Genomic DNA, 115,343 nt, shown 5'->3' with positions numbered 1-115,343 from the left:
CAGCCCGACTACAGGCTTGGAATTTGAAGATTGGAATATGAGTGACGCAGCTGAACGCCGCGGATCACGTCCTTCAGTGCCAGCGTAAGGTAAGCTGGATGCCGAGATAGTCTTTTACCATAGGATCTGTGTGAGCCCTGTGGGGATCTCTCCAGTTCGGTTGCAATGTCTCAATGAGATTTGGACTCTGGTAGAAGGTGCGCAACGCCAACTCGCTCTCAACCCCGACGCCAAACAGACTATCCACCATGGTATTCAATGTACCGAGGGGATCGGTGGCGATAAGAATGGTTTTGTCCCAGGTGCTGAATGTTGATTGTTGTTTGATCTCGCGACGGGTCTCCTCAAAATACCAACCCAGCAAGGCACCCATGGTGGGGGTAAAAATGACATCCTGCACGGAGACGGGTTCAAACAGCGCCTCAAGTCCGAACTCATAGATTGAAGAGAGGGTAAAGGAAAACCAGAAAGCTCCTGTCTCCGATAATCCCCGCTCTCTGCCACGGGTATAGTAGGTCATACCCCAATAGGGATGCAGTATGTAGTTGATATACCACTCATCGGGATCCCAACGGGGGTGAGAGACGTTGTCCCACCACTTATCGAAGGTATATTCCTCTTTTTGCTCTTCAGTCCATGCGGAAATATCTTCCGGCATCACGTACAGCAGTCCCACAATAAAAAACTGGTAACCGAAAAAATAGGCGGCATCTCGTCTCAAACCGGGATAGTCGACAGGACTATCGTCATTGAGCTCCCTGCCGAAGCCGTAGGGCCTCTCCTGCTGTGTGATGGGGGTTGAAGATTCCTGCAGCTCGAATATCCCGGGATAGCGTTCAGGGAACTGTTGCGGCAAGATCTCTTTTGCCGATGCCAACTCGTAGAACGAAACCGGGCTGACAGGTAGCCAATCACTGGATTGTGCATGACTCATCAGCGGTAGCAGCATGAGACAACTCAGGAGCCATCCCATCGGATTCTTTAACAGAGTGTCGATATGTTTCGTTTCTTTGGTCATAGGCAGATATCTGTAGCCTGGTGTGGGCTATGGCGACAGATGAGTCTGGTTCTTCAACTTCGGATAGTGAGTGAGACAGGAACCGCCGGCCGCGATTATAGCGGATCGTCAATCAGGAACCACCATTTTCGTGTGATTTCTAGCACCGGAGGGCGATCATGGCATTCAAGGTATGGGTATGGAATGTGTTGCAGGGGTAAAAAACAATAGGGCAGGTAGTGTTAAATGAAGTGAAAACAGATAGTTATGGCTTCTTTATGTCATCTTCGTTGGTTTTACGCAGATTTTCGAGATTGTCGAGCACGCGTTGGGCGCGCTGTATCTTCTCCCGTGCCCGTAGATCCGTAGGATCCAGGGTCAGGGCTGCCCGCCAGGTCGCCTTGGCACTCTCTATCTCGCCGTCCCGGTAGAGTCGGTCACCAGCCAGTAGCAGATTTTCTATATATTTCTTTAATGTTCGGTTGACGTCGGCGAGTAATTTTTTCGCTGTTTCGTTCTTGGGCGATTCCTTCAACACGCGCTTGAGTGCACGCCTGGCTTCCTTAAGTTGCCCGCTCTCAACAAGTCGCTGGGCCTCCGTCAGGTTTTTGTCGATACGTTTTTTCCACTTCTGCTCTCGATTGGTCTGCTCTTTTTTTGCAACCTCTTTTTTGTACTGGATCTGCTCCTTGAGCAGATGCTCCATGAGATTTTGGTCGGCCTTGTCCTGTTTCAGCGACAGGGCGAGTGTCAGGCAATCCTTGGAGAGGGCATTGTTTCGCTTAAAATGGCGCCATGCGCACTCTGACAGAGACTTTTGCATGCTGTGCAGGGTTTCCCGGGTCTCTTGCAAAAGCGTGGCGTAGTGTGGTTTATCGGGGCTGGCTTGGCTCAGTTTGGTAAGAATCGGCAGCTGATTCTTCAATGCTGAAGTATTGCTGATGAGCAATTGATCGTTCAGTTCCTCTTCCAGTGTCTTTTGCTGGGTTCTGAAACTTTCAAGCTCTTTCGAATACGCTGTGCTCAGATTCCTGTTGGTACTGGCACGGTCAAGAAGGCTGATAGCCTCGCCATAACGCCCCTTGGCCGCCAGCTGCCGGCTCTTGTCCAGTGCATTCTCTTCAACGGGTGCGGGCGTGGTTTTTTTGCTTTCTATCAATTGGCAGCCCGCAAGCATCGATAACAAAAGATAGGCTGCAAAAAGTTTGAAGGGTTGTTTCATCTAACCTGTTTTTTCAATATGTAAGCCATGGTACGCAACAACCATTGACCGAATTCCCGGGACGGTGTTCCCGCAATATAGGGTGTGACGAGATTTTTTTTACCACGTATCTTCAGCGTGGGCTGTTTGTGCAGTTCAACCATATGGGACACGCCTGGAAATGCCGCCGTCGCTTGACTCATCATGATCCCGTCAACAGGTGCTGCACCGCATAGGCGGGAGGCGAGATTAACCGTATCGCCTACCACAGTATATTCCAGTCGGTCGGGTATTCCGATATTACCGGCCAGCATTGTACCGCTGTTTATGCCGATCCGAAGCATGATCGGTTCCTTGCCTGCCTGACGACGCTTTTTATTGATATGACGCACCATGGCTTGAATCAGCCAGGCACAGCGGATTGCCTGCTGACCGTGCTCCTTATCCGCTTCGGGAACACCAAACAGGATCATGGCGCTGTCGCCGATAAATTTATCCACAACGCCGCGACAGCGGTGGGCGGAGTCGGCAATGGCGCCCAGATAGAGGTTCAGCAGGGATGCCACCTCATCGGCGGGAAGATCCTCCGAAAGCCGGGTGAAACCCACTATGTCACAGAACAGGATACTGCCTTCCATCTCCTGATTGGCGAGGCGCGGTTGCGACAGGTTTGAGAGGATTTTCTCGGCAACCACGGGTGATACATAACGTGACAGGGCATCTTCGACCTGACGCTTTTCCAGAAGTCCCGCGCTCATACGGTCAAAATGGGCGTACACCTGGCCGATCTCGTCATGGCGGTCGGTCTCCATCGGGCTGACCAGCAGACCCGCCTCAGGCTTCTGTCCCGCCTGGGCGAGCAGGGTGATAGGTCTGCTCAAGCGCTTGCTCAGGACATAGGAGAGTATGGCTGCAATCAGTATCAGTCCAAATGTGGCATAACCGATGATACCTATGGTGCGCTGCTGATTCCGGTCAAGGAACTGCCGATCCAAAGTGATCATCGCATGGCCGGCGATGACATCGCGAAATTTGATGGGGCTGAAAAAAGTGATTGCCGGATGCCGGATATTTCCTTCATCGCGCCAGGACCAGATCATCGGTAACAGCTCTTCAGAGCCTGGGAGCTGGTGGGGCACATTGCCGGACGTGATCCATGGTTTTTCACTCGGCACGATCGCTGCGCCGACCACCTTATCATTTTGTGTCTGACGGCTTACGAGTCCCTGCAGATTGAATTGGTCATCCGCCAGCAAGGGTTCGCTGGCGGAGTGGGCAAGTTGTTCAACCAGGACCTCTCCGAAGCCTTTGACTTCGCGCATATGGAAGCTGGTTTGTTGGGTGATGAGAAACCAGCCGAGAACACCCATAACCATCGTGATCAGTGTCCCGATGTAGATCGTCCATTTGATGGCGATGGGAACAGGTGCCTTCCTAAACAGTCTTACAAACCAGTTAATCACAGATATAGTCTTATAAATCAGTTGGATATGAATGTTGTTGTGTATTTTAAGTTAAATAGTATATTCCTGCTCGACGGATCAGTGTGAGCGACCGCTACAGTTATGGTAAAGCTTACACGGGATTGTTCCTGCCATACCAGGATCTGGGCAATACCGGGAGTTAGTCGTTTGTAATCTTGGCGGCCCGGTTGATATGTTGTAAAAGCCTGGCGGAGATCTCCTCGATCGACATGGACGTGGTATCCAAATAGGGGATTGTATAGTGCTTATAGAGATCTTCAGCAAGCTTTATCTCCATTTTACACTGTTCTAGAGATGAGTAGCGGCGGTCTGGCCGCCGCTCTTGCCGAATGCGTTGTAATTGGTGTGGATCGATGGTCAGCCCATAGAGCTTGTCCCGGTAAGAATTCAACACATTTGGCAACAGATCATTCTCAAGATCATCTTCCGTGAGGGGGTAGTTTGCCGCCAGAACACTGTGCTGCAACCCGAGAAAAAGACAGGTGGGGGTCTTGCCGACACGGGATACCCCAATCAGGATCAGATCGGCGGTTGTGTAGTTCCTGGTGACCGCCCCGTCATCATTATTCAGGGCGAAATTTACCGCATGGATGCGCTGATCGTAGGCACGGTTGTTGTCAGTCGTATGAAAACGACCCAAGGCATGGGAGGAGGGTAGTTGCAACTCCTCCTCCAGGCGGGCAGTGAATGTCTCGAAAAAGTCCATTACCGGAACATCCAACTGCTTGAAATAGTCACGGATCTGGGGATCCACCAGGGTGGTGAAGACAATCGGCTTCTGTTCGGACTCGATAGTCGTCTGATTGATTCGCTCCGCCACCCGCCTGGCCTTGTCGAGACTATCGATAAAAGGCCAATGAACAGTTTCGTAGGTAAAACCATCGAATTGACTCAACAGCGATCGTCCCATGGCTTCGACTGTGATGCCGGTGTGGTCGGCAAGAAAGAAGATGGTACGCTTCATACGCTGGGCTGCAGGGTTTTATTGCTATAGGCGATTTAAACGGATGAGTCGGGTGCCGCCAAAAGCGGCACCCGGGCTGTTCGATCAGCTTTCCAGGCCGGCCAGCAGACGCCAGGTATCGATTACCGTATCCGGATTCAGGGAGACGCTTTGGATACCTCGCTCAACCAGCCATTCGGCAAGATCAGGGTAGTCGGACGGGCCCTGTCCGCAGATACCGACATATTTTCCTGCCGTATTGCAGGCCTGAATGGCCATCTCGAGCATCCGTTTAACCGCGGGATCCCGCTCGTCAAAGCTCTTGGCCACCAAGCCGGAATCCCGGTCCAATCCTAGGGTCAACTGGGTCATATCGTTTGAACCGATAGAGAAGCCGTCGAAAAATTCCAGAAACTCTTCGGCCTGGACGGCGTTTGAGGGCAGTTCGCACATCATGATGACCCGTAAACCGTTTTCACCCCGTTTAAGGCCGTTCTCCTCCAACAGTCGGATGACAGCGGCTGCCTCCTCCAGGGTGCGTACAAAGGGGATCATGATCTCCACATTCTCGAATCCCATCTCTTCCCGTACCCGTTTCAGGGCGCGGCATTCCAGCTCGAAGCAGGGTCTGAAACTCTCTGAAATATAGCGGGAGGCTCCGCGAAAACCGATCATCGGATTCTCCTCTTCGGGTTCATAGAGTTTGCCTCCGATCAGGTTTGCGTATTCGTTCGATTTGAAATCGGACATGCGCACGATGACCGGTTTACCGTTGAAGGCGGCAGCCAGGGTGGAGATACCTTCAACCAGTTTCTCCACATAGAAATCGACCGGGGCCGGATAACCGTCGACCTGTTTCTGAACTTTGGTCTTGATATCGCTGGGCAGATTGTCAAACTCCATCAGTGCCCGGGGATGCACACCGATGGTGGTGTTGATGATGAACTCCAGGCGCGCCAGACCGATACCGGCATTGGGAATACGGCTGAAGGCGAAGGCTCGACTCGGATTGGCCACATTCATCATGATCTTGGCGGGTGGTTCAGGAAGGGAGGTGACGTCGCCGCGGCTGATCGAGAATTTCAGCAAACCTTCATAGATAAAACCGTCATCACCCTCGGCGCAGGATACCGTGACTTCCTGGCCCTCTTGCAGGGTTTCGGTAGCATTGTTGCAGCCCACCACCGCCGGGATACCCAGTTCGCGGGCGATAATCGCGGCATGACAGGTTCGGCCGCCCCGGTTGGTGACGATGGCGGAGGCCCGTTTCATCACCGGTTCCCAATCAGGGTCGGTCATGTCGGTGATCAATACATCACCGGGCTCGACCTTGGCCATTTCACTGGCGTCATGGATGATCTTCGCCACGCCGACACCGATGCGTTGACCGATGGCGCGGCCCTGGGCCAACACCTTGCCTTTCTCTTCCAACTTGAATCGTTCCACCGTGGTGGCGTTGACCCGGCTCTCCACCGTCTCCGGTCTTGCCTGTAGGATATAGAGTTGACCGTCACTGCCATCCAGGCCCCACTCGATGTCCATTGGACGCTGATAGTGTTTTTCGATGGTGATCGCCATCTGCGCCAGGCTTTCCACCTGTTCGTTTGTGAGAGAGAACTGCCGACGTTGCTGTTCCGGTACATCGACGGTGACCACCCGCTCTTGATCCGCCTGACCGTAGATCATTTTGATCGCCTTACCGCCCAGATTGCGTCGCAGGATGGCCGGCCGTCCAGCTTCCACGTTGCCCTTGTGGACGTAGAACTCATCCGGATTCACCGAGCCCTGTACCACCGTCTCACCCAAGCCGTAGGAACTGGTGATAAAGACGGCATCCTTGAAGCCGGACTCGGTGTCCAGGGTGAACATAACCCCGGACGAGCCGATATCGGAACGCACCATGCGCTGAATACCTGCGGAGAGAGCCACATCTTCGTGGGCAAAACCCTGATGTACCCGATAGGAGATCGCCCGATCGTTGTAGAGGGAGGCGAAGACCTCCTTGATGGCGATCATCACGGCATCCAATCCCTGCACATTGAGGAAGGTCTCCTGCTGGCCGGCGAATGAGGCATCCGGCAGGTCTTCGGCGGTTGCCGAGGAACGGACAGCGACAGACGGGGGAGTATCCGTGTCGCCGGTGAGCTGTTTGTAGGCCTCGGTTACCGCGGTCTCCAGAACCTCAGGGAAGGGGGATTCAACCACCCATTGGCGAATCGTCTTGCCTGTCTCGGCCAAAGCGGTTACATCCTCCACATCGAGGGCTTTCAATAATGGATCAATCCGTTCCGCAAGGTGATTGTGACGCAGAAATTCTCGAAATGCATGAGCTGTTGTAGCAAAGCCACCCGGAACGCTGACACCCGCATCGGCGAGGCCGCTGATCATCTCACCCAAGGACGCGTTCTTTCCTCCCACCTGATCCACATCCTGCATTTTCAGATGTTCGAACCAGACGATCTGCCCATTCACCACTTGTCCTCTGCTGTTGGATTGATTGGATGAATCATTCATGTTTGTAACCTCTGAGGTGGTCCCCTTGACGTTGGCAGCTGTTGCCGCTACATAAACAGCTCTTTCCGCAGCCCGCACCCTCTTCCCTGGGGGGGCCGAATTCAGGATGCAGCTTGGCGAAACGCCGCGCGATGGATTGTACGATCAACCAACCGAGCAGCAGAATAGGAATGATTGTCATGGCAATTAGATAATCAATCATTGTTCAACCCCCGAGTCCTGCAAACCCCATAAACGAGAGCGACAGCAACCCACCGAGCATCAGACTGACCGCAGCGCCCTGGGTAATGCTGGGCATGGTCGAAAGCTCCAGCTTTTCCCGCAGACCGGCCATTAACACGATCGCCAGAATAAAGCCTGTCCCGGCTCCCAAGGCATAGACCAATGATTGCAGGAAGTCATACTCTTTAAATGTCTGAAACAGTGCCAGGCCGAGGATGGCGCAATTGGTCGTGATCAACGGCAGAAAGATACCCAGGGAACGGAACAGGCCCGGGGTGAATTTCTTCAGCGTCATCTCCACCAGCTGTACAGCACTGGCGATTACAGCAATATAGGCGATTAAACGCAGAAACTCGATCTCGAATGTCACCAGGACAATGTTGATCAGATAGGCGCAGACGGAACTGACCAGCATGACGAACATTGTGGCCAATCCCATGGGCAGGGCGGTGTTGAGTTTGCCTGAGACTCCAAGAAACGGGCAAAGACCGAGAAACAGCGCCAGCACGAAGTTGTTGGCCAGTACTGCGTTTAGAAAAATAAAACTGAGTGATTCAGTGCCCATGGTTCATTTCATTCCGAAATATGAATTTAAAATTAATCACTGCGTTTCCGCCGCTGTTTCCAGCTCCGCCCGCTCTTTCCGTTGATTTAACCACTCAAACAACAGCAGCCAGGCCCCGAGCACAAGAAAACCGCCAGCCGGCAGTACCATCACCACCCAGGGTTCGAACCGGGGGCCGAACAGATCGATTCCGAACAGGCTGCCGGCGCCGAGGATCTCGCGTACCACGCCCAGACAGAGAAGAGCGAAGGTGAAGCCGATGCCCATCCCAAGTCCGTTTGTGACTGCCTTTAACGGTCGGTTCCTGGAAGCGTAGGCCTCCGCTCGACCGAGAATCATGCAATTCACCACAATCAGCTGAATAAAGGCACCCAAGGCATTATAGAGGTCGAGGGATATCGCCTGGATGGTGTAATCGACGATGGTGACAAAGGTGGCGATGATGACGATATAGGTGGCGATCCGGACCTGTTTCGGTATGCTGTGACGCAGCAGCGAGATCAGGGTGCCGGAGGCGAGAAGTACAAAAGTTGTGGCGAGACCCATTGCCAAGGCGTTGATCGCCGAGTTGGTGACCGCCAGAACAGGGCACATGCCGAGCAGCATGACGAACACCGGGTTGTCCCGCCACAGGCCTTCGGAGAATGTTTCCCAGGTGATGGTGTTGTTGTCTTTACCCATGACTAATTCGCTTCTCTGTGGATGTGCAGAGTATCGTTATATATCGTTTATTCATCGGTGACCTCAGTCAGATCCACGGTGTTGTCTTCCTGTAGCAGCCTATCCAGTTGGGGCACAAGATCAGGCAGCAGATGTTTGGCCGACTGATTGAGCGCCTTTCCCACCGCTTTCGATGAAATGGTGGCGCCGGAGATGGCATCGATCTCCCAGGGATTCTGTTTACTGCCATGCTTGACTGTGACGATCTCATTTGCCAGCGCCTGCCCATCGCCACTTAGCCTGGCATCCAAAGCCTCGAAGTTGGCGACAAAATTGGCATCGGTGATAATTTTATCGCCCAAGCCGGGTGTCTCGGCCAATTTCAGGACTTTCACACCGCGGATACATTCGCAGGCGGGGTCGTAGCCATACAGGATATGGATCAAATCCGCATAACCCTGTGCTGCGGCCTTTGCCGCGACGCCCTTCAGATCGCCTTCACTGTCATATCCGGCGTAGACCAGAATACCATCGCTGGGCTTGTCTGCGGTTACCGGGTTCAGCTCACCGTCACTGATGACAAAATCCCGCCGTGCAACAGCCCCCGGGAGGACCGTGAAAACAGCCGCCTCGATAGCCCGGCGCTGATTTTCTGCGATGATCGGTTTGGTCAGCTGATAGGTGAGAACGACCAGAAACCCGGACAGCATGGCAATACCCATCAGCGTCCGGATCATGGGACCGGCGGGAGTCGATGGCTGCATGACTTCTGCTTCAGGAGTACTCATTTGCTTGCCTTCTGCTCACCGAATACGCGGGGCTGGGTTATCTGATCGATCAGCGGTGTGGCCGCATTTCCCAGGAGAATGGCGTACATGACGCCTTCGGTCAGACCGCCGAAAAGGCGGATAATCACCGTGATTATGCCAATCATCAATCCATAGATAATGACGCCAAGCGGGGTGACTGGCGAACCGACCATATCGCTCGCCATAAACCAAGCGCCCAGCATCAAACCACCTGAACAGAGTACGAACAGGGGATCCGGATAGCGGCCGGGATCGATGAGGAAGAAGATGCCGGCAGTGAGCGCTGCACCGAGCATTACCAGCACCGGTATGCGCCAGTCGAGCATTTTTCTTGCAGCCAGGTAGATCCCGCAGACTAGGATCAAGAGCGCCGAAGTCTCGCCAGCCGATCCGGCGGTGGTTCCCAGCAGCATCTCCATGATATCGGTTTGTACGCCTTCGAATTTCTGCAACGCCAGCGGTGTGGCGCCGCTGAAGGCGTCAACCTTCACCTCAGCCACCCAATCGCCCAGAGCTGGGGGTTGCAGGAATGGTGGGGTAAGCGTAGTCGGAATGAATTGGGCGAAACGTCCTTCGAAGAAGGCAGGCGTCCAGGTGGTGATAGCCACCGGAAACGCTGCCTGGACAAAAGCGCGGCCGATCAGTGCCGGGTTCATGGCATTCATACCAAGGCCGCCGAACAGGGCTTTGCCCAGGGCGATGGCGATGAAACCCGCCACGACACCCATCCAAAGGGGAAAGCCGGGGGGAAGGGTCAACGCCAGCAACAGGCCGGTGATGGTTGCGGACCAGTCTCCCAGACTGTTGGGTTCGTCATTCAGGCGATTGAACAGACGTTCGCTCAACAGACATGTAACGGTCACCACCACCAGCAGGGCCAAGGCGCTGATGCCGAATTGCCAGATCATGAAGATGCAGATCGGCAGCAAGGCATAGACTACGTTGCGCATTATCCGCACCACATCATCTCCCGCATGGGCATGGGGCGAGGTACGCAGTTCGATGGTGGGCTTTTTACTCATGCGGCCTGCTCTCTGTTGATTGCTTTGGCGATACGGAAATATTGTACAAGCGGAATGTTTGAGGGACAGACATAGGAACAACAACCGCACTCGAAACAATCATTGAGATGGTAGTCCAGGGCCATCTCATCATATTTGCGTTTTGCCGCCAGCTGTCCGAGCATAGAGGGATTGAGATGCATAGGACAGGCACTGACACAGCGTGCACAACGGATACAGGGCCAGATTCTTTGGCTCTCATCTTCAATCGAAGGCTCGTTCAATACCAACAGACCGGAGGTGCCTTTGGTGATGGGGGTGTCCATGGCGGATACTGCGGGACCCATCATCGGACCACCGAGAATGAACTCGGTGCGTGAACCCTCATATCCTGCCTGTTCCAGAATATGGCGTATCGGTGTCCCCAGAGGCACCATGTAGTTACCCGGTTTGAGGACGCCGGGCCCGGCGACGGTGATCACCCGTTCGATAAGTCCCTGCCCCTGTGGCAGTAACATGCCAAGAAACGCCAGGGTGCCTACATTGTTGACAACGACACCGACATCGGCCGGTAATCCACCGGTAGGCACTTCCCGGTCAAGCAGCGACTTGATCAGCATCTTCTCAGAACCCTGCGGGTACTTGGTTTCAACCACCTCGACCCGGATAGAACTGCCATTGGAGAGGCTGGCGCGCAATACCTCGGCAGCATCCATTTTGTTGTCTTCAATGCCGATGATGGCCTGGCGGGTGCCGGATGCCCGCATCGCATAGCGTATACCCCGAATCAGCTCTTTTGGGTATTCCAGCATGATACGATGATCACAGGTTAGATAGGGCTCGCATTCACAGCCGTTGATGATAAGGGTATCGACCTGCTTATCCTTTGGGATCGTCAGTTTCATATGCGAAGGAAAGGCTGCCCCGCCGAGCCCTACCATGCCGCTATCCTGGATCGCCTGAATGATCTCCTGCTGATTGAGGTCACTCATATCACGGGGGTGTCCCCACAATACCTCCTGGGTTGAGCCCTGGTAGACATCCAAGACTATCCCGTTGGACTTCGGACCTTTGGGCGTCGGCAGCAGCGCGATATCCCGTACCCGTCCAGTGGCCGGTGCGTGCAGGGGTACGGAGAAGTTTCCATCGGCTTTGGCAATTGGCTCGCCACGTACCACTTCCTGTCCCTTTTTGACCAGCGGGATCGCTGGCTTTCCGATATGCTGGTCCAGCGGCAGTACCAGTTGCGCGGGGAAAGCAAGACGCCGGATCGGCTTGTCCGCCGTATCCTTGTTATAGGGTGGATGGATGCCGTGGGTAAAGCTTTTCAGCCCAAACAGCAGGTTGAGAAGTCCCATATCATTCAGACTCGGTCAGCAGGCGGATCTAATGATCCGCCTATTTTTAAAGAAGCGTTTTCTGTTTGCCATTTTTGCTTATGTCAACGTGCTTATTGGTATTTTGCAGCCCGTTTGACCAGCTTGTCCAAGTCTTTTTCCGATGGATTCCAGGGTGTGCCGGGATGGATGCATCCGGCAGTACACTTTTCAGCCGCCTTGACTATGTCCTTGAAGTGCCCCGCCTTTGGATCGACTATGACCGCCTTTTTGTCGTCGTTATAGGCGAAAATACCAGGGCTGATCTCGACACACTCGTCACAGGCCGTGCATTCCGGCGTTTCGATCCATACCGGTTCGTAATCACCCAGGATTTCACCTGCGCCGGAAGCCGCGGCTGCTGCGCCGTTCCCTGGTGTGCCGTTGGCTGATATGGTGCCTGCCAATGCCTCGGCATTGCCGGTGGCCGCCATTGAGAGCAGGGTGGAACTGAGGCGGTTAGCCATATCGATTTTGGCCTGATCCACCAGGGCATTCACATCGACTTTATCGAGTTCACCGGCGATACCCTTAAGCTGACGCCAAAACTGGCGGCGCTCATCGCAGGAGCGGGCGATCTCTTCCGCACAGATGATTCTCATCAGGCGATTCTTAGCGTCGACTCCCCAGATATAGGGGAACTTGCCGTCGCGGTCATCCTCGTCAAGATCGATGAATTCATGCATCGGCACCATATTGTCATTCCAGGTTTCCGGAGGCGCCATGCGGAACTGCTTGCGGAAGCGTCCCTCGGTAACGGCAAAGTCGGCAAAGGTCATCGGGACCTCCAGCTTGCATGCCTCGCCCTTCTCATCCTGGTATTCGATGCTGTACATCGGCCAGTCGTTATCCATTGCCGGATTGCCTTCCAGATCGATGCAGTCTTCTATGGTCATTCCCGCATCCGGATCATATTTAATCAACGGATAGGCACGTCCCTCGACAGCCATTTTCGATTGCTGGGCAGCGACATCGTCACCGATTCCATGCTCGGGCGGACATACGGCGTAGATATTGAACAGTGCCGGTCGGCGGCTGTTGAGACCGTCGATATAACCTTCGATCAAGTGTGTCGTATTGTTGATCGTGCCCTGTAACACATAAGTGGTACGGTGGGCTATACCGATCAATGATACCTCTTTGCGGATCTCCTCCTTACCTTTCCATGCCTTGCCGTATGGACTCATGTCGGCAACCTGGCCGATGTAGCCGGAGGTACAGGCCTGGCCGCCGGTATTGGAGTAGACCTGGGTATCCAGTACCAGAACCTTTATCGGCATGCCTGAGGCCAGGGCCCTCGAGAGATTCTGGAAACCGATGTCGTACATCGCACCATCACCGCCCACTGAGACGACCGGTGGGCAGAGCAGCCACTCCTCATCGCTGAAATCGTTCCAGTTGAACTGTTTGAAATACTCACCGTGTTCGGACGGGTTGAATTTACCTGCCAATTCCAGTTCAGCTTTACGGATTGCCGCGAATCCGTTCGCCATCTTGCGCATATGTCCCTCGAACAAACCCATCGCAACCGACGGACTATCCTGGAAAAGGTGGCTGGCCCAGGGGAATGGGTAAGGATTATAGGGGTAGGTCGATCCCCATACGGAGGTACATCCAGTCGCATTGACTATGCCCATTTCGGCGCGGCCGTTGTTGGTGACACCTTCAATGTATTGCCACTTCAACTCGCGCAACTGATCCAACAACTGTGTCGCCCACTGCAGCCATTCACGGTCGATCACAGTCTTCTCATGGCCACTGTCGAGATTGTCGCTCAGGTTGGAAAGGGTGAGGTCACCCTCCTGGTTGCTGGAGACGGCTTCGGCAATGGCACTCGAATCGCTTAGATCGACACCCGCTGCGAGTTTGAGGCGCACATGCTGTTCCAATTCCCCGATCAATCTGTCGATCTTCTCCAGGTGCTGTTTTACCCGGGGCTGCATCAAGGCGGTCACGGTACTGGTGAATAGATGGATGATGGTCTTTTCGCCACAACCGAGGCAGGCGCCGTCACCGCAGGACATGGAGTTGTAGTTGGTCTTGTCCATCAGCAGGGTGTGCAGGGCGCCAATCTTTTCGTCCAGATCGTCGATACGGTTGAACGACGGATGGCTGGTCGGCAGGTCGAGCCAGATATTCCAGTCGTCGCGCATGCGCTGGATGGCCGCTTCATCCTGATGGGTGGCGACCAGGGCATCATCCTCACAGATTTCGACACACTCCATACACCCTTTGCAGGTGTAGGGATTGACCGTAATGGAGAAGAGTCCACCGCTGTTTTTGTTCTTCTTCTCCATGGTGTTCCAATAAGGTTTGGTAACGGAGAAGTCGAACTCGCCCAGTGCCTGCAGGAACAGTGCGAACTCCTCTTCCAGGTTGGGCCGGGACTCTTCTTCGATCTCGGCCGCCGCGATGGACTCAAGAACAGCCTGATCAAGGCACTGTCTGACATTCACGGCATCACCGCCTTCGTTCAGGAGTTCACGAAGACGTTTCTCCACGTTGCGGCTTTCACGTCTGAGGTATTGGGTCGGGCGGCCTGTCGTTTCGATGCGGTTGATGGCGGTATTGAAGATATCGCTCAGGGTGTTGACCAGGCCCGGAATTGCGCTGTCCGGACAGACCACATAGCAATCGCCGCAGGCGGTGCAGTTTTCTGCAACCCATTTGGGATAGTCGAAACGGATCTGGGTCATGTCACGAAAGACACCGGTGGCGGCGGGGATCAGTGACAGTGCCTGATAGGGATCCGCCAGGTTCTCGTTGCCTTTACCGGTTGCATAGAAGCTGCCGGTCTGTTCCCAGAAACGATGTACATCGGAGATGCCGCCGTCCGCCTGGGGAAGCTGCTTGAGCATGACCGGTAAACCGAGCTCTTTCTTGACCGGCATCTGTGCGGTGGAACCGACGACCTTGTTGGTGATTTCGTGAATCTCATCGAAACCGCGCCGTACCACACGCAGGTTGTCTTCCACCACCCGACGGCCTTTGCTGCCGAATTTATGTTGCAGCTGGTCTTCGATGGCTGCGAACAGCTTCTTTTCATCCAGACCGGCCATCTCCATCAATGGCGAGCCTGCAAAGAAGGCGCCCTGGAAGGCATTACCCTGCATACGCAGCTGCAGATCGGCATCGGTTGCCTCTTCACGGGCGATTTTGAAACCATCCACATAGAAAACATGGATCTCGTTGTCGACGACCTCCTGCTGCATCCAGCGGGGGAAAGAGTGCCAGACTTCGTCGGCGCTTCCCAGATTGGACTGGATGATCAAGGTGCCGCCCTTTTTCAACCCGGCGAGGGGGTTGGAGTGGCCGAAGACATTCGGATCGGGACTCAACACCACATCCACATAGTGGTATTCGCAGTTAAGGGGAATCGGGGTCGGTGCCGCAGACAGGTAGTAGGTAGTCGGTTGCCCTTTTTTCTCGGAGCCATATTTCGGATTGGCCTTGATCTCGTAACCCAGTAGATCATACAGGGTCATGACCAGGTTCTTACCGGTGGTGATTGCGCCCCAGCCACCGACTGAGTGCATGCGCACAGTAATCGATCCCTCTGGCATCAGATTGGGATTCTCGGAACCGCGAAGGGCCATTTTACCGATGTCCGGATAGGCCTCGAGCAAACGCTCGATATGGATCTCCTGTTTGGGATTGTCCGCCTCGCGGACGAAATCGATGCCCAGATAGAAGAACTTGCGATGCCCGCCATCCGGCAGCATGTTTTCAACCGCGCCGATCAGGGCCTCGGGCTGCAGGTCTCTCGATCCGAGACCATAGGCGCCGGAGTAGAGGTGTGGCGCATCGCTGAAACTGGAATAGCTGTCGTAGCTGGGGTAGGGCAGTTGCTGCTTGCCCGCAGCGGCCTGCCCGTTTTCGATACATTTGGAAATCACCGAACGTACTTCACGCATCAACGGCAGGTCTTCCGCCAGCGGCTGGTCGGTGCGTTCGAGCACACAGACACCCTTTTTACCCTTCAGCAAAGCACCCAGCAGGTCACCGGGGAAGGGGCGGAACATGGTGATGTCGACGATACCCACCTTCAGCTTGCGGGTTTTCTGCAGATAGTCGGCAACCCCATGGGCCTGCACGATCATCGATCCCATGCCGACGATGACATAGTCGGCCTTGTCGGTATTGTAACAGCCGATGCGCTGGTAGCGACGACCGGTGAGCTGGTAATACTCCTCCATCACCTGGTCGGTTATCTGCGGAATATGTTGGAAAAAGTAGGGACGCTGAGCTGCAGTGGTCTGCATATAGGCATCCTGATTCTGCACCGAGCCGGAGAGCATCGGATTATCCACATCCCAGATCATGGGAACCCGGCGTCGGGTTTCACCGTAGAGCAGCTTTTGCGCCGGCGTAGGGCACTCTATTTCGTCATCCGGGCATCCCAGGAATTCGTTGATCAGCTCCCGCTCCGGCACCATCAGGGGTTCAATCAGGTGGGTGGTGAGAAAGCCATCCTGGGCCACCGCAGCCGGAGTCAGTGAGAGTTCGGCAATCTTGCGTCCGATCAGGTTGAGATCAGCCGCACCCTGGGCATTATTGGCGAATACCTGAAAAAAACCGGTGTCGTCGATACAGTGAAAATCGTCATGGCCACAGTGCACATTCAACGAGGCCTTGGTGATGGCGCGACAACCTATGTTCAGTACGTAGGGGAGACGTTTTCCCACCGCGGTATAGAGGGATTCATGCATGAATGCAATGCCCTGGGCAGACGAGAAGTTGGTTGCGCGCAGGCCGGTCATCGACATGCCCGCGGTTACCGCCGCCGCAGCGTGTTCAGATTCAGGTTCAATGAAGATCAATGAGCGGTCGGAGATATTGACATGACCTTTGGCCGTCTCTTCTGCCCAATACTCACCCATCTGGGTGGAGGGTGTGATCGGGTATGCACCCGCTGCGTCCGAAGCCTCCCGCTCACACATGATCACCGCGCCATTGCCGTCCATCGCCATGCGGATGCCGGGATACTTGAAGGTCTTCTCGTCTTTTTTACCAAACATTGAACACATCTCTTGTCTAGTTTAAGGATTATTAATCTCAGCTTTAAGCACTTGGTGTGAGTACTCTATGCCGAAATCGATACAACAGCCTTCTCTCAAAGGGGAAGGGCTTCACTTCTCACGATACGCTTGGCGTAGATACCTTTGACGGGTCCTTTGTCATCGTCGAGCCATACAATAGCCCCTGTTGGACACCTTTCCGTGGCCACCGGTGAGGCGAGACCATTGTTACCGTAATCGACCACTGCCAGGTTGTTTTGAATTGTAATCAGTCCTTCCGGGGAATCCTTCACACAACGCTCACAGGCCGTGCAGGCAACCTCACATTCGTTCTCGGCGGTATCGCCGTGCTCCAGATTTTTACAGGCCACCCAGAGTCTGCGATCCACAGGTTGAATGGAGAAAAGACCCTTAGGGCAGATCTCCACGCAATCCTCGCAGGCCGTGCACTTTTCCGCGTCTACCACCGGCAGACCGTGGCTATCCATGGTGATGGCGTCTAAGTCACATACATCGGCACAATCCGCCAGACCGATGCAGCCCCAGGTACAGCTCTTGGGCCCACCGGAAACGACCGATGCCGCGCGACAACTCTCGAGTCCATCGTAATGGGCGCGCATGCGCGCCACGTGCGACCCGCCCGCACAGGCGAGGCGTGCCACCCGCTTAACCACATCACCACTGTCAACGCCCAGGTAATCCGCTATCTCATCGATCACTTCGGCGCTGCTGACCGTGCACTGAGCGGGAGCGACATCACCCGAAATCAGTGCCTCCGCGAACGGACGACACCCGGCATTGCCGCAGGCGCCGCAATTCGTGGCGGGCAACATACTCTCTATTTCGTCGATCCGTGGGTCTTCAAAGACCCAGAGTTTTTTATTGGCAAAGGCAAGCATGGAGGAGAGCAACAGACCAAGCACCCCCATGAAGAGGATTGCGGTTGTAACGTTGAGCGCGATGTCAGTATCCATAGCCTTTACTCGAATGTCGTAGAAAGGTAAGCCAAAATAAACCTTAAATAGTGTAATGTTGGCTTTAGTATTGGTCCATGGAATGGCTTCAATAGAAAGTATTAGTTTTTTTAAACGTCATCCACCATTTAAAACATCAATATTCACTATTTAAATGCAAGTCATCGTCTGTTGTTGCTACTTAGTCAACTCTATATCTAAAGGCTTGAATTTCAACCATGTTGGCCTATCCGGGAATGTTCCCACCTTGTCTGGAAACAGGGCTCACTACGAGTAAAAAAACCGATTTCTCTATTTCAGGTATCTGATGTGTGCCAGTAGTTTATATAGCGGCTTAACTTGATAAAAGCTTATAGGTTAATTGATCCTGATTGATTAGGCAGGCAATTGGAGAAGGTCCTTGCAAGTCTAAGATCTGTATCAGAATGGCCACAGGCTCCATCCCCGCTCCAATCTCTCTCTGCATGAGGCGATTTGGGAGCGGTACCGTTTAGCGTTGCTTTCCACTTTGCGGGCCACCTTCAGCAACCAGGGTTTTTTGTTGTAACTGGCGCGCTTGTAGCCGCCATGACCCTCGTGGTAGGCGAGATATTGCCGGTAGGTGTCCCACTTCGAGATACCCAGTTTGCGATGTGAGACACTCCCATACCAGCCGATAAAGTCGACTGCATCCTCATAATCGTCCCGATCCGCCCAACTGTTTCCCGTTTCCCGCTGGTACCACTCCCAGGTCGTATCCTGAACTTGGGCATAGCCATAGGCAGACGATTTGCGAAACCACGGAATGAACCAGAACAGCTTCTCTCTAGGGGGTTTTGCATCGTGTTCGAAGCGGGACTCCTGGTGAATAATGGCCAATTGTACGTGGATCGGCACACCCCACTTCTCGAAGGCCTCCTCGGATGCCTCATACCAATCGTCTTTTTCCTCGAAGATATCGCAGGCATCGGCCATATTGCGTGGCGGTGAACTGGAGCAGCCATAAACTGCCATCAGGCAGGGTAGTATCGCGGTCCGCACCAGGGCGAGACCCGAAGACTTGGATTGGTGTGAGACCGGTTCGAAGCGGATTCCATTCAGGTTATGCATTTATGGGTCTGTTCCAACAATTTAATCTATGGGTTAATAAATCATCGGGCAGCGACGTCAAGCCCGAAATAAGTATAATAGCGCCGGTTTTGACACTAAGCCGGGGCGATTGATTCAACCCAAGGTTGGTCCCGCACTTGGCATCTCAATAACTCTAAAGGAATAAAACAGGAGCGATCAATGAAACTTATTCTGTTGGGTGCACCCGGTGCAGGTAAAGGGACTGTGGCCAAACAGCTGACTCAGCTGGATGGCTCGGTACAGATCTCCACCGGCGATATTCTGCGTGGAGCCGTTCAGGCAGGCAGTGAATTGGGTAAGCAGGCAGAGGCCTATATGAAGGCCGGCGATCTGGTGCCTGATGACCTGATCATGGGGATCATGGAGCAGCGTCTCCAGGAGCCGGATTGTGAAAAGGGTTTTCTCCTCGACGGGTTTCCCCGCACTATCCCCCAGGCTGAGGCACTCAAGGATTTGCTGAAGAGAATCGCTGTCGATCTCGATTTTGCGGTGGAGATCGATGTGCCCCGTGAGGTGATCCTCGATCGCCTAACCACCCGCCGTACCTGCGTCGACTGCGGAGCCATCTACAACGTCAAGAGTATGCCCACCAAGGTTGAGGGTGTATGTGACAAATGTGGCGGTAGTGTGGTGCAACGTGATGACGAGACGGAGGAGGCGATCTCCAATCGACTCGACGTTTACAACGAGAAGACCGCGCCGCTTGTCGATTTCTACAGAAACGAAAATATGTTGCTGACTGTCAGCGCCACCTCAAGTGAAGTGGTTGTCAATGCAATCCAGGAGAGACTAGGCGGCTGATCCCATCAATTGCCAGTTATCCGTGAAAGACAATTAACCCGCTCTTCTGAGCGGGTTTTATCAATCGGCCTTAGAACAGGCACTAGAGCCCTTTTTTGCGTCGTTCAGTGACCTGTTCACCGGCTATACCCCAATTATCCGTATCGACCTCCTCGATGATGACAAAGGTGGTGGCCGGGTTTTTTCCCAGAATGTCCGCCAATAGCCGGGTCGCGCCGGTGATAAGTTGTTGTTTCTGTTCCTTGCTAACCTCTTCCCTTGTGATCTTGATATTGACATATGGCACGTGGATTCCTCCTTCGAAGCACAGGTGATTGCCATAACGTCAATTATATAGTCGTCTTTCAATCGAAGACGGGTTCATCAGATTTCGTATAGTTCAGTCGAATCCAAGAAACAGAATCCATCCGGTTATTTTATTTAAAATTTGTTAGAATCCGGACGCTAGTTACGGGTAGGTTGGATAACTATTTATATTGTTAAGGATCTGGATTGGCAGATTTCAGCAAAATACCCGGTAGAAGGACAGATATAGCGCAGTCATGATCAAGCTTTTTGGCATCTACATTTCTAAGGCGGTTGTCCTGCTTGGTGTCATAGAGACCCTTATCTTTTTTTTATCGATGTTAGGTGCGATATATCTGCGCCACAAATACAGTCTCAGCCCAATTCCTGTCGACGATGAGATGCTGAAAAACCTGCCGGCCCTCTTCGCTGTGATCATGTTTTCGTCCCTCACGGCATTGGGTCTTTACCAAAAGGGTTCAATGGCCTCCTCATCGGGGTTTTTGCTCAGGCTGATACTTGGGTTTCTGGTCGGTGGTTTGGCAATGGCTTCATTGTTCTTTACCCTGCAGCTGTTCCCACTCTCCGAGCGCTCGCTACTCACCCACGGTCTAATCATATCGATACTGGGGATTCTCGTTGCCAGGACCCTGTTTGTCAGGGTCACCTCGGATAAGACGTTGAAGCGTCGTGTTTTGGTACTGGGTGTTGGGATCAATGCGGATAGGATCGAAGAGTCGGTCAAGGCTAAGGATACCGTAGGCATCGTCGTTGTCGGTTATGTCAATCTGGGTGACCGAATCGAATTGATCGATGAGGAACGGCAGGTAGTAAAGGATCAGACACTGCTCGAGATCTCAAATCGTCTGGCAGTTGATGAAATCGTGGTTGCTGTGGACGACAGACGTAAGAAACTGCCAAACCATGAGCTGCTGGAGTGCAAGATAAAGGGGATTCAGATCCTCGATCTGCTGACCTTTTTTGAGAAGGAACTTTCGATCATCAACATCGATCTGCTCTATCCCAGCTGGATGCTGTACACCGATGGATATCGTCAAAGAGCCTTAAACCGTACCATAAAGAAGTCTTTCGATATGATCGTGGGCATCGTGATTTTCATTGTGTCTGCTCCAGTAATGGTTCTGGTTACGCTTGCCAGCTTGATTGAGTCGGGTGGCAGGGATCCCATCCTATATAGCCAGGTACGTGTGGGAAAAAATGGTAAGCTGTTCAAGGTTTACAAATTCCGCAGTATGCGTACTGATGCGGAGGCTGATGGCGTCGCAAGGTGGGCAAGTAAAAACGACACCCGGATCACTAAACTGGGTGGTTTCCTCAGAAAGACCCGCCTTGACGAGTTGCCGCAGATTTTCAATATATTGAATGGGGATATGAGTTTGGTGGGTCCTCGCCCGGAACGGCCCGAGTTTGTACTGCAGCTTTCGAATGACATTCCCTACTATCTGCAGCGCCACTGGGTCAAGCCTGGATTGACGGGATGGGCTCAGTTGCTCTACCCCTATGGCGCTTCGGAAGAGGATGCGAAGCGCAAGCTGGAGTATGACCTCTACTACGTGAAGAATGCCAGTACGATGCTCGATTTCATCATTCTGTTACAGACCATCGAAGTGGTGCTGCTCGGCAAAGGTGCGCAATAACATGACAGCTCATTCAGATTGAGGCGCTATCGCCCGCACCCTTGTTGTGGGACAATCAATACAGCTATCCTCGATGTTTTTCTAAACCTACCTATGCCGTGTTGGCAAGGTCTATCGCTTCTCCCGGTACTGTTTCAGGACGTGCAAAGCGCAGTTTTTGGGAATAGGGAAATACATCCGCCTGAATCCCTGCCGCAAGATTCCGTTGAGCCATCTGCCAATATCTGAAATCGAAAAGTTCGGGATGCAGATCCATCAGTAACTTGCGTGTTTTCGCATCTGTGGTTACGAAGGTAATGAACTCTTCCGGAAAGACATCGTTGGGATTGATACTATACCAGGGCTCATCACGGTAGAGGTCCAGGGAGCTCCGAGGCGGGGGGATCTTGCGGAAGTTGACTTCACTGAGGTAACAAATCTCATCATAATCGTAGAAAACAACCTTACCCTGGCAGTTGACACCAAAATTCTTGAACAGCAGGTCTCCGGGGAAGATATTCACGCCCATCAGCTGTTTTAAGGCCAGTCCCCAATCATCAAGTATCTCTCTGGTCTGAGTCTCATCCGCGTTTTGCAGATAGAGATTGAGAGGCACCATCCGGCGTTCGATATAGAGGTGCCTGATGACCAGCATGTCGCCATCGTATTCCAGTTGAGAGCCCACTGTCTCCTGCAGTTCCTGCAATAATTTGGTTTCTATGCGTTCGATGGGCAGGGCGACATCCATGAAATCCAGCGTATCGGCCATGCGGCCGATACGATCGTGTTTCTTGACCTGTAGGTAACGCTCTTTCACTAGCTTGTGGGTGACCTCTTTTTGCGGTGGGAAACGGTCTCGAATCACCTTGAAGACATGGGGAAAAGAGGGAAGTGTAAATACCTGCATGACTAATCCGGGTGTTCCGGCAGCGGTTACAAATAGATCGTTACTTTCGGCAAGATGATTCAGCAGGTCTCTGTAGAACTCATTCTTGGCCTGTTTGTGAAAACCGATACTGTTATAGAGTTCAGCCAGGGTCTTGTAGGGCATGATGCTCTGTAGAAACTCGACCGTTGCCGTTGGTACTGGTGTCTTAGCCATGAAGTAGGCCCGGGCAAAGCTGAACACAGCCTCTACATGGCGGCCCCGAATGAGCAGGGTGTCCACATACAGACCACCGTTTTCGTTATTGATCAACGGCAGGATGAAGGGTCGAACCTGATCGCCGTATACCATGCGTCCTATGATGTAGGCGGCTTTATTTCGATAAAATGGGGATTCCAGCAGATCGAAGCGCAAATCTACCGGGAGCTCATCGAATCCGGCCTGATCGAGCAGGGATTGAGCCACCCGTTCGCAGTCCCGCTTGATATCTTCGTAAGGGAGTGAGAAATAGAAGGCCGAGAGAATATCCCAGATCGTTCCAGTCAGTCCCCCTTCAGCGACGTGGAAAGACATATAGACGCGATAACGTACCGATAACTGATCACGATCGACCTGGGATTCTATGAAGATTTTGTCGTTATCGTAATATTTACGCTCGAACAGACGGCAGAATACTGAATTGTAGAATGTCTCAGCGAGCTCCGGCCGACTATGGGTCTTCAGCATGCCGGCGTAGGTCTGTTTGACCTGCTGCCAAAGTTTCTCATCCAGATCACTGATGTCGAAATTTGCGTGTAGACGCTCAATCGCCTCCTGCACCCGCAGATCGTAGAAACTGATGCGTTTTGCAGAGGCCTCCCTTACCGCATCCCAGTCCGCATACTCGAAGCGATGGCGGGCGGCACTGCTGATCTCCTGGAAAAAGGAGAAGTGTCGCTCAAACCCAGTAAGAATCGATTGTGCAATCTGACGTGGATGGATTTGCATCATTTTGGTGCGCTTATTCGGTGTATGGCTCTAAAACTTGAGATATTTACTAAGGTTTAGCTGATTTTTTTGCACCGCACTATTTTTTTTATCAAAGCTAACTATTGATATTTTTTTGAAAATAATCTTGACCTTTTCACTATGCTTTAACGCAGTGCACAAAATGATCGTGAGCCTCAGATCGGGACACGACCAAAAGATAACTAATTCCATGCCCGCTTAAGGTGCATGGCAAGAGTGAAGATGAGGAGAACAAAGATTATGTCCAGCACGCCAACGGGTCTCAGGCAGCAGCCACATGAGGTAAGAGTAACCGGTCCCATAGGTACGGGATTCGAAACTGTCCTCACATCGGAAGCCCTGCATTTCGTTGCTGAGCTTGAACGCCATTTCGGCGGCAGGCGACGAGAACTGCTGAAGCTCAGGGAGGAGAGGCAGGTGCGCCTGAACGGTGGTGAGCTACCCGATTTTCCAGAGCAATCCAGCGACATAAGGCAGTCGGAGTGGAAAGTTCGGCCGGCACCGGCGGATCTTCAGGACCGGCGGGTGGAGATTACCGGCCCGGTTGATCGCAAGATGCTGATAAATGCATTGAACTCAGGCGCCAAATGTTTCATGGCGGATTTGGAAGACGCACACTCGCCGACCTGGGAAGCCACTGTCGAAGGTCAAATCAACCTGAGGGAGGCAGTCAATCGGACTTTGTCCTACACCAGTCCGGAAGGCAAAGCCTACAGCCTCAAAGATGAGTTGGCGACGCTGATCGTTCGCCCCAGGGGATGGCACCTGGAAGAGAAACATGTCCTGGTGGACGGGCGTCGTCTCTCCGCAGCTTTGTTTGATTACGGTCTCTACCTGTTTCATAACGCAAAAGCCCTGCTTGATCGGGGTACCGGGCCCTATTTTTATCTGCCGAAAATGGAAAATCACATGGAGGCCCAATTGTGGCGGGATATCTTCATGTGGTCGGAAAAGCAATTGGGTCTGGAGCATGGGACGATCCGCTGTACCGTGTTGATCGAGACCATCACGGCTGTCTTTGAGATGGATGAAATCCTCTACGAGCTGCGTGACTATATCTGCGGTCTGAACTGCGGACGTTGGGACTACATCTTCAGCTTCATCAAGCGTTTTCACGCGCATCCAGAATGCGTGCTGCCCGATCGCAGCCAGGTCACCATGTCCGTTCCTTTTTTGCGAACCTATTCAAAGCTATTGATCAATACCTGTCATCGCCGAGGCGCCCATGCCATGGGAGGCATGGCGGCGCAGATTCCGATCCGTGACGATGCGGAGGCGGATGCTGAAGCCAAACAGAAGGTTCGCCTGGATAAGGAACGGGAAGCAGGGGATGGCCATGACGGCACATGGGTTGCCCATCCCGGATTGGTACCGATAGCGATGGAAGTTTTCGATCATCATATGCCCGGGCCCAATCAACTCGACCAGTTGGATGATGGTTTGGTTGTCGCCGGCAGCGACCTGTTACAGGTGCCTGAAGGTGAAATAACGGAAGCGGGATTACGCAACAATATCAGTGCCGCCCTGCGTTACATGGCCGCCTGGCTGGGTGGGCGAGGCGCCGTGCCGATTCACCATCTGATGGAGGATGCGGCAACCGCGGAGATTGCCCGTTCGCAGATCTGGCAATGGATTCGCTATCCCAAAGGGGTGCTCAATGATGGCCGGGATGTCACCTATCAGCTTTTCGACCATGCGGTCAGTGACGAGCTGGAGCTGATCCGGAAAGAAGCGGGTGAACTGGCTTATGAAGCTGGCCAATACGAACTGGCGGCAACCCTGTTGCGGCAAATCGTCGCGGCTGATGAATTCGAGGAGTTTCTAACTCTGCCTGCCTATGAGCAACTCGACTGAGTCGGGACGAAAGCAAAATACTGAACCAAATATACCACTGGAGAAACGACAGATGACACGTAGAGAACAGATCGAAGCCTTGCAAAAGGATTGGGCGGAAAATCCCCGCTGGACCGATGTGAAACGCGGTTACAGCGCAGAAGACGTAGTACGTCTTCGCGGTTCGGTACAACCCGAACACACCTACGCCAAGCAAGGCGCGGAAAAGCTCTGGAAACTGGTTCATGGCCATGCCAAGAAGGGATATGTGAACTGCATGGGTGCTATCACCGGCGGGCAGGCCATGCAGCAGGCCAAGGCAGGCATCGAGGCGATCTATCTCTCCGGCTGGCAGGTTGCGGCAGACGGCAATACTTCCGAAACCATGTATCCGGATCAGTCCCTCTATGCCTACGATTCTGTACCGACCATGGTGCGCCGTATCAATAGTGCCTTCAAACGCGCCGATGAGATTCAGTGGTCACGGGATATCGGACCGGAAGATGAAGGCTACATCGACTACTTCCTGCCAATCGTTGCCGATGCCGAGGCAGGCTTCGGCGGTGTGCTCAACGCCTTCGAATTAATGAAGAACATGATTGCCGCAGGTGCGGCCGGTGTGCATTTCGAAGATCAACTCGCGGCGGTTAAAAAGTGCGGTCACATGGGTGGCAAGGTACTGGTGCCGACCCAGGAAGCGGTGCAAAAGCTGATTGCCGCCCGTCTGGCGGCTGATGTCATGGGCGTGCCCACGCTGGTGCTGGCGCGTACTGATTCCGAGGCGGCCAACCTGTTGACCTCCGATGTGGACGCCAATGATCAACCCTTCCTCACCGGTGAGCGGACTGACGAGGGTTTCTACCGTGTCAAGAACGGCTTGGAACAGGCCATTTCACGCGGAGTGGCCTATGCGCCTTATGCGGATCTGGTGTGGTGTGAGACAGGTACACCGGACCTCGGGTTTGCCCGTGAATTCGCACAGGCCGTATTGGCGGAAAACCCCAACAAGCTACTGGCATATAATTGTTCGCCGTCATTCAATTGGAAAAAGAATCTGGACGACAAGACCATTGCCAAGTTCCAGGATGAACTATCAGGCATGGGTTACAAATATCAGTTCATCACCTTGGCCGGTATTCACAACATGTGGTTCAACATGTTCGATCTTGCCTATGAATATGCCCGTGGTCAGGGCATGAAACACTATGTTGAGAAGGTTCAGGAACCCGAATTTGCAGCACGCGAAAAGGGTTATACCTTTGTCTCACATCAACAAGAGGTAGGCGCCGGATATTTTGACGATGTAACCACGGTTATCCAGGGGGGTGCGTCATCAGTTACCGCATTGACCGGATCCACGGAAGAGGAGCAGTTCCACAGCGCAGCTGGTATGTAGTCTCACTTTTCACACGCAGCTGATTTCGCATCAGTACTCATACCCCTCCGAGGCTGTGCTGCTGCGTGTGTATTACCGTTTTTTCTGCCCTTCGGCCGCGCTTCTCGCGCGGCTTTTTTTTATTAACGTAGACTGCTTAGGGCCTGTTGACAGGCCCTAGTAGATTGGCCGCAAATGAATGCTAATTACAGCAAACAGACGCGAATTGGATATGTCATTATATGTAGGATGAAAGGTTTCTGACCCTTTGTAAGGTTGAATTGAGATCGTATCGTTGTACATGGCGTGGCTGCAAGCATGAGTATTTCGTGAGTCGTTTCATGCAAACTAATAGAACCTTTCGCGTTAATTCGCGGTGATTGGCGTTCATTTGCGGCCTGTATTGTTTTTTTAGTGTTCCCATGATTTGGGTAATAGTGACTAAACGAAGTGTGAGGAGAGCATCATGAACCAGGCAGCAGGTAGTTTGAAGACAGCCGATCTGTACGATGTCCACGAAGAGAAGCTACAGATTTGTTATCCCGGTTTTCGTCACTATGGAGGTAGTAGGATGTTCCATGGCCCCATAGCGACGCTGAAGTGTTTTGAAGACAACTCGATGGTGCGTGAAGAATTGGATCAACCGGGACAGGGCAGAGTGCTGGTTGTTGATGGTGGCGGGTCTCTGCGCTGCGCCATGCTGGGTGATATCTTAGCAAAGAAGGCTGTAGACAACGGCTGGGCCGGTGTCCTGGTGAATGGATGCATACGCGACGCCGCTGAGATTGGTGGAATGTCGCTCGGGGTGATGGCATTGGCCACAAACCCTCGTAAGAGCGTTAAGAAGGGAGTGGGGGAGACGGGCGTCGAAGTCAATTTCAGCGGTGTCAATTTCAGATCCGGTGAGTGGCTCTATGCCGATGAGGATGGGATTGTGGTGCTGGCGGATCCGGCAGCATGAATAGCGCGTGGCGTTAATGTGATCTGATAGTGAAAAGGATCGGAAATATCTGTATAAACAGTATTTGACGCAAGCTGACTCACGGTTTAACAATGCTGTTACTCATTGTCTATGTACTCATAGCCTTAGGTTTTTCATTTCTCTGTTCTATTGCCGAGGCCGTTATTCTCAGTATCACCCATCCCTATATCTCTGTCCTGGACCAGGAAGGCAGTCGGGCCGCGCCCATTTTGCGGGAGATGAAGAAGGATATAAATGATCCATTGGCAGCGATTCTCACTTTAAATACCACAGCGCATACCATCGGTGCTGCAGGAGCCGGAGCACAGGCGGCGGTAGTATTCGGCAGTGGCTATGTGGGTGTTGCCTCAGCCGTGCTCACGTTCATGATACTGGTATTTTCAGAGATCATCCCCAAGACGCTGGGAGCCAATTACTGGCGTCAACTCGCTCCAGCCACAGCCTATACGCTCAGGTTCCTAATCTGGGTGCTCTATCCCTTTGTTGTGATGTCGGCGTTATTGACACGGTTACTTTCCCGGAAACACTCCCACGGCCATTTCCGCAAAGAGGAGTTTACCGCCATGGCGAAAGCCGGGGTCGAAGAGGGAAAACTCGACCTGCATGAATCGTTGATACTGAAAAATCTCTTTCTGCTCAAGGAAACCCTCGTAACCGATGTCATGACACCCCGCACGGTGGTGTTTTCTCTGGATGAGACACTCCAGGTCATGGAGTATTTCGAGAAGCACAATAGCAACCGTTTTTCACGTATACCGGTCTACAGAGGGGATCGTGATCATGTTACCGGCTTCGTATTACGCAGCGATCTACTGCTTTCACATGCCAGGGGGAATTCTGAGAACAGCTTGGATGTATATCGTCGAGATATACCGGCACTGCCGGATACAAGCTCGCTGCAGGTTGCCTTCGAGCTGTTTATCGAAAAACGCGGCCATATTATGCTGGTAGTGGATCAATACGGCAGCATGGTAGGGATACTTACCCTCGAGGATATCCTCGAAACCATTCTCGGAATCGAAATCGTCGATGAGGGTGATCGCATAGACGATATGCGAAAGCTGGCCAGACGGCTATGGAAAAAACGTGCGAAAAGGATGGGGCTGGAAGTCGATGAAGGGGATGAGTGACCAGACCCTAACAGGTCAGGTTCAGGGCCGCCAAAAAAGCATCACTATCTGACTTTATTGAACAGGGGCGATTGAGGGTGCCGTGTCATTGATGGCCACAGGTGAGCGGGCACCTATGATTTTAATTCATAACAGGGTGAGTAGTCTCCCTGCAGTTTCATTCTGTTCTGTTCGGCAAAAGCGATCAGCAGTCGATCCATGGCGGCGACGATTTCCGCATCTCCATGGATGATAAAGGGGCCATGCCTCTCAACGGCCCGTATCCCATCCTCCTTCACATTCCCGGCAACGATGCCGGAAAAGGCACACCGTAGATTGGCGGCCATTTCATGTCCATCCTGACCGGCAGTCAAATCAAGTTCAGACATCGCTTTATGTGAGGGTGAAAAGGGTTGTTGCAGGGCCGTTTCTATATGTAGTCGCCAGTTGAAATAGAAGGCGTCATTACCCTCATAACGGTAGGCTCTGACATGATCCATGGCATTGCCTAATGTACTTGCCACAGCCGCAGGGTCGTCAATGATGACGGAGTAGAATCTCTGTGCCTCGGAACCCAATGTCGCACGGATAAACCGATCCATCTCCGTAAAGTAGTCTTCGCTCTCAGTGGGACCGGTCAATATCAGGGGGAAGACATGGTCGCTGTTGTGCGGATGCATGAGGATGCCCAGCAGGTAGAGTAGCTCTTCCATGGTGCCGGCTCCGCCGGGAAAGATAACGATACCGTGTCCGACGCGTACGAAAGCTTCCAGTCGCTTTTCAATGTCGGGCATGATAACCAGGTCATTGACGATCGGGTTGGGTGGTTCGGAAGCGATGATTCCAGGTTCGGTGATGCCGAGATAGCGGCCGCTCCTGATACGCTGTTTGGCATGCCCGATGGCGGCCCCTTTCATGGGGCCTTTCATGGCGCCCGGTCCACAACCGGTGCAGACGTTCAGTCCTCGCAGGCCCAGTTGATAACCTACCTCCTTGGTGTAGTCATATTCACTTCTGCCGATTGAGTGTCCGCCCCAACAGACCACCAGATTCGGGTCCATGCCGGTGTGTAAGACCCGTGCATTGCGCAGGATGTGAAAAACGGCAGAGGTGATATGGCTTGAGTAGGTCAGATCGTAGACCGAGTCGTATTGGATTTCATTGTGGACATAGATGATGTCCCGCAATACAGCGAATAGATGTTCCTGAATACCGCGAATCATCCTGCCGTCGACGAACGCGCTGCCGGGGGCGTTCTCCAGACGCAGTTGAATGCCCCTGTTTGTCTGCATCAAATGAATGCCGAAATCGCGATAGGTCTCAAAAATCTCCCGGGCATTATCGGTTTCACTACCGCAGTTGAGCACCGCCAGCGCACAACGACGAAACAGGCCGTAGAGACCGCGTGCGCTGGTATCGAGGAGGGCATTGACCTCCAGCTGCGACAGCACCTCTAGGCTGCCTTCGGGACGTACTGATGCGCTGAGTCTGGATGGTGTTGAGTTCAAATGGCTACTGTTACGCAGATAGGTTAGTGGTTTTTGTTAAGGCCTGTGATCGCTGATTATTGAATATTATCTTGAACCTGGTTAAAAGTGAACATGGGGTACTAGGGCCTGTCAACACTAATCCGATCGGATTTGCTGGGGCTATTTTTTCGTCCAGTAAAGCAACATGAGCGAAAGCTCACGCTGCTGGAAGGAAAAATAGCTCCAGCCCTGCAGGTTGTGCCAGAAAGGAAGTGCCTTTGGGGTATGCCTGATAAAAAGCCATTCGGCGTTACTCGTCGTTCATTTGGGTCAACCAAACCTCTCTCCTCGTGCCTTGATTGGCGCTTTTTCAGACACAACAGGGCTAAAAGGATGAGTGTTAACAGGCCCTGGGCTTATGCAGATTGGTGAGTGAATCTTGTCATGGTTAATAAACGCTAGGCGACGAATATTATCCTGTAGTCTGAAAAAAGTGAGCACAGACACTCAGGTGTCTACTAAACGGCTTGATATCGACATGGCAGTCTCAGTGAGTAAATTGAAATACGGGTGAAACATGTGGGCTAAATTATTTACATTCTATTGTAAAATCTCGTTTACTTCTGAGTGCATATTTGCCATTTTAATTGCCAATGAATAATGCCTTTGTATGTGTTTACAATATTACTAATACCTCTTTTGAGCATAATGTCTCTACATCTATTAGCTGATTAAAATCCGTATTTTAATCAAGGTTAACACCTTGTAATATCTACCCTATACTACTTTTAATTATTTTTAATCAAGGCGTTTTGCGGGATTTTCGTTTTTTAACTCAAAATGACATGTCAGGATGTTTCTTGCCATATGTAAAATTTTGTATCATGGCATTTGACATGCGTGTCATAAGCGTGTGAATGGAACCTATAATCAAGTCATCCCGTTTTTTTTTTTTTGAAAACTATATGTACAGGATTTCTTAATCTATATATTTTTCAAGACTCATATCGTTCTGATCACTGAATGTTATGATTTTTAGGTTCTTGGAGATTTTACCTGATGTTTCTTTGCCTGAAAGTCATTGTTTCAATCGTTTCTTTTATCATGCCTTATATTGTTGAGGCAGAGGCACGGCTTTCCGCTAACTCCCCGGCAAATTCTTCCAAAATCCCCTTAACAGCCGCGGAAGAAGAATGGCTTGCTGAAAACCCTGTTATTCGTGTGGCGTTAGATCCGGGTTGGGCACCGGTGGAATTCCGAAATGATGACGGACACTATCAGGGAATATCTATCGATTATCTGAATCGTATCGAGGACCTGTTAAATATTCAGTTTTCAATTGTTAAAGGCCTCTCGTGGCAGGAGGCGTTCCACGCCGTTAAAAACAGACAAGCAGATATGTTTGCCTCCGTTTCTCGGACACCTCTCAGGGAGAAATATTTTCTTTTTACAGATTCGTATATTTCTATGCCGATCCATATATTTGCGCGTGACGATATTTCGTATGTCGGTAATTTAGATAATTTGGACGGTAAACGCATTGCGGTTGTACAAAACTATGCTATCCATGACTGGATTTCGAACGACTATCCAGAACTCACACTGATTCCTGTAAAATCTCCGAAGGAAGGGTTGACACATGTTTCCAGAGGTGACGCCGATGTATTTATCGGCAATATAGTTACCGCGAATTATTATCTGGGAAAATACCGTTTAACTAACGTACGAGTGGCGGGTGATACCCCATATGCTAACAATCAATCTATGGCCGTACGTGACGACTGGCCCATATTTCAGCGTATTCTAGATAAAGCATTAACGTCCATATCAAAGGATGCTCATTCCAGAATCTATAGCCGCTGGATGTCGGTTCGATTTAAACAAGTATTCGATATCTACGAACACTGGAAGGAATCAACCATTATATTATCTTTACTATTTTTCTTATTTATATGGAATCGTAGTCTTTCCTTCATGGTTAACAGAAAAACCGCATTATACAGGAAAGAATTGGTTCTTAGGAAAGAAAATGAAGCACAATTCAAGGCACTTTCTGAAACAGGATTTGAAGCAATATTAATTTCTGAAAATGGAGTCTGTATCAACGTAAATTCAAGTGCCCTCGAGATTTTCGGATACACGTTCGAAGAAGTTGTCGGGCGCCGCACTATCGAGTGGTTCGCCGAAGAATACCATGACTCATTCAAAGTCAATGCTTTTTCAGGATCTGAAGAACCGTATAAAGTATTGGCAAAGCGTAAGGATGGCTCAGTTTTTGAATCGCTAATACGCAGCAAAAGTATAAATCTCATGGAGCGCCTGGTTCAGGTAACGGCTTTGTTGGATCTTTCTGAACTCAGGCGCGCTGAAAAGGCATTGCTTGAGAGCAGCCAGCGCTATAAATCTGTATTGGAAACAACTAAAGATGGTTTCTGGGTGATAAATAACCAGGGCATCCTCATTGAAGTTAACGAGGCCTATTGCCGTTTGTCGGGTTACAACAAGAAGGATTTGATTGGGATGCCGGTATCTGAATTGGACGCCTTTGATTCCGATGAAGATGTCGCGTATAGACTCAAGAGAGTTATTCAACAAGGCAATGATCAGCACGAATCCTATCATCGACGAAAGGACGGTGCAATTTGGCCTGTCGAAGTTTCCATTAGCTATGCCTCGGTACAGGGCGGCGAGTTTTTTGTGTTCATTCGTGATATTCATGACCGCAAGCGATCAGAGATTATCTCGGATCTTCGCCAGCAATTATCTGAGCTGGTCTATTTGGGAAATCGTGAGAAATTGCTGCGCACGGCTTTGGATGCCGCTGAAGCATTAACCGGCAGTGAAATCGGATTTTTTCACTTTATTGAAGAGGATCAAGAAACGATTTCAATGCAGACCTGGTCTACAAGAACTTTTTTAGAGAAGTGTTTCGCTGAAGATAACGGTCTGCATTATCCTGTGAGCGAAGCGGGTGTTTGGGTAGACTGTATTCGCCAAAGAAGACCCGTAATTTTCAACAATTATGATTTACTGCCGCATAAAAAAGGATTGCCAGATGGCCATGTCTTATTACATCGAATACTTACCGTACCCTTGTTAAGGGATGAAAAGATTGTTGGCGTAATAGGTGTTGGCAACAAGGCCGTCAATTACAACGCCCAGGATATATTAATAGTCAGTCAAGTGGCTGATATGGCCTATGACTTTGTAGAGCGCGAGCAAAATGAAAAAAAGATTGAGTTTATGGCGTATCATGACATTCTTACAGGCCTCCCCAACAGAGAGCTCCTCTCGGATCGGCTAAGACAGTCCATTGCGCTAACACGTAGATCGGGGAAATTGTTAGCGGTGTGTTATCTTGATATGGACGGTTTTAAGCCTGTCAATGACAGACACGGGCACAAGGTGGGAGACGACTTGCTGATTGATATTGCAGCCCGGCTTCAGGATGAACTACGTATGGATGATACGTTAGCCCGACTTGGCGGGGATGAATTCGTCATTCTTCTAAATAACTTGGTTACGATTGACGAATGCGAACTCGTTATTCAACGTATCCTCGAGAAAATCAACCAACCCTATGTTATCGACGATCATCGTATCCATGTGTCCGCCAGTATCGGTGTCACAGTCTTCCCGTTTGATGATCAAGATTCAGATGCGCTAATTCGGCATGCGGATCAGGCTATGTATGTTGCTAAAGCGGCCGGAAAGAATATATACAGTCTTTACAAACATATTCAGAACAAGAAGGCTGATTCAAGACGACAAAAATTGTCGGATTTTGAGCTGGCGTTGAAAAACCGACAGCTTGTCCTGCACTTTCAGCCTAGAATACAACTCGGGACTGGAGAGGCTGTAGGGGTAGAGGCATTGGTGCGTTGGCAACATCCCGAGCAGGGATTGTTACAACCCGGACATTTTTTACCGGCGATAGAAGGCATGCCCCAGGAGATTGTCCTCGACGAGTGGGTGATCAGGACCGCACTGGATCAGCATATGGCCTGGAGGGAACAGGGTCTATTACTCCCGGTAAGTGTTAATATCAGTCCGAGAATTGTACACCAACAGAGTTTTGTAGAGTTCTTAGAAAGTTTACTTTCAGAATATCCTTCAGATGTTGCCAGTAATTTAGAGATGGAGGTGCTGGAAACAAGCGCCATTGGAGACACGACAAAGGTAACAACAGTAATGAATGCTTGCTCAAGGATGGGTGTAAATTTTTCGCTTGACGATTTCGGTACGGGTTATTCCTCTTTGACCTATTTTCACCATTTACCTATTAATATTTTAAAGATTGATAGAATATTTGTCAGCCAAATGCTGGTTGATGCCCGTGACATGGATATCGTGGAAGGGGTATTGCAAATGGCGGATACCCTAGGGCGACCCGTCGTTGCCGAAGGCGTGGAGTCCGCTGAACTTGGATTAATGCTATGGCAACTTGGTTGCCGATACGCCCAGGGATTTGCGATTGCCAAACCGATGCCGTCTGAGGATGTAGCAGAATGGATAAACGTCTGGGAATCAGATAATTTCTCACATGATTTTCAGAGTGCGGCCAAAGAATTCACAAATCTGTATGATGTGAATGTTTCGATCTACAGCATTCGTCTATGGTTGAAAAGGTTTGCGGAATATCTCTATGGGCGTCTAAATATCGACTGCCTTGAACTCGATGAGGAGCAATCCCAGTTCGGTTATTGGTACAAGGGTATTGGCCATGTTAGATACGGGAAAAAATCTAATTATTCCAATATTCGTCCGATACATAACCAACTTCATAAATTAGCCCAAGAAATCATCACAGCATCTGAGGGCGAGAGTAAAGAGCAAGCAATTTCACGCTTGTCAGAACTCAATCAAGTAGGTAACGAATTAATATTCATGCTTAGGCAATTGGCTAAACAGTAACTTATCGTGAACACTCCACCGGCTAACCCGTATATTTCACTTATTGATATAAAGCAAATCCCTGATAGTTAGATATAATTGACATTGGTAACCCCTAGGCTATTCTGCGGGGCTCGCATAGGTTTTACCAAAGCAACGGTCTGGATAACCTTCATAGTTCGACTAAAAAAACCGTGTAGGAGAAACCTATGCCAGACTATAAAGTCCGACTCCACCGAGTGGTCTGAAATTTCATCTAGCCCACTGCGAGAGCATCCTGACACGAGGTTCAATCTTGCAGCAGAGAATTTTCACGACTTGATCTGCAATTCCAGCAGGTTCATAAAAGACAGTAGTTAAAAAATAAAATATCACTTCATCGTGGCATAAGAATTGCGTAGACTTAATCGTCACTAAGCAGCAATATCGAAACGATCGGAGAGTTTATGGACCTGCTCGATATGTTTGTGTATGCGGGTTACTTGATTTTCATCATTGCAGTGTTGCTCGTCGTTAGGCAAGCAAAGACCATGGGCGATTTTGCAGTAGGCCGCCGACAATTCACTTCGGTTATTGCATTTGCAACGCTCTCCGCAACCGCAATCGGACCAGGTTTCACGACAGGCCTTATAGAGAAAAGCTCGACGGATGGGCTAATATGGGTAGTCATCTTTTCTTTTTTTGCTATTCAAATGCTCCTAACGGGAGTTTTCGTGGCACCAAGGCTCCGTCAGTTCCCGAACGCCTTGACCTTAGGGGATGTCATGGGAGCCGCATATGGACCGCTGGCTAAGGTTCTTACGGGTGTCATTGCCATCGTAATCTCAGTTGCTATCGTCGGTGCAATCGCAAAAGCTACGGGAACCTTTGTTAATGTAATCACAGGTATCAATTCTACCATCTCGATTGTAGTCAGTATGTTGATCGTACTCTTATACAGCACAATTGGGGGGATTAAAGCGGACGTATTCACAGATGTTATGCAGTTCGTACTTATTACTATTGGTATCCCTCTCATTCTCTTATTCTTGTTGTTCGATACGAACTTCAGTCCTGCGATTGAAGCTATTTCATTCGAAAATCCTGATATGCCTCTTGCCACTTTTATTGTGTTGGCAGGTAGCTTTCTCCTCGGCGAATTTTTACTGCCCCCATATGCGGCACGTGCATTCTCTGCACGTACTGCTAGTGATGCAAAAAGGGCATTTATATATGCGGGACTGTTCAGCGCGATTTGGTTCCTAGTAGCTGGATTAATAGGAGTATTGGGCGTAAGCAAAATGCCTGGTGTGCCAGCAGACGAGGTGTTTATTACTCTCGTAAAAGATGTTCTTCCGGCAGGCGTTACAGGTCTGGCGCTTGCTTCGATTACAGCAATAATTGCCAGCAGCCAAGATTCATTTCTAAATAGCGCCTCAGTATCATTTACAAGAGATATACACCAGGTTGTTAAGTCGAAAGACGCAAATAACCCACAACTCACGACGACAAAAGCTATTTGTTTTCTCATTGGTTTGGCTAGTATGGTCATCGCACTATATGTTCCATCAATTATCGATGCGCTCTTGATTGCGTATACCCTATGGGCTCCAACGATAGTCATCCCGCTTCTGGTAGCTCTGTTTTATAGGGAAATACCACCAATAGCAGGGCCAGCCGGGATTATAGCGGGGGGCGTAGTGACTGTATTATGGATAACAGTGTTCGAAGAGCCATCAGGTGTGCCTTCCATTTACCCAGGTCTTTTAGCATGTGCTGTGGGTACTCTACTTGCGGGTCTCTTGGGAAGTAAGAGCAGCAAAAGCTATTTGTTGCAACCTATCAAGCCTTATTCAGTCGATAAATGATCAATTATGAATGGAGCGGTACTATGACGATTGTATTAATTCTTATTTCCATTATCCCGATGTGTGTGGGTGGGATTGTACTGTTTAGTGCTGTGAAAAATTTCGATGACCTCAGAAATCGTTAACAATTGCTGTAATACATGCGCCAGTACGGCGCATTGGATTAGTGTTAACAGGCCCTAGTATGGACCCTATTCTAATTTAGTTTCTGCCCCAGCCTGGGGCCTGTTGATACAAGCCCAGAAACAAGGGGCAGAAACGTAGTATTGATCAGGTCAACCGGGCAGCAGGTCCTGGATGATCGCCCGTTCTTCAAGTAGCTCCTTCTGGGATGCCTTGAGGCGGGATACGCTGAATTCGTCCAGATCCAGTCCCTGTACGATTTCGTAGTTTCCGTCCTTGCATGTGACAGGATAGGAATAGACTAAGCCTTCCTCGATACCGTAGCTTCCGTCGGAAGGGATGGCCATACTGACCCAGTCGCCCTCAGGGGTGCCGAGCGCCCAGTCATGCATATGATCGACAATGGCATCGGCCGCTGATGCAGCGGAGGAGAGCCCCCGTGCTTCGATGATCTCGGCACCGCGGCGCTGAACTCTGGGAATGAAGTGGTCTATGGCCCAATCCTGCGATACCAGGTCGTAGACCGGCTTGCCGGCGATCTCACAATTGTCGATGTGGGGGAATTGGGTCATCGAATGGTTGCCCCAAACCGTCACTCGTTTGATATCCGCAACCAGGGAGTTGGTCTTGCCGGCCAGCTGACCGATGGCGCGGTTGTGGTCCAGGCGGGTCATCGCGGTGAATTGGCGCTTGTTCAGATCAGGGGCATTGGAAGCGGCGATCAGTGCGTTGGTGTTCGCCGGGTTACCCACCACAAGGACTTTTACATCTCGTGAAGCGTGGTCATTGATTGCCTTGCCTTGATGAGAGAAGATCTTGGCGTTTTCGGTAATCAGGTCCTTGCGCTCCATACCCTTGCTGCGTGGCTTCGCCCCAATCAGGATGGCGTAATCCGTTCCCCTGAATCCGATCTCGGGATTGTCCGTCATGACGATATCGTGCAGCAGTGGGAAGGCGCAATCCTCCAGTTCCATGCCAACGCCACTCAATGACGACATGGATTGCGGTATCTCAAGCAGTCTGAGAATCACAGGTTGATCAGGGCCAAACATGGCGCCGGATGCAATTCGAAAGACCAGTGCATAGCCGATGTGTCCTGCGGCACCGGTGATTGTGACTTTTACTGCGGGTTTCATTCAGGTAATCCTCTCTCTTATAAATTTGTTGGATGGCGAGATAAGTATAGTTGTATATGTATCATTAGACAGCCCATATACTTCAATAGAAAGTATTAGATATTTCCAAGTTTTCAGCTTAGTGTCATCCTGTGATCCGGGGTCTTATAAGGCAAAGTGGCTATTCGTGGCCCGATCCACAATTCATCTCATCAGCCTCAGGCGCATGCTCCACTCAAACCCTGTTGCAAGGGTCGTAAATCAGGCATAAATTCCTAAAAAATCAATAGCTAAAAGTCGGTATGCAGAGTTTATATAAATACGTCGATTATGTTTACTGAAGCTCTTCCGGGGTTTTTGCACGAACCGTCAATGCGTGCAGTTCACCGCTGCCTATCTCTTGATTGAAGAGGGTCAGGATGGAGCGTTGTCTTTGCAGACTCTTCATGTTGTCGAATGCCGGTGTGGTGACATTCACCTCAAAGCTGCAGCTTTCACCGGAAACAGTGACTTCGGCATCCGGGTAGAGGTCTTTTATTCGATTGATCAGGTCTTGTTGGTTCATTGACAATGTTTACCTTGATGAAATAGAGGGAGTGGGAAGCGCATCATTTCATTAAGAGACGGATAATTTAATCGTATCTTTTTGTGGATATTTTTCGACTTGTATCTGATCGAGCGATTTCCACGAGATAGTGGGCCTATATGTTGAGTGATATCCGATCCTCGTCATCCATTGTATGAAGAAGATTGACAGCACAATAAACTTGGGGCAAGTTCTCACTACCCGTTATCAGTAGGAAAGACCATGGATATCCATAATAAACCCATTCAGGATCGTATTGAATGGTTGATCAACCATGCAAGTACCCATTCAGAGAAATACAGTAAACCCGGTAGCTGGCTCGCCCGCACACGATATCTCTCGGAGCATCCCACCTCGATCGCCGTGCTGAAGTGTATGGATGGTCGTATCAACATACCCATTGCGACCAATACACCCCAGGGAATTATTCAGCCATTCCGAAATCTCGGTGGCATATTCGATCTCGGTTGGCCGCACCTCGGAGAAGTCTTGGCGAGCTACGTTCAAAACGTGGTCTCGGATGGCAGGCGGGTGATGACCTTGATTACCTATCACTTTTCGAAAGGCGATCCTCAACGAGGCTGTGCCGGCTTCAATTACGATACCGAGGCAGCAAGATCCCATACCTATCAGATCAAGCGGCAAGTGGAAGAGGTGTTCGGTGATGATCATGCCACCGTATATCCTATTGTGTGCGGATTTGAAACAGACGATGATGCACTGATCCTGCATGGATCGACAGGTGAACAGCTCAATATGGCGGATCTGAAGCTGAGCGACAAAGATACACTACTGCCCCGACTGGAGGCGCTTTTTCCCGATATGTCGGCGCAGATGCGGCAGGATCTGTTGCCGCTGGTGGCGGGTAATCTGGATCACGTGGAAGAGGCGCGACAGATGCAGCGGGAGCTGGATATTGTACATCGTGAATGGATGATCTGTATCGGTCGCGGCTTCGATTTTCTGCATACGCCGAATCTTGCACTGATCATCGGTCCCTATAGCCCCAACCTTGCGGACCCCATCGATAAGGCAGCGGGAATTATTCAGAGCAACATGGAGGCTGGACGCATACCTGACGACGGCTTTTTGCTGCTGGCTTCCGTACCTTTCCATGATGTCGGCGTGGACAGGGCGCGGGCCGAGGTGAAGTCGAAGTTTCTGAGTAACTTTGCCGCCGAGCGGATCCGTGTTTCCCACCCTGAACTGGCCAAGAAGATGAAGGTCAAGACCGCTGTATTGAATTGGCATTCCCGGCATCTGGAGATGCTGTCGGTTGGGTGATATTCAGTCCGCAAATGAACGCAAATGAACGCTAATAAAACAAATAATCTATCTGATTCGCCAAGATGGTGTTGCTTTTCTTTACAGCATAAGGGCGAATAAATTTAGACAGTTTTATGGTGCGGCAAGCCGCACCCTACACTTCCACTACCCCGTATTTCCTCGTTCCTACGCTCTAGCGTGGGAATGCAGACCTCAGCACAATAGGAAAACTAGGTATGGATTCCCACGGGGGACCGTGGGAGCCAGAATATAGCTACTTGTGGGGGTAAGGGAGAGATGGTATCTACGCAGGAAAAAAACTGCGCATTGTACCGATCATGCAATGGCTATGCAGCATAGCATGCAATAAAACCATTTACGGACTCATTGCAATCGCATCAGCCATAAGCCGGCCGTCGATTCCATCAAGTTCAGGACTACTCCGGGAAACAGCCCGAAAACCAGCACCAGAAGTGAAAACAGCATCATGATGGCCAGCTCCTTAGGGCGCAGATCCTGACCGGCGCTTACCTGGCCGTCAGTGATCGGTCCGAAGAAGCTTTGGCGATAGCTGTTCAACAGATAGCCGGTGCCGATGATGAGCCCGAACAGGGCGGCGAGTCCGGCACCCGTGTGGGTTTCAAGGGCACTGATGAGGATCAGCAGTTCTGCCGGAAATCCACTGGTTCCGGGAATACCCAATGAGGCCAGGCCCAGAAACATGAAGAAGGCTGCGAGCAATGGCATTGTCTGTGCCACACCCCCAAGATGGATCAAATCGGTGGACCCCAAACGATGGTGCAGATAACCGGTAAGCAGGAACAGACCTCCTGCTATGACGACAAAGTTGAGCAACTGGAAAACAGCACCCTGCAGACCCTGTAGGTTAAACGAGGCGAGACCCAAAATCACCAGCCCCACATGGCTCATGGAGGAGTAGGCCAGCATGCGTCTGAGATTTGTCTGATTGGTGGCTGCCAATGCACCATACAGCAGGCCGATGACGCCCAGACCGGCCAGTAGCCAATGCAGTTCCTGGGCGGCGGCCGGGGCCAGCGGGACGGCAAAGCGAATAATGCCATAGGCGCCCAGTTTGATACCCACCAGCAGCGCGGCAACCGGTGCGGGACCTTCGAGGGCGACAATTGGCAGCCAGGTATGGAGCGGAAAGAGAGGGGTCTTGACGGCAAAGCCCACCAGCAGAAACAGGAATACGATGACCTCGAGTCCGGCTGGAAGAGGGGTATCGAGCAGGGTCTGGTAATCAAACGTGAGTCCTTCCGGTGGTATGGCGCCGGCGATCTCGGCATGATTGAAGGCAAGAACCGCAATCGCCAACAGCAATGGTATGCCCCCGGCCAGCATGAACAGGGTGTATTTAGTCGCCGCATAGCGCCGATGGGGGCCGATTCCCCACAGGCTGATCAGGAAATAGAGGGGTGCAAGGGTCAATTCCCAAAACAGAAAAAAGGCCAGCACATCGATGCTCATGAAGACACCAAGGGTGGCGGTCGCGAACAGCAGCAACAGGTTGAAGTAGACTCTTTGCAAGCCTCGGATATGGGTCCAGGATGCAAGGGTTGCAGCAATGAACAGCAGTATCGTCAAAGGTAGAAACGCTGCCGACAAACCATCGACGCCAAATCTGAAGTTGGCATCCAGCGCGGGTATCCAGGGGTAGTGTTCAATGAACTGAAAGCCCGGATTATCGTTCTCCAGCAGTACCACGATGGCGATCGCCGGGAGCAGGGCGCAGAGTAGTGTAGCCAGGGTGACCATACGGGCCCAGGAGACTGGAAAAAACCAGATCGCACCGGCGCCCGCAAGTGGCAGCAGCAGCAGTGTTGAAAGTAGCGGTAGATCGGTCATTGCTTGGAGTGATCCCATTTGCAGCAGTCTCAATGGGCGGTATATATGGAGCTCAATGCAGCGAGCGGTTTATCAATCAGGGTCAGCCAGGGTTCTATAAAGAAACCGGCACTCAATAGGATGATTATCAGAGCGCTCACCACGAACACTTCCGGCTTTGAAATGGGTATAACCTGAAACGGTTGTCTGCCACTGGGACGGGGCGCCAGGAAAGCACGTTGGAAAGCCCACAACAGAAAACCTGCCGCGACTACATTGCCCAATGCGGATGCGATGGTCACTAAAGCACCGAATTTGTGAATGGCAGATTCAAGAATAAGGTGTACGGCGTCGAAACCCGGTGTACCCGGCATACCGATGATGGCAAGACCGCCGATCAGAAAGGTGATACCGAGAAAGGGCAGGGAATCGAACAGACCGCCCAGGTTGTGCAGCAGGGTCGTGTGAGTACGACGAAACAACAGACCGGTGGTAAATACCAATGCAGCGAGGGCGAGGCCAAAAGTGGCGGAGAGGATAACACTGCCCATAAACGCGGCATGCTCCAGGCTGAAGATGCCCAATATCAGAATACCCGTATGCGAGATCACGGCATAGGCAAGTAAGCGACGCAGATTGTTCTGCATCATTGCCAGAAATGCGGCGTAGAAAATACCAATGAGTGCGAACAGGGCCACATAGTTGTGCCACTCAATGACAGCGGTCGGCAATAACGGCAGGACGAATCGCAACAGGCCATAGATACCGATCTTGAGGCCAAGCAGTAGTGTGGGTGCGACTGCCACGTTACCGTGTTCCGCAATCAGCGGCAGCCAGCCGTGCAGTGGGAAGAGCGGTGTGCGTATGGCCAGTCCGTAAAAGAGCAGAAAGAAGGCGACTGAACGGAAGGTCTCTGAGACCGGTGTTTGTGCAAGGTGGAGTAGGTTGAAGCTCCAGACGCCATTATGACTGTCTGAATAGTTCCATCCCATCAACAGGGTGCCCGCAATCAACAGCAGCACACTCACGGACATGAACTGATAAAACCGTCTTAGCGCCAGCTCCTTATCCGGTGAGTTGCCCCAACGCCATAAAAGATAACCTATGAAGCCGATTTGTACCGCAGACAACAGCACGAACCAGAGTAGATTGAGGGTGACGAAGAGCCCCATCAGGCAGGCCTGCACTGCAAAGACCGCCATGTAGAGGCGGTAGAAGGGTTTTAAATCGCGTACCAAGCCGTACAGTGTAATCAACAGAGTCAGCAGCCCCGTCAGGAGAATGAAAATGACCGATATGCCATCGACGCCGGCATGATAGGTCAGTTGCGGCAGTATCTGGGCTTGCTCGACGAACTGAAAACCCGCCATATCGGTATCATAGTGACGCCACAGATCGATACTCAGCAGAAACTCCAGGAGCGCAGCGGCAATGCCCGCCGGCGCAAGCCAGCTGTGGTGGCGCATCAGCCACAGCAGCAACACGGTAGCCAGCGGTAGCAGTTGTAGCAGCGTCAGAATCGGATAAGAGATCTGCGTTGACCAGTGGAGGATATCTATTGTCACGCTTTGGCCCTCACAGGATCACCACGAATGTGGCCACGACCAACACGATCAGGTAGCGCGGTTTGGACAATAGCTGATCGACCCGTTCGAGTACTCCACCCACGCGATGGAGGTTTTTCAACAAGGCTTCGCCACCACCTCTCAGTACCAGACGGGATTCAAACCAATACAGAATATTGGCGAGCCATGTCATGAATTTACCGGCCAGTCCGGTACCCTGGCCCACAGCACCCACTTGATCGGTGGAGCTTCTTTTCTGTAACTCTTCCCATTGGGTGAGCGAAGAGACGCTCCTGGTATAGACGGGCAGTCCGATGACACGTGTCACGATCTGCTCATCAAAGAACTGCACATCCTTCGCCAGGGATACTGTAGGGCGCACCAGGAGCGCATCGGACAATGCGTCGAGCCAGAAGCGTTGCAGGGCCGCATTATGTAGCCAGCGCCAGCGTGCCAGCCAGGTCGGTGGCGGTGGTGTGGCGTGATCGATCTGATTGACCAATGCCGGTGATGCGAGGAATTGAAACAAGCGCCATACGGCATGCAGGCTCAGATGCCAGGCGGCCAGGGTAAACCACCCCATACCGCACCAGAAGAACATCAAACCGACCTGGGATGTGGTGGCGAACATGAGGGAGCTTTTAATATCGGATTGAGTCAGTCCGGCAAGCCAGCCGTAGATCACAGTCAGCAATCCAAGGATGGCAATGGTGATCATGATCGCAGGGGCTTGTTCGAGTAGCGGCGCCAGGCGAATCAGCAGAATGACGCCCGCATGCACCATCAAGGAGCTGTAGAAGATGGCGGATGAGGGTGTTGGGCCTTCCAATGCTTGGGATATCCAGGGAGCAAACGGCAGTTGAGCCGATTTGACCAATGCGGCTATCACAAAACCGCTGGCGATCACACCGGCCGTGAGGGTCTCGATGTTTTCAGCTTCACTATTGATCTGTGACCATTCTACTCCCCCGAGCCAGAAGATTGAGAGGGCGATGCCGATGATGAAACCGGTGTCACCGACACGGTTGGTTACAAAAACCCGAACCGCGTTCCTGGTCGCTGTCTGTCGATCGATTGCGTATCCGATGAGTAGATAGGAAGTAACGCCAACAATCTCCCAGCCGACGAAGGCGAGCAGTGCGTTCCCTGCCAAAACGATGAGCTCCATGCCGCCGGCAAACAGGCAGAACAGTATGAAGATGCGCTGGTATCCAGGTTCGCGATGCATGTAGTTGACGGAAAACTTCAACGTCAAAAATACGATCAGTGTCACCACTGTGAGTAGTGAAAGACCGGTCGTATCCAGGCTTAAGCTGATCGGCAGGTGAATCTCGCCGCTATCGAACCAGGTACCTAAAACCAGCTGTCCTGGCGCTCCGTGGACCACTGCTTCAAGTGCCAGGGCCAGCGACAACAGCAAGGAGCCGGCGCCGGCGCCCAGGGCAACCAGTGAAGTCTGCCTTTCGCCCGCCTCACCGCGATTGAAGTTCAGGATGTAGCCGATACCGATCCATCCGGAGGCCAGCCAGGGCAGGAGAGGGATGAGCCACGCGTATTGCTTAAGCATCTACAGCCATCTCCTCCGGGGTCTTGATCAATGCGGGCCGCAATGGTCCTGTTGATCCTGCATACCAGTCAGCCGAGCTGGGCACAGCTGTGATCGCCTTTTCATCGGGTTGCCATGCAACCCAACCCGATTCGGGATCGAACAAGTGGAATTCACCCTTGTCGGGATCCATCGCCACCAACACTACCCAGCCATTCCCCACCAGCTCCTGTAAAGGTGGTTGACGCTGGTAGATCTCTGTCAGTCTTTCGGTACTGGCTTCAACCACCGCCAGGAGGCGCATCGCTTCATGTATCTCGATCATTTGTCGCGGCAGTCCGGTGCGCAGATCGGAGCTGGCGCCTTCCATTATCCCAAGGAAGCCGGTCACGTTGTGCGTGACCTTGGAACCGCAGCCATAGTGCTCATTATCCACTGTTGAGAAGTAATATTCGAGATTGATCCCGGCACCTACCGCACCATTGATCAGCAGATGTCGCTCCAGCACCTCTCCGGTTGGATCATGTGATGCATCGTAGGAGATAAGGAAGGCGCGCCGGTCGAAAAACGCCCCCCGACTGATGGATCGCCGGCCGATGAATGCACAGGCATTGGTGGCATGGCCAAGTTCAGGCCTGACCTGTGAAAAGTCGAGGGAACGGCCGAGGACGTGGTTAAAGGCCTGCTTAGGATTCGGCTGCCTGGGTGCGGAGGCAAGACGCCTGCATCGTTCCTGGGCATGCAGATGGCACGCCTGCTCGCAAGCCTTTGCCAGTTTCTGTTGTGACGGCTGCAGCGCGTCGGGGATTTGGTCGAGGTCGTACCAATCAATGACCTCCCCACAGGTATCGTGTTCCGCACCGATGAACCAGGTGTCCTGTGGGACGACAATTCCGCGTTCGGCTAAAATGGCTCTTACCTCGGGCCGGTTGGCCATACCGGCGACGAGGCGTGCATTCGGGCCGCTGAAGCGTCCGGAACAAGCGCCGCAATTATATGCCGAGTTATGTGGGTTGTTCTGATTACGTGAACCGTGGCCGATAATGGTGACCAATGGAGCGAAACCATTGAGCAGTCCCATGCTCTTCAGCATGGCCTGTACCCGATCCGCCTGTTCAGTATCAGTGAAGCCCGGACGGGGTGATTCAATGGTCGCCTCCGGACTGTCGTTCGGGGCGCTGTACTCAATGCGGGTTGTTACCGGTTTTTCAATGCCCTGTCGAAGATAGCTCAACAACCGACCAAAGGGTCTGGGCGCCAGAATCTTGCCAATCAAAACAGCCAGGGTTGCGGGTGCGGCTATTGCCGTCAACAATCCGGGCAGCAGTGCTCCGCGGCGTGTGTTTTGCAATAGCAGTTGTTGGCCTTTTTTCAGCAGCTGATGGCGACGTTGATGCAATCTGCCGGTTTCCAGGTTGTGCTCTGCCGGTGTTTCTCTGACGTCATGAACCGGGATCACAGGCGTGGGGATGACCGGTGCCTGGGGTCCGGCACAGCTGTCATCCAGGCCCCGCCAGTTATGCGGTACGCTGAAGTGTGCCGCAGTACCCAGGGTCTCCACCTCCGGATAGAGCTCCTCGAGATGCCTGCGAGTTCCCTCTTCACGGTCATCCATGCAGAAGATCACTTGTGCGGCAGGCCTATCTTCCCGATCCGGCCAGGCACCCCGTTCACGGTTTTTTGCCAGTGCGTTGAGGATCTGGTCCCGATACTGTTTTTCGTAGGCCCGGAGCCAGATGAAACCCATGCGGTCTTCATCGAGTGCGTCAACCGTCTCGAAGATTGCCAGGATATGTTCGTAGGTGAGGCAGCGTACTTCGTCACCGCACCAGCCGAGTTGCTGCATCAGCTGGAAAAGGGGCCAGGCACCCTGGCAAAGTGTCGGTTGAGTGTTGTTCTCGTAACTGCCGCTGCTTTGACGCCAGGTCCAGATCAATTGGGCAAGGTGTTGCCAGCGTGCCGCGTTATCACCCCCATCCGTGTCGGCGGGCGCATGCACGGCACGCTGGGCACGGCTGGCCAGATATTCCGGTAATCGGCTGTTGAAGAGCGCTTCACGGACGGTGAATTCGTCGGCCTGATGGTGAAAATACCAACGCAACATATCGATACTGGATTCGATATTGAACAGGCGTGCGCAGAGATTGTGGGCGTAGATTCTCTCCAGGATCAACCGTACTGCGAGATAATCGAGCATATCGATACGGGCGGAGAGTGATTCATAACCTGGATGAAAGTGACGCCAGAGTACCATGCCGGACCAACCGGGCAGTTCCAATGCCAATCGCTCCAGGTAACCCGTCCACTGGTCCCTTGCCAATCCCAGTCGATGCAGCTCGCTGATAATGGTTTCCAGCGGATCACTTTGAAGCAGTTCAAGATGTTGCTGCCATCCCTCGATGTTTCGCAATTGCCAGTCGAGATCCAGTTCCACCCGTTCGCACCAGTAGTGATAAAAACCTTTGGATGGGGAGAGGGGGCGCCAGCTAGCCACTCCCTGATCGAGAAAACTCGAGAGGTCTCTGATCAACTGCGGACGTAAATCATCCAGCAGATCATGACCGGTTGTGGCCAATAAAAGATCCCTCATGGTCATGTCACGGCCCAAACGTTCGAGCAGCATGTCGAAGCGATCGGTGGCCGTCTGCTGCATCAGTTGGGTGGTTGTATTGGGGCTGTCCCCCCCGCTGTTTGCCACATCGAGCATGTCATGCAGCAGTGTTTCGGCCTGCTCCGGGGCTAAATCGAGCAACTCCTCCGGGTGAGTGGATTCATGCTCCAGGTGGAGGACCTGGAGGCAGGCGTCCCACAGGTCGCTCACTGCAGCCGATTCCGTTGTCAATCCGCTCTCTTGAGCATTGCTCAGCAGACGATTTCGGCTTGTTTTGGGAAGATCGGGCCGGAGCCGTTCAAGGACACGATTCTCCTCTATCTGCCAGTTGAGTTGGCCGCCGGATACAGGCTGATAGGGCATGCTCATCACCGCAACGATGATGTCGCCTCGACTGAGTGATGCGTGGGCCGTATCGGCCAAGCGTGTTTGCGGTTCCAGATCTCTCTCTAACTCGACACAACTGATCAGGTCTTCGGGGGATATCCGACCCTGGTAATAGTAATCACGATACTTTTCCAGCGGCAGGAAACCACGGGCGCCGGTTATGCGGCGGGTGGTGGCGAGGGCCTCCTGGAAGGGCAGGTGCTGAAAGCCATGCAGGGTATTGTGGTGAACGAAGTCCCGAATCGGTGCCTGACTGGGAAGTATATGCTGCAGGTGTTCGATCGCCTCTCTGATCTGCTCCCGGATATCGCTGTGCTTGGTGTGGCTCTGATTCATATAGGCACCCCTACAATGAGAACAGGCTTGAAAGTTGGACCGCGGAGGCATTCACCAGGTTGAGCACTGGACCGGGCATGAATCCAAGCAGCAGGGTGCCAGCCGCCAAGGTGCCAGCCGCCAGCAGCTCGGTGGGGCGTAGATCCTCCACATTCTGCATGCCGGGGCGAACCGGTCCGGTAAATAGCTGACTGATGGTGCGCACTGCATAGGCGGCGCTGAGAAGTACACCGATGGTCAACAGGGCGGCGACCCATCCCCAGCGGGCGAATCCGCCAATCAAGGCGTTGAGCTCTGCAATGAATCCAGCCGTACCGGGGAGTGAGACAGCGGCAATAAAGGCAAGAGTGGTGAAAAATGCGAACCTTGGCATCACCCTCACAAGCGAGCTGTAGTCGGTCACTTCACGCGTGCGGGTCCGTTCGTAGAGCAAGCCGATCAAGAGGAACAGCGAACCCGCCACCAGTCCGTGGGCGACCATCTGCATCAAGGCACCGTGCAGACCGGCCAGGTTGAGTGCTGCAATCCCGAGTAGAACGACCCCCATATGGCTCACGGATGAGTAGGCGATCATCGCTTTCAGATCGCTGTGCCTCCAGGCCAATAATCCACCGTAGATTAGGCTGACAAAGGCGAGTGTGGCAAGAATATCCTGAAGTGCGAGCACCGCATCCGGCAGCATACCCGCAGCGCGAATCAGTCCGTATGAACCCATTTTCAACAGAATGCCCGATAGCAGTATAGAGATTGGGCTCGGCGCCTCGACATGGGCCAGTGGGAGCCAGCCGTGGAGGGGGAAGATTGGCATCTTTACCCCGAAACCGACCAGAAAACCGAGAAAAATCAATATCTGGGTGTGCTGCGGCAGGGTACGTCCGCTCTCAGCCATTGCGGACATGGAGAAGCTGTGACCCGGTACGGCATCGAACAACACCAGCAGGCTTATCAGCATGAATACCGAGCCGCCCATGGTGTAGAGGACGAAATTCAGCGCCGCGCCGTGGCGGTTTTTTCCCCCCCAGCGGTCGATGAGAAAGAACAACGGGATCAGGGTCAACTCCCAAAATACGTAAAACAGCGACCAGTCCTGCGCCATGAAGACACCGAGCATCGCCGATTCCAGCAGAAGTACCAGAATATAGTAGCCCTTGACTCTCTCGCTAATGGCTGTAGAGGCGAGAAGCGCCACCAGGCTCAACAGGGTAGCCAGCAGCACCATGGGATAGGAGAAGCCGTCCAGACCCAGCGCAAAGGAGGTGCCGAGGCGGGTGTTCCACTCTGTCTGATGAAAAAACTGCAAGCCTGCCTGGTCGTAATCGAAGTCGCCGATATAGACCCAAGAAAGCGCGAAGGTCATCGCCGATGCAAATAGGGCGGTTGCACGTATGGCCCAGCTCGCATCACGGGGCAGGAAAGTGATAGCGAGTGCACCAACGAATGGTGTCAGGAGAAGATAACTCAGATCGGGCATATGACTATAGATACCTGACGTGTTAGCACGTCAGGGTATCTTGAAACCGCGTCATGATGTCATTCCTTGCCGACGCCGATTGGAGAACGCAGAGGGCAATTCTCTCTGTCGTAGGAGTCACCCAACTGGTTCCAGACATAGTTCAGCGCCAGACCGATGCGAGAATAGAAGGTGTCGTCACCCATCTTATCCTTCAACCCTGTACGTCGAATCGTGTCCATGAACTGTTTCTTCATGCGCGCGATTACGAGGTGGATTCCCTGTGCCTGCAGCCGTTCCCACAAGTGGTGCAGGACTTCCTCTCCGGTGGCGTCGATCTGATTGATGGCTTCACCATCCAGAATGATGTATTTCAACTCCGGATTGGCGGCAACCACGCCAAGTATCTTGGTTTCGAAATAGCCCGCGCTGGCGAAATAGAGTGACCCGTCGAATCGTACTACGGAGATCACCGGGCTGGTCGGCAGATGACGTACCCGGATATCGCGCATGGTGCCGTCTTTGTATCGGGAGAGCTGGGCGAAGCGGGGCCGCATGGTGCGCCATAGGAAGAGTCCCAGCGAGAGGAGTACGCCGATGATAATGCCCTTGTCGAGATGGGGTGCGAAAATCAGGGTCAGGACAAAGGTGATGACCGCAACGATCGCGTCATGGGGCTGCGCCTTCCAGGCGTGGATGATCGGATCGATCTTGATCAGATTGATGACCGCCATGATGATCACGGCTGCCAGGGTGGCCTGCGGCAGGTGATAGAGCAGCGGGGTCAGGAAGATCAAGGTGATCATCACCACCAGGCCGGTGACGATCGAGGAGAACCCGGTGATTGCACCCGCATTGATATTAACTGCGGAACGGGAAAACGAGCCTGAGACCGGATAACCGGAGAACACGCTGGCCACTACATTGGAGAGCCCTTGTCCGATGAGCTCCTGATTGGCGTTCAGGCGTTGGCGGGTCCGGGCGGCCATCGCCTTGGCAATGGAGATAGCCTCCATAAAGCCGATCAGAGAGATGGTGATAGCCGCGGGAATCAGTTGCCAGACTGTCTTAACGTCAAAAATCGGCAGTGACAAGGCAGGCAGGCCTTTGGGTATGTCGCCTACCACTCTACCGCCGGCTTCATTGAATCCGGCGAGCCAGGCGATCAGGGTGGTAACGACAACCGCGATCAGGACACCGGGAAAGTTGGGGGCGTAGCGGCGGATACCCCACATTATGGCAAATGCCAGAATCGCCATCCCCAAGGTTGAGACGTGGGTATTCTCCATGGCCGCCAAGACGGTGTTCCATACGGTCTCGTAGTGATGGGCCTCTCGTTCCACGGAGACGCCAAAAACTTTGCCCAGTTGGGAGGTCGCGATAATCAGGGCGCCGGCGTTTGTGAAGCCGACCACTACAGGGTGAGAGAGGAAGTCAACCAGTACGCCGAGCTTGAACAGGCCGAGAAACATCTGAAATATACCGACCATGAAGGCCAACAGCACAGCATAGGCCAGATAGGTGTCGGGGGAGGTGGCAATGGGTTCAAGGGCTGCCGCAGTCATCAGCGACACCACGGCTACCGGGCCGGTTGCCAATTGCCGCGACGAGCCGAAAAAGGCAGCGACCATGGGTGGGAGAAACGAGGCGTAGAGACCGTAGTAGACCGGAAGACCGGCAAGTTGGGCATAGGCCATCGATTGAGGCACCAGCACCAGGGCGACGGTAATACCTGCGATAATATCGGCCCTGACCGTCTCTCTGTCCTTAATCTCTCCGATCCAGCTCAGAAATGGGATGAATGCCCCTTTCCAGCCTGCCATCAGACTCTGTATATGCTCCCACATGATCGTTTTCACCTAATGGAGTTAGGTGCTTACCGGTTGCTCTTAACGACTTATCTGCGACGAATTGGATTGCGGCAATGCAGCTGCTTGGACGCCGCCGAGACCTCGTTTTTGCGGGTCTACGGAAGTATGACCGAACTTCTTAGTAAGCTATGTTTTTATACCTGGATCATCGACTCAGGCCCCATCTCAGACCGTGCTGACGGTCTATATTAAGACCTGCTAATACTATAGGATATCCTTTACAATTGAAAGTGGAATCACACTTTTGTCCCATCGTGCAACTTTGATACAAGTTCTACGATGCGTTGCGGGCAGATTTTTGCATTGCCGCATAAACAGTCTTCTTCCACACTTTTCAGCACCGATGCTAGCTTGTCGTTTTCAGGTTTGGAAAGGTTGACGACCTGTCCGCTTGAGTCATTCAGGCCGCGGAGGGTCAATTGGTGTGATTGCTTATTGATCAGGCAATGAATTGTCGCAATAAGCCGCTCTTTTTGTTGCGATTCGGTATCGATGGGAACTTGAACGGTAAAGCCGCGCGCGCCGTCCCGATGGGACAGCAACTCACACATCTCACAGTGAATACGATATTCACTGATGCGCATTTGCTATTTCCTCCACCTGCGCAGCGCTGACAGCTGAGCTTTGCAAGCCGATGGCCATGATTCTTGAATGCAATATTGACCTTACTCTAACTATAACCCTTTATCGGCCGCCTTGCAGAGATCAGCCCTATTTTGGCGCTAGCCAATAAATGAGTGCGCAACTAACGAGCGACAAATGTTTCAGGGACCTGGGGAGGAGGTTGTGGCTCCCGCTGCAATCTCTTCATCGGTTTCGTCATGCAGTTTTCCGATCAGATTGAAGTCATCGAGAATACAGTAGACGGCGGGGACCAGAAACAGCGCCACCAGGGTCGCGGCCGTCAGGCCAAAGGCGATGCTGGCGGCGAGGGGAATCAGGATCTGCGCCTGCAGGCTCTTTTCCAGCAGTAGGGGGGACAATCCTGCAATGGTACTGATCGATGTTAACAGGATTGGTCTGAACCGCGCCCGACCTGCCTGTTTGGCGGCCACGACAACGGGTATCCCCGCGGCGCGGTGGTCACGGATAAAGACCACCAGCAGGATCGAATCATTGACGACCACGCCAAACAGGGAGGCCATGCCGACGATACTGGGCATGGTCAGATCGAGCCCCAGGGCCATGTGGCCGAAAATCACACCGATCAATGCCGACGGGATCACTATCATCACTGTGATGGGAGCGAGATAGCCTTTGAATTGCAGCGCCAGCAACATATAGACACCGACCAGTCCGAGCAAGACATTGCGCACGATAGACTGGCCCGTCTTCGCCGACTCCTTGCTCTCTCCCTGGATATCGAATTGGATATCGGGGTAGCGCTCCAGGAGTTCGGGAATGAAACTGCTCTTGGCCAATGCCAACAGCTCCTGCGCATTGGCCTTGCTGCGGTCCACGTCGCCCTGCAGGGTGACGGTCCGTTGCCGGTTGACCCGATTGATACGGGCCCAGCCTCTGACCTCCTCGATATCGGCTACCACGGAGAGGGGGATGAGGGAGCCGCCGGGGCCGGTGATGCTGAGATTGTAGAGATCTTCCGCGTCTGTGCGGTCATCCGCGATCAGCCTGAGATTGACTTCGTAGGTCTCGGGTCCGACGGGAAACTCGTCGATCTTGATACCCTGATAGGAGGCCCGGACCTGTTCCGCAACCTGTTGTGCATTGAGTCCCAATACACCCGCTCCCGGCTTTAAATGGAGCCGGTATTCCCGTTTTCCGGGACGCAGATCATCACTCAGATCATTCACCCCCTGGTGGGCGTTGAGCCAGTCCTGCAGTTCGTTGGAAGCCTGTTTCAGACGCGCCAGGTCATACCCCATCAAACGCAGATCGATGGGGCGCCCGCCCGGGCCGAAGGTGGGTTCGGTGAATTTCACCGAAATCACGTCGGTGAGCACGCCCGTCTCATGGCGCCAGCGGTTGATCACGTCATCCAGTTTTGCGTTTCTGATCTCGGCGCTGAGCAGGTCGGCAACCACACGGGCGACATGGGGGCCGGTTTCATAGGCGTCCGGGTTCTGACCATAGATGACAGTGATGTTCTCCACCAGCGGCTGCTGCTCCGGCTGCTGTTGCAGGAACGCCTGGTTGGTGCGCTGCAGTGCAGTAGTTATCTCGTGCACGATGGATTCAGTGTGTGCCAGGGGTGTCCCCTGGGGCAGCAGGACCCGGGCCTCGATGACATCGCCGTCAAGGTCGGGAAATCCGACGAACTTCAGTTTTCCGCCCACCGGCATGGCCACGGCGAGGATAAGCAGCATCAGCACGATACCGAGGGTCATATAGCGATACTCGATGGCGCGGTCCAGCAGGGGGCCGAAGAATGCTTCTCGAAGGTGGTCAAAGCCGGTTTCAAACCGTTCCCTGAAGCGGGAGACCCGCTTGCGATTCATGTGCGCCAGGGAGTGGCTTAAATGGTGCGGCAGAATCAGGAAGGCCTCCAGCAGACTGACACTGATGACCATGATCAAGACCATCGGCATGATGCGCAGGATTTGACCGATATCCCCTGTGATAAAGGCAAGGGAGCCGAACACCAGCAGTGTGGTGGCAAAAGAGGAGGCGATGCCGGGCAATACCTGGCGCACACCGGTGATTGCGGCTTGCAGCGGTTTATCACCCTTGGCCATACGCGAGGCGATATTCTCGGCGATGACGATCGCATCATCCATCAACAGACCAATGCCGATCAACAGTCCTACCATGGAGATCATATTGATGGTGACGCCGATGACCGGCAGGATGAAGAGGGCGCCGAGAAAGGAGACCGGCAGACCCATGGTTACCCAGAAACTGTAACGGAAGCTGAAAAACAGCCAGAGTACGAAAAACACCGCCACAAGACCCTGGGCACCGTTGCGCACCAGCATATCGAGCCGATCCTGAACCACCGAGGCGCGGTCCTGGGTCAGCGTCAGCTGGAGACCTTCCGGGGCGGTCAGGTTTTCCCTCGCCACGAACGTCTCCACCCTGGCGAGGACGTTTAGAATATCCTGTGAACGGGTCTTGGCAATATTGAGAACGGCCGCACGCTGGCCATTGAAGCTGATCTTCTCCTCGTCACGATCGAAGCGATCGGTGATGCGCGCGATATCGCCGAGCCGGATAGTGGCGCCGCTGCTGCCGGAGATCACCACCAGGTCATAAAAATCATCCACCTGCTTGCGTTGATCGTCGAAGCGCAACAGGATCTCTTCCCTGTCTCCTTCCAGGCGTCCGGCTGGGGTGCTGATGCTGTGCCGGCCGATGGCGTTGGCCACATCCTGTGCAGACAGGCCATATTGCCGAAGTCGCCAGGCAGGAATTTCAATCCGTATATGGTGATCCGAGAAGCCGTTGATAGTGACCTCGGCGATCTTCTCTTGTGTCAGCAGTTTGGACTTGAGGTGTTCCGCATAGGCCTTCAAGGCCACCGGGTCGTCCGGACCGGTTACCGCTATGGAGATCACCGCGTCGGTTCGGCCCAACTCCTCGATCACCGGCAGCTCGGTCTCGGCAGGGAAGTCATCGATGGCGTCGATCTCCGCATTCACATCATCGAGGAAGCGGGTCATCTGCGCCCCTTCCAGCATCACCGCGGTGGCCACGCCCAGGCCCTCGCGTGATTCACAGGTCATCTCATCCAGGCTGCTGATCCCCTCCAGGGCATCCTCCAGGCGGCGGCAGACGGCATCCTCGACCTCATCCGCGGTTGCCCCTTTAGTAGACGACCCGGACCTCGACTTTGTCGTTCTGGATCTCCGGCAGGGTTTCCCGCTGCAGACCGGGCAGGGCGGTCAGGCCGAGAATCATGATCGACGCCATCAGCAGGTTGGCGGCGGTGGGATGCCGGGCAAACCAGTCGATCATTGTTCACCCTTCGCGGCGGCAGTAAGCGCCTCTTCGATCTCTGTGTCCGTCTTTGTTTCGAGCCGCATACCACTGACGGCAGGCACCAGGTCGGAAACGATGATCTTCTGGCCGGCGGTTACGCCGGATGCGATGATGCTGATCTCTCCCTGACTGAACAGCAGATCCACCGGCTGACGGCGCAGGCGATTCTCCTCATCGGCCAGGTAGACGACGCCATCCCTGATTGCGGAACGGGGTATGACGATACGTTCGGGTTGCGGTTTTCCCTGCAACAGAACCTGCACGAACATCCCTTTCGAGAGGGGCGGGCGGATACCCGGTTCGATCTTCTCGAAGGGTCTGTCGACGGCGACCACAACACCCATGGTGCGGGTCTCCGGATCCACGTTGTCACTGAATCGTACGAACTCAGCCTCCCACTCGGCGATAGTCGTACCCAGATCGAGCCTGACCCGGGGTTTCAGCGCGACGAAGTCCGCAAGATTACCCTCCAGGATATCGGTGGTGATATCCCGCCGCTCGCGACCGATAAAGAGTCGACGCAGGGATGCCATGGGGAATCGCGCGATGATCTCGACCCGATCCACCGCATCCCCGGCAAGCAGGGTCTCCCCCTTGCCGACATATTGGTCGACCTCGATACTCATGTTGGCAACCCGCAAATTGAATGGTGCGAGCAGGCGGGTATTCTGCAGGTCCCGCTCGGCCTGGGTCCGCTTGGCCGCCAGGACCTTGCGCTTGGTGGGTATCAACGCCAGGGTGTTTTTGACATTCTGTACCGCATTCCGACTGGCAAGCAGGTTGCGTTCGGTGTCATCCACGGCGCTCTGGGATGCGGTGCCTTTTTTTGCCAGTTTGCTGACCCGTTGAAACTCCCGTTGCGCAATGCCCAGACTGCGCTCTTCGATCGACAGCGAGGCCTTGGCATTCGATGCCTCCACCTCCAATTCGGCCAGTTCCGCCTCGGCCTGGGCCAGGTTGAGCTGATAATCGGCGGGATCGATCTGCACCAGCAGACTGCCTTCGCTGATGATTTCACCGTCTCTGAGTCGTGGATGGATATCAACGATGCGGCCTGCCACCTGCGCCACCGCGTTCCAGACCCGAGCGGGCTGCACGGTACCATACCCTTCCGCCACCGGAACCAGTTCGAGCTGGCGGGCCTCCACGGTGCGTACCAGTTTGGTGGGTTCGCCTCGCTCCACCTTCAGTGGTGGCTGTCTGTTGCCGGCCATCACCATCAGTACCAGGATACCCAGTGCGATGGGGGGCAGGATCAGCAATTTGCGCCAATGGGGATGGTTATCAAGCATAGTGAGTGGGTACCATGGTGAACGGGTCAATAGACACGATGCCGGGCACGCAATCTATAGAACCGAGATATTGTGATACTGAAACCTGGCCAAGCAATGATTTCAGTAACGCATCGACCCAGCGGGGAAAACCGGTCTATTCCGGGCAGGGCAACAGCCTAATGATCTCACTCTCAAAGAGCGGAAGCAATTGGGCATACAGTAGAGCGATGGGCCCTACTTCAGGGTGCGGTCAGCGAGCTGTATCATGTCAGGGATGTGGGAGATCAACATGCCGATCACCGCCAGCACGACAACCAATGTGATCCCCCCCACCAGGTTGACAAGGATGTTCTTGGAAGAGTTGTGATCAGCCAGGGCGTGGGCGACTTCCGACATATTGACCAAACCCTGGAGATTGTCATTGCGGTAGACCAGGAGACGGCGGCAGCGATTGCGGCGCATCAGCTTGATGGCATAGGCGCAGGAACTGTCGGAGGAGACGGAGATCAGGTTGCGGGTACAGACCTCGCCCAAATTTAGTGCATCCGCATCCTTGCCCGCACCAACAACGCGCGTCAACAGGTCACGCTCGGTGAACAGTCCGATAACCTCACCATTTTCGGTAACCACAAGTGAACCGAGTCCGCATTCCGCCATATAGGCTGCCGCGGTCTGTATATCGGTGTCGCTTTCAAGGGAAGCGACAGATTCCGAGATCAACGTGCTCAAGTTACATGCCATGTATGCGGCCCTGTTGTTATAGTGACTGTTGACAGCCTTCTGTCTGTAGTCGATGAAACTGTTTTTTGCAAATTCCGCGCCAGCGATAGTAAACATTCCCAGTTCGGATCGATGTTCTGAAAAAGAGCAAGCGCAGGAAGAGGGAGAAAAGACGCGAACATGGCGTTTCAGTCATATCGACCATGGGAAGGAGTGCCGGTGAAACCGGCATCCCGTGTGCTGCGGCTTTTTAGGATTTCCTGTGCAGGTGTTAACAGGCCCTAGCTAAATTCTCATTCTCTGGATTTAAATCGCCTGGAGCTTTTTAGCGCGTTCTTATAAAAACGACCCAGTGCCCTGTCATTGTATCGCCGTTCTGCAAGAGACTCGTTGTTGCGTATCTGTTCTGACAGTAATTTATGGTAGTTATCGAGACGACGCTGCTCAAGCCTGCCTGCTTTAATCTGCTCGATAACGGCGCATCCGGGTTCGGTCGTATGGCGGCAATTCTTATATCGGCACTTTTTCGCCAGACTATCGATATCTGAAAATGCGGTTTTTATGCCTTCTTCAGTATCGATCATCTGTAATTCCCTCATGCCCGGGTTGTCGAGCAGTAGCCCGCCTCCGGGTAAGCAATGCAGACTTCTGGATGTCGTAGTATGACGTCCTTTACTGTCGCTTTCGCGAACAGCGGCTGTAGTCTGGTCTTGATTCCCTTTCAGACTATTGATGATGGTTGATTTGCCAACGCCGGATGAACCGAGCAATGCCACTGTTTGCCCAGGCTCAATCCATTTTTTCAACGCACAGAGACTCGGGGCGTCTGTGGCATTCACCATCTCGACTTGCAGGTTCGGGTGGTCATGCGATATGGCCTCGAAATAGGGCCTGGTATCAGAACACAAATCAATTTTTGTCAACACCACTACACAGTGAATATTGGACTCGGCAGCGATGGATAAATAGCGCTCTATCCTGTTGATGCTGAATTCATCATTGCATGAGGTGACGATGAATACGGTATCTATATTTGATGCTATGAGTTGAACTGATGATTCTCTTCCCGCGCTTCTACGCTTGATAAGCGATTTGCGCTCAAGTATCCGAAGCGGTTGAAAATCCAGGTCGACCAACAACCAATCCCCAATTGCAGGGCGTCCTTCGGGCGGTTCGTCTCGCCAGTAATAGGTGGATAATTGGAGGTTCTTTTGTTGATTCTCGCTATCCAGGCCAACACACTCAATGAGGTTGCGTTGTACGGCAACAACACGAAATGGAAGTTGTGATTCAAGTGATTTCAGATCGAGCTGAGACTGAAAATAATGACTCCAGCCCAAGTCAACAAGGTTGTGAATTTGCATTGTTGTTATCCCAAAATAATGCATGACGAAACAGCACGTGCCAATGTTGACATGCTGATACTATTGGGATTCATTTGAATCCCGGCATACAGGCCGGGCAATGAGAGGAGAGCTGAGCGTGGGAGTTCCTGTCAGGAACTGTTTCGAATGCGCGTCTAACCCTTAATGCTGGCCTGCAAATAGTGGATAACAATCATCTAAACGCCTCCTTCCGGTTTTATCCAAGTGTCATTCGAGTATAACACTTTCGAGGATACGGTAATAATATTCATTTAATATTTCTCACGTAACGGCTGAGCGGCTGCGAGTTCGACAGCTTCCCCGACGCACGTCAGGGGCCAGCGGCGGTCATCCTGGTCGCGGTACAATTCATCGTTGATGTCGAAGAACAGGATCCGTCCGCCGAGTCCGCGCTTGCGAAGGGTACTCAACTCCTCGAAGAGCACCTGACTGTAATTCGTCTCGACGATAATGGCCTGGGCAAGGTCGATCGCGGCAGTGAAGACGTAGAACCACATATTCATCTCCCGGACCGGAAACACGCCATCGGGTGGCATCTTCTGTTCGGGCACCTCGACACACAGGGGCTGTGGCGGTGGATCAGGACGGCACTCAGGCCAGAGCAGCATGGTGTAGTATCCGGCCCGATCCAGTCGGGCGGTCAACCTGCCGATTCTGGGCATGAAGTTTTCAGCCTTCCAGGTGAGAAGCTCACGTGCTTTTCCCAGATCGACTTCTTCGTCTTCAGTGATCTTCAGAAAGAACTTCTCGTCAAACTGCCGGGACCAGAGAACGAGGCAAAACGGGTGCTCGAATTTGGTGCGGAGCGTCTGGGCATAACGACGTGCCTCTGCGGTGCACCAGTTTCCTTCCAGACCCGCCGACGCGTCGATTTTAAGCATCTGCTGACTGGCACTCATCACTGCTTGCTGTAAATCTTCCCTGCGTGCCTGGTAGCCTTTTAACCACTTTTCGTAGAGATCATCACTCATAACGACACTTTATGTCCGTTGTCGTGTGCCCTATTGAACTTTCTTATATTTAGTGAAATTGTATTTGTTCTCCAGTTCAGCCCTTTCTTTATCTGAAACCGAAAAGTAGTATTTTTTCCATCCGGGGCAAAAATTAATATGCCAACGCCAAAGCCTGCCCGCTATGGATTTAGGATTATCGTCATATTTCTTTCTTAATTTGCAGTTTTCACAACTCTGCTCTGGCATGTCCTTTCTCCTTTATTGCAGGTTGAAGTTATGAGGGGATGTTTCGGGGCGCCAGTTAACTGCTTTTTATTGCTCCGGTACCAAAACAACCAGCTAGTTCAACAAGAGCAATGCGTTTATCATAAGCTTAATTCATTCACTCGAATCTGTCTGGTGCTTGGGTGAAAAAATCGAGTATTAATTTCGTTCTTGCTTTATGCGCTATCAGGTCGCGATCCATATAGGGATGAGAAAAATCGTCTCCATCCAATACCCTGGCCCCTCGTTGTTGAGCTTCGATTCTCAATGGTGACGTCATATCAGAACCAAGAACTTGATCCTTTTTTCCGGTTATAATAAAGATTTTACTGGCATCATGCGGAAGGTTGTTTACTGGATCAATGGTTTCAGGACAGCCATAATCTGAAAATCTGCTCGGACTTGAGTCGATGATTGCGGAGTCATATTCTGCACCTGAACCGATTGCGTTCATAATGACAGCACCACCGAGAGAGACACCGTAAAGGAAGCGTTTATCGTATTTGGAATTTAGAAAAGTTATTATTTCTTTATAGTCTTCTATGATTGCGTTTATTCTTCTTTTTCCTTCCGAGTTGCCATAACCTCTATAGTCGAATATGTAAACGTCGTATCCGTTTGATGCCAGATATTTCAGAGACGTGATAATCTGATCTGCGATCATGGCGTTTCCCAGTGCCATCAGAACGTACCCTTTGGGCGGGACTATTTTTTCTTCTCTATAGTGCGATTTGTATTTATATCCTCTGAGAATTTTGTTATCAGAGGTGGTAAATTGTGTTTGCTCAATCAGTGGAGAAACCAATGCTCTATTTTTATCAGGGTTCGGTGCAGCGGAACTCCAAAGCCAAAAAAGGAAGGGTTCTTGTATCGATCCGCAGACTGTTTTTTCTCTGTCATCTGCTTCAGCAGTGCTAACAACATAGATGAGAGAGAAAAATAGAATTACTTGTAATTTCATATCAGTAAGAAAATCGTCGATAGTCAATTATGAATTTTGGTTTCATCGGCCAAAACTGGAAAAGCCACCAATATCGAAAGATAGAGCAGGGCTGCGACAAGGATAACCGCAGTAAACCCAAGATCTATGGCGATCAGCGTCGCTGATCCTGCACTGATCACCGAGGCATAACCGTTGATACCCCATGCCCAGGGGATAAGGTTGGAGGAGTGCTGTTTCAGTGAGGAGATGGCCAAGGGAAAAGGCATCCCCATGAAGAACGCCAAAGGTGCAATAAGCAGTGTGGAGATCACGAACTTGTACACCATGTCGAGATGACCCAGCTGTTCGAACAACGGCTCCAACAGAAACAGATAGCCGATGCTCACGAACGCGATAACGAGGACCGACAGGATTGCTATGCGATAGTGGGAACGGTTTTGCGCCAGGCGTTCGCTGACATAACTGCCTAAGCCCGCAAACAGCAGGAAGCCTGCGAGGGAGATCGAGATGGCATAGATGGGATGATGCAGAAAACGGATGAATTTCTGAATGAAAGCGATCTCGATAAAGAGGAACGCCACACCGATGCCGAAAAAGTAGTAGAGGACACGCCAGCGGCTGATCCTGCCGTACGCAGTTCTTTTACTGCGTGAGATGATACTCAAGGGCAGCAGTATCAGCAGGGCGCTCAGCAGTGCGGTGATCACCAGGGTAAGGATAAGGATGATGTAGCCCCACTCGATCAGCGGCATACCGCCCTGGTGTCTTAGCTTCAATGCCTCGAAAAAGCTCTCCCACTTGAAGAAATGGTGGAAATAGGGTCGGTCGTCTGATGCGGGCTGGAGATCGAATTTGTAACTCGCCAGGAGTTGATCCTTCTCACCCGAGACGATCTGTTTGCTTGCCCGATAGAAATAGGGTTCGCGCAGGCGATTGTAACGATTGGCCTGATCCTCACTGAGGCGATGACTGTAGGCCTGATCGAATAGCCTGACCTGACAAAAGGCTTCAGCACGGTCCAGTTCCTCTGAAGTAAAGGCGCCGTTCTTTACCAGCAGGGTTGCGGTCTGCCAGTTTCGAATCAGCAGCAGGCGTTTATCCGGTTCATCCAGCCCCAGGGACTCCATCGCCAGATGCGCGGTGAGGAAGAGTTTGAGGGTGTCCCTAGGAGGTATTTTGATCCAACGGGTGATGGCGAGATAGCCATCCGGCGCCAGGTGCGAAAGGTAGAGGGCCAGCGCCTCACGGGTATAGAGATAACTTTCGTTCAGTGCATAGAGGCCCGACGACGAGGCACTGGCCGCATCAACCAGGGCGAGCTGGATCAGGTCGTACTTTTTATCGCTTTGGCCGAGGAAATCCCGCGCTTCGGCAATATGCAGCCTGGTGTAGGGATTGTCATAGATCTCACCGGCGAACTCTTTATAGTCGTGCCTTAGCAGCTCAACCAGCTGCGGATTGAGTTCCAGGGCATCCACCGATTTCACCTGGTGGTGGCGCGCCAGCAGCAGGTCGGAGCCGGTGCCACTGCCGATCACCAGCAGTTCATCCGGTTTCCGCAGATGGTAGGGGAGAGCCGAAGTTGTTCGGTCGAGGTAGCCTAGGGATTCGAGGTCGCCGCTGAAGCGGGTGATGGCGGACATGTTGTCCGCGTCGGTAAAGAGGCCCAACTGTTGCGGCGGTTCCCGCGGATTGACCAGGCTCAGACCCGGAGCGTGGCGCAGCGGCATCTCATCGCTGGCGACAAGGGTGAGGTGGCCCAGGGGACTGGAGTATCGATCCACAATGCGCGCGCCTTTGATCTGCAGTGTCTGCATCAGCCCCTTGTAGGGGGAGATGTTGAGCGTGATCCGGGGTGCGGCAGTAAGCAGCAGCACCATGGTGAGTATGAGCGGAAGAGAGAGCCAGGCTTTGGGGGGGAGATCGAGTTCCCAAATCGCAATGGCCGTGGCGGTCAGGCCGGCAACGGTGATTGCGACGAGGATCTGTTCCGGCTTCAGCAGGAACATGATGAGCACTATGCCCAATGCGCCTATGCCGGCCCCCAGCAGATCAACCGCATAGATAGTGGAGACCTGCCTCTCGCTGTAGATCATGAAGGTCATGCAGATTGCACTGGCGGTGAAGATGAACGGCAGTGCAAGCAACAGGCAGATGATCGCCAGGTTGAGGGCCTGGCGAAAGTCCCATAACAGTTCCTCACTGTTGAAACTGAGCGACTGCGCTATCAGAAATGCCCCCAGGGCGCTAAGGGCGAATAGCAGCAGGGAGAGTGGGAAGAGCCATCGGTAGTGGCGGGCGATTGTGGGCTGAATGGTCGAGAGCAGGCTGCCGCTGATGCCGTAACCCAGCAGTGCCAGTGCGATGATCATATAGGCGAAGTGGTGCCATTGAATGATCGAGAAGAGCCGCATCAGCAGAATCTCATAACCCAGCGCCGATGCTGAGAGAATGGCGATCGAGAGGTAGGGCGGACGAATCATGGCAATTTTGAATGTTGAGTTAATGTGCGGGCTTCGCTCGCTTTTTTTATCTAAAACAAGATGTACGCACAGCGCACATATATAATTCAAAATTATTTAATGTTCTCCCGTAAGCGGCACGAACCTGACAGGCAGAATCTGACGCACCGTGACCTCCTTGTCGGCACCTTTATCAACCAGCAACAGCTGCTGGGTCATGAAACGGCTGCCTACCGGAATGATCATCTTGCCCCCCGGTTTCAACTGCTCGATCAGGGGAGGGGGAATGTGGCTGGCGGCAGCGGTGACGATGATGATGTCGAAAGGGGCATGCTCTTTCCAACCATAGTAACCGTCAGCGATGGAGACCTCTATGTTGTCAAAGCCGAGGCGCTTCAGCCGCTCTGTTGCCTGTTTACCCAGGGGTTCCACGATCTCCATGGTGTAGACTTTTTTGACCAGGCGAGAAAGCACTGCGGCCTGGTAACCGGAGCCGGTACCGATTTCGAGCGCTTTATGTTCTGTCCTGGGGGCAATCAGATCGGTCATGATGGCCACGATATAGGGTTGAGAGATCGTCTGGCCGTAACCGATGGGGAGCGGGCGGTTATCGTAGGCACGGCTGCGGACGTCGGCAGGTACGAATTGGTGGCGCGGTACCTCGCTCAGCGATTTTAGGATCCGCTCATCAAGCGCTGATTTTTCCAGATAGATACTGGTTTCCCGCACATCCTGCTCGATCAGCCTGATCATCTGTTGCCTGGCCGCACTGTAGGTGTCGGCAACGCCCATGGACCATGCCCAGAAACTGGCAAGGGCAATTAACACAGCCCCACTGACAAGTCGTCTGATAGACATGCCGATCTCCTCCTTTCCTACTTACAAATATAGTTCTTGGAGAGAATAATGAATCCGCTAATGAACGTCAATTAACGCAAATATGACTTTTAAATAGCCTTTACAGAATCCATGGACAGCATCCGCAGCCTGTAAAGCGTGTCAAAAAAAGCCGTTGGATAGGGTTGATCTTGTGCCCTGATGGACAGGCCCTAGGAAGCTCTGAATTAATCTAAAACAAACTTATATCTGTGTTAATTGGCGTTCATTTGCGGACTAAAACCTTTCGCGAAAATTTGCGGTTTACATACACGACCCGCTCTCACCAGGCGACTGACGCTATCTTATCGCTGGCCGGGTGATGATGGTGCGAGGCGCTGTACTTTCGACCCTGACCAGGATAGTTGATGTTGCTGTTCCCGCGGGACTTTTTGCTGTGAGGGTGTAGGTTGTATTACGCCCGGGCGAAATTTCGATGGACCCGTTTGCTTCAACAGAGCCGATACCGGGCTTGATTTCAACATCGGTTGCGTCCCTGGTTCGCCAGCTGAGGGTTGTGGACTTTCCCAACTCGATTGTGTTTTCCGCTACTGAGAGCCTCGATACCGGAATAGTGGCCACAGGCTGAGAATTGACTTGAATGGAAAGCCTTTGCTTTACGTGCCTATTATCCGAGCCTCTTGCGACCAGGGTGTATGTTGTGTTTTCTCTTGGCCTGATAACCTTGGAACCGGAGACTGCAACAGTGCCGATATTGGGCTGAATACTCACCTTCTTGGTGTTCTTTGTCACCCACTTCAATGTCGTGGTAGATCCCTGTTCGACCCGGTTTGGATCGGCTTGAAATTCAACAATACTTGGCGCCGGGCCCGGACGACTTGCGAACCATGTGTAAAAACCGATTAGTGCGCTGACGACCGCAATCCCAAGCGCGCCGATTATGAGTGCCTTGCGCCTGCCTGTCGGTTTTTTCACTACTCTCTTATTGCGAGTTGAGATGATCGGCCTTTTACCTGTTCTGTCCCTTTCCAGGCCCTCGATCAATCGATCGCAGTCGGTACGAAAATCTGGATCGGCCCTGACCTGCATGCCGTTTCTTTTGGCAAAATCACGGATGCTCTCGGGTAACTCATCCGCCTCAGGCATCGAGGCACGTCGAACGAGCAGGGGAACGACGGGTATTTTCCTTTTCAGTGCGGACTCGAGTTCAATTCGAACATAATCGCCGGGTTGCTCGAGGCGCCTGTTGCCTTCTTCATCGGTGGCATTGAGCCAATCGCGTCCGATGACGGCCAGTAAGGCTTCGCACTGGCCGACCTTTTCGTCAATGTAGCGGGTGAAATCGACGCCCAGTGGGATATCGTCGACATCCATGAAGACTGCCGATTCTCCAAAATGCTCGACAAGGCGGTCGTGTATCCTGCCTGTAACGTCCGCACTGTCTTCGCGCCGGTAAGAGATGAAGATATTAGCGATGGCCGTTCTCCCCGGTACACCTTCCTGTGCTTATCTTCTGGTTCTTTTCATTCAACCGTTTTTCCATAAGCGATAACTATATTTTATATGAAATCATGAATAATATTATTGTGAATAATGCACAACATATTAACCCTGGTAAATGTCTGGGAAGCGCGGGTTGCGATATGGCCGGTATGAACTCAAGGCAATGCGTTGCGGTCGTAGAAGTGGGATAGTCAAAAGGAGTTATTCATGAGGCAACGTCTCCTCTCTCTCTGGAATGGGAACAGGTCCTTCATTATCTTTGTTGTTTTACTGCTGACGTTTAGAAGCGTCATTGCAGACTGGAATGTGGTCCCGACCGGATCCATGAAACCAACCATACTCGAGGGGGACCGTATCCTGGTCAACAAAATGGCCTACGATCTGCGTCTGCCTTTTACCCATATCTCATTGCTCAAACGTGGTGATCCTGCGAGAGGGGAGATCGTCATTTTCGATTCGGAGGCTGCCGATAAACGTATGGTCAAACGTGTAGTCGGCTTGCCTGGTGACTGGATTGCCATGCATGACAACCGTCTCTGGATCAATGGTCGGCAGATTGGCTACAGTGATGCTGAAACAGCTGCGGCCTGGCAGGACAGAATCGAGAATCTTTATGGTGTTGAGCACTGGGTAAGGTGGCTGGATCAAGAGAGCGGGCTGTCCGGTTTTCCACCTGTCAAAGTGCCGGACGGTCACTATCTGGTGTTGGGTGACAACCGGGACAACAGCGCGGATTCGAGGGTGATCGGGTTCGTGCCGAGACAAGAGATTGTCGGCAGAGCACGCCATGTGCTGCTCTCACTGAATCATGAAAACCACTACTTGCCGCGTCCACATCGATTTATGCACCGCTTGTGAGCTAAAAACCAGGCTGCCTTATACCGACGGTGGTTTGATACCGAAAAGAATCGCATACAGGGTCGGCACGAACAGCAGCGTCAGCAGGGTGGCGAATCCCAGTCCCGCCATGATGGTCAGCGACATGTTCACGAAAAAGACATCCTGTAACAGGGGAATCAGTCCCAGTATGGTGGTGGCTGCGGCGAGCACGACCGGCCGCAGGCGGCTGACGGTTGAATCGAGAATCGCACTGTAGGGCGTTTTCCCCTGCGAGTTCTGCTGATCGATTTCGTCGATCAGGACAATGGCGTTCTTGATCAGCAGTCCGATCAATGAGAGCGCCCCAAGCAGGGACATGAAATCGAAGGCGCCGTTGAACAGCAGCAGCCCGGCGGTAATGCCGACCACCGCCAAGGGCACCGTAAGCCAGATCAACAGGGGTTGCCGTACCTTGCCGAACAACAGGATGGTGACCAGTATCATCAGCAGGAACCCTATCGGCAGTGCACGCATCAGCCCTCCCTGGGCCTTGCTCGAATCCTCGTGCTCACCGCCCCATGACAGGCTGTAGCCCGGCGGTAGTTGCATTGCCTCGATCTGCGGTTTCAATTGATTGAACAGGGGTGTGGCCAACTCCTCTATCGAGTTGCATGAGGCGATGATGGTCTGGATGCGGTCACGGGAGCGTACGATCGTATTTTCAAAAAGGGTTTCGTAACCGCTGACCACCTGAGCGGCGGCAACCGACTGGTTCAGGGCCGGGCTCCAGATGGTGATGTCCTGCAGGTTGCCGGGATCCTCGCGTTCCGCTTCCGGCGCGCGCATCAATATGGGCAGAATGCGAATGCCGTCACGGTAGCGACCGACGGGGGTGCCGTCATAGGCATACTGCAGGGCAGTGGCCAGGTGTTCCCGGGTTATGCCTAACTGCCTGCCCACCTGTTCGTTGAAGATCGGGCGTATCAGCTTGACCGGTTGCCGCCAGTCATCCCGCACATCCTTCGATCTGGGATCGGCATGCATGATGCCCTGAGCCTGCTGCGACAGTCCACGCAAGACTGCCGGATCTGGGCCATGGAAGCGCACTTCGATCTTGCTGTCCCTGCCGGGTCCGATACGCATCGATTTGATGATCGGATCGGTCCAGGGGAGCTGTTCCCGCATATAGCGTTCGACTTTTTTCCAGATTTCAGGGATCTGCTCCAGGGTATCGGTCTTGACGATTATCTGGGCGTAGGCCGGCGATACCTCCCGAGGATCATAGACCAGGGTGTAGCGTTGATGGGGACCACCGATTGCTGCGGTTGTCTGTACCACCCCTTCCTGCTGACGGATGAACGCCTCCACGCGGAGTGTGTCCTCCCTGGTCTTTCTGATATCCGTCCCTTCGATTTCCCAGATATCCACAAAGAAGAGCGGGGTGTTGGATTCTGGAAAAAAGGCCTGCTTGACACTGCCGAAACCGATTACAGCGAGGACAAAGAGTGTAATCACCACGCCGACAGTGATCCAACGCAAATGGATGGCCCGGTCTACAACCCCCCTGAAGATTGTGAAGATCGGGCCGCTGTAGGGATCTGTTGCATGCTCGCCGCCGGGTTGTGCCGGTTTAAGCAGGAGTGCACAGAGCAGAGGCGTGGTGGTGATGGCGGTAACCCAGGAGAGCAGCAGTGAGTAGAGTATCACCCAGAACAGGGAATTCGCGAACTCTCCCGTACTGTCCGGCGACAGACCGATGGCTGAGAAGGCAAGGATGCCGATGATGGTTCCGCCGAGCAGGGCCCAGATGGTCTTGCCGACGGTCTCCCGCGCCGCATCCGCCGCCTGCATGCCGGCCTGGATCCGGACCAGCATCCCCTCGGCCACCACGATGGCGTTGTCCACCAGCATGCCGAGGGAGATCACCAGCGCACCCAGTGAGATGCGCTGCAGTTCTATCCCATCCAGATACATGATGAAGAGTGTGCCGGCCACTGTAATCAGCAGCACAGTGCCGATGATCAGGCCCACGCGCAATCCCATAAACAGCAGTAGCACCAGGATCACGATGGCAACGGCCTGGCCGACACTGACAAGAAAGCCGCTCACCGACTTATCCACTTCAGCGGGTTGATTGTAGATCTCGACCAGCTGCATTCCGATAGGCATGGTGGGTATGAGTTCCATCACGCGCTGGCGCAGTCTCTCTCCCACCGCAACTACGTTCTCACCAGACTGCATGGAGATGCCCAGAGTCAATGCCGGCTTGCCGTTGACGTAGTGCATCTGGCTGGGGATCTCCTCATAGGCCCGGGTTATTTTGGCAATATCCTTGAGATAGACCAGCTTTTTGTCATCGGATCCGATCATTACATCGCCGATCGCCTTCACCGAATCGAATTCACCGGTTGGCTCGATACGCAGATACTCATCGCCGACACTGGCATTGCCCGCAGTGACGACCACATTTTGTGATTCAAGGATCTGCGATATCTGGTTCGGTGAAATTCCCAGTTCACCCATTTGTGCACGGGAGATGTCCACATAGACAACCTCTTTTTGCGCACCACCGATGCTTATTTTGCGAACCCCGGGGATCAGCACCAGTTGACGCTTGAAGGCATCGGCAAAGTCCCACAGGTCTCGCCAGCTGTAGCCCTCTCCCGTCAGCGCCAGGTAGACACCGAAGACATCGCCGAAATCGTCGATGACGATCGGGTTTTGCGCCCCTGGAGGCAGTTTGCCTTTCATGTCTGCGATCTTGCGCCGCAACTCATCGTAAATGTTGGGGAAATCGTCGGCCCGGTACTTGTCCTTGAATTCAATCTGAATATCGGAAACCCCAGGTCTGGAGATCGACATCCTTATCTGTTTGACCTGTTCCATGCGCTGAATGGCATCCTCAACATGGTAGGTCACTTCATCCTGAACCTGCTTGGCTGAAGCCCCGGGATAGTAAGTGATGATCTTCGCCAGCTTGATGGTGAAGGCTGGATCTTCCAGTTTGCCGATTCGCTCGAATGCCCATAGCCCACCGCCAAGCATGATGATGACCAACAGCCATGAAATCACAGGTGTACGAACGGAGTATTCGCCGATATTCATCCCATGTCCCTTATTGTTCTTGTGCCCTGATCAGGTATCACTGACTGTTCTGGCGCCGTATACGGGGTTCCGCCTGCTCCCGCTCGGGCAGCAGCCTGACTTTCATATCCTCAAGCAGAAAGGGGGTGCCGGCACTGACGATTCGTTCACCCGTCTTGAGGCCCTCCAGGACCTCAATGCGGCTTCCCAACAGGCGGCCGATGGTCACCTTGCGGGATTTGACGGTCATACTCCGCTCATCGATGACCCAGGCCTTGGGATCGAGGTTGCTATCGCCCGCAATCGCAGTGGCCGGTACCAGATGCCGTTGGCTCTTGTTGAGGAATCCGCTCAGGTCGACAGCCACGTTGGCGGTCATGCCCGGCAGAATGGTGACGTCGTCCGTCCGCGCCATGGTATAGGTCACCTGGAAGGTCTGGGTTTTGGCGTCGGCCTTGGTGCTGACTTCACGAAAGGTGAGGGGATAGCTTTTACCAGGCAGATCGGGGAAGCTGACATTGACAGGGATCTGATTTCGCCTCGTCTGCGGCGACTCCCTGTCCGGTTGCAGTTCGCGAAGCTGACTTTCCGGGACATCGAATTTCACTTCCAGTAGTGCGATATCCTGCAGGTCAAGCACCACCTGCTTGGCCTGCACCTCTTCGAAGTTTTCGATATGGCGCCTGGCGATGACCCCTTTGAACGGGGCGGTCAGTTTGGTGTAATTGAGTTCCTGCTGAGCCGATTCCAAAGCCGATTGTGCGCTTTTGAAATCGGCTTCGAGGCGGTCATAATCCATCTTTGAGATGTGCCCCTTTGTAACCAACTCCTTGGCGCGGGCGTAGTCTTTTTTCGCCTTATCGAAATTCGCCTTGCGGTTATTGTAGGCAATCTTGTAGTCGGTGATGTCGAGGGATGCGATCAACTGGCCCGCTTCCACGCGGTCACCCTCTTTAACTGAGAGTCGTGTGACCTTGCCGGCAACCCTGAATGCCAGTTCCGCCTTTCTACCGGCATCAATCCGTGCCGGAAATGATCGCACATCGGATGCGCCTGCCTGCTCAACGACAAAACTCTTTACCGGGCGTATCACGTTCTCGATATCGGGTGGTGGGGGCTTCTCGCAGCCACCGACTGCCGCGGCGATCAGGACCAGACCTAGAGAGCGAAATGTACAACCATGCATGTTGAACCCCCCATACTATCTACCGCAAAACAGTTGTTCCGGCAATCGTAAGGGCAAGTATAACTTCAGCTGCATGTTCAATTACAGCACATTCCAAAGGGGTACCAGACGTTGCTGCCTTTGCTAACCTAATACTGATGCAGTTATGAATAACATGATTGATATATCAAGCCGATGTCATCCTGCGGGTATATGCATAGAGCAGGTTCTCATAGTTAACAATTAGGGCGGGAAGATCAGGTGTCCTTACACCATAAGAAATAAAATCCTTGCCAGGGCCAGTACTGTGACTCGAAACAAGAATGCCGATCATTCTCATGAGCTACGGCATTATCAGTGTCATGAGTATCCCCATGAGTTGTTTCAACAGCTCGATTTCGGTGTGGCGGTCTACCAACCCATCGAGGATGGCAGTGACTTCATCTTTGTCGACATCAATCCCGCGGTAGAAAAAACGGATAAGGTGAAACGCGAAGAGCTCCTCGGTCGTCGTTTGACAGAAGTGTTTCCAGGGGTGGAGGAGTTCGGCTTGCTGGATGTCATGCGACGGGTCATGAAGAGTGGCGCCAGTGAATCCTTCGGTCCCACCGAGTATCACGACGAGCGCATTCGTGGCTGGCGCTTGAATCATGTCTATAGACTGCCCTGTGGCTATGTCACTGCGGTATATGAAGATGTGACCAATGAAGTTAAAGCCGAATCTGCACTGAAGGCCAGTGAGGAGCGTTACAGGCTCTTGACGGAATCGAGCCTGGATGGGGTTTGGGACTGGGATCTTGAGCACAACAGACTCTATCTATCCCCCCGCTGGAAAATGCAGCTGGGATACCAGGATCATGAATTGGAGAACCATTTAGACACCTGGAAAGATCACCTGCATCCCGGCGATCAGTCGCGGGTTCTGGAGCATCTTGAACAGTATCTGGCTTCACCTGAACCCATCTGGAGGGAGGAGTTCCGGCTCAGGCACAAGAATGGCGATTATATATGGCTGATGGCGAGAGGCTCTGCCGTGATGAATGCCGAGAATACTGTTGTCCGCATTCTCGGCGTGCATATCGATATCAATCGCCGCAAGCAGGCGGAAGCCGCCAGCGCACTGATTCAGCAGCGACTCGAGGCCTCGCTTGAACTTACTAAACGGGCGCCGAGCGTGAGTGAAAAGGAGATTATCCAGACTGCTTTGGAGCATGTGTCCCAGCTGACGCAAAGCAGTATGGGTTATCTCCACTTCGTCAATGATGACCAGGAGACGATTGAACTGGTGACCTGGTCGAGGCAGACACTGTTGCACTGCAATGCCGCGTTCGACTCTCACTATCCATTGAGTAAGGCCGGTATCTGGGCGGATTGCGTACGACAGCGCAAACCGCAAATTCACAATGATTATCAATCTATGGACAACCGTAAAGGTTATCCGGAGGGACATATCCATCTGGTGCGCCATCTCTCCGTACCGGTCATCGATGACGACAAAGTGAGATTGGTGATCGGCGTCGGCAACAAGAAAGAGCCTTACACCGATCTCGACGTGCAGCAAATCACCATGCTGGTAAGCGATCTGTGGAGACTGATAGAGAAAAAACGCAATGATGAAAAACTGAAACAGGCCGCCGCCGTGCTCGAAAGCACCCAGGAGGCTGTAACGATAACCGACACCGGTCCCCACATCATTGCAGTCAATCGCGCCTTCAGTGAAATAACCGGCTATCAGGAGAGCGAGGTACTGGGACGCAATCCGAGTGTGCTGAAATCCGGCAGGCATGATGAGAATTTTTATCGCAATATGTGGGACCAGCTGACTACTTCGGGGAACTGGCAGGGAGAGGTCTGGAATCGTCGCAAGAGTGGAGAGGTCTATCCGGAGTGGCTCAATATCAGTGCCATCCAGGATGACGACGGTGTGACGACACATTATGTTGCCGTATTTTCGGATATCTCCGCCTTGAAAAAGTCGGAACAGCAACTCGAACACTTGGCGCACTATGATCCGCTGACGGGACTGCCAAACCGGATCCTGCTCTTTTCCAGGATTGATCATGCGTTGCAGCGGGCGCGTCGCAATGGCAATGAGGTCGCGCTGCTGTTTCTCGATCTGGATAATTTCAAGGTCGTGAATGACAGTCTCGGGCATCCTGCCGGGGATAAGTTGCTGCGGCTGCTCGCGGAACGTTTTACAAAAAGGCTGCGCGGAGGGGATACCATTGCACGCATCGGTGGCGATGAGTTTGTCGTTCTCATCGAGGATGTAGTGACGGAGTCGGTAATTGCCGATATTGCGCAGTCGGTTTTGGATGAGATTAAGGAACCTGTTCACATTGAGGGTCACGATTTCTCCGTGGGCGGCAGCGTCGGCATCAGTATCTATCCACAAAATGGTGAGACAGCCACAGACCTGATCAAGAATGCCGATGCCGCGATGTATCTGGCAAAGGAGTCCGGGCGAAACAGCTTTAAGTTCTATACGCCCAAACTGACTCAGAAAGCCAAGCTGCGGTTGCGTATGGAATCCGAATTGCACAACGCGCTGCAATCCAATGAGATCATTCCCTATTATCAACCCATTGTCCGTGTCAGTGATGGAAAAATAGCGGGTGCGGAGGCATTGGCCAGGTGGAACAGTAAAGGTGGTGAGCCAATCATGCCCGGAATATTCATTCCGATCGCGGAGGAATCGGGACAGATCGACCAGATCGCATCAGTCATACTGCGCCAGGTCTGTGAAGACCTTGTCTCCTGGGAACTGCCGGATACGTACCCCTTCAAGGTGGCTGTGAACCTCTCGCCCCACCAATTCCGCAATGTTGGACTGGTCAGAGAAATCGCTGACAATCTGAGTAATTTCAAGATTTCGGGTGAGAGGCTTGAACTTGAACTCACCGAGACCTTGTTGATGCACGATACGGAACAATCGATTAAGAAAATAGGGCAGCTCAGTGAAATGGGAGTGACGATGGCAATCGATGATTTCGGTACCGGCTATTCATCCCTGGCCTATTTGACCCGCTTTCCCATTGACAAGTTGAAGATCGATCGCAGCTTCATCAACAAAATGCAGAACGAAGAGGAGAGTGAGGAGATTGTATCGACCATTCACGCCATGGCGCGCAATCTGAATATGCATGTGACGGCAGAGGGAGTTGAGACTGCATTGCAGCTGGCCAAACTGCGGCATCTGGGATGTGACTACTATCAGGGCTACTTCTTCTCCAGACCTGTTCCCGCAGCGGAATTTTATAAATTACTGCAGAATTCAACTTAGGGCCAATTGGATTAGTGTTAACGGTCCTAGGGCCTGTTAACACTAATCCAATACGCCCTGCTGGGGCTGTTTTTGTGCCCAGCAAGGCAGAATGAGCGTAGTGTAGTTATTCTACATGAGCGAATGATAACGCCGCTGGGGGCGAAAACAGCCCCAGCCCTTCGGGTTGTGCCTGAAAAAGCGCCACTCGGCGTTGCTCGTCGCTCATTTGGAATCACCAAACCTCTCTCCTCGCGCCCCGAAGGAAGTGCCCTTGTGGTGCGCCTTGATTGGCGCTTTTTCAGGCACAACAGGGTGCATTGGATTAGTGTTAACAGGCCCTAACAACAGTGCCCTTATGCAATGGCTATTGTAGATTGTGAACACGCTGTTTCAGTTCCGTATGGCCGAGCGAGTAAAGCGTTTCAAAAATACTGCGATAGTGAGATAGAGTCACTTTGACCGGTTTATCCGAATAGTGGATATGATTGAACTCGCGCGAGATATTTTTGGCGTGCATAGGGATATCCAGTGCGGCCAGCCTGTCGAGCATTTTCTCTATGGTCAATCCCGCAGGCCTGCGATATCCGGCATTGTGCAACAGGTCATCGATCGCCTGCAGGTGATGAGTGATAACCTCATCAGATGTGGTTGCCTGAACCGCACTGAGCCTGCGCTTGATTTTGAATGCCCGCCATCTGGGATGGATGTATGGCCATGCAATCCACAGGCACAACAGGATTGCACCGAGCCCACTAAGCAATGGCCAGGTATTGATAAAGAAGAGTTTAAGGTAAGCGCCTAGCCAGGTAACGAGAAGATAGGCTGCCTGCCAGCTTGCACTCAGCACCATTTCAAAGGTGTAATCGGTCTCACCCATCGCTTCCTGCAGCCGTAACTGACGCTCCACATAGTCGTTGATCTGTTCGGCGGAGAGGGTTTCATTCTCAACCGAAGGGCCGTCGTAGTAGGCAGTGGGTTCCAATTCCAGCCAACCGACATTATCAACATAGGCTTCAACCCAGGCATGACCATCCAATGCATAGATGTCGTAATAACCGGTCATCGGGTTTTGATTCGTTGCGGAGAAGCCGGTGACCAGGCGTGAGGGTATGCCCTGGGTGCGCAACATGATGGCCAGTGCACTGGCAAAGTACTCGCAATGCCCTTTCTTGGTTTCAAACAGGAACTGACATAATGGTGTATGCTGTTGTGATTTGAATATCGAATCGAAGTCGTAGGCATAGTTTCTACGCAGATGCTGTTCCAGGGCTATGGCCTTTGCAAACTGGCTGTCGTATGGCTCAGCGACCTGGTTGGCCAACTGGGAAATGCGGGGATCGATGTCCTCCGGCAACTGCCTGAAATTGGGCAGTTCAACGTAATCGGTTTCGGCGAAAGTGCGGCCTCTGTGGACAGTACGCAGCGATGTAACTGAATAGGCCGTACCCCTTTGCAATGCTCCTGGGGAGTGGAGCTGACCGAATGCATCCAAGGCGATGACTGTTGCGGGGAAGTTGACCTTGACGGGTACCGCGGCTGCCGGGATATAGTCACCCAGGTCTCGCTCGATAAAGACCTCATAATTTTCAGTCACACTTTGTGATGCCCTGTCCGGTGCAGGTTGTAATTCGATCTCCCCGCGGGAGAGTTGAAGTTTGCTTAAGCGCTGTGCGGAACTGTACCAGCGCAGGCCATCGAAACGGTCAAAGATACGCGCACGCAGGTAGAGAGGACGATCCGCCCGGACATGCGCCACGATGTCATTGCTGAAGCGGTCGCCCTGATCATCGGGATTATCGATCTCCATCTCGTAATCGAAACCACGATAGCGGAAGGATGACGATGTGGATTCACCGCCGGTTGAACGGTCGGAGTTTCTGCGTGACCCTTCCGTATCAAACCTCTCTACCAATTCATGGAGAAGTGATCCCGCAGGATCTCTTCCATCACCTCGGCCATTCGCCTGTTCCGCTTCCTGTTCCCACTCGGGATTTTCATAGAAGTGGTCGGATCCGGGGATGGCGCCCAGGTTGCCCGCGGGAAACTGGGGCACGATCAGATAGATGATCAGGGCCAAGCCAATCAACAGGAAAGCGGCGCGCAACTGGTCGAACGGATTCCATTGAGAACGGTTGCGACTCAGCGGTTCGATATAGGCATAGCCTAGGGTGATGCTGATGGTTACTGAATAGGCGAGAAAAAATAGTAGATAAAGGCCCGATTTCGATTCGACCGCACCGGCGATCAGCGCGGTGAAACCCGCCGCCAGCCCCATATAGAGTCGGCGATAGTCATGGGTCTGAAACAGCAGTGCAAGGTGGGCGAATCCTATGAAGACTAAAAGCGCCGGTAGAGGGCCGTAGACGACCATCAGGGGCAGGAAGAGAATAATGCCCATGGCTGCGATCTGTTCCGAGACCTTCAGATAGGGATTGGACTGCTCATCGCTGCGGCCCACGAGCACCAGTATGAAATGGGTAACGGCCACGGTCATTGTCGCACCCAGAAGTGCGGCTATTACACCCAGGTAGGCAAACAGGACCGCCCCCGCTGCAACTGCGGATACCAGGCTGTACCAATAGACGACCTTGACCGATTCGAGCTTCACTGGAAAAGCTCCTGTAAAGGGGACAGGGCATTCACCGGATAGATCAAGCGGTTGCCCTCCCGATGGTGATCAGTGGTTGGACTGTTTCGCATGGGAAACAGAAAACTCTCTGCATCCATCTCGATATCGATATGGGTCAGATAGGGCGTGAGCATCGGTAGCAGGTTGTCATCCTGGAGACGAAATCCGCTAATCAGGTTGGCCTGAGGGAACCTGATAACGGCCTGCTCGATCAAATCGCTGCAACTTTGGGTGCCGTTGCTTTCGAGGGTTGCCAGTAAGGCATAAAGATCGTAGAGGTCAGCGCTATAGGCCGGGACGACATAGTCGTGCCAGTCACCGTTTTCAAATACCAGGATACTCTGCATACCCTCACGGCTGGCAAAACGAATCATCGATGCGGCGATCGATATCGCATATTCAAAGGTGGATCTCGAGCCCTCACCCTGATTAAAGACTGGCCTGCTGTCCAGTGTCACCAGGAGTACCGGACGGTCACTGCGCTCATACTCTTTGACGACCAGTTGCTGTTGCCGGGCCGAGGCACGCCAGTGGATGTGGCGAAGCGTGTCGCCCTGGGTGTATTCGCGTACCGCCGCAAACTCGTCCTGACCGCCCTGTTGAGGTATCCGCAGATCGCCATCGCTGTTGGCATCCGCGATAACAGGGAGAGGGATGCGCTGGAGGTTGTATACCCGGGGTAGCACCAGGACATCAAGCCTGTCGGTTGTCAGATGCCGGCTGTGTCTTACCACACCGAATGGATAGGAGGAGGAGAGCGTGAGCTGTCGCAGTTGAAACTTGCCGCGGTGTTCGCAGTGGATCGTTGCCTGTTTGCGAATCGATCTATCGCATCGGGAAATGAAAAGGTTCTGTTCGGTTTCACTAAAAGGAAGGTCGTCGGTCAACTGAAGGTGATAACGTCGACCCTTTGTCGTGACCTGGTAGGCCAACTCGCCTTCACTGCCCGCAGTCAGTTCACCAATCATGGCGCGCGTTACCCTGACGCCGCGCATCTGCAGCCTGGGCAACACATGTGAGATCAGTAACAGGGACAAGCAGAGAGAAGAGAGACCGTACAGCAGCGCCAGTCCCCGGTTCCAGGCGGCAAAAAAACAGGCCAGGGAGAGTAGCCAGATAACAACATGCAGGTTGAACCAACGTTGCAGCCAAGCAATGATTTCAGGCGACAGCCTGTTGGACAGCAGAGCCTGTTCCTTCATACCCAATTACTCCGCGAGTTCGAGAACAGTCTCCGTTGTATGGTTGTCACTCTTACTCTCCGGCATGGCGGGAACCGGTGTGGCATCGATGATCTCTTGCAGGAGATCCCGGTCGTTATCGTTGTTGCTTCTCAACAACATGCGATGGGCCAGTACAGGCGCCACCAGTTCCTGAACCCGCAGTGGTGTGACAAAGCTTTCATCGTTCAGCAATGCACTCGCCTGCGCCGCCTTCATCAGGGAAATGGAACCGCGAGGACTGACGCCGAGACGGATCTTTTTATGTGTCCGGGTGGCGTGGATCAGTGCAGCAATATAATCGACGATCTTCTGATCGATCTGGACCTTGGTCACTGCGTGCTGCAGTTTTTGCAGTGTCTCATCGTCGATCTTTGCTTCGATCCGGTCGAGAGGATCCTCGCCTCGGTTCATCTGCATGATGCGGGTCTCGTCCTGCAGTTTGGGATAGCCCAGGGAGACGCGCATGAAAAAACGATCCAGTTGAGCCTCAGGCAGGGGAAAAGTGCCGCTGAATTCGATCGGATTCTGGGTCGCGATGACCATGAAAGTGGCAGGCAGTTTGCGGGTCTTGCGGTCCACGGTAACCGTCCTCTCCGCCATCGCCTCGAGCAGGGCGGATTGTGTGCGTGGCGAGGTGCGATTGATCTCATCCGTCAACAGGATATTGGTGAACACCGGGCCGGGCAGGAAGCGGAATCCCTGTGCCTTCTGATCGAAAATAGTGATACCGGTGATATCCGCCGGCAGCAGATCCGGGGTGCATTGAATCCGCTTGAAGGTCAGATCCAGACTCTTTGCCAGGGCCTTGGCCAGGGTGGTTTTACCCAGTCCGGGGAGGTCCTCCAGCAACAGGTGTCCACGGCATAGCAGGCTGATCATCACCAGACGCAAGGTGTCCGGTTTGCCGATTATGGCTTTTTCCCACTCCATCAACAGTGAACGGAGCAGTTTACCCGCTGTTTTACGGTTGGAATCAGACATCAAACCTCCCTGTAACAATGTGAGGGGACTCAATCGGAGTGGTCAATACCATAAATATTCTACAGAATTAGGTATTTATTAACCCGATATAGCGTGCATTATCATGACTTCTTGAGCCGAATTATCTGTGTTAAAGGCGATAGGTCTGTAAACATTCACTGAAACACAGCTACAATTGCCACTTTTACCAGGGCGGATCGGATCAGTGTTATCTGGCCCTGAGCGTACAATCGAGTGACCTGGTTTTCGGCTTTACGATAACTGGACTGTTTTTTCTAGACACAGGAAATATCCATGGCATATGACAAGATTGAGATCCCTTCCGCAGGGGAAATGATTACCGTTGACCCGAATGGGGTGCTGAGTGTACCCGACAACCCCATCATTCCCTATATAGAGGGTGACGGCATAGGCGTGGATATCACTCCGGTGATGAAAAAAGTGATCGATGCCGCAGTGGAGAAGGCTTACGGCGGTAACAGGAAAATTGCCTGGATGGAGGTCTATGCCGGTGAGAAAGCGACCCATGTCTACGACAGCGATACCTGGTTGCCTCAGGAGACCCTGGATGCGGTGAAGGATTTTGTCGTCTCCATCAAAGGGCCTTTGACCACACCGGTGGGTGGTGGTATTCGATCCCTCAATGTGGCACTGCGCCAGCAGCTCGATCTCTACGTATGCCTGAGACCGGTACGCTATTTCGACGGCACGCCCAGCCCGCTGAAAGAGCCCGAAAAGACCAACATGGTGATTTTTCGCGAGAACTCGGAAGACATCTATGCCGGTATAGAGTGGGAGTCCGGCAGCGATGAGGCAAACAAGGTCATCGATTTTCTGCAGGAGACCATGGGGGTCAGTAAAATCCGCTTTCCGGCCACATCCGGCATCGGGGTAAAACCCGTCTCCAGCGACGGCACCAGGCGCCTGGTGCGCAAGGCGATTCAGTATGCCATCGATAACGATCGCGACTCGGTGACCCTGGTGCACAAGGGCAATATCATGAAATTCACCGAAGGCGCCTTCAAAAACTGGGGCTACGAGTTAGCCAAGGATGAGTTCGGTGCGGTTGAGTTGGATGGCGGTCCCTGGTGCAGCTTCAAGAATCCCAAGAGCGGCAAGGAGATCATCGTCAAGGATGTGATCGCCGATGCCTTCCTGCAGCAGATCCTGTTGCGGCCCGCGGAATACAGTGTGATCGCCACCTTGAACCTGAATGGTGACTATATCTCCGATGCCCTGGCGGCCCAGGTGGGCGGTATCGGTATTGCTCCAGGAGCCAACCTCTCGGATGAAGTGGCTATGTTCGAGGCGACCCACGGCACCGCACCGAAATATGCCGGGCAGGACAAGGTCAATCCCGGTTCGCTGATCCTCTCGGCCGAGATGATGTTGCGCCACATGGGTTGGTTCGAGGCAGCGGATTTGATCATCAACAGCCTGGGCAAGACGATCTCGGCAAAGACCGTTACCTACGATTTTGCAAGGCTGATGGACAATCCTCAGGAACTGAGTTGTTCAGCGTTCGGCGATGCCATGATCGGAATGATGTAGTGAACAGATTCTGGTTATCGCAAGGATGCGGTAACCGGGCCACCGTAGCATTCACCGCGGCTCTCTATTCTCCTCTGATCTGACTGAAAAAAGTGCCGATCACCTGACTCAATCTCTCAGTACGCAGAGGATCGCGCAGGCTTGCCTGCATAGCCTGCCGGGTGGCGGGCAGATAGAGCAGGTCGCTTAAGATGCCATTGAAGAATCCCTGGCCCTCCTCGTTGTCCGCCAGCTGCTCAAGAAATCGATGACGCATCGCGCTCTCTTCCAATGCTTCCCAGGCACGTCCTGCAATTGCCGCCAGCAGATCACAGCGATGGGAGATGGAGTGGTCGAGCAGCCGGTGAATGAAATCATCGCGAATGGCTGTCTTGCTGCTCTGAGAAAGACCGCGCACCACAGCCGAGAGCACCTGTGGATCAGGCATATCCTGCTGTAGGTTTGACAGGCCCCTTTGAGCCAGTGCGTTAGCGATAGTCTGGGGTATGACCTCGTTTTCGAGGCAGTGGCACAATGCCTCCAGGGGGGAGGGCGGCAGGGATGGAATCGATTTGGCGATACGCTGGGTATTGCCTTGCTGTTCGAGACGGGCGGCGAGATCGGCAATTCCCTGGTAGCCGATGAATGACCACTGTTCCCAGCCCAAATCGCCGTCGAAATAGGCCTTGGCATGGTCGTAGAAGCGTGAGACCGGTTTATTCAGATTGCGGGTCAGGCGTGCATGAAATATGGCCAGACGTTCCTGCTTGGGCTGAAAGGCATACGGATTATTCTGTAGCGCAGTCTCCATGCCGTCCGTATCGGGTTTGCTCCCCAAGCTCTCTACCAGGTGATGCATGAAGTCATCCCTGGCAGACAATGACAGCTTACCCTGTTCATCCAGCGGAAAGCGGATGAACCAGATCATGGGATCAATCTGTCGCTGAGTCGGATCGGCCAGGGTCAGGGCAAACCACGCCTGCTGTTGCAGCGGTAGCGGGTAGGGGATCTCAGCATTTTCGAATGCAACGAATCGCTCCCTGGGAAGGCTACTGACCCGCCGACCCATATCTGAAAAATCCAGGGAGAGTCCGCCGGATTCGATGAATTCAGTCAGGGTGGCGATCGTTTCCATAAATACAAGCCTAGATTAATCTGCAGGTTCTAAAGGGGTAGTACATCTGCTTAAAGAACAGTTAGTTAGCCGCAAATGAACGCAAACAACCGCAAATTTGGAGGTTATTTGCGTTCATTTGCGGCAATCACTATATCCAATCGACCAGGTGATGCTCCCAGTCGTCCGCTGCCGATTCCCTGATGACTTTGCCGTGGATGGAGTGGCCTGCATTTTTCACGCTCTCGGGATCTCCGGATATCAATGGATGCCAGTCGGGAAGCTGTTTTCCCTCCGCCAACAGGCGGTAGGCGCACGTCTGGGGTAACCAGTAGGGGTCGTTCAGGTCTTCCGCTGTCAGGGTGACGCAATTGGGCACCAATTTCGAACGCTGGGCATAGTGAGTGCAGCGACAGTTTTCAAGATCGAGCAGATCACATACGATATTGGTGTTGAAAATCTCCCTTGTCACCTCATCCTCCAGTTTCTGCAGGCAGCACTTGCCGCAGCCGTCGCAGAGAGACTCCCACATTTCGCGGGACATCGCTTCAAGTGGCGTGGTAATCCAGAATGGGGATTCGGTAAGGATCATTATGGGATAATATCACTATAAGTGAGGTGAGTAGCATGGTGTTCAGGTGTCGTGATTCTGCAAAGTGCGGATACCCGGCATATCTGTCTGACAGGCTTTCTTAAGATCATGTATTCAGGCAACTGTCAATGGCTTTTATGCACAATCCGGATCACTCTGAATAAGAGATTGATAGGTTAAGGGGAACTCCTGTGACATCACGTTCGAAATATGCGGTAATCTGTTGAAATATAATATAATTAATGAATTGTACAGAAATTACACAATTTAAAAAGAGGGTAACAGGATCAAGGGCTGCAGCTCGGTACCTTCAGTTTACTCACAAAGTTATCCACAAGTTCTGTGGACATAATCAAGGGTGGAGTTGACCATACACCTCGTGACATCGTCACAGCAGTCATGGTTATTGAATATTCGGTCTATCGTATGCGTGGAGCAAACATCATGAGCGGAACGGCCCAACCCTATCAGGCGGTGGTGAATTTCCCGTTTGCACCGGTTGGTATCATCCTCTCGAAGGGTAGGCTGAAAGCGCTCGAATACCTGCCTCGACCGCAACACGAGTACCGTAATAAAGTACCCGGACTGAATGCCGTGATCGATGCCATTCAGGCCTATCTGGACGACCCAAAAAGGACATTCGATCTGGGACTCATACTCGAAGGAACGCCATTTCAGTGTCGTGTCTGGCAGGCGCTGCAGGAGATACCCTCCGGTTCAACCCTGACCTATGGCGAGCTGGCGCGACAGATCGGCAGTGGCGCCAGAGCCGTGGGCAATGCCTGTCGCGACAATCCCTGCCCATTGATTGTGCCATGCCACCGGGTTGTCGGTACGGCGGGCCTGGGAGGGTTTGCCGGTGAACGAGGGGGTGAAAAGCTGGAAATCAAGCGCTGGCTGTTGAAACATGAGGGTGCCCTGTGAAAGGGGGCGGTGAGGATGCTGCGCGCATTGAATCGTTTTCCGATGCCCTATGGATGGAGCGAGGGCTAAGCCGCAATACACTTTCGGCCTACCAGTCCGATTTGGCCAAAGTCGCTGATTGGTTGCACAACAACAGGGGTTATGGATTGCTCCAGGCCAAACGGGCTGACCTGCAATCCTATTTGGCGCACCTGGTAAAACAGGGCAGGAAGCCACGCTCCACTGCGCGCCTGCTCTCCTGTATCCGACAATTCTATCAATTCAGTTTACGGGAAGGCTGGTTGAGTACCGATCCCAGTGTTCGTATCGATTCCCCCAAGCTCGGCAGACCCCTACCGAAATCACTCTCCGAAGGTGAAGTTGAGGCGCTGCTGAATGCCCCGGATCTTGACGATGCGGAGGGTATGCGGGACCGAACCATGCTGGAAGTACTCTATGCAGCGGGATTGCGGGTTTCAGAACTGGTTGATATGCGACCGGAGCAGGTCAATCTGTCCCAGGGGGTGATGCGTATCCTAGGGAAAGGCGGCAAGGAGCGGCTGGTGCCGATGGGTGATGAAGCCCAGAGCTGGCTTGAACGCTTCTATTCCGGTGCCCGGATTGAGCTCCTGGGCGAGAGGGTCTGTTCCCATCTGTTTCCGACCCGGCGTGGCCAGGGTATGACCAGGCAGGCTTTCTGGTACCGGATCAAAAAGCATGCGGCAAGCGCGGGTATCACTCATTCCATATCGCCCCATACTCTGCGGCACGCCTTTGCCACCCATCTGCTGAACCACGGCGCTGATCTGCGCGTCGTACAACTGCTGTTGGGACACAGCGACTTGTCCACCACTCAGATCTATACCCATGTGGCACGGGAGCGGCTGAAACAATTGCACGCCACTCACCATCCCCGGGGTTGAGTGGTCAGGTTACAGATAGCAACGCATGAGAGTGGGGCCAGGTTATGGTAGAGTCCCATCCCAGTGTTTATGTGAGCAGGAGCCAATATGCCATCGTTCGATATCGTCTCTGAAGTGGATCTTCAGGAGGTCAGAAATGCCGTCGATCAGGCCAACCGGGAGATCGGGACAAGATTCGACTTCAAAGGTGTCGATGCCGCTTTCGAGCAGAATGAGAACGAGATCCAATTACGTGCAGAGCAGGAGTTCCAACTCAATCAGATGATGGATATTCTGCGCCAGAAGCTGGTCAAACGTAAGGTTGATATCGCTGCGATGGATATTAAAGATGCCGAGACAAGCCTGCATAATGCGAGACAGCGTGTGGTTGTCAGACAGGGCATCGAGAGCGATTTGGCAAAAAAGATGGTCAAACAGATCAAGGGCGGCAAACTGAAAGTGCAGGCCCAGATCCAGGGTGAGCAGATCCGTGTGACAGGGAAAAAGCGGGACGATCTGCAGCAGGCTATCGCGCTTATTCGGGATGCCGACTACGGTCTTCCGCTGCAATTTCAAAATTTTCGGGATTAATCATCTATGAAACGAACATATCAAGCTGCCCTGCGCAGGGGTTTAATGTTACTGCCGATAGCTACCCTGTTCACGGTCGGACCCGTCATGGGAGAGCCTACCAAGCAAAATGCTGAGATCCAGAAGGTACGCGAAGGGGTCAATAAAATACTCAAGCGGGGTAAAATCTCCAGTGTCACCCCCTCGAAGATCAACGGTCTGTATGAGGTCATGGTGGGTCCGCAACTCTATTATGTATCCGCTGACGGCAGGTATCTTTTGAGTGGAAACATGTACGATATCGAAACCCGGGAGGATTTGACCACGCCGAAGGTTTCCCATGCCAAAGCTGAAGCGATCGAGGCGGTGGGTGAAGCCAATATGGTGGTCTTCGCGCCGGAAAAGACCAGGCACACCGTCACCATATTCACCGATATAGATTGCGGCTATTGCCAGAAACTGCATAGTGAAATAAAAGACTATAATGACCTGGGTATCAGTGTGCGCTACCTGATGTTTCCCAGGGCCGGCATTGGCAGTGAATCCTTCGACAAGGCGATAACCGTATTGTGTTCCGACGATCGTAACGATGCCATGACCCGTTCCAAGGCGGGTGAGAAGCTGGCTAAAAAAGTGTGCGACAATCCGGTCGAACAGCACTGGGCGCTCGGTAAAAGCCTGGGGGTGAACGGAACACCGGCCATATTCCTGAAAAGCGGCGATTTGCTGCCCGGCTATATTCCCGCACAACGCCTGAGTGCTATTTTACAGGAGTTGGAGAAGAATCAGTCTCAGAAGTGATAATGAAAGCTGTCGTTCCCGATTCGTTTCGGGATTCAATATGCAATGTAATGTAATCTTAGGATCTGTACCGTTACACTTCAGGAGTCAGCTTGAAATTTGATGTGGCAATGCGTACCGACAAAGGGGTGGTACGGGAGCATAATGAGGATGCCATTGGTGGTGATCCGGATGCCGGGTTTATGATACTCGCTGACGGTATGGGGGGCGCCAACGCCGGTGAGGTCGCCAGCAGCCTGTCGGTCGAGATGCTGACGAGTCAGTTGACCGGCGCCAGTGAAGCCGGTTATGCGGAAACAGGGAGGGAGCGACTGCTGAATACCATCCAGGATGTGAATCACGCAATACAAGAGCTCTCGCAACAGGTGCCGGAGTATCAGGGCATGGGAACAACCCTGGTGGTCGGGCTATTCACTGAGCATAGCCTGCTATACGCCCATGTCGGGGATTCCAGGCTCTATCGCCTGCGGGACGGTCTGTTCGAGCAGATGACCACGGACCATACAATTATCCAGGAGATGGTCAACCTTGGGGATTTCGCCAGTTTTGAGCAGGCACTCATGGCAGGTGTGCCGACCAACGTATTGTCACGGGCAGTAGGCTCCGAAGAGATAGTGGATATCGACCTGAGCGAGACGGAGATCGATAATGGTGATCTCTATCTCTTTTGCTCCGATGGTCTCACAGGTATGGTGACGGATGATGAAATCCAAAGTATCCTAGAAAATATGAATCTCGATCTTATGCAGCAGGCCGATGAGCTTGTCGAATTCGCCTGCAGGATGGGGGGCGTGGATAACATCTCTGTTATTCTGGTTCGCGCCATGGCGAATGATGGTTAAACAAATTTAAGGTACCTGGGTAGAGAGCTATATGGAAAAACTCGTTGTTATGGGTGATGATGAGTCACCGCAAGAGTTTCCACTTGTCGGCAAACGCATGTTGATCGGACGCGACGAGAGCTGTGAAGTCTGTCTTAAGGATCGTTCAGTCAGCCGCCACCATGCCACGCTGATAAAAGTCTTCAGTGGATACTCCATTGAGGATGAACAGAGCACCAATGGCACTCGGGTCAATGGCAACACCGTTACAAAGCGTTTCTTGAAACACGGTGATCTGATCGAGGTCGGCAAATACCATCTTCGCTTTATCACCCAGGCGCCACCTCAAGATATGGATGATCCCGACAGGACGGTGGTATTGCGTCCGCGAGAGCCCAAACCTATTCAGCCATCATCATCCGAGGTGGCAGGAATTCAACCGGCCGATGTGGAATCGAGTACACAACCGGATACTGAGACGCCCACTCAGGACCGGCCCAGGGTACGTTTCCTTGACGGTGAAAATAAGGGCGAGGTGAAAGTGGTCGATAGGGCCTTTTTCAGTGTGGGCAACCCCGGTGGTGATCTGGTGCTGATAAATCAGCGTCACTCGGGATTCTTTCTGCTCAAAGTGGGTGGCGACAATCCGCCAATGATCAATGGTGAACCCATCAGGGCGGGTGGGGTGGAACTGCACGACGGTGACCGCATCGATCTGGGTGATCTATCCCTGGAGTTTCTTACTTAGGGCCTGTTAACACTCATCCAATACGCCCTGTTGTACCGTATTCCTCGCGATATCTATATAGCACGGTTACCGTGTTTGTAGTTGCTGTCCAATAGTGATGTCAGTCGCATGCAGGCTGCGAAACTGTCGGTGTCTTCAAGTATGCCGTGCATGATCACACCTTCCAGCAGATCCTTGCCATCCCATTTCGGATGGATCAAATCGGTCAGGAACTGACTCTCGTGAGGCGTCAGCTGATCGAAGGCGAATCCACAACCCGGGTTGTCGACTCGGATGACTTTTGCCGACAACTCCTGGCTTTCATGGTGCCCCGGCCTCTTGATAGAGACCCGGTAACCATCATTCACCTTGGCTGTGGCCAGGGATGTAGCATAAAAGCCCGTTTCGCTGAGATCCCTGACAATGCTTGCCTGCTCGACACCCCCGGCCTTCGATGCCAGCATCACTTGAAGCGATGTTTTTGTTCTAGGGCTTCTGCGAGCGTCCATTGTCATGCCCCTGTCATGATTCAGTCACATTTAATGTAGGCGGATGCTCTTTCGCTTTGTATGGGGAATAATCCCAATATTGATCAGGGTTTTACCGAGTGCTGAGGAGATTGGCTCAATCATTGAGTCGAAAACCGATATTGATGGTGACCTGCCAATGGGCCACCTGGCCGTTATCGATATGACCGCGGGTCTCCACAACCTCAAACCAGTTCATGTTGTCGATGGTCTCACCCGCTCGCGCAATGGCATTACGGATGGCATCGTCACTGCTGGTTTGGGATGAACCCACCAGCTGGATCTTCTTGTAGACGTGATCGGACATATAAAAAACCTCCGGTTTTTTTAAAGTTGAATTTTGAATTGTTGTGTGTGCTGTGTGCGCAATCGGTTTAATAAAATAGCTGGTTACCCGCCATTCTCAGTCACACTCTGTTGTACAGCAAATAAATATATTCGCGATCATTTGCGGACATAACAATCATTCGCGAGTATTCGCGGCTTACCTATATAACTCACTATCAACATATACCCTCTACCTCAGGAAGAGGGGAGCACAACAATTCAAAATTATTCTTCAAGTTTCTGCTTTAGCCGGTACAAGGCCTCCAGCGCCTCTCTCGGAGTCAGTTCGTCGGGATCGATTTCACGCAGTTGCTGTTCAACCGCGGACGCTTCCATGTCGGGTGGCTCCGGATCGAACAGGGGTAGCTGGCTCTGCTGCTGTTCCGCATGGCGCTGGGCTCTGGCTTCCAACTCCAGCAGGCGCTGGCGCGCCCTGAGGATGACGGGCTTAGGTACCCCGGCCAGGGTGGCCACCTGGAGGCCGTAGCTCTGGTTGGCCGGTCCCTCCCGCACCGCGTGCAGAAAGACGATGGTATCGCCGTGCTCCACCGCATCCAGGTGCAGGTTGCCGATGCCGGGATACTCTTCCGGCAGGGTGGTGAGTTCGAAGTAGTGGGTGGCGAAAAGGGTATAGGCGCGCAGACAGGTGGCCAGTTCAACCGCGCAGGACCAGGCCAGGGAGAGCCCGTCGAAGGTGGAGGTGCCGCGGCCGATCTCATCCATCAGCACCAGGCTCTGGGCGGTGGCGTTGTGCAGGATGTTGGCGGTCTCCTCCATCTCCACCATGAAGGTGGAGCGTCCCCCGGCCAGATCGTCGGAGGCGCCGATGCGGGAGAAGATACGGTCGATGGGTCCGATCCGCGCCGCGGCGGCGGGCACGAAGCTGCCGCTGTAGGCGAGCAGCACGATGAGGGCGATCTGGCGCATGAAGGTCGACTTGCCGCCCATGTTGGGGCCGGTGATGATCAGCATCCGTTGCTGGTCGTCGAAGGTAACGCTGTTGGCGACAAAAGGGTCGCTGCTGACCTGTTCCACCACCGGGTGACGACCGTCGGTAATCTGCAGGCCCGGTTCCTCCACCAATTGCGGAGAGACCAGGTTGAGTTGCTGGGCCCGCTCCGCCAGGTTGCAGAGTACATCCAGCCGGGCCAGTCCCTCGGCACACTGTTGCAGGGGCGTCAGCTCTTTGCAGAGCCGATCGAGCAGCTGGTCATAGAGATACTTTTCCCTTGCCAGGGCGCGTTCCCGGGCGCTCAGCACCTGATCCTCGAACTTCTTCAGCTTCGGTGTGATGAAGCGCTCCGCCCCCTTCAGGGTCTGACGGCGGATATAGTCTTCAGGCGCCCTGTCGGACTGGCCGCGGCTGATCTCGATGTAGTAGCCGTGGACCCGGTTGTAGCTCACCTTGAGGGTGGCTATGCCGGTGCGCTCGCGCTCCCGGCTCTCCAGGTCGAGCAGAAACTGGTCAGCGTTCTGGGAGAGGGCGCGCAGCTCATCCAGTTCCGCGTCATACCCCTCGGCGATGACACCGCCGTCGCGGATCAGCATCGGCGGTTGTTCTATGATGGCGCCCTGCAGCAGTTGATGGATTGTGGGATGTTCACCGATCTGTCGTGCCAGGGCGGGCGACAGGGGGCTGTCGAGTTGCGTCAGCAGGGGCTGGAGTTGGGGCAGGGCGCCAATGGCATCCCGCAGGGTAGCCAGATCCCGCGGACGGGCGCTCTTCAGGGCTACCCGGGAGAGGATGCGTTCGATATCGCCGATCCCCTGCAGAATCTCCCGTAGCTCATGGTAGAGGCGGGAGGCGAGCAGGGCCTCGATAGTGGCATGGCGCTCAGCCACCGCCTCCCTGTGCCTCAGGGGCTGGCTGATCCAGCGCCGCAGCATACGGCTGCCCATGGCGGTGACGGTGCGGTCCATGATCCCTGCCAGGGTGTGCTGCGGCTGATTGGAGAGCGAGTGGACCAGTTCCAGATTGCGCCGGGTCGCCGCATCGATGATGACGCTCTGATCCCGATGCTCCACCCGCATGCCGCGGATGTGGGGCAGGGCGCCGAACTGGGTCTCCTCCACATACTGCAGCAGGCAGCCGGCGGCGGCCACGGCCAGGGGCTGCTCCTGGCAGCCGAATCCGCCCAGGTCACGGGTGCCGAACTGCTTGCACAACAGCCTCTCCGCGGAGTCGGGATCGTAGTGCCAGGCGGGGCGCCGGGTTACGCCATTGCGTAGTGTGAGGGCCTCAGGCAGGGTGGAATCCTCATCCAGCAGAATCTCCGCCGGGCTGAGGCGCTCCAGTTCACCGCTCAGGGCCTCCAGGCCGCTGAGTTGCTGAATGGTAAAGCGGCCACTGGCCAGATCCAGGGCGGCCAGGCCGTAATCATCCCCCTCGTTGATCGCCAGCAAGAGGTTTTCCCGCCGCTCCTCAAGCAGTGCCTCGTCGGTGAGGGTGCCGGGGGTGACGATGCGCACCACCTTGCGCTCCACCGGCCCCTTGCTGGTGGCCGGATCGCCGATCTGCTCGCAGATCGCCACCGACTCTCCCTGTTTGACCAGGCGCGCCAGGTAGCCTTCAGCGGCATGGTAGGGGACTCCGGCCATGGGGATCGGCTTGCCTGCCGACTGGCCCCGCTTGGTCAGCGTGATATCAAGCAGCCGCGCCGCTTTCTCCGCATCGGCAAAGAAGAGTTCATAGAAATCCCCCATGCGGTAGAAGACCAGCATATCGGGATGCTCCACCTTGATGCGCAGGTACTGCTGCATCATTGGTGTATGTTGTTCTTTTTTTTCTAGTGAACTCATGCCCTTACGCTATTTAACTTATTGATTCCTATTTGTTTATCGTTTTTACGTCGTCTCTTGTGGTCTCATCGAGTCTCACGAAATATCATCCAATCTCAGGAAAAAGTGTAACTTGAAGTGTAACTTGTGTTGGTGTAACTTTTCCTTGAAATTCAAAAGTTACACTTTTTTCCATTGCATCGGACAAACTGACATCAATTCAAGAGGATACCCATGGCAACATTACAGAATACCAAACCCTTGTCTTCTAGGACAGTGGAGGTGATGAAGCCTGGAGACAAAATTAAGGCTGATACAGGAGAAAACACCGGTTTGCGAGTGAAATGCGGGGCTACCGGAGTAAAGACATTTTTCTATCGCTATACCAGCCCGATCACCTCAAAGCTCGTTCAGGTGAAAATTGGACACTTCCCGGAAACCTCCCTGGCCGAAGCAAGATTGAAGCTCCACGAGTTAAAGCAAATCCGCCGACAGGGGCGTTGCCCGAGAACCGAGGCAAGGGAGCAGCAACAGCAGGAAAAGGAGCAGGAAAAGGCGAGGGTGGAGCCGGTTGAGAAGTTGTTTACCGTAAAGGAACTGGTCGAACTCTATCTGACTCAATATATCGAAGACAGAAAATCCCCAAACGGTCGGATCATTGCCGGCGCGCGAAAACCGAAAGGTCAGTCCGAGACGCGCAGAACCCTCTATGGCGACGCGATTCCCAAGTTGGGGGAAATGCCCGCAAATGCCGTCACGCGAAAGGCCGTAGTGGATATGATCATGGCCATCGTTCAACGTGGGGCAAATGTTCAGGCAGGAAACGTACTGAGAGAGCTTTCCGCCGCCTACGAGTTTGCGATTGGTCTGGGCTATTTTTCAGATGAGTTTGCAAACCCGGCAATTCTCGCCAAAGCAAGCCTCAGACAGGCCAAGGTGAAACTTACCCATCAACGAGGAAAAAGAGTCCTCTCTGATACCGAGTTGGCGACGTTGCTGAAATGGTTGCCTGGCTCCGATTACACCGCAACACAGAAGAATGTTCTTCGGTTTACCCTCTGGACAGGGTGTCGTACCGGAGAGGTCTGCAATGCGGCCTGGAAGGACATCGACTTGAAGAAACGGACATTCCACATAAGGGAGAGCAAGACGGAGGTCGAGCGCTATGTGCAATTGCCCAGCCAAGCGGTGGAGTTCCTGAAAACCCTTCGCCTGACCACTGGAGACTACCCGTTCCCATCCCAGAAAACGCGGCTGCCTATCCAGCAAAAGCAGCTAACCGAGCAGGCCTGGCGGATGAGAGTAAGCAACAAGATGGTAGATCTTCCGGCCTGGACACCTCATGATCTGCGCAGAAGCGTCAGGACCGGCTTGTCACGCCTGCAATGCACTAACGAAGTGGCCGAAGCGGTATTGGGGCATTCACGCAAGGGGATTGAAGGAACCTACGATTTGCACCGGTACGAGGCGGAGTGCAGGCAGTGGCTACAGAAATGGGCGGATCATCTGGATGCGCTTATTCGTGACTGACTGTCACTCAATCAATTGGCCAGAGTCTGCCTCTTTTCTACGAGAAGTTTTACCACGGCTTGAAGTTCCTCTGTCGTTTTTCCCGAGGCAAATGCATTTAACATCGTGTCCACTTCATGGGCCAGCCATCCGACAGAACGATTGCCAAGGGAAACCCCGGGAGGGAACAAGCCTTCACTGATTCGCCGGTAGAGGGTCGCGTGACTCATCCCTGTTCGGTTTAACACCGCCGGCTTTCTTTCGATTCGGATCGGGTGATGCTCAGGCATACGCGATCCAAAGTGGGGGTTGGTGTGCGGTTGTCGTTTGCCTTATGAGTTCACACGCTCCGCCGTGCTTTGATGCGCAGTTCATACTAACGGCGGGTCTGCGAGGAAAACGCTGAAAAGCGGGCAGCCACGTGCTATTTCGGGTGATGATAATGTCCATGCCAAAACTTTAGCATGGTGCCAATTTAATGGGCAAAGAGAAAATGTTTAGCAGGCGGATAAATAAGCTAACCGAGACGAGCTGAGGAGGGGTTCTATTCGGGTTACGCTGTTGTTTCCAGGCAGCGATGATCAATCAGGCAAACAAATTTTCCCATGCAGTTTTTTGAGGAAATAGTTCTTAAACCATCTCACCCTTAAACACCACAACCCCGCAGATCCGAGCATTCTGGTTGACCTCGATGATTCGGTTTGGCCACTCCGGGTTTAGCGCCTTAAGATACTGATGACCTTCCTCGACGATCAGCTGTTTGAAGGTGGCCTCTGCGGTGTCTTCGATCATGACGACCACATATTTTCCATGGACTGCGTCGGCATGAGGGTCCACGAAGATCAAATCGCCATCATGAAACTTGGGTTCCATGCTGATGCCACGCACTCGCAGTACATAAGAATCGTTGCTGCAACTAACGGGGCAGGGTAGCAACTCCTGACCGTATTGCGGTTGGTAACCTTCGGCGATTTCCATCCATTCGCCAGCCTGTACCCAGGAGATCACCGGGCACAGGCTGCGGATATCCGGTCCGAGGTGCGCATTGACCTCCGTGCCAGCGATGTGTGATTCGTCCCATTCATCCCTATGCGGTGTGTCCATCCACCCCTCCTGTTTGTCCATTCCGCGTTCCAGCTTTTCCGCCAGATCGTCACCGATGCCCCGCGGAGTGCCTTTCTTTGTGCGCATCTGACGCCGGACCTGGCTGATATAGGAGCTGTTGGTGCCGGCGCGTTCGGCCAGTTTCGCAGCAGTTCCTGCTTCGACAATCAGAAGCTCGAGATTTTTCAACCGAATTTGTTCGGGGATGCGCATCATGTAGAGAATATAGCAGAAATTTAGCACAAAGATAAACATTTAGTTGGCGAGTTAGCTTGCTGATAGTTATGCATGGTGCTAATGTCCGGCACCATGAAGCTAAGGACATTTTTGAAATACGCCACCAAGAGGGAACGCGCCGAGTTGGCCACCGTTTGCAACGACTCAGTAGCCTATCTGTATCAGCTGGCTGGTAAACACCGGCATGCGAGCCCGCAGATGGCGACACGAATTGAGTAGGTCAGCCAGCGGGTAGCGGACCGATCAGGAGGGCGGCTGGAGCCGGTGCCGCGGGAAAGCCTGGTCCGTTACCCGGAGATATTCGTCGGCCTGCAGGGATGGGAATGACCAATGGCTGGCAAACCCACAACGCCGTCTGTGAATTTGTCGATATCACAACCGGCAGAAGCATTCACCAGCCCGGCGCCACAGATGATCGACATATCCCGAATTCAGCCATACGAGCACAATCCGCGTCACGGCCGCAATCCCGAATATGACCGGATCAGAGACTCGATTCGCAATACCGGTCTAGACCAACCTTTGGTGGTCACGCAGCGACCCGATGCGACTGACTTTATCGTCCATGCCGGTGGTAATACGCGGCTGATCATACTGAAGGAGTTATTCACCGAGACCGGTGATCCACGTTTTGCCACAGTACCTTGCCTGCTCAAAGCCTGGTGCAGCGAATCCGATGTTTTGCTGGCGCATCTTCGGGAAAACGACCTGCGGGGAGGTCTTACCTTCATCGATAAGGCGCGCGCTGTTTGCGAAGCGCAAAAATTGCTTGCCGAAGAACTCGGTCTCGATGTGATTTCTCAAAGGCGTCTCGAAACAGAACTCCGCCGTGCCGGGTATCGCATCACCCAGGCGCGTATTTCCCAGATGGTGTACACCGTCCATCGACTGTTACCCGTCATCCCCATTGCGCTCGAAGGCGGGCTCGGCAGGCCGCATATCGAACGCATTCGCAGGTTGGAGCGTGCCGCTCACAAGATTTGGCAGGATCGGTGTTCCGAGTCGGAAGAGGATTTCGAAGAGGTCTTCACGACGCTATGCAAACGGTACGATAGCCCCGACTGGGACACAGATGTACTCCGCAGCGCATTGGAATCTGAAATTGCCGCTGCATTGGATGTCAGCATTCATACCGTACGCGTGATGCTCGATGCCGAGATGGCCGGCAGGGAACTGGTGATTCCGGAGGCCGAGGTGGAACCGGATAAGGATTCATCAGAGCTTGAGCACCCCACAGACGAATCATTCGTTGCTGATCGGGATGATGGATGTTCGCGTATATCCAGTTCGGATCGAACATCCACTGATGAATTACCAGCGGAATTACCGGATCAGTCGAATCCCGGTAGTGCGCCGGATACGGGTCTTCTGGATGACGATGTCAAAGAGACGGCTGAATCAGAGACCGAGCTACCGAATCTCACCAACGATACCGGCCCGAACGATCTGAAGTCTTTGCGTGGCCGAGCCTGGACGCTTGCGACACGACTGGCCCAGCGTAACGGCATGGCGGACCTCGTTGAAGCGGTGTCCGGCAAGGGATTGGGATTCGTATTACGCGATGTTCCAGATCCAACCCTCGCGGATCAGCTCGATGAGGATAGTTTGAGTCAGCTCACCATGCTGTGGTGGCAGTTGGCGGCCTGTGCGGAGATGACCTTTGCGCCGCTCGAGGCCATGCTGCCGCTCCTGCCGGACGAGTCCATCCTTCGTCGTGCACTCGAGACCGAAGATGCCGATCTGTTATTCAGCAGTATCTGGACACTGGATCCGGGTCACACCGGTTATCGGCTCTGGCGGCCGCTCGATGATCGGGACTGGCGTGATTTGCTGGCCTTGATGGATACCTATCGACGCATTCGCCGTATCGCCGCGGACACCGGTGTATCGGTCTGGGAGTAGAGGCGATGGAAAGCACGAAGGAATCCGATCTGGTCACCGCCGTATTGATGTATGCCATTCGCTGCCTGGCAGAAGGGGACCACGTGGCCCTGCAAAACATGAAATTCGGTCCACGCGAGATCGAGGCCCTGCGGGAAATGAACGTTTCGGACCTGTACCGTGTTGAATCGCTTCGTGCCCACTGTCTGGATATCGCCCTGAACCGGCAGGTGTACTGGCCGATGATCGATCACCTGCGGGTGCAGCGCGAATCGGAAGAAACCCTTCAGTCGCTGATCGCAGCCGATGCGCCGCATGAGATGCTGTTGATCCTGTTCGGATTGAATGCCCGTGATTACGGTCGGCTAAGGCGTACTCTGTCGGTGAGCCCTTCGGTCGGGCGTCCCCCCGAAGCCGATGAGGAAAGTTCCCACCGGCTCTGGCAGGCCTGGTCGAGCCGGGTCGATGGGGAGACAACTGGATTACTCGCGCCCAAGGATTACCTGGAACTCCACCGGGAGACCGGGGTGCCGATGCGCGCCATCTGGAACCTGACCCAGCGATGGGCCCAGTACGGAAACCTGACCGGCCAGAATGACGATGGTGCCGCTCAGGTAGGTGATGATGGATGAGCAGACAGGCGCCATTCGTCCGGAAACACTCGCCCTCGATAAACTGATCAAGGCCACCATCGCTCGTGTGGAGGCCTCACGCGATGTCGGTGCCGCCGACACAGTCCTTTTCCTCGGAAACCGGCACCAGTCTTTTCCCACTGCGGTAATCCGCGATCCGGTACTCGAGCCGGTCGACAAACTGGTGTGGATGGTCATCATGTTGGCGGTTCGGGAGACGGGAGCTAATGCCGCTTTTCCGAGTTATGAGACCATTTCCCACCTGGCCAATGTTTCATCGCGTTCTACGATTGCCCGTGCGATAGCCATCCTGCGTGCCTCGCGCTGGTTGACCCTCTGTGGACGACTGCGTAAAGCCAGCGGACGGTTTCGCGGTAACGTCTATGCACTGCATGATGAGCCCCTGCCACTGGCCGATGTGATCCACCTGGATGGCGACTACATGGCCTTTCTGAATAAGGCCGTGAGCCATGGTCATGCCCGGGTACGTACCGTGGCCAAGGGTGTGTTGGCATCCATTGATGAGGATGTCAGAGGCGGGCAGAACGTATGCGTCCTGGAACATCCAATCGAACGGCGATTGCAGTCAGCGGTGGGCACAGGTAACGAAGGACCACGCCGGTTCTTTTCGTTTACCCGCGATGCTATCCAGCAGATTCGTCAAGATTCTATGGGCAACAGGCAGGCGCGGGATCACCATGACCAAAATTCGAACTTGGTTAAGACCCGAGTTCAAAAATCGAATGCACATAAATCGAACTCAGGTTGTAGTAGTAGTAATAATAAAAAAACAACAACTACTACTTCTGGTGAAGATGCGTCGAAATTTATGCATGCCGGTGAGCATGGTGAACCGCTGGTATATCCGCGGCGTCTGGGCGAAAACCAGCGAGACATCGCAAACCGCTATCTTTCCAAACTCGCCCCAGCGGATCGCCAGCCGATTCTTGATGAGCTTGAGGGACGGTTCCAGGCCGAGCAAAAGGGCATGAAACCGGTCTATGACGAGATCAGCTTCCTGTTCCGTCTCTGTGAACTGATGAAATCCGGCGAGTTTGTGCCCAATCTCGGCATCAAGGTACGGGATGCCAGGCACGCGCGAGAGATTCAGCGACAACAGGCAGCACGCCAAGACACAGCCACGGAACCGAAGGAGACCGAGGAGCAACGCCAGAATCGCATGGCGCTGGCAAAAGTACGGATGGATGAGATGCGGAAGGCGTTGGGAATGCCTGTAAATAAGGATCAAGTATCAGAAGCTAAAGAGTCATAAGTTTTCCTCTGAGTGATTCCACTGGAATCACCTGTCGAGATTCCAACTCATTACAGAACCCTTCCTTTTGTCGACCGGGTTTTCCCTTGTTCATGAAGAGTGCGCATGCGTTTATACGCGCTAACTCAAGTAACAAGGAACCCGACAACCTGTGACCACGGAAAACCCGATTCCCAAACCGGACGATGCTGACAAACTGGGTCCCCTGCGTGGCAAGGTCTGGCTGACGCTGCAGACGAACCAGGCGCGTCGGCTGATTCGTGGTCGTAACGGCACGAAGGGACAATCGCCGATCATTGGTCTGGGGCTCTTCGCTGAGCGGCTGCGACTGATCTGGCAGGCGTCGCGCAATGATGATCCCTACGCAGACTGGTGGCTAATCAAGGTACATGAAGCCATTGAGGAGCGGGAGGCGCTATTCCTGCGTCTCCAGCGGGATCTGGATGAGCGGTTGACCCAGATGGGTTCGATAGAGGTCGCGGTCGCCGAGTCTGAGCGACCCTACCGGATGCCTCTACAGTTCGCAAATCCTTATGCTTATCAGGCCGCACGCCTCGTATCGACATACGATACCCTGGTTTGTGCAGCGCTAACCGCAGGCCACATCGGTGTACTGGACCGTGCATCACGCGACCATGTCATAGAGTTGGGCGCACGCAAGATCCGCGGTCTGTTCATGATTCCCCAAGGTTATCGCTTTCTGCGCATCGAGCGATCCGATATCCAGAAAGACAACGACAAAAATACACAGGCTGTCCAGTTCATGGGAGTAGTTCCCGATGATGTATTGAGTGGCAAACGTCGTGCACCGATGGCGCCGATTCAACGTCATTTGTCATCAGGATTCTCCAGGAGCCTCGGACTGCATTCCGCACCCTCCACACCGACCACAGCTCCTTCCTCTGACGAAAACGACGACACGTAATGTGTCGGGTTTCCTCTGGTGTGCCAGGTATGTGTCTCCATAATCCTGAGCTTGTTGAAGTCAGTGGGGCCGTCTTGTCATGGCAAAAGCACAACCAGGAACCCGAGTCACCATACAGCTTGATCCCCGTGTGGCGCTGGAATCCGTCCTGCTGAACCGACACAGACAAGTGCCGGCTAATCGCCGGCAGGAATGGTTGCGTGGGTTGTTGGTTCAGGGATTTAGATCCGAGATCGAATCGCTACGCGGTACATCTGACGATACGAAACGCGATTCGACCACGGCATTTGCGAAGTCGATGCCCCGGTCGCCGCGAAGGACTGCCGGACTTCCTGAATCGGTGCCTGCGGTTGTGAACGCTGAGCCAATGTCGGCCACGGAGGGTACTAAACCCTTTGCGGCTCTTAGTGGTGTCATGGGCAAGGTGATGGGCCAGTGAATGATCAAGCGCAGGCAACCAACAAACATACTCGATAACGAATCAGAGGATTAAAAATATATGGCTGACGCAAGCTCAATAAATCCCATCCCGGTTGGTCTCGACGATGGCTATGCATTCACCAAGATCGCACTTCCGGACGGCCGGTTACTCGCGATTCCTTCACGCGCTCGCGTGGGCCAGTCCGGTGTGACCTGGATCCAAGAGGCCGAACAACGAATCTCTGAGTACGAGACAGAGGATACCGTGTATTCGGTTGGTGCCTTGGATGGTGCGCCCACGCATTTTGAGGGCTACCCGTGGTCTGGTCTGAACCGAGCAGTTGTTCAGCACGCCCTGCAGCAGGCCGGACTTGCGGGAAAGAGTGTACATGCGGTTTCCGGTTTGCCTGTCAGCACCTTCTATCGCAAGAGCGGTGAGCATCGGCAGGAAACCATTGCCAGGAAGCGCGACAGCCTCAAGCAGACAGTTCACCCACTTTCTGGTGCGCTGCCAGCAGGCATAGCGTTTCATGAGGTTATACCTGAGGCCTTGGCCGCTTGGTATGACTACGTGATCGTCGAACTGGAGGATGGCGTTACCCTCGATGCAGATCGTGTCTCCGTGCCGCTCGCCATCGTCGACATCGGTGGACGCACGACGGACTACGTCGTGGTGAAGGACCAGGGCATATTGCATGCCTCGTCCGGTTCTCTGCAGTGTGGAATGTTGAACGTGAAACAAAGTGTGGCCGATGGGATCCAGGAACGCTTTGATCTGGAGACGCTGAGCGAGCAACTGGTATCCCAGGCGGTGGAACACAAGATTGTTCGTCTGCAAGGTAAGGAGCACGATGTTGCCGCGTTAGTCGAGGCAGCCATGCGCGAGGTCGTGGAACGCATTCATGACGAGACCCGCCGGCAACTGGGGTTAGGCATCGAGTTGGATCGTGTGCTGTTCGTCGGTGGTGGGACCGTGGCACTGTCGAAACACATCGCCAACTGGTTCCCGCATCAAGCGATTGCTGAACATCCTGCGTTTGCCAATGCACGCGGCATGCTCAAGTACCTGCGCTATGTCTGTGAGGCCTCTGATGCGGCCTGATTGTATTCGTTTTACTGGTTTTATCCGTCGTCACTGCGGTTCAGTGACAGTCGAGGCACCGTCGGGCCGTGCAATCGGTGCACAGCGACAGTTTTCTGTCGTCGGTCCTTTCTCAAGGGAGTGGAACCTGATTCCATTTCATTCACCCCGCCGGGCAAGCATTCCCGTCAGGGGCGCGCTTGTTCCGGGAGTTTTTAACCTCTAAGGAGCAAGTGCTATGTCAACCAACGAAACCAAGCAGTATTTCGATCTTCACACCATCGGCATCGGTTATCTCAATCGTGTCCGGGAGGTGACACCCAAGGAAGGTGAACCCTTCCTGAGTATCACCATCGCTGCCCTGCGTGGCAGTGTCGATAACGCCCAGTACACGCATTTCGAGTGTCGCGTGTCCGGCAAGCAAGCGCAGGAAATCGTGCGTCAGCTCATGCCGGCCGTCGAGGGCAATCTGAAGGTTCTGATCGGCTTCACACTCAGTGATCTCTTTGCCGAGTCCTTCACCTTCAAGAACGGGGACAAGGCCGGCGAGACCGGTATCAGCCTGAAGGCACGGCTACTGCGCATTGCGTGGGCCAAGGTCGACGGGCAACCGTTCTACACCGCACAAGAAGACGCGGCGTAACTCAACGTTTGGCCGGGTAACACCACGTTACCCGGCCATTTTCCACCCATCGGGGGATCATTCCTCCGAGGGACTGGTCTCCCGTTTTCCTGAGGAGATCAGTCATGAAGAAAACGGATGCGTCCGTAGAGGCGCTGGTAGAAGACCGGTTGTCCGATTTGAAACCAGCAGACTTGAACGATGTGGAAAAGCAATCTGTGATCACACTGGCGATGAAGGTGTTGTCCATCAAACATCGAGCCGGCCGGGTTTTGAGTAAACCGGACGAGACGCGGGATTTCCTGCGTCTGCGCCTGGCAGACTACCGTAACGAAGTTTTCGGTTGTCTGTTTGTCGATAACCGTCACCGGATCATCGCTGTGCGTGAGCTATTCCAGGGCACCATCGATGGCGCCTCGGTTTACCCGCGAGTCGTGGTGCAGCAGGCCATGGAGGTGAATGCGGCCGCAGTGGTCTTTTTTCACAATCATCCATCGGGCGTTGCTGAGCCCAGTCATGCGGATGAGGCGATTACCCGCCGTCTGAAAGACGCACTTGCACTGGTTGATGTGCGGGTGCTTGACCACTTTGTGGTCTCGGCTGGCGAAAGCGTGTCTTTTGCAGAACGTGGGCTGCTCTGAAGCCCAACACTTTTCTACAAACCCCGCCGGGGAAGCATCATCTTCTCCGGCAGGGGAGGAGGTGTGACCTGGTGTTAATCCATCACAGGAGAATACCCATGAGTAACATTTCCAATGAACAGTCCGCCGAAGCATTTTTCGGTGAAGTTATTTCAACCTATACCCGTGCGCAGGCCATCGAGGACGGTGTGCTGATCGATGCGGGTTCCATGGCCAGTGAGGCCGGTTTCAAATGGCCTGTTGCGCTGACATCTGCAGTCTGGGCCGATTGTGTGGCCTGGACCGAGGATGACAGTGAACAGCAGGTGCATCAGGATCAGTCGGGTAGGCTGTGGGACGTCCTGTATATGGCGTCCCACGCCATACGTACCACCAAAGATTCGGGTGACCGGCTGCTGTTCCAGCTGTATCGGGTAGCCCGTGACGGTCACTCGACCGAAGCGGTGCTGGTCACACTGAAGCTCATTGTCGGGCCCGGTGATGCCGGTGAACCGGTCATCACGATCCTGCAGCCGCATGAGGACTGAAGCGTAGTACCCATGCTGTTCGATTAACCGATCAAGTCAACGACTTGAGTTCTTCGCCATACCCATCGGGGAGGTCATCTCCCCGGTGGGTAATGGTCTCCCCCCTGTAACCAATCAGAAGGAGATCATGATGAAATATGTTATTCAATACACCTTGCCCTATGAGCACCGAGTCATGGTCGGCATCAAGGCCGACAATTCGGATGAAGCGGTCAGGAAGGCCGAGACTCTGTTCGACCAAGGCGACATCTGGCAGGACACCGCAATGGTGCCGTTATTGCTCGATGACTATGAAGAGACGGGCGATAGCCCGTTGCTGTTCACGGTCGAACAGACGTTGCGCGATGATGAGCCGTGGCCAACACCGGACGCAAGTGTGGTAACGCTTCGTCGCAGGGATGCGGCCTTCGTGGCGTCGAGGTTGCTGGTGGAGGCCTACCGGCGTGGTGAGGCCCGAGGTGGCAGCATAGACTGGGGTGATCTGGATGATGCTTATCAGGCCGCGCTTCGGGCAACCGGGTCGAGTTCGGATGGAAGCAAACCCAGTCCGACCTGCGAAAGGCTGGTTGTCGTTCTGGAAGGCGGCATCGTGCAGGCAGTGATTGCCGATCAGCCAGATACAGCACCGGATGTTGCCGTCGTCGATTACGATACAGACGGCTATGAGCCCGACGAGCTGCGTCCTATTACTCAATCGGATGGTAGCCAGTCGCTTGCGCTTGTCATTGAGCATTTTGTCGAGCCGGCCGATATCAATCTGGATGAAGTATTCCAGGAATCCGAATAGTCAATGCTACCTACGCCCCGCCTAGTGCGGGGCTCTTTTATGGCGCTTCGTCAACTACCGCGCTGCCGCTCTTTGCTCTCGTCAAAAAGGGCATCAATGATCGCGCAGTCTTCCAGTGCGTTGCCCTTGCCCTTGCAGCGTGCAGCCATGTCATTTAGCGCCTTTTGCAGCCGCTTTAGGTCATCGATCTTCTCCTGCACGGCACGCGTATGCAGCATAGCCATCCCCTTGACCTCACTGCAGGTATGCCCGGGCTCGTCGACGAAGCGCAAGAGCTCCCGTATTTGCTCAATCGGAAAACCGAGTTCCCTACTGCGTCGGATGAAGCTCAGGCGCTTGAGCAGATTCTGGGAGTAGAATCGGTGGCCGCCTTCCGTGCGCGGCGGCTCGGGCATCAGTCCGATCTTCTCGTAGTAACGCACGGTCTCGACCTTGCATCCGCTGGCCGAGGCCAGCTCGCCCACCGAATAACCCCGCTTACCTGAAATCGCCACGCCGAACCTCTTGAATCCGTAGTAACTACAGGTTTTATGCTAGTGGAAAATCGTTGCCGGGGATACCTATGGATAACATTGAGCTTGAATCAGAGCTGACCTGTCCCGAGTGCGGGCACCAGGTTGTCGAGACCATGCCTGTCGACCGCTGTCAGTTTTACTACGAGTGCGAGGGCTGTGGGGCGCTGCTCCGGCCAAAACCAGGTGACTGTTGCGTTTTCTGCTCTTTTGGCACGGTACCGTGTCCACCGATCCAGCAGGCACGTGCGGAAGGTCGCGAGGGTGGGTGTTGTTCATGAACTGGCGTGAACACGTGGAACCGGGATGGTTGCCGCTTAAGTACCGGTACCTGTTCGTAGTAGCCGCTTCGTACCGGATACAGCCGAACATACGATATCGCCATACCTGTTCATAGCTGTCCACTGAGTCCACATGCCTTGCCCGCCACGGCAACGCGAGCCTCTAACTCGCGTGCCAAGGGCGGGGCCGCACTCAGCGGCGCCTGTGGACCCCAGTGGGCAGGTAGCAACGCTCCGAAGGATTGCACCAGCCGATTAGTAGCAGGCCGCGTGACAGGCGGATGCCTGGCGCACGGCGTGCCTGAACCGAAGGCGCACTCGTCACTGGCAAGCGAAGCGGGGTAGTGACGAGGGCGGCATTCCCGGAAACGGCGCGCGTTTTCGGCAGGATTATTCAGTGCAGGGCCAGTGATGAAGGCCGATACTGCCGCCCTCGATCGATTTTAACCGTGGCTACTGCGGATACAGTAGCAACAGAGCGCGCCCGAACCCTTCGATGCGCTGCGGCGAAAGCCGTGGGTTCATTCTCCAATCCGAGCCGACCACGGGATCGGTTCTTTCTCGCAGGCACCAGCCTGACTCGTCGAGCCGAGACGCCCACCCCAGGTGGCGCCGTCGATGCTCATTCTTCATTAACCGCGGAAGTGTTCCGCCTATCTGAAAGGAGGTGATGTGTAACCACACTTAAATCGCGCCTATGAAGGCGCACGTTGGTCCACGCCAGACCATTCCCTCCGGGGAGAACCGGCGTTGCCTAGACCAGGCAGCTTTAGGTCGCAATGGGCGTAGTGTCCCATGACCGTACCGCGCACGCGGGACCGAATGGCTATGGCCACCGGTTGGGTCAGAAACACTTACCGATATGCGAGAACACTTTTGAGAGATCTGAACTACCAACTCAAGCAAATTTGCCGTCGAAACCGGGACGGCAGTTTTACCACCCAGCGAGACCGGGAGCGGCTGCTGACGCAGATCGCCGACCAGCTCCATGATCTGGGTTACCGTCATATGAGCGCACAGTCGCTCAAGCCCAAGCACATCGAGGCTTTGGTCAAAAACTGGCAAGAAAAAAATCTGTCGGCCGGGGCGATGAAGAACCGGCTGGCAGTCATTCGCTGGTGGGCCCAGAAGGTCAATCGTCAGAATGTCGTTGCACGATCGAACGACCACTATGGTGTTCCTAACCGGCAGTTTGTGACCAACGAATCCAAGGCCCGCAGTGTAGGGGAGGAAGAACTTGGCAAGATTCGAGATGCCCGAGTTCAGATGAGCCTGGAGCTACAGCAGGCCTTTGGCTTGCGCCGAGAAGAAGCGATCAAGTTCATACCGGACTACGCCGATCGCGGCGACCATATTGTCCTCAAGGAAAGCTGGACCAAGGGCGGCAAGGCGCGAACCATCCCGATACGGACTGAGGCCCAACGTACTGTTCTAGATCGAGCGCGACAGCTGGCCGGTAAAGGTTCTCTGGTTCCCAGCGCAAAGAACTACCGACAGCAATTGCGATTGTACGAAGCCGAGACCGCCAGGGCAGGCTTATCCAGGATGCATGGTCTTCGTCATGCCTATGCCCAAAACCGTTATGAGGAACTGACCGGATGGCGTTCACCCGCGGCGGGCGGTCCTGCAGTCAAAACGCTCACGCCGGAACAAAAACGGATTGACCAGCAAGCCCGCCTGACGATCAGTCTCGAGCTCGGGCACGAGAGACCACAGATTGTGGCTGTGTATTGCGGGACGTGAATACAGCCACGAAAACACTGCGCCGGTGAGAATGGATTATCCATTTCCAGTACCCAGGCGCACCTTCATGATGCCGGCCAGGTTGTATCAAACCACTGAGGCCGAATCCATTATGAAACGATCACTCTTTAATTCTGCTCACCCCAATCCTGTTCACTCGGGTGCAGTAACGGCGATATGTATCGCCGGCATTTGTACTGTCACCAGCCTGAGCGTTCATGCAAGCGAAATCCAGTCAGGCCGGTATTCGATGTATTCCGCGGCCCCGACCCAGGCGCAGTCGGAACTGTTGGAAGCGACCGTTACCGTTCAGTTGCCGGATCGGATCCAGACCATCGGAGAGACGGTGCGATATCTCCTGCAGCGCAGTGGTTACCGGCTGGCCGCGACTGAATCCACCGCACCGGAAACGCTCGCGTTATTTACGTTACCGCTGCCGGCTGTCCATCGCCATCTTGGGCCGATGACATTGCGCGAAGCGCTGGAGACACTCGCCGGGCCAGCCTTTCATTTAGTCCAGGATCCTGTTCACCGACTGATCACATTCGAGCAGTGTGCCGTAAAGGAGGTTGTTGTCCGCGGAACCATGAACATGGCTAATGTGGAGGTAGCGCAGGATGACGACTGAGCAGCAACCCGAGCAGATCAATCCGTCAGAGAAGGAGAGCAAGCAGGATAAGGCAGAGAGGCAGCCAAGATCCCGGCGGCTGGCTTACAAGTCCGTACTGACCGCCGTTGTGGTCGGGATCGTTGTCATCAGTGCGCTGTCGCTTTCCAGGATCCAGCGGCAAGAAATACCGTTGGATGAACTCCAGATACAGGACTCCAATACCCCAACCCGGGAGGTGATCAAAACACCGGAACTGGAGGTAGGTGCGGACGACGACAAAGTCGAGCAGATCGATCAGAGGCTGACATCATTGTCTGGCCGGATCGACCGCGGTTTCGAAGCGCAAGTGGCCCTGAGTGCGGATGTGAAGAAAAGCCTGGCTTCAGTGGCTGAAGGTGTTCGCGCGATCAAAGTGGCCGTTGCTGATCTCACGGAAAGTAACCATGCCCTTCGCCAACGTATTGACGATTCCATTGCACGGCTGAATACCCTCATCAAGGAGACTCAGAAGCGTAAGGTCGCTCAGAGAAAGCCGGCGGCCAGACCGAAACCTGCACCCGCCAAAACTCCACCGTTTCACGTCGATGCCATCGACGTTTGGGATGACATGACCTACGTGGCCATCTCCCAGGGAGGCCGCGTTGCATTTTTGAAGTCCGGCGAACAGCAAACAGGCTGGACAGTGGCTGGCATCGACCGCCTCAAGGGTAGGGTCGAATTCAAAGGGCCGCATGGCCAGAACCATTCCATTTCATTGCAGAGGTAGAGCCGATGGAAATCGTATTAGCCGTGTTATTGCTCTTCGGCGGTTTTGCGCTGGGATCCGCGACAGCAGAGAAGAATGATCGCACTGAACAATCCAGCAATAGTGCATCTCGTATCCAAACTACGGCAGATTCAGTTCCCGCTACACAGAGGATGCGCGGGTGTCTGTCTGACAAGTCTGGAATGTACCGAGATCTGACGGTGCCCTATATCAATCAGAAAGACCAAGCAGCACCGAAGGGCGACACGTGTGAAGGAGAATGCACCAATGAATAGACGATGGAGATCGGTTGTTTTTCTGGGTGTCCTTGTCGTGTCGAATACTGTGATGGCTGCCGAGTTGTCACACACTCAGATCAAGGATACCGGGCAGGATAGCTCGCAAGAAGCCACGAACGTCTTATCCGTCACGGATCTGGCGCATGCCCGTCTATGGGGTTTGTCGGAGACGGAGTGGCGCCGTTACAAACAGTTGATGCAGGGCATTCGCGGGAGCATCAGCCCGGCGACGATATCGCCCATTGAGGTGCTCGGTATTCATGCGCGGGATGACGCGGAGCGACAGCGGTATGCCGAAGTGTGGGCGCATGCCATGTATGAAGACGCCGGTCGTATTCTTGCGTTCCAGCGCACCTACGACACCGCAGCCAAGCGCCTGTATCCGAATGTATCTTTGATCAACATCAGCCGGTTGCCGGGAAAGACCGAGGCGAAAAATACCTTTCAGTCCGGAGACCGCCTGTTGTTCTTTGTTCGCCCGGATTGTCCGGCCTGCGATCTGCTGCTGAATAAGCTGTTAAAGCGGATCGACGAAGTCAGCGGTATCGATATCTATGTCACCGATGTGGACACGGGTGATGATCGCGCCGTCAGGGACTGGGCGTCCAATCACCAGATCGATCCCGACTGGGTGCGCAGCCGGCGGATCACCCTCAATCATGATGGCGGTGCCCTCGACAAACTGACCCAGGGGCAAGGTGAAGTCCCGTCCGTATTGCGCCGTCGAGGCGAGGACGTCTCAAGGCTACTGGTTTCGGAGCTCTAGCCCATGGTGGCGTTAATGCGAGTTTTCGGCTGGCTGATCGTATTTACCGTCCTGACGCTTCCTTCGATGAGCTGGGCGAATGAATCCGTGCCAGCGGGTTATCGCATGATTGCGGCAGAGCATGGAATACCCCAGAGCGTTTTGTTTGCGGTGGCGCTCACTGAAAGCGGTAAGCAGACGGGACGGACGGGTACCCTCCGGCCATGGCCCTGGACATTGAACGTGGCCGGGCGGGGTTACTTCTTCAATTCCCGGCAAGCGGCCTGGCAGGCATTGACGGCATATCTGAAGGAGGGGAAGCGTTCCATCGATATCGGCCTGATGCAGGTCAACTGGCGTTATCACCAGGATCGGCTCGGGACACCGTGGCAGGCGCTCGATCCCTATCATAACCTGCGTGTCGGAGCAGGGATTCTGCAGGGCTGTTATGTCACGCGACAGGACTGGTGGGGCAGTGTTGGCTGTTATCACTCGCCGACCGATTCCCATCGGGCCGACCGGTACCGTCGCCGTGTTGTCTCCCACTGGCAGCGCATCGTAAAGGTGGGATAACACGATGGGTCGATTCAGTCTTTATTGCCGGAAGGTCATGGTCCTTGGTTGCCTGCTGGTGCCTGTCATGGCCCGGGCCGAGCTGACTGTGATCCATGACAGCGGTCATACTCAGTCCATCGCGCCGTTCCTTGATGTCTTCGAATCGACAGAAGGCATGCCGAAGCAAAACCCGATCCCGATCCCGATAAAATCATCACTCGGTGCAGCCGATCCCAAAGCCTGGTTGCCGATTCAATCAACCGGCCTGACACCGGGACCGGTTCTGGCTCGTGCGCATGACCGGCCGTTCACGCGACCTTTCTTTTTGATCGGTTCCGATGCGCGATCCCTTCAATGGTTGCAGGCACACCGCGACCGGCTCAAGGAGATCGGTGCGGTCGGGATGCTGGTGCAGGCCGAGACGATGGATGATTTGCGAACGATTGCCAGACTGGCTGACGGCCTGTCTATCCTGCCAGCGTCAGGCTCCGACATCGCGAAGGCACTGAGCGTTTCGCACTATCCGGTGCTGATCTCGCCGCATGGCATCGAACAGTGAGCACGCATCCCATCGAGGCCCTGCTGCGGCCCCCGGTCGAGCTGTGGTCGACATTGGTGGCCTTTGCGACGGCAGGGATCGCTATTCTGGCTCCTTGGGCGCTGATGATGCCGCCGGGTGTTGCCTATGGCGCTGGCGCCGTACTCGGACTGATCGGCCTGATTCGGGGTCAACAAGCCTGGCGGGTGCTGCGCTACCAGCGCAACATGCGCCGGCTGCCCATCTATAAGGTGCGATCCCGCAAGATCCCCCTCAGCCGCCGCAAGCTCTTTTTAGGACGGGGCTTTCGCTGGACCCAGAAACACACGCAGCGATTGCGCGATACCATCCGGCCAGAGGTCCAGCGTTACGTCCAGCCGGGTACCCTGTATCAATGGGCGCGCCGCAAGGAGGTCGCCTGGGAAGCGGTCCCGATTCTGAGTTTGTTGGCGCGGCTGTTTCGGGTCCGGGCCTGGTGGAACCCGCTGTCGCCGCTGCCGGCCGTCGGTGGCAAACCGGCCCTACACGCTGTTGAGCCTGACGAGCAGGATGTGTGGATGGACATCGGCGAGCGGGTGGGGCATACCCTGGTGTTAGGGACCACTCGCGTCGGTAAGACCCGGCTGGCCGAGATCCTTATCACCCAGGACATCCGCCGCGGTGACGTGGTGATCGTCTTCGATCCCAAGGGGGATGCGGGTTTGTTGCGGCGTGTGTATGCCGAGGCCAAACGGGCCGGACGGACCAAAGACTTCTATATGTTCCATCTGGGATTTCCCCAGGTCTCGGCTCGCTACAACGCCATCGGCAACTTCTCGCGTATCACCGAGGTTGCTACCCGTATCGCCAACCAGTTGCCTAGTGAAGGAAATTCGGCGGCCTTTAAGGAGTTCGCCTGGCGATTCGTCAACATCATTGCCCGTGCACTGGTGGCGCTAAACCGCCGTCCGGACTATCAGCAGGTCCGACGCTACATCAATGATATTGAACCTCTGTTCACGGAGTATGCCGAGGCGCATCTGGATACACACGGCGCCGAGGATTGGAAGGAACAGGTCGAGGAGCTGTCGAGCAAGATCTCGGAACGAAACCTGCCGGCAGCTCTAAGGGGGCGCAGTAAAGAAGCTATTGCGCTGATGCGGCACCTGCAGGCGCAGGACCTCTACGATCCAGTCCTCGATGGGCTGGTGTCTGCCTTCAAGTACGACAAGACCTACTTCGACAAGATTGTCAGCTCCGTCGGCCCGCTGATGGAGAAGCTGACCACGGGGAATATCGCCGAACTGATCTCGCCGGATTATCTGGATAAGAACGATACGCGTCCGATCTTCGAGTGGATGGAAGTCATCCGACGCAAGGGGATCGTCTACGTCGGTTTGGACGCCCTGACTGATACCACCGTGGCCAGTGCGGTAGGCAATTCCATGTTCGCTGATCTGGTGTCGGTCGCCGGACACATTTACAAGCATGGCGTGGACGGAGAATCCATCGACACCCCGCCCACCATATCCATGCATGCCGATGAGTTCAACGAACTGATCGGTGATGAGTTTGTCCCCCTACTGAACAAGGCCGGTGGGGCTGGCTTTCAGGTCACGGCCTACACCCAGACCTGGTCGGATGTCGAAGCGCGCATCGGCAATCGTGCAAAAGCAGGGCAGGTCGCCGGTAACTTCAACACAATGATCATGCTGAGGGTGAAAGAGCTGGCTACGGCCGAGATGCTCACCGACCAGCTACCCAAGGTTGAGGTGTTCACCCTGATGAGCGTTTCCGGTGTCAACGATTCCTCGGAGCCGGGTTCCGGGATCGATTTCAGCTCCCGCAACGAAGATCGAATCAGTGTTTCAGAAGTCCCGTTGCTCACACCGGCCGAGTTGATAACCCTACCCAAGGGGCAGGCCTTTGCCCTCCTGGAAGGTGGCCAGCTATGGAAGATTCGCATGCCGTTGCCCGCAACGGACTCGGATATGCCTGAGACGCTCACCGAGATAACCAATGAGATGGAGCGTACCTACATCACCAACGATCACTGGTACCGCGTGCAGGAACCGTGGTGGGGAGCCGCGCCGGACGTCAGCGAGCCCGAAGTAGAAGTGGAGGCCTCCGATGGCTGAGGCTGTCGCAGATCCTCGTCGCCGTGTGATTCAGCAAGGGCTGTTTTCGAAGACCTTATCGGCTGTCGCGAAGGTCATCCTGTGGTTATTGTTTTCGCTGCTGTTCTCGATCATCGTGGAGTGGGCAGGCATGGTGCTTTGGTGGCCGGATGAAGGAGTCGATCACAGCCGCACCATGCTGGTTAAGGAAATCAGCTATCTCGACAATGATTTTCGTCGCAGTGTTGTGACTTCCGATCCGGCACGATTCGCCAAACGGTTCGCCGATAATTCCTACCACTACCTTTTCGAGGTGACGCGGTTTGTGGATTTCATCCAATGGGTGTCACTTCCTCCGCGGAAGTATGAGCAGGGCGTCAGGGCGATGTTGCATAAGGTCTATAAACCCATGGCAGAGTACGTACTGGCCATGATGCAGGTGACCCAGGTGTTCTCAGTGCGCCTTGCGATTTTGACCCTAGCGATGCCGATATTTTTACTGTTTAGCCTGGTCGCGCTCGTCGATGGGCTGGTGCAGCGAGATCTGCGGAGGTGGGGCGGGGGGAGGGAGAGTTCCTTCGTCTACCACTATGCGAAGAAGGCGGCACTACCATTGGTTGTCTTAACCTGGGTGACCTATCTCGCCTTGCCTTTTAGTCTGCATCCGACCTTTGTCATCTTGCCGTTTGCAACGCTGTTCGCGCTGACGGTGGCAGTTACAGCGAGTACGTTTAAGAAGTACCTTTGAACAGAAGTCTGAAGAATTTATGGTTAAGGGTTTCTACGACACCAGGACAATGCGTCTTCGAGGGTTGAGGCGCCGGTTTTTTGAAGCACTGCCTTTTCATAGTCTGGCATAAGTGGAGTCGAGATACCTTGTCTCTTTACAGAAATAAGGTAGCTGATTCCGTCTTTCCCATCTCGTCCAGCCCTTGCCTTTGCGCTATTGATGGCGAGATCAGCCAGTTTCTCAGCGCAAAGATTTGTGATGTTTTCACCAAGTTTGGTGTAGATGACAATGTCGATCTCTGCAAAATCCCCTAGACGTTCCACGATTACTTTGTTCGGAGTTGGTACGGATGGTCTTGTGTAGTGCTTGTCGGAGCACTCTTTTCTTGTCTCCCGCCGCCACAAAAGATCTTCTGCTTTGTCGTGACTAATGCCTGATTCCAGTACGAGAATCGTGGCATTGACTGGATTGCCGCCACTTTCGACAGGAACAACGGTAGGAGCACCATCGCGGGTAGAACTCGAACGAGCAAATTCGATGGAAAATGGTGTTGTGATTCCTTCTTTCCGCTCCCGGATTATTGGCTTAATTTCCTTGCCTGGATCTTCGATTAGTGAACCATAGGCAAGAATTCCAATGGTACTCATTGGCGAGTTCTCCCAAGTATCTAGATAACTACGAATATACCGTGAATATTAAAGCAGACGGTTATTCAAGTCTCGACGAAGCATAGAAAACCCCACGCCTTTCTGAATTGATTTTCCATATCTAGTCCTCCCCGAATCCCCCACCATGCGCGTCATGCGCAACACGGGGAGGACATCCATGCAAATTACCAAACTGCTGGTCTCAGGACTGTTGGCGGCTGTATTGCCGGTTCAGTTTGCCATTGCTGACGCAGACGGTGAGCGGGCGGCACTCGCCCGGATTATCCACGAACTACAGGCAATCGATCCCCTGATCACGGAAGCGGCTTCGCAAGCCAATCCGGATGCCCGTGTACGTTTCCAGTATGAGTGGCTGCGCCAGGATCTTGATCGGATTCGACTCGGGATCCAGGAGCACATCGATGCACCACGTTCGGAGCCCCGGACTTTCCCGCCCCTGCGTGGCGATTACCGTCGGTGATGTCAGGTCATGACGGCAGCACAGAACACGGCATTTCAAGCTGGCTCCGGTTTTACACCGGCCACGTTGCTGACCGGCATCGCATCGGTCGTGCTGGTGCTGGCCTTCGTCTGGGTTATTTGGGTCTCGCTGGGCACCTTCCGTGCCTGGCAGAACGGGCAGGTCGTTTTGTTCGATGTGGTCTGGTCGGCACTGCGCGCCAGCATCGTGCTCATGGTGTTGGGTTTTTATCTGCGGTAGCGGCCGTTGGCCATTGTCGCAGGGGTTCGGGGAGTTCCCCGGTATTTATAAAAGGGGGCAACCCCGTTACCTCGGAGAGAAAGTAATGATGAAGAAAGCAGTAAAAAAGGTGGTAACCGCAGCTGGGTTGCTCGCAGTTACGGCAGGCCAGTCGGTATTGGCAGCGTTGCCGACCCCGGTGGCACCCAGTACCGCACCCGCAGCCGGTGACTGGATTGGGCTCATTTCGGGTTACATCAAGGATGGTGGTCTGGTGCTGGGTCTGGCGATAGCTGTGCTGGGCTTCCTGTGGATTGCCTATCTCGGCTTCGCCAAGTTCAACGAGGCGCGCCAGGGCAAGGCCGAATGGGCCGAAGTGGGCGTGCTCGGCATCGTCGGTGCGATCGTACTGATCTTTGCCAGCTACCTGCTCACCGAAGCCGCGGGCGTCATCTAACCGATGTCGGATCGAGACGACATTCTGGCCGACCGGCTCAATGTAGAGCCGGCGATCTTCAAGGGCTGCTCGTCGTCCGAACTGGGCATCATCGTGGGTGTGGCCGCGCTCATCTGGTTACCCGTTAGCCTCCTCCTGGCGGGTTTGTTGGGCGCGGTCACCATGGGGTTCGGCATGGCCGGTGTCGGTGTCGTGGGAACAGTCATCGTTATGGCGGGGCTGTTTCAACGCCTGAAACGTGGCCGACCGGATGGCTATTACCAGCAACAGATTGCCATCTGGTTGTCGGACCATGGTTTGCGCAGCTCGCCGTTCATTCGGCGCAGTGGCGCCTGGGATATCGGGAGAACACGGTATGCGACGTTACCGCACCGAGATCGATAACGTTCGCGCGCACCTGCGCTCACTATGGGTGGTGATCGGCCTCCAGTTCGTCGTGATCCTGGTTCTCCGGTTTGGCTGGAGTCAAGCGCCGAAGCAGTTGACGGTGCATGTCCCTCCCGATCTGCGCTCCGGGGCGACGCTCTCGGTCGACGAAGTGCCGGCGGCCAATGTGTATGCGTTTGCCTTTTACATCTTCCAGCAGCTTAACCGTTGGCCCGACGATGGAGCCAAGGACTATGGCAAGGCCATCTTCCGCATCTCTCCGTATGTGACGCCGCGATATCGGACGGAGCTCATGGCCGATCTGGAACAGAAAGGCCGTAAGGGTGAGCTGGCCTACCGGGTGCGAGGTGTGCATGAGATTGCCGGACATGGTTACGAGGAACGTCGCGTCGATGTGCTCGCGCCAGGCATTTGGGTGGTCTGGCTGGATCTCGATCTGTTCGAGTCGGTGAAAGGCATGACGGTGAAGAAAACCGCCATTCGCTATCCCTTACGGGTGGTCAGTCTTGCGGTCGATCCAGAGGCCAATCCCTGGGGTCTGGCGCTGGACGGCTTTGCGAGTGACGGGCCGCGTCGGCTGGAAGAATCCGAACTCGGTGACGATGCCGGGGAAGAACAATAACAGGAGCAACCCATGCAAAAAAAACCATCGAACCATTCCGTAATGGCTACCTGGCTGGGCGTGACGCTGCTTTTGATGCAGTCGCTCGTGCATGCCGAGACGGAAACGCTTGAGCGGATCGAGTGGAAGAAAGCACCGATCCGATTGGAACTTGTAGTTGGTCAGGAACAGCGGATTGAATTTCCCGCCGCAGTAAAGGTGGGTGTGCCGGCCTCCGTTCAGGGTGTGCTGCGCACGCAGAGTGTCAACGGGATGGTCTACCTGTTGGCGCATACGTCCTTTGGGTCCAACCGGCTCATGGTGCGTGAACTCGATAGTGGACGTATCTATCTGTTCGATGTCACAGCCACTGAAGACGGTGGGTCGGACCATCCGATTCAAATCTATGTGACCGGTGAACAGGGCAGTGAGAAAGATCAGGCGACGGGCGTGCATGAGCCGGAACAGGATCGGCCTGATTTTATTCAGCTGACCCGCTTCGCCGTCCAACAGCTCTATGCCCAGGCTCGCCTGGTCAAAGATCAGCCCGGTATTGTTCGGGTGCCGGTCAGCCGTGATCCTGTCGATCTGTACCATGGTGCCGTCGTCGAAGGGGTCCCGCTGGTGGCATGGCGCGCCAAGGGTCTCTATATCACAGCGGTCAAGCTCACCAACCGTACCGAACAGGCGCTAACACTGGACCCTCGCAACCTTCGCGGCACCTGGCTGACGGCAACCTTTCAGCACCACCGTCTATTTCCCAAAGGCGATGAGGCGGATACCACGGCTGTTTATCTGATCTCCGCCCGGCCATTCGGCGTTTCGCACTAGGGCTCACCATGGCAATTGCAACCTCCAACCGACTCTTACCCCTGCTTGCCGGCGCCGTTGTGCTGATGCTGGTATTCGTCACCCTGAAATCCTGTTCGCAGGAACCTGAAGATGCACTCGTTCTGGAGAGCGTGCCCCAGGCGCCTGCGCCGGATGCGGACAGTCCTGCCGATACCATCAAGACGCTGACGGCCAATGTCGCCTCTATGACCACGGAAGTACAGGCTTTACGCAAGGACAATGACCAGCTGCGCAAAGAGAACCGCGATCTGCTCGCCAATCGTCACCAGATCGAGGAGAACGTCACAACCCGGGTCAAGCGTGAGCTGCTCTCCCATGAAAAAGACCGGGAGTCACGCGACCGGATAGATGCCGGTGTGCTTTCTTCCCTGACGGCACGTGTGGATGCGCTGTCTCAGTCTCTTTCCCAGCGTTACCCCAACCAAAGTGGCAGTGACATCCCGGTGGGTCTGGGCCTCGATGACGTCG

At 53.7% G+C, this 115,343-nt stretch carries 96 protein-coding genes (1 of these 96 only partly in view); 45 read left to right on the top strand and 51 right to left on the bottom strand.

Annotated elements, in window-relative coordinates; genetic code table 11:
- Positions 1-73 precede the first annotated feature (73 nt).
- The 14 genes from CODIS_RS09645 to CODIS_RS09580 all read right to left on the bottom strand — a co-directional run bounded on the left by CODIS_RS09645 (position 74) and on the right by CODIS_RS09580 (position 18,853).
- On the bottom strand, positions 74-1,018 hold the full coding sequence (locus tag CODIS_RS09645) for a DUF3943 domain-containing protein (RefSeq protein WP_069124538.1): 945 nt from the start codon (positions 1,016-1,018) through the stop codon (positions 74-76).
- A 244-nt stretch (positions 1,019-1,262) separates the two neighbouring features.
- Entirely contained in the window at positions 1,263-2,219 is a 957-nt protein-coding gene (locus CODIS_RS09640) for a tetratricopeptide repeat protein (RefSeq protein ID WP_069124533.1), read from the bottom strand.
- Positions 2,216-3,661: an adenylate/guanylate cyclase domain-containing protein gene (locus CODIS_RS09635; protein WP_154723074.1), complete on the bottom strand. Its 1,446-nt coding sequence runs from the start codon at positions 3,659-3,661 to the stop codon at positions 2,216-2,218. Before CODIS_RS09635 ends, CODIS_RS09640 begins: the two co-directional genes overlap by 4 nt.
- A 160-nt stretch (positions 3,662-3,821) precedes the next feature.
- Positions 3,822-4,646: a posphoenolpyruvate synthetase regulatory kinase/phosphorylase PpsR gene (gene ppsR / locus CODIS_RS09630; RefSeq protein WP_069124531.1), complete on the bottom strand. Its 825-nt coding sequence runs from the start codon at positions 4,644-4,646 to the stop codon at positions 3,822-3,824.
- An 84-nt stretch (positions 4,647-4,730) separates the two neighbouring features.
- Positions 4,731-7,097 carry a phosphoenolpyruvate synthase gene (ppsA, locus tag CODIS_RS09625; protein WP_154723078.1) on the bottom strand — a complete coding sequence of 789 codons (2,367 nt, stop codon included), beginning with the start codon at positions 7,095-7,097 and terminating at the stop codon, positions 4,731-4,733.
- 34 nt (positions 7,098-7,131) lie between these two features.
- Entirely contained in the window at positions 7,132-7,341 is a 210-nt protein-coding gene (locus tag CODIS_RS09620) for a chemotaxis protein (protein ID WP_069124525.1), read from the bottom strand.
- A gap of 3 nt (positions 7,342-7,344) precedes the next feature.
- Positions 7,345-7,926: an electron transport complex protein RnfA gene (locus tag CODIS_RS09615; RefSeq protein ID WP_069124520.1), complete on the bottom strand. Its 582-nt coding sequence runs from the start codon at positions 7,924-7,926 to the stop codon at positions 7,345-7,347.
- Positions 7,927-7,962: 36 nt separating this feature from the next.
- Positions 7,963-8,607 carry an electron transport complex subunit RsxE gene (gene rsxE, locus CODIS_RS09610; protein WP_069124517.1) on the bottom strand — a complete coding sequence of 215 codons (645 nt, stop codon included), beginning with the start codon at positions 8,605-8,607 and terminating at the stop codon, positions 7,963-7,965.
- Positions 8,608-8,654: 47 nt separating this feature from the next.
- Entirely contained in the window at positions 8,655-9,374 is a 720-nt protein-coding gene (locus tag CODIS_RS09605; RefSeq protein WP_069124514.1) for an RnfABCDGE type electron transport complex subunit G, read from the bottom strand.
- On the bottom strand, positions 9,371-10,417 hold the full coding sequence (locus CODIS_RS09600; protein ID WP_069124510.1) for an RnfABCDGE type electron transport complex subunit D: 1,047 nt from the start codon (positions 10,415-10,417) through the stop codon (positions 9,371-9,373). Before CODIS_RS09600 ends, CODIS_RS09605 begins: the two co-directional genes overlap by 4 nt.
- Entirely contained in the window at positions 10,414-11,754 is a 1,341-nt protein-coding gene (gene rsxC / locus CODIS_RS09595) for an electron transport complex subunit RsxC (RefSeq protein WP_069124505.1), read from the bottom strand. The genes CODIS_RS09600 and rsxC overlap by 4 nt, the downstream gene beginning before the upstream one ends.
- A gap of 92 nt (positions 11,755-11,846) precedes the next feature.
- On the bottom strand, positions 11,847-16,790 hold the full coding sequence (locus tag CODIS_RS09590; protein WP_069124501.1) for a 2-oxoacid:acceptor oxidoreductase family protein: 4,944 nt from the start codon (positions 16,788-16,790) through the stop codon (positions 11,847-11,849).
- A gap of 95 nt (positions 16,791-16,885) precedes the next feature.
- Positions 16,886-17,764 carry an RnfABCDGE type electron transport complex subunit B gene (locus tag CODIS_RS09585; protein WP_069124497.1) on the bottom strand — a complete coding sequence of 293 codons (879 nt, stop codon included), beginning with the start codon at positions 17,762-17,764 and terminating at the stop codon, positions 16,886-16,888.
- 420 nt (positions 17,765-18,184) lie between these two features.
- Positions 18,185-18,853 (bottom strand): transglycosylase SLT domain-containing protein, encoded by a 669-nt coding sequence (locus CODIS_RS09580; RefSeq protein ID WP_305782102.1) that lies wholly within the window; start codon positions 18,851-18,853, stop codon positions 18,185-18,187.
- Between the two features lie 180 nt (positions 18,854-19,033).
- Between CODIS_RS09580 and CODIS_RS09575 the strand changes: the two genes are divergently transcribed.
- Positions 19,034-19,675, top strand: coding sequence for an adenylate kinase (locus tag CODIS_RS09575; protein ID WP_069124493.1), 642 nt, complete (start codon positions 19,034-19,036; stop codon positions 19,673-19,675).
- An 82-nt stretch (positions 19,676-19,757) separates the two neighbouring features.
- Here CODIS_RS09575 and CODIS_RS09570 read toward each other — a convergent pair whose 3' ends face one another.
- Entirely contained in the window at positions 19,758-19,961 is a 204-nt protein-coding gene (locus CODIS_RS09570) for a 2-hydroxymuconate tautomerase family protein (RefSeq protein WP_069124489.1), read from the bottom strand.
- Positions 19,962-20,217: 256 nt separating this feature from the next.
- Here CODIS_RS09570 and CODIS_RS09565 point away from each other — a divergent pair, with 256 nt between their 5' ends.
- Entirely contained in the window at positions 20,218-21,618 is a 1,401-nt protein-coding gene (locus CODIS_RS09565; protein ID WP_069124486.1) for a TIGR03013 family XrtA/PEP-CTERM system glycosyltransferase, read from the top strand.
- Positions 21,619-21,709: 91 nt separating this feature from the next.
- Here the strand turns inward: CODIS_RS09565 and aceK are convergent, their stop codons facing one another.
- Complete coding sequence (aceK, locus tag CODIS_RS09560; RefSeq protein WP_069124614.1) at positions 21,710-23,470, bottom strand: bifunctional isocitrate dehydrogenase kinase/phosphatase; 1,761 nt, start codon at positions 23,468-23,470, stop codon at positions 21,710-21,712.
- A gap of 261 nt (positions 23,471-23,731) precedes the next feature.
- On the opposite strand from aceK, the gene aceB reads away from it, so the two are divergent.
- The 4 genes from aceB (at position 23,732) to CODIS_RS09535 (ending at position 28,811) form a co-directional block, all read left to right on the top strand.
- A complete protein-coding gene (gene aceB, locus CODIS_RS09550; protein WP_069124477.1) occupies positions 23,732-25,345 on the top strand; it encodes a malate synthase A in 1,614 nt (537 codons plus the stop codon).
- A 52-nt stretch (positions 25,346-25,397) separates the two neighbouring features.
- Positions 25,398-26,720: an isocitrate lyase gene (aceA, locus tag CODIS_RS09545; protein ID WP_069124613.1), complete on the top strand. Its 1,323-nt coding sequence runs from the start codon at positions 25,398-25,400 to the stop codon at positions 26,718-26,720.
- Between the two features lie 445 nt (positions 26,721-27,165).
- Positions 27,166-27,660, top strand: coding sequence for a ribonuclease E activity regulator RraA (gene rraA, locus CODIS_RS09540; protein WP_069124467.1), 495 nt, complete (start codon positions 27,166-27,168; stop codon positions 27,658-27,660).
- Between the two features lie 92 nt (positions 27,661-27,752).
- Entirely contained in the window at positions 27,753-28,811 is a 1,059-nt protein-coding gene (locus CODIS_RS09535; protein WP_069124465.1) for a CNNM domain-containing protein, read from the top strand.
- Between the two features lie 113 nt (positions 28,812-28,924).
- Here the strand turns inward: CODIS_RS09535 and ppnN are convergent, their stop codons facing one another.
- Positions 28,925-30,298: a nucleotide 5'-monophosphate nucleosidase PpnN gene (gene ppnN, locus CODIS_RS09530; RefSeq protein ID WP_069124461.1), complete on the bottom strand. Its 1,374-nt coding sequence runs from the start codon at positions 30,296-30,298 to the stop codon at positions 28,925-28,927.
- Positions 30,299-31,318: 1,020 nt separating this feature from the next.
- Here ppnN and CODIS_RS09525 point away from each other — a divergent pair.
- Positions 31,319-35,173, top strand: coding sequence for an EAL domain-containing protein (locus CODIS_RS09525; protein ID WP_069124459.1), 3,855 nt, complete (start codon positions 31,319-31,321; stop codon positions 35,171-35,173).
- A 425-nt stretch (positions 35,174-35,598) separates the two neighbouring features.
- Positions 35,599-36,999, top strand: coding sequence for a sodium:solute symporter family protein (locus CODIS_RS09520; protein ID WP_069124456.1), 1,401 nt, complete (start codon positions 35,599-35,601; stop codon positions 36,997-36,999).
- Positions 37,000-37,274: 275 nt separating this feature from the next.
- On the opposite strand, the gene CODIS_RS09515 is transcribed toward CODIS_RS09520, so the two are convergent.
- Both CODIS_RS09515 and CODIS_RS09510 read right to left on the bottom strand, forming a co-directional pair.
- On the bottom strand, positions 37,275-38,258 hold the full coding sequence (locus CODIS_RS09515; RefSeq protein ID WP_069124452.1) for a malate dehydrogenase: 984 nt from the start codon (positions 38,256-38,258) through the stop codon (positions 37,275-37,277).
- Positions 38,259-38,571: 313 nt separating this feature from the next.
- Entirely contained in the window at positions 38,572-38,802 is a 231-nt protein-coding gene (locus tag CODIS_RS09510) for a BolA/IbaG family iron-sulfur metabolism protein (RefSeq protein ID WP_069124450.1), read from the bottom strand.
- Between the two features lie 243 nt (positions 38,803-39,045).
- On the opposite strand from CODIS_RS09510, the gene CODIS_RS09505 reads away from it, so the two are divergent.
- Positions 39,046-40,107 (top strand): carboxysome shell carbonic anhydrase domain-containg protein, encoded by a 1,062-nt coding sequence (locus CODIS_RS09505; protein ID WP_069124447.1) that lies wholly within the window; start codon positions 39,046-39,048, stop codon positions 40,105-40,107.
- 366 nt (positions 40,108-40,473) lie between these two features.
- Here the strand turns inward: CODIS_RS09505 and CODIS_RS09500 are convergent, their stop codons facing one another.
- From CODIS_RS09500 to CODIS_RS09420, 18 genes are all read right to left on the bottom strand, one after another.
- Positions 40,474-41,976 carry a complex I subunit 4 family protein gene (locus CODIS_RS09500; RefSeq protein ID WP_069124445.1) on the bottom strand — a complete coding sequence of 501 codons (1,503 nt, stop codon included), beginning with the start codon at positions 41,974-41,976 and terminating at the stop codon, positions 40,474-40,476.
- An 11-nt stretch (positions 41,977-41,987) separates the two neighbouring features.
- Positions 41,988-43,502, bottom strand: a complete 1,515-nt coding sequence (locus CODIS_RS09495; RefSeq protein ID WP_235615185.1) for a complex I subunit 4 family protein — start codon at positions 43,500-43,502, stop codon at positions 41,988-41,990.
- Between the two features lie 10 nt (positions 43,503-43,512).
- Positions 43,513-45,069 (bottom strand): proton-conducting transporter transmembrane domain-containing protein, encoded by a 1,557-nt coding sequence (locus CODIS_RS09490; protein WP_069124443.1) that lies wholly within the window; start codon positions 45,067-45,069, stop codon positions 43,513-43,515.
- A complete protein-coding gene (locus tag CODIS_RS09485; protein ID WP_069124436.1) occupies positions 45,062-48,382 on the bottom strand; it encodes a DUF2309 domain-containing protein in 3,321 nt (1,106 codons plus the stop codon). Before CODIS_RS09485 ends, CODIS_RS09490 begins: the two co-directional genes overlap by 8 nt.
- A 10-nt stretch (positions 48,383-48,392) precedes the next feature.
- Positions 48,393-49,853 (bottom strand): complex I subunit 4 family protein, encoded by a 1,461-nt coding sequence (locus tag CODIS_RS09480; RefSeq protein ID WP_069124434.1) that lies wholly within the window; start codon positions 49,851-49,853, stop codon positions 48,393-48,395.
- Positions 49,854-49,912: 59 nt separating this feature from the next.
- Positions 49,913-51,679, bottom strand: coding sequence for a SulP family inorganic anion transporter (locus CODIS_RS09475; RefSeq protein ID WP_235615184.1), 1,767 nt, complete (start codon positions 51,677-51,679; stop codon positions 49,913-49,915).
- Positions 51,680-51,939: 260 nt separating this feature from the next.
- On the bottom strand, positions 51,940-52,287 hold the full coding sequence (locus tag CODIS_RS09470; RefSeq protein WP_069124432.1) for a hypothetical protein: 348 nt from the start codon (positions 52,285-52,287) through the stop codon (positions 51,940-51,942).
- 180 nt (positions 52,288-52,467) lie between these two features.
- On the bottom strand, positions 52,468-55,410 hold the full coding sequence (locus CODIS_RS09465; protein WP_235615188.1) for an efflux RND transporter permease subunit: 2,943 nt from the start codon (positions 55,408-55,410) through the stop codon (positions 52,468-52,470).
- 55 nt (positions 55,411-55,465) lie between these two features.
- Positions 55,466-55,615 carry a hypothetical protein gene (locus tag CODIS_RS21380; RefSeq protein WP_235615183.1) on the bottom strand — a complete coding sequence of 50 codons (150 nt, stop codon included), beginning with the start codon at positions 55,613-55,615 and terminating at the stop codon, positions 55,466-55,468.
- Positions 55,612-56,931 (bottom strand): efflux RND transporter periplasmic adaptor subunit, encoded by a 1,320-nt coding sequence (locus CODIS_RS09460; RefSeq protein WP_069124429.1) that lies wholly within the window; start codon positions 56,929-56,931, stop codon positions 55,612-55,614. The genes CODIS_RS21380 and CODIS_RS09460 overlap by 4 nt, the downstream gene beginning before the upstream one ends.
- 216 nt (positions 56,932-57,147) lie before the next feature.
- On the bottom strand, positions 57,148-57,750 hold the full coding sequence (locus tag CODIS_RS09455) for a CBS domain-containing protein (RefSeq protein WP_069124426.1): 603 nt from the start codon (positions 57,748-57,750) through the stop codon (positions 57,148-57,150).
- A gap of 176 nt (positions 57,751-57,926) precedes the next feature.
- The gene (rsgA, locus tag CODIS_RS09450; protein WP_069124424.1) at positions 57,927-58,997 is read right to left on the bottom strand and encodes a ribosome small subunit-dependent GTPase A; all 1,071 of its coding nucleotides are present in this window, start codon (positions 58,995-58,997) and stop codon (positions 57,927-57,929) included.
- A gap of 272 nt (positions 58,998-59,269) precedes the next feature.
- The gene (locus CODIS_RS09445) at positions 59,270-59,989 is read right to left on the bottom strand and encodes a hypothetical protein (protein ID WP_069124422.1); all 720 of its coding nucleotides are present in this window, start codon (positions 59,987-59,989) and stop codon (positions 59,270-59,272) included.
- A gap of 30 nt (positions 59,990-60,019) precedes the next feature.
- Positions 60,020-60,217: a hypothetical protein gene (locus tag CODIS_RS09440; RefSeq protein ID WP_069124419.1), complete on the bottom strand. Its 198-nt coding sequence runs from the start codon at positions 60,215-60,217 to the stop codon at positions 60,020-60,022.
- Positions 60,218-60,353: 136 nt separating this feature from the next.
- Positions 60,354-61,196 (bottom strand): alpha/beta hydrolase, encoded by an 843-nt coding sequence (locus CODIS_RS09435; RefSeq protein ID WP_154723072.1) that lies wholly within the window; start codon positions 61,194-61,196, stop codon positions 60,354-60,356.
- Positions 61,197-61,219: 23 nt separating this feature from the next.
- Complete coding sequence (locus CODIS_RS09430; protein WP_069124416.1) at positions 61,220-63,661, bottom strand: spermine/spermidine synthase domain-containing protein; 2,442 nt, start codon at positions 63,659-63,661, stop codon at positions 61,220-61,222.
- Positions 63,662-63,757: 96 nt separating this feature from the next.
- Entirely contained in the window at positions 63,758-64,432 is a 675-nt protein-coding gene (locus CODIS_RS09425) for a protein-L-isoaspartate(D-aspartate) O-methyltransferase (RefSeq protein WP_320410404.1), read from the bottom strand.
- 384 nt (positions 64,433-64,816) lie between these two features.
- Positions 64,817-65,938: a toll/interleukin-1 receptor domain-containing protein gene (locus CODIS_RS09420; protein WP_235615187.1), complete on the bottom strand. Its 1,122-nt coding sequence runs from the start codon at positions 65,936-65,938 to the stop codon at positions 64,817-64,819.
- A gap of 249 nt (positions 65,939-66,187) precedes the next feature.
- Between CODIS_RS09420 and lepB the strand changes: the two genes are divergently transcribed.
- Positions 66,188-66,838 (top strand): signal peptidase I, encoded by a 651-nt coding sequence (gene lepB / locus CODIS_RS09415; protein ID WP_069124407.1) that lies wholly within the window; start codon positions 66,188-66,190, stop codon positions 66,836-66,838.
- An 18-nt stretch (positions 66,839-66,856) separates the two neighbouring features.
- Here lepB and CODIS_RS09410 read toward each other — a convergent pair whose 3' ends face one another.
- Both CODIS_RS09410 and CODIS_RS09405 read right to left on the bottom strand, forming a co-directional pair.
- Positions 66,857-69,904 carry an efflux RND transporter permease subunit gene (locus CODIS_RS09410; RefSeq protein ID WP_069124404.1) on the bottom strand — a complete coding sequence of 1,016 codons (3,048 nt, stop codon included), beginning with the start codon at positions 69,902-69,904 and terminating at the stop codon, positions 66,857-66,859.
- A 37-nt stretch (positions 69,905-69,941) separates the two neighbouring features.
- On the bottom strand, positions 69,942-71,069 hold the full coding sequence (locus CODIS_RS09405; protein WP_083220664.1) for an efflux RND transporter periplasmic adaptor subunit: 1,128 nt from the start codon (positions 71,067-71,069) through the stop codon (positions 69,942-69,944).
- A gap of 286 nt (positions 71,070-71,355) precedes the next feature.
- Between CODIS_RS09405 and CODIS_RS09400 the strand changes: the two genes are divergently transcribed.
- Positions 71,356-74,331 (top strand): bifunctional diguanylate cyclase/phosphodiesterase, encoded by a 2,976-nt coding sequence (locus tag CODIS_RS09400; RefSeq protein WP_154723071.1) that lies wholly within the window; start codon positions 71,356-71,358, stop codon positions 74,329-74,331.
- A 346-nt stretch (positions 74,332-74,677) separates the two neighbouring features.
- Here CODIS_RS09400 and CODIS_RS09395 read toward each other — a convergent pair whose 3' ends face one another.
- Genes CODIS_RS09395 through CODIS_RS09385 form a run of 3 tightly spaced genes read right to left on the bottom strand, consistent with a single transcriptional unit; the run spans position 74,678 to position 79,146 of the window.
- Positions 74,678-76,921 carry a transglutaminase TgpA family protein gene (locus tag CODIS_RS09395; protein ID WP_069124398.1) on the bottom strand — a complete coding sequence of 748 codons (2,244 nt, stop codon included), beginning with the start codon at positions 76,919-76,921 and terminating at the stop codon, positions 74,678-74,680.
- Positions 76,918-78,144, bottom strand: coding sequence for a DUF58 domain-containing protein (locus tag CODIS_RS09390; protein ID WP_069124396.1), 1,227 nt, complete (start codon positions 78,142-78,144; stop codon positions 76,918-76,920). Before CODIS_RS09390 ends, CODIS_RS09395 begins: the two co-directional genes overlap by 4 nt.
- Positions 78,145-78,150: 6 nt before the next feature.
- Positions 78,151-79,146, bottom strand: coding sequence for an AAA family ATPase (locus CODIS_RS09385; RefSeq protein WP_069124393.1), 996 nt, complete (start codon positions 79,144-79,146; stop codon positions 78,151-78,153).
- Positions 79,147-79,440: 294 nt separating this feature from the next.
- Here CODIS_RS09385 and icd point away from each other — a divergent pair, with 294 nt between their 5' ends.
- Entirely contained in the window at positions 79,441-80,697 is a 1,257-nt protein-coding gene (gene icd / locus CODIS_RS09380; RefSeq protein WP_069124390.1) for an NADP-dependent isocitrate dehydrogenase, read from the top strand.
- A 64-nt stretch (positions 80,698-80,761) separates the two neighbouring features.
- Here icd and CODIS_RS09375 read toward each other — a convergent pair whose 3' ends face one another.
- Together CODIS_RS09375 and CODIS_RS09370 are read right to left on the bottom strand one after the other, a co-directional pair.
- Positions 80,762-81,811: a DUF3549 family protein gene (locus CODIS_RS09375; RefSeq protein ID WP_069124387.1), complete on the bottom strand. Its 1,050-nt coding sequence runs from the start codon at positions 81,809-81,811 to the stop codon at positions 80,762-80,764.
- Positions 81,812-81,941: 130 nt separating this feature from the next.
- Positions 81,942-82,382: a YcgN family cysteine cluster protein gene (locus CODIS_RS09370; RefSeq protein ID WP_069124385.1), complete on the bottom strand. Its 441-nt coding sequence runs from the start codon at positions 82,380-82,382 to the stop codon at positions 81,942-81,944.
- Positions 82,383-82,826: 444 nt separating this feature from the next.
- Here CODIS_RS09370 and CODIS_RS09365 point away from each other — a divergent pair, with 444 nt between their 5' ends.
- From CODIS_RS09365 to CODIS_RS09340, 6 genes are all read left to right on the top strand, one after another.
- A complete protein-coding gene (locus CODIS_RS09365) occupies positions 82,827-83,306 on the top strand; it encodes a methylated-DNA--[protein]-cysteine S-methyltransferase (RefSeq protein WP_069124609.1) in 480 nt (159 codons plus the stop codon).
- Complete coding sequence (gene xerD / locus CODIS_RS09360) at positions 83,303-84,208, top strand: site-specific tyrosine recombinase XerD (RefSeq protein WP_069124382.1); 906 nt, start codon at positions 83,303-83,305, stop codon at positions 84,206-84,208. The genes CODIS_RS09365 and xerD overlap by 4 nt, the downstream gene beginning before the upstream one ends.
- Before the next feature lie 87 nt (positions 84,209-84,295).
- Positions 84,296-84,778 carry a YajQ family cyclic di-GMP-binding protein gene (locus CODIS_RS09355; RefSeq protein WP_069124380.1) on the top strand — a complete coding sequence of 161 codons (483 nt, stop codon included), beginning with the start codon at positions 84,296-84,298 and terminating at the stop codon, positions 84,776-84,778.
- 6 nt (positions 84,779-84,784) lie between these two features.
- Entirely contained in the window at positions 84,785-85,558 is a 774-nt protein-coding gene (locus CODIS_RS09350) for a DsbC family protein (RefSeq protein ID WP_235615182.1), read from the top strand.
- A gap of 92 nt (positions 85,559-85,650) precedes the next feature.
- Positions 85,651-86,400: a PP2C family protein-serine/threonine phosphatase gene (locus CODIS_RS09345; protein WP_235615181.1), complete on the top strand. Its 750-nt coding sequence runs from the start codon at positions 85,651-85,653 to the stop codon at positions 86,398-86,400.
- A gap of 31 nt (positions 86,401-86,431) precedes the next feature.
- Positions 86,432-87,127 (top strand): FHA domain-containing protein, encoded by a 696-nt coding sequence (locus CODIS_RS09340; protein ID WP_069124376.1) that lies wholly within the window; start codon positions 86,432-86,434, stop codon positions 87,125-87,127.
- Between the two features lie 53 nt (positions 87,128-87,180).
- Here the strand turns inward: CODIS_RS09340 and CODIS_RS09335 are convergent, their stop codons facing one another.
- The 3 genes from CODIS_RS09335 to mutS form a co-directional block, all read right to left on the bottom strand.
- Positions 87,181-87,615: a PilZ domain-containing protein gene (locus CODIS_RS09335; RefSeq protein ID WP_162420186.1), complete on the bottom strand. Its 435-nt coding sequence runs from the start codon at positions 87,613-87,615 to the stop codon at positions 87,181-87,183.
- Positions 87,616-87,730: 115 nt separating this feature from the next.
- On the bottom strand, positions 87,731-87,940 hold the full coding sequence (locus CODIS_RS09330) for a dodecin (protein WP_069124370.1): 210 nt from the start codon (positions 87,938-87,940) through the stop codon (positions 87,731-87,733).
- Positions 87,941-88,185: 245 nt separating this feature from the next.
- Positions 88,186-90,759: a DNA mismatch repair protein MutS gene (gene mutS, locus CODIS_RS09325; protein WP_083220661.1), complete on the bottom strand. Its 2,574-nt coding sequence runs from the start codon at positions 90,757-90,759 to the stop codon at positions 88,186-88,188.
- Positions 90,760-90,972: 213 nt separating this feature from the next.
- Here mutS and CODIS_RS09320 point away from each other — a divergent pair, with 213 nt between their 5' ends.
- Positions 90,973-92,268 carry a tyrosine-type recombinase/integrase gene (locus CODIS_RS09320; protein WP_069124363.1) on the top strand — a complete coding sequence of 432 codons (1,296 nt, stop codon included), beginning with the start codon at positions 90,973-90,975 and terminating at the stop codon, positions 92,266-92,268.
- An 11-nt stretch (positions 92,269-92,279) separates the two neighbouring features.
- On the opposite strand, the gene CODIS_RS09315 is transcribed toward CODIS_RS09320, so the two are convergent.
- On the bottom strand, positions 92,280-92,537 hold the full coding sequence (locus CODIS_RS09315; RefSeq protein WP_069124360.1) for a helix-turn-helix transcriptional regulator: 258 nt from the start codon (positions 92,535-92,537) through the stop codon (positions 92,280-92,282).
- Positions 92,538-92,877: 340 nt separating this feature from the next.
- Entirely contained in the window at positions 92,878-93,540 is a 663-nt protein-coding gene (locus CODIS_RS09310) for a LexA family protein (protein WP_235615180.1), read from the bottom strand.
- A 378-nt stretch (positions 93,541-93,918) separates the two neighbouring features.
- Here CODIS_RS09310 and CODIS_RS09300 point away from each other — a divergent pair, with 378 nt between their 5' ends.
- From CODIS_RS09300 to CODIS_RS09255, 10 genes are all read left to right on the top strand, one after another.
- Entirely contained in the window at positions 93,919-95,490 is a 1,572-nt protein-coding gene (locus CODIS_RS09300) for a ParB family protein (protein WP_083220660.1), read from the top strand.
- Positions 95,491-95,495: 5 nt separating this feature from the next.
- Positions 95,496-96,101, top strand: a complete 606-nt coding sequence (locus tag CODIS_RS09295; protein WP_069124357.1) for a DUF2857 domain-containing protein — start codon at positions 95,496-95,498, stop codon at positions 96,099-96,101.
- Positions 96,094-97,374, top strand: a complete 1,281-nt coding sequence (locus CODIS_RS09290; protein WP_235615179.1) for an STY4528 family pathogenicity island replication protein — start codon at positions 96,094-96,096, stop codon at positions 97,372-97,374. Before CODIS_RS09295 ends, CODIS_RS09290 begins: the two co-directional genes overlap by 8 nt.
- Before the next feature lie 151 nt (positions 97,375-97,525).
- Positions 97,526-98,299 carry a PFL_4669 family integrating conjugative element protein gene (locus CODIS_RS09285; protein WP_069124352.1) on the top strand — a complete coding sequence of 258 codons (774 nt, stop codon included), beginning with the start codon at positions 97,526-97,528 and terminating at the stop codon, positions 98,297-98,299.
- 79 nt (positions 98,300-98,378) lie between these two features.
- Positions 98,379-98,738 carry a hypothetical protein gene (locus CODIS_RS09280; protein WP_069124349.1) on the top strand — a complete coding sequence of 120 codons (360 nt, stop codon included), beginning with the start codon at positions 98,379-98,381 and terminating at the stop codon, positions 98,736-98,738.
- Between the two features lie 60 nt (positions 98,739-98,798).
- Complete coding sequence (gene parM, locus CODIS_RS09275; protein ID WP_069124347.1) at positions 98,799-99,821, top strand: ParM/StbA family protein; 1,023 nt, start codon at positions 98,799-98,801, stop codon at positions 99,819-99,821.
- 217 nt (positions 99,822-100,038) lie between these two features.
- Positions 100,039-100,443, top strand: coding sequence for an STY4534 family ICE replication protein (locus CODIS_RS09270; protein WP_069124344.1), 405 nt, complete (start codon positions 100,039-100,041; stop codon positions 100,441-100,443).
- Positions 100,444-100,547: 104 nt separating this feature from the next.
- Entirely contained in the window at positions 100,548-101,063 is a 516-nt protein-coding gene (gene radC, locus CODIS_RS09265) for a RadC family protein (protein WP_069124338.1), read from the top strand.
- Positions 101,064-101,161: 98 nt separating this feature from the next.
- Positions 101,162-101,590, top strand: coding sequence for a DUF6573 family protein (locus CODIS_RS09260; RefSeq protein WP_069124335.1), 429 nt, complete (start codon positions 101,162-101,164; stop codon positions 101,588-101,590).
- A 130-nt stretch (positions 101,591-101,720) separates the two neighbouring features.
- The gene (locus CODIS_RS09255) at positions 101,721-102,377 is read left to right on the top strand and encodes a hypothetical protein (RefSeq protein ID WP_162420184.1); all 657 of its coding nucleotides are present in this window, start codon (positions 101,721-101,723) and stop codon (positions 102,375-102,377) included.
- A gap of 50 nt (positions 102,378-102,427) precedes the next feature.
- Here the strand turns inward: CODIS_RS09255 and CODIS_RS09250 are convergent, their stop codons facing one another.
- A complete protein-coding gene (locus CODIS_RS09250; RefSeq protein ID WP_235615178.1) occupies positions 102,428-102,871 on the bottom strand; it encodes a MerR family transcriptional regulator in 444 nt (147 codons plus the stop codon).
- 68 nt (positions 102,872-102,939) lie between these two features.
- On the opposite strand from CODIS_RS09250, the gene CODIS_RS21375 reads away from it, so the two are divergent.
- The 9 genes from CODIS_RS21375 to CODIS_RS09205 all read left to right on the top strand — a co-directional run bounded on the left by CODIS_RS21375 (position 102,940) and on the right by CODIS_RS09205 (position 111,249).
- Positions 102,940-103,170: a GDCCVxC domain-containing (seleno)protein gene (locus tag CODIS_RS21375; RefSeq protein WP_083220659.1), complete on the top strand. Its 231-nt coding sequence runs from the start codon at positions 102,940-102,942 to the stop codon at positions 103,168-103,170.
- A gap of 876 nt (positions 103,171-104,046) precedes the next feature.
- Complete coding sequence (locus CODIS_RS09245) at positions 104,047-104,913, top strand: phage integrase N-terminal domain-containing protein (protein ID WP_069124596.1); 867 nt, start codon at positions 104,047-104,049, stop codon at positions 104,911-104,913.
- A gap of 31 nt (positions 104,914-104,944) precedes the next feature.
- Positions 104,945-105,541, top strand: a complete 597-nt coding sequence (gene pilL2, locus CODIS_RS21160; RefSeq protein WP_069124324.1) for a PFGI-1 class ICE element type IV pilus protein PilL2 — start codon at positions 104,945-104,947, stop codon at positions 105,539-105,541.
- Entirely contained in the window at positions 105,531-106,289 is a 759-nt protein-coding gene (locus CODIS_RS09235; RefSeq protein ID WP_069124321.1) for a hypothetical protein, read from the top strand. The genes pilL2 and CODIS_RS09235 overlap by 11 nt, the downstream gene beginning before the upstream one ends.
- Positions 106,290-106,556: 267 nt before the next feature.
- Positions 106,557-107,333, top strand: coding sequence for a TIGR03759 family integrating conjugative element protein (locus CODIS_RS09225; protein WP_069124314.1), 777 nt, complete (start codon positions 106,557-106,559; stop codon positions 107,331-107,333).
- Between the two features lie 3 nt (positions 107,334-107,336).
- A complete protein-coding gene (locus CODIS_RS09220) occupies positions 107,337-107,885 on the top strand; it encodes a lytic transglycosylase domain-containing protein (protein ID WP_235615177.1) in 549 nt (182 codons plus the stop codon).
- A 4-nt stretch (positions 107,886-107,889) separates the two neighbouring features.
- On the top strand, positions 107,890-108,426 hold the full coding sequence (locus tag CODIS_RS09215) for an integrating conjugative element protein (RefSeq protein WP_235615176.1): 537 nt from the start codon (positions 107,890-107,892) through the stop codon (positions 108,424-108,426).
- The gene (gene traD, locus CODIS_RS09210; RefSeq protein WP_201259021.1) at positions 108,423-110,522 is read left to right on the top strand and encodes a type IV conjugative transfer system coupling protein TraD; all 2,100 of its coding nucleotides are present in this window, start codon (positions 108,423-108,425) and stop codon (positions 110,520-110,522) included. The genes CODIS_RS09215 and traD overlap by 4 nt, the downstream gene beginning before the upstream one ends.
- Positions 110,515-111,249: a TIGR03747 family integrating conjugative element membrane protein gene (locus CODIS_RS09205; protein ID WP_069124308.1), complete on the top strand. Its 735-nt coding sequence runs from the start codon at positions 110,515-110,517 to the stop codon at positions 111,247-111,249. Before traD ends, CODIS_RS09205 begins: the two co-directional genes overlap by 8 nt.
- 23 nt (positions 111,250-111,272) lie before the next feature.
- On the opposite strand, the gene CODIS_RS09200 is transcribed toward CODIS_RS09205, so the two are convergent.
- Positions 111,273-111,878 (bottom strand): hypothetical protein, encoded by a 606-nt coding sequence (locus CODIS_RS09200; protein WP_069124306.1) that lies wholly within the window; start codon positions 111,876-111,878, stop codon positions 111,273-111,275.
- Between the two features lie 178 nt (positions 111,879-112,056).
- Here CODIS_RS09200 and CODIS_RS09195 point away from each other — a divergent pair, with 178 nt between their 5' ends.
- The 7 genes in view from CODIS_RS09195 to CODIS_RS09165 are tightly spaced (at most 13 nt apart) and all read left to right on the top strand, a layout consistent with a single transcriptional unit that may run on beyond the window.
- A complete protein-coding gene (locus tag CODIS_RS09195; protein ID WP_036300880.1) occupies positions 112,057-112,359 on the top strand; it encodes an integrative conjugative element protein, RAQPRD family in 303 nt (100 codons plus the stop codon).
- 9 nt (positions 112,360-112,368) lie between these two features.
- A complete protein-coding gene (locus CODIS_RS09190) occupies positions 112,369-112,599 on the top strand; it encodes a TIGR03758 family integrating conjugative element protein (RefSeq protein ID WP_031432075.1) in 231 nt (76 codons plus the stop codon).
- Between the two features lie 13 nt (positions 112,600-112,612).
- A complete protein-coding gene (locus CODIS_RS09185) occupies positions 112,613-113,035 on the top strand; it encodes a TIGR03745 family integrating conjugative element membrane protein (protein ID WP_235615175.1) in 423 nt (140 codons plus the stop codon).
- 3 nt (positions 113,036-113,038) lie between these two features.
- Positions 113,039-113,419: a TIGR03750 family conjugal transfer protein gene (locus CODIS_RS09180; RefSeq protein ID WP_029133457.1), complete on the top strand. Its 381-nt coding sequence runs from the start codon at positions 113,039-113,041 to the stop codon at positions 113,417-113,419.
- A complete protein-coding gene (locus CODIS_RS09175) occupies positions 113,391-114,044 on the top strand; it encodes a PFL_4703 family integrating conjugative element protein (protein ID WP_069124295.1) in 654 nt (217 codons plus the stop codon). Before CODIS_RS09180 ends, CODIS_RS09175 begins: the two co-directional genes overlap by 29 nt.
- 12 nt (positions 114,045-114,056) lie before the next feature.
- On the top strand, positions 114,057-114,854 hold the full coding sequence (locus CODIS_RS09170) for a TIGR03749 family integrating conjugative element protein (protein WP_069124292.1): 798 nt from the start codon (positions 114,057-114,059) through the stop codon (positions 114,852-114,854).
- Between the two features lie 8 nt (positions 114,855-114,862).
- Positions 114,863-115,343, top strand: partial view of a TIGR03752 family integrating conjugative element protein gene (locus tag CODIS_RS09165; RefSeq protein WP_069124290.1) — the beginning only. It continues 929 nt past the right edge of the window; only the first 481 of its 1,410 coding nucleotides appear in the window; it begins with the start codon at positions 114,863-114,865; its stop codon lies off the right edge, out of view.

The sequence above is a fragment of the Candidatus Thiodiazotropha endolucinida genome, from assembly GCF_001715975.1.
In the GTDB taxonomy this organism is placed as follows: Bacteria; Pseudomonadota; Gammaproteobacteria; order Chromatiales; family Chromatiaceae; genus Thiodiazotropha; species Thiodiazotropha endolucinida.
The sequence above is the reverse complement of the archived record's forward strand: the minus strand, read 5'-3'. Positions and strand labels throughout refer to the sequence as shown.

Excerpts from the sequence above, each read along its gene's own strand:
- CODIS_RS09645 (WP_069124538.1), bottom strand. The coding sequence starts at position 1,018 with ATGACCAAAGAAACGAAACATATCGACACTCTGTTAAAGAATCCGATG.
- CODIS_RS09640 (WP_069124533.1), bottom strand. The coding sequence starts at position 2,219 with ATGAAACAACCCTTCAAACTTTTTGCAGCCTATCTTTTGTTATCGATG.
- ppsR (WP_069124531.1), bottom strand. The coding sequence starts at position 4,646 with ATGAAGCGTACCATCTTCTTTCTTGCCGACCACACCGGCATCACAGTC.
- CODIS_RS09620 (WP_069124525.1), bottom strand. The coding sequence starts at position 7,341 with ATGATTGATTATCTAATTGCCATGACAATCATTCCTATTCTGCTGCTC.
- CODIS_RS09615 (WP_069124520.1), bottom strand. The coding sequence starts at position 7,926 with ATGGGCACTGAATCACTCAGTTTTATTTTTCTAAACGCAGTACTGGCC.
- rsxE (WP_069124517.1), bottom strand. The coding sequence starts at position 8,607 with ATGGGTAAAGACAACAACACCATCACCTGGGAAACATTCTCCGAAGGC.
- CODIS_RS09605 (WP_069124514.1), bottom strand. The coding sequence starts at position 9,374 with ATGAGTACTCCTGAAGCAGAAGTCATGCAGCCATCGACTCCCGCCGGT.
- CODIS_RS09600 (WP_069124510.1), bottom strand. The coding sequence starts at position 10,417 with ATGAGTAAAAAGCCCACCATCGAACTGCGTACCTCGCCCCATGCCCAT.
- rsxC (WP_069124505.1), bottom strand. The coding sequence starts at position 11,754 with ATGGGACTTCTCAACCTGCTGTTTGGGCTGAAAAGCTTTACCCACGGC.
- CODIS_RS09590 (WP_069124501.1), bottom strand. The coding sequence starts at position 16,790 with ATGTTTGGTAAAAAAGACGAGAAGACCTTCAAGTATCCCGGCATCCGC.
- CODIS_RS09585 (WP_069124497.1), bottom strand. The coding sequence starts at position 17,764 with ATGGATACTGACATCGCGCTCAACGTTACAACCGCAATCCTCTTCATG.
- CODIS_RS09580 (WP_305782102.1), bottom strand. The coding sequence starts at position 18,853 with ATGCATAACCTGAATGGAATCCGCTTCGAACCGGTCTCACACCAATCC.
- CODIS_RS09575 (WP_069124493.1), top strand. The coding sequence starts at position 19,034 with ATGAAACTTATTCTGTTGGGTGCACCCGGTGCAGGTAAAGGGACTGTG.
- CODIS_RS09565 (WP_069124486.1), top strand. The coding sequence starts at position 20,218 with ATGATCAAGCTTTTTGGCATCTACATTTCTAAGGCGGTTGTCCTGCTT.
- aceK (WP_069124614.1), bottom strand. The coding sequence starts at position 23,470 with ATGCAAATCCATCCACGTCAGATTGCACAATCGATTCTTACTGGGTTT.
- aceB (WP_069124477.1), top strand. The coding sequence starts at position 23,732 with ATGTCCAGCACGCCAACGGGTCTCAGGCAGCAGCCACATGAGGTAAGA.
- aceA (WP_069124613.1), top strand. The coding sequence starts at position 25,398 with ATGACACGTAGAGAACAGATCGAAGCCTTGCAAAAGGATTGGGCGGAA.
- rraA (WP_069124467.1), top strand. The coding sequence starts at position 27,166 with ATGAACCAGGCAGCAGGTAGTTTGAAGACAGCCGATCTGTACGATGTC.
- CODIS_RS09535 (WP_069124465.1), top strand. The coding sequence starts at position 27,753 with ATGCTGTTACTCATTGTCTATGTACTCATAGCCTTAGGTTTTTCATTT.
- CODIS_RS09525 (WP_069124459.1), top strand. The coding sequence starts at position 31,319 with ATGTTTCTTTGCCTGAAAGTCATTGTTTCAATCGTTTCTTTTATCATG.
- CODIS_RS09520 (WP_069124456.1), top strand. The coding sequence starts at position 35,599 with ATGGACCTGCTCGATATGTTTGTGTATGCGGGTTACTTGATTTTCATC.
- CODIS_RS09515 (WP_069124452.1), bottom strand. The coding sequence starts at position 38,258 with ATGAAACCCGCAGTAAAAGTCACAATCACCGGTGCCGCAGGACACATC.
- CODIS_RS09510 (WP_069124450.1), bottom strand. The coding sequence starts at position 38,802 with ATGAACCAACAAGACCTGATCAATCGAATAAAAGACCTCTACCCGGAT.
- CODIS_RS09505 (WP_069124447.1), top strand. The coding sequence starts at position 39,046 with ATGGATATCCATAATAAACCCATTCAGGATCGTATTGAATGGTTGATC.
- CODIS_RS09500 (WP_069124445.1), bottom strand. The coding sequence starts at position 41,976 with ATGGGATCACTCCAAGCAATGACCGATCTACCGCTACTTTCAACACTG.
- CODIS_RS09490 (WP_069124443.1), bottom strand. The coding sequence starts at position 45,069 with ATGCTTAAGCAATACGCGTGGCTCATCCCTCTCCTGCCCTGGCTGGCC.
- CODIS_RS09485 (WP_069124436.1), bottom strand. The coding sequence starts at position 48,382 with ATGAATCAGAGCCACACCAAGCACAGCGATATCCGGGAGCAGATCAGA.
- CODIS_RS09480 (WP_069124434.1), bottom strand. The coding sequence starts at position 49,853 with ATGCCCGATCTGAGTTATCTTCTCCTGACACCATTCGTTGGTGCACTC.
- CODIS_RS09475 (WP_235615184.1), bottom strand. The coding sequence starts at position 51,679 with ATGTGGGAGCATATACAGAGTCTGATGGCAGGCTGGAAAGGGGCATTC.
- CODIS_RS09470 (WP_069124432.1), bottom strand. The coding sequence starts at position 52,287 with ATGCGCATCAGTGAATATCGTATTCACTGTGAGATGTGTGAGTTGCTG.
- CODIS_RS21380 (WP_235615183.1), bottom strand. The coding sequence starts at position 55,615 with ATGATCGACTGGTTTGCCCGGCATCCCACCGCCGCCAACCTGCTGATG.
- CODIS_RS09460 (WP_069124429.1), bottom strand. The coding sequence starts at position 56,931 with ATGCTTGATAACCATCCCCATTGGCGCAAATTGCTGATCCTGCCCCCC.
- CODIS_RS09455 (WP_069124426.1), bottom strand. The coding sequence starts at position 57,750 with ATGTTTACTATCGCTGGCGCGGAATTTGCAAAAAACAGTTTCATCGAC.
- rsgA (WP_069124424.1), bottom strand. The coding sequence starts at position 58,997 with ATGCAAATTCACAACCTTGTTGACTTGGGCTGGAGTCATTATTTTCAG.
- CODIS_RS09445 (WP_069124422.1), bottom strand. The coding sequence starts at position 59,989 with ATGAGTGATGATCTCTACGAAAAGTGGTTAAAAGGCTACCAGGCACGC.
- CODIS_RS09440 (WP_069124419.1), bottom strand. The coding sequence starts at position 60,217 with ATGCCAGAGCAGAGTTGTGAAAACTGCAAATTAAGAAAGAAATATGAC.
- CODIS_RS09435 (WP_154723072.1), bottom strand. The coding sequence starts at position 61,196 with ATGAAATTACAAGTAATTCTATTTTTCTCTCTCATCTATGTTGTTAGC.
- CODIS_RS09430 (WP_069124416.1), bottom strand. The coding sequence starts at position 63,661 with ATGATTCGTCCGCCCTACCTCTCGATCGCCATTCTCTCAGCATCGGCG.
- CODIS_RS09425 (WP_320410404.1), bottom strand. The coding sequence starts at position 64,432 with ATGGGCGTTGCCGACACCTACAGTGCGGCCAGGCAACAGATGATCAGG.
- lepB (WP_069124407.1), top strand. The coding sequence starts at position 66,188 with ATGAGGCAACGTCTCCTCTCTCTCTGGAATGGGAACAGGTCCTTCATT.
- CODIS_RS09410 (WP_069124404.1), bottom strand. The coding sequence starts at position 69,904 with ATGAATATCGGCGAATACTCCGTTCGTACACCTGTGATTTCATGGCTG.
- CODIS_RS09405 (WP_083220664.1), bottom strand. The coding sequence starts at position 71,069 with ATGCATGGTTGTACATTTCGCTCTCTAGGTCTGGTCCTGATCGCCGCG.
- CODIS_RS09390 (WP_069124396.1), bottom strand. The coding sequence starts at position 78,144 with ATGAAGGAACAGGCTCTGCTGTCCAACAGGCTGTCGCCTGAAATCATT.
- CODIS_RS09385 (WP_069124393.1), bottom strand. The coding sequence starts at position 79,146 with ATGTCTGATTCCAACCGTAAAACAGCGGGTAAACTGCTCCGTTCACTG.
- icd (WP_069124390.1), top strand. The coding sequence starts at position 79,441 with ATGGCATATGACAAGATTGAGATCCCTTCCGCAGGGGAAATGATTACC.
- CODIS_RS09375 (WP_069124387.1), bottom strand. The coding sequence starts at position 81,811 with ATGGAAACGATCGCCACCCTGACTGAATTCATCGAATCCGGCGGACTC.
- CODIS_RS09370 (WP_069124385.1), bottom strand. The coding sequence starts at position 82,382 with ATGATCCTTACCGAATCCCCATTCTGGATTACCACGCCACTTGAAGCG.
- CODIS_RS09365 (WP_069124609.1), top strand. The coding sequence starts at position 82,827 with ATGAGCGGAACGGCCCAACCCTATCAGGCGGTGGTGAATTTCCCGTTT.
- CODIS_RS09355 (WP_069124380.1), top strand. The coding sequence starts at position 84,296 with ATGCCATCGTTCGATATCGTCTCTGAAGTGGATCTTCAGGAGGTCAGA.
- CODIS_RS09350 (WP_235615182.1), top strand. The coding sequence starts at position 84,785 with ATGAAACGAACATATCAAGCTGCCCTGCGCAGGGGTTTAATGTTACTG.
- CODIS_RS09340 (WP_069124376.1), top strand. The coding sequence starts at position 86,432 with ATGGAAAAACTCGTTGTTATGGGTGATGATGAGTCACCGCAAGAGTTT.
- CODIS_RS09335 (WP_162420186.1), bottom strand. The coding sequence starts at position 87,615 with ATGGACGCTCGCAGAAGCCCTAGAACAAAAACATCGCTTCAAGTGATG.
- CODIS_RS09330 (WP_069124370.1), bottom strand. The coding sequence starts at position 87,940 with ATGTCCGATCACGTCTACAAGAAGATCCAGCTGGTGGGTTCATCCCAA.
- mutS (WP_083220661.1), bottom strand. The coding sequence starts at position 90,759 with ATGAGTTCACTAGAAAAAAAAGAACAACATACACCAATGATGCAGCAG.
- CODIS_RS09320 (WP_069124363.1), top strand. The coding sequence starts at position 90,973 with ATGGCAACATTACAGAATACCAAACCCTTGTCTTCTAGGACAGTGGAG.
- CODIS_RS09315 (WP_069124360.1), bottom strand. The coding sequence starts at position 92,537 with ATGCCTGAGCATCACCCGATCCGAATCGAAAGAAAGCCGGCGGTGTTA.
- CODIS_RS09300 (WP_083220660.1), top strand. The coding sequence starts at position 93,919 with ATGGCTGGCAAACCCACAACGCCGTCTGTGAATTTGTCGATATCACAA.
- CODIS_RS09295 (WP_069124357.1), top strand. The coding sequence starts at position 95,496 with ATGGAAAGCACGAAGGAATCCGATCTGGTCACCGCCGTATTGATGTAT.
- CODIS_RS09290 (WP_235615179.1), top strand. The coding sequence starts at position 96,094 with ATGGATGAGCAGACAGGCGCCATTCGTCCGGAAACACTCGCCCTCGAT.
- CODIS_RS09280 (WP_069124349.1), top strand. The coding sequence starts at position 98,379 with ATGGCAAAAGCACAACCAGGAACCCGAGTCACCATACAGCTTGATCCC.
- parM (WP_069124347.1), top strand. The coding sequence starts at position 98,799 with ATGGCTGACGCAAGCTCAATAAATCCCATCCCGGTTGGTCTCGACGAT.
- CODIS_RS09270 (WP_069124344.1), top strand. The coding sequence starts at position 100,039 with ATGTCAACCAACGAAACCAAGCAGTATTTCGATCTTCACACCATCGGC.
- radC (WP_069124338.1), top strand. The coding sequence starts at position 100,548 with ATGAAGAAAACGGATGCGTCCGTAGAGGCGCTGGTAGAAGACCGGTTG.
- CODIS_RS09260 (WP_069124335.1), top strand. The coding sequence starts at position 101,162 with ATGAGTAACATTTCCAATGAACAGTCCGCCGAAGCATTTTTCGGTGAA.
- CODIS_RS09255 (WP_162420184.1), top strand. The coding sequence starts at position 101,721 with ATGAAATATGTTATTCAATACACCTTGCCCTATGAGCACCGAGTCATG.
- CODIS_RS21375 (WP_083220659.1), top strand. The coding sequence starts at position 102,940 with ATGGATAACATTGAGCTTGAATCAGAGCTGACCTGTCCCGAGTGCGGG.
- pilL2 (WP_069124324.1), top strand. The coding sequence starts at position 104,945 with ATGGATTATCCATTTCCAGTACCCAGGCGCACCTTCATGATGCCGGCC.
- CODIS_RS09235 (WP_069124321.1), top strand. The coding sequence starts at position 105,531 with ATGACGACTGAGCAGCAACCCGAGCAGATCAATCCGTCAGAGAAGGAG.
- CODIS_RS09225 (WP_069124314.1), top strand. The coding sequence starts at position 106,557 with ATGAATAGACGATGGAGATCGGTTGTTTTTCTGGGTGTCCTTGTCGTG.
- CODIS_RS09220 (WP_235615177.1), top strand. The coding sequence starts at position 107,337 with ATGGTGGCGTTAATGCGAGTTTTCGGCTGGCTGATCGTATTTACCGTC.
- CODIS_RS09215 (WP_235615176.1), top strand. The coding sequence starts at position 107,890 with ATGGGTCGATTCAGTCTTTATTGCCGGAAGGTCATGGTCCTTGGTTGC.
- CODIS_RS09205 (WP_069124308.1), top strand. The coding sequence starts at position 110,515 with ATGGCTGAGGCTGTCGCAGATCCTCGTCGCCGTGTGATTCAGCAAGGG.
- CODIS_RS09200 (WP_069124306.1), bottom strand. The coding sequence starts at position 111,878 with ATGAGTACCATTGGAATTCTTGCCTATGGTTCACTAATCGAAGATCCA.
- CODIS_RS09195 (WP_036300880.1), top strand. The coding sequence starts at position 112,057 with ATGCAAATTACCAAACTGCTGGTCTCAGGACTGTTGGCGGCTGTATTG.
- CODIS_RS09190 (WP_031432075.1), top strand. The coding sequence starts at position 112,369 with ATGACGGCAGCACAGAACACGGCATTTCAAGCTGGCTCCGGTTTTACA.
- CODIS_RS09180 (WP_029133457.1), top strand. The coding sequence starts at position 113,039 with ATGTCGGATCGAGACGACATTCTGGCCGACCGGCTCAATGTAGAGCCG.
- CODIS_RS09175 (WP_069124295.1), top strand. The coding sequence starts at position 113,391 with ATGCGACGTTACCGCACCGAGATCGATAACGTTCGCGCGCACCTGCGC.
- CODIS_RS09170 (WP_069124292.1), top strand. The coding sequence starts at position 114,057 with ATGCAAAAAAAACCATCGAACCATTCCGTAATGGCTACCTGGCTGGGC.